113 protein-coding genes, 2 tRNA genes, 1 other RNA gene and 1 pseudogene (2 of these 117 cut by a window edge) are annotated in these 115,343 nt (G+C 38.5%); 45 read left to right on the forward strand and 72 right to left on the reverse strand.

What is annotated here, in order from left to right; genetic code table 11:
* Window positions 1–806: the final stretch of a M23 family metallopeptidase gene (locus tag V4P54_RS04495; RefSeq protein ID WP_455476839.1), read on the forward strand. Its footprint begins 1,204 nt before the window's first position; the window shows 806 of its 2,010 coding nt (coding positions 1,205–2,010); the start codon falls outside the window, past its left edge; the stop codon is at window positions 804–806.
* Between the two features lie 82 nt (window positions 807–888).
* On the opposite strand, the gene V4P54_RS04500 is transcribed toward V4P54_RS04495, so the two are convergent.
* The 3 genes from V4P54_RS04500 to V4P54_RS04510 form a co-directional block, all read right to left on the reverse strand.
* Complete coding sequence (locus tag V4P54_RS04500) at window positions 889–2,352, reverse strand: sensor histidine kinase (RefSeq protein ID WP_455476840.1); 1,464 nt, start codon at window positions 2,350–2,352, stop codon at window positions 889–891.
* Between the two features lie 193 nt (window positions 2,353–2,545).
* Window positions 2,546–3,100, reverse strand: a complete 555-nt coding sequence (locus V4P54_RS04505) for an RNA polymerase sigma factor (RefSeq protein WP_455476841.1) — start codon at window positions 3,098–3,100, stop codon at window positions 2,546–2,548.
* Entirely contained in the window at window positions 3,097–3,309 is a 213-nt protein-coding gene (locus tag V4P54_RS04510; RefSeq protein ID WP_455476842.1) for a NepR family anti-sigma factor, read from the reverse strand. The genes V4P54_RS04505 and V4P54_RS04510 overlap by 4 nt, the downstream gene beginning before the upstream one ends.
* A gap of 169 nt (window positions 3,310–3,478) precedes the next feature.
* Here V4P54_RS04510 and V4P54_RS04515 point away from each other — a divergent pair, with 169 nt between their 5' ends.
* The 4 genes from V4P54_RS04515 (at window position 3,479) to V4P54_RS04530 (ending at window position 6,475) form a co-directional block, all read left to right on the forward strand.
* Window positions 3,479–4,273: a response regulator gene (locus V4P54_RS04515; protein WP_455476843.1), complete on the forward strand. Its 795-nt coding sequence runs from the start codon at window positions 3,479–3,481 to the stop codon at window positions 4,271–4,273.
* 21 nt (window positions 4,274–4,294) lie between these two features.
* The gene (locus V4P54_RS04520; RefSeq protein WP_455476844.1) at window positions 4,295–5,311 is read left to right on the forward strand and encodes an HWE histidine kinase domain-containing protein; all 1,017 of its coding nucleotides are present in this window, start codon (window positions 4,295–4,297) and stop codon (window positions 5,309–5,311) included.
* Window positions 5,312–5,617: 306 nt separating this feature from the next.
* Window positions 5,618–5,896, forward strand: coding sequence for a hypothetical protein (locus tag V4P54_RS04525; RefSeq protein WP_455476845.1), 279 nt, complete (start codon window positions 5,618–5,620; stop codon window positions 5,894–5,896).
* 126 nt (window positions 5,897–6,022) lie between these two features.
* On the forward strand, window positions 6,023–6,475 hold the full coding sequence (locus V4P54_RS04530) for a hypothetical protein (protein WP_455476846.1): 453 nt from the start codon (window positions 6,023–6,025) through the stop codon (window positions 6,473–6,475).
* A gap of 61 nt (window positions 6,476–6,536) precedes the next feature.
* Here the strand turns inward: V4P54_RS04530 and V4P54_RS04535 are convergent, their stop codons facing one another.
* The 19 genes from V4P54_RS04535 to infA form a co-directional block, all read right to left on the reverse strand.
* A complete protein-coding gene (locus tag V4P54_RS04535; RefSeq protein ID WP_455476847.1) occupies window positions 6,537–7,271 on the reverse strand; it encodes a DUF4167 domain-containing protein in 735 nt (244 codons plus the stop codon).
* 943 nt (window positions 7,272–8,214) lie between these two features.
* A complete protein-coding gene (locus V4P54_RS04540; protein ID WP_455476848.1) occupies window positions 8,215–8,658 on the reverse strand; it encodes a hypothetical protein in 444 nt (147 codons plus the stop codon).
* A 447-nt stretch (window positions 8,659–9,105) separates the two neighbouring features.
* Entirely contained in the window at window positions 9,106–9,342 is a 237-nt protein-coding gene (locus V4P54_RS04545; RefSeq protein WP_455476849.1) for a hypothetical protein, read from the reverse strand.
* Window positions 9,339–10,004: a lysozyme gene (locus V4P54_RS04550; protein ID WP_455476850.1), complete on the reverse strand. Its 666-nt coding sequence runs from the start codon at window positions 10,002–10,004 to the stop codon at window positions 9,339–9,341. The genes V4P54_RS04545 and V4P54_RS04550 overlap by 4 nt, the downstream gene beginning before the upstream one ends.
* 96 nt (window positions 10,005–10,100) lie before the next feature.
* Window positions 10,101–10,334, reverse strand: a complete 234-nt coding sequence (locus V4P54_RS04555) for a hypothetical protein (RefSeq protein ID WP_455476851.1) — start codon at window positions 10,332–10,334, stop codon at window positions 10,101–10,103.
* 187 nt (window positions 10,335–10,521) lie between these two features.
* Complete coding sequence (locus V4P54_RS04560) at window positions 10,522–11,493, reverse strand: phage tail protein (protein WP_455476852.1); 972 nt, start codon at window positions 11,491–11,493, stop codon at window positions 10,522–10,524.
* The gene (locus V4P54_RS04565; RefSeq protein WP_455476853.1) at window positions 11,490–12,608 is read right to left on the reverse strand and encodes a tail fiber domain-containing protein; all 1,119 of its coding nucleotides are present in this window, start codon (window positions 12,606–12,608) and stop codon (window positions 11,490–11,492) included. Before V4P54_RS04565 ends, V4P54_RS04560 begins: the two co-directional genes overlap by 4 nt.
* On the reverse strand, window positions 12,605–13,063 hold the full coding sequence (locus V4P54_RS04570; RefSeq protein WP_455476854.1) for a hypothetical protein: 459 nt from the start codon (window positions 13,061–13,063) through the stop codon (window positions 12,605–12,607). The genes V4P54_RS04565 and V4P54_RS04570 overlap by 4 nt, the downstream gene beginning before the upstream one ends.
* A gap of 114 nt (window positions 13,064–13,177) precedes the next feature.
* The gene (locus tag V4P54_RS04575) at window positions 13,178–14,641 is read right to left on the reverse strand and encodes a hypothetical protein (protein ID WP_455476855.1); all 1,464 of its coding nucleotides are present in this window, start codon (window positions 14,639–14,641) and stop codon (window positions 13,178–13,180) included.
* The gene (locus V4P54_RS04580) at window positions 14,642–15,328 is read right to left on the reverse strand and encodes a hypothetical protein (protein ID WP_455476856.1); all 687 of its coding nucleotides are present in this window, start codon (window positions 15,326–15,328) and stop codon (window positions 14,642–14,644) included.
* 122 nt (window positions 15,329–15,450) lie between these two features.
* Window positions 15,451–16,572, reverse strand: coding sequence for a N4-gp56 family major capsid protein (locus tag V4P54_RS04585; RefSeq protein WP_455476857.1), 1,122 nt, complete (start codon window positions 16,570–16,572; stop codon window positions 15,451–15,453).
* Between the two features lie 241 nt (window positions 16,573–16,813).
* Window positions 16,814–17,614: a hypothetical protein gene (locus tag V4P54_RS04590; RefSeq protein WP_455476858.1), complete on the reverse strand. Its 801-nt coding sequence runs from the start codon at window positions 17,612–17,614 to the stop codon at window positions 16,814–16,816.
* A gap of 56 nt (window positions 17,615–17,670) precedes the next feature.
* Entirely contained in the window at window positions 17,671–19,509 is a 1,839-nt protein-coding gene (locus tag V4P54_RS04595) for a portal protein (RefSeq protein WP_455476859.1), read from the reverse strand.
* Window positions 19,509–20,834 carry a PBSX family phage terminase large subunit gene (locus V4P54_RS04600; RefSeq protein ID WP_455476860.1) on the reverse strand — a complete coding sequence of 442 codons (1,326 nt, stop codon included), beginning with the start codon at window positions 20,832–20,834 and terminating at the stop codon, window positions 19,509–19,511. The genes V4P54_RS04595 and V4P54_RS04600 overlap by 1 nt, the downstream gene beginning before the upstream one ends.
* 114 nt (window positions 20,835–20,948) lie before the next feature.
* A complete protein-coding gene (locus V4P54_RS04605) occupies window positions 20,949–21,266 on the reverse strand; it encodes a hypothetical protein (protein ID WP_455476861.1) in 318 nt (105 codons plus the stop codon).
* 346 nt (window positions 21,267–21,612) lie between these two features.
* Window positions 21,613–24,219 (reverse strand): ATP-dependent chaperone ClpB, encoded by a 2,607-nt coding sequence (gene clpB / locus V4P54_RS04610; protein WP_455476862.1) that lies wholly within the window; start codon window positions 24,217–24,219, stop codon window positions 21,613–21,615.
* A gap of 295 nt (window positions 24,220–24,514) precedes the next feature.
* Entirely contained in the window at window positions 24,515–24,709 is a 195-nt protein-coding gene (gene yacG / locus V4P54_RS04615; protein ID WP_455476863.1) for a DNA gyrase inhibitor YacG, read from the reverse strand.
* Window positions 24,710–24,759: 50 nt separating this feature from the next.
* A complete protein-coding gene (locus V4P54_RS04620; protein WP_455476864.1) occupies window positions 24,760–25,437 on the reverse strand; it encodes a Maf family nucleotide pyrophosphatase in 678 nt (225 codons plus the stop codon).
* Between the two features lie 235 nt (window positions 25,438–25,672).
* Window positions 25,673–25,891, reverse strand: a complete 219-nt coding sequence (gene infA, locus V4P54_RS04625) for a translation initiation factor IF-1 (RefSeq protein WP_010702900.1) — start codon at window positions 25,889–25,891, stop codon at window positions 25,673–25,675.
* 459 nt (window positions 25,892–26,350) lie between these two features.
* Between infA and purE the strand changes: the two genes are divergently transcribed.
* From purE to V4P54_RS04665, 8 genes are all read left to right on the forward strand, one after another.
* Window positions 26,351–26,848: a 5-(carboxyamino)imidazole ribonucleotide mutase gene (gene purE, locus V4P54_RS04630; RefSeq protein ID WP_455476865.1), complete on the forward strand. Its 498-nt coding sequence runs from the start codon at window positions 26,351–26,353 to the stop codon at window positions 26,846–26,848.
* 1 nt (window position 26,849) lies between these two features.
* Window positions 26,850–27,992, forward strand: coding sequence for a 5-(carboxyamino)imidazole ribonucleotide synthase (locus tag V4P54_RS04635; RefSeq protein ID WP_455476866.1), 1,143 nt, complete (start codon window positions 26,850–26,852; stop codon window positions 27,990–27,992).
* 377 nt (window positions 27,993–28,369) lie between these two features.
* Window positions 28,370–28,495, forward strand: a complete 126-nt coding sequence (gene ykgO, locus V4P54_RS04640; protein ID WP_004863016.1) for a type B 50S ribosomal protein L36 — start codon at window positions 28,370–28,372, stop codon at window positions 28,493–28,495.
* Window positions 28,496–28,552: 57 nt separating this feature from the next.
* Window positions 28,553–29,323 carry a tetratricopeptide repeat protein gene (locus tag V4P54_RS04645; protein ID WP_455476867.1) on the forward strand — a complete coding sequence of 257 codons (771 nt, stop codon included), beginning with the start codon at window positions 28,553–28,555 and terminating at the stop codon, window positions 29,321–29,323.
* Window positions 29,324–29,449: 126 nt separating this feature from the next.
* A non-coding RNA gene (ssrS, locus tag V4P54_RS04650) (6S RNA) lies at window positions 29,450–29,611 on the forward strand.
* A gap of 127 nt (window positions 29,612–29,738) precedes the next feature.
* Window positions 29,739–30,350: a 5-formyltetrahydrofolate cyclo-ligase gene (locus V4P54_RS04655; protein WP_455476868.1), complete on the forward strand. Its 612-nt coding sequence runs from the start codon at window positions 29,739–29,741 to the stop codon at window positions 30,348–30,350.
* A gap of 18 nt (window positions 30,351–30,368) precedes the next feature.
* Window positions 30,369–31,190 carry a TIGR00282 family metallophosphoesterase gene (locus V4P54_RS04660; RefSeq protein WP_455476869.1) on the forward strand — a complete coding sequence of 274 codons (822 nt, stop codon included), beginning with the start codon at window positions 30,369–30,371 and terminating at the stop codon, window positions 31,188–31,190.
* A 218-nt stretch (window positions 31,191–31,408) separates the two neighbouring features.
* Entirely contained in the window at window positions 31,409–32,017 is a 609-nt protein-coding gene (locus tag V4P54_RS04665) for a fumarylacetoacetate hydrolase family protein (protein ID WP_455476870.1), read from the forward strand.
* 92 nt (window positions 32,018–32,109) lie between these two features.
* Here the strand turns inward: V4P54_RS04665 and murA are convergent, their stop codons facing one another.
* On the reverse strand, window positions 32,110–33,405 hold the full coding sequence (gene murA, locus V4P54_RS04670; protein ID WP_455476871.1) for a UDP-N-acetylglucosamine 1-carboxyvinyltransferase: 1,296 nt from the start codon (window positions 33,403–33,405) through the stop codon (window positions 32,110–32,112).
* Between the two features lie 142 nt (window positions 33,406–33,547).
* Entirely contained in the window at window positions 33,548–33,700 is a 153-nt protein-coding gene (locus V4P54_RS04675; protein WP_455476872.1) for a hypothetical protein, read from the reverse strand.
* 161 nt (window positions 33,701–33,861) lie between these two features.
* On the opposite strand from V4P54_RS04675, the gene V4P54_RS04680 reads away from it, so the two are divergent.
* Window positions 33,862–33,936: transfer RNA gene (locus V4P54_RS04680), tRNA-Thr, on the forward strand.
* Between the two features lie 74 nt (window positions 33,937–34,010).
* Here V4P54_RS04680 and V4P54_RS04685 read toward each other — a convergent pair.
* From V4P54_RS04685 to V4P54_RS04700, 4 genes and pseudogenes are all read right to left on the reverse strand, one after another.
* Window positions 34,011–34,659 (reverse strand): annotated as a pseudogene (locus tag V4P54_RS04685) (YqaJ viral recombinase family protein).
* 243 nt (window positions 34,660–34,902) lie between these two features.
* Complete coding sequence (locus V4P54_RS04690) at window positions 34,903–35,100, reverse strand: hypothetical protein (protein WP_455476873.1); 198 nt, start codon at window positions 35,098–35,100, stop codon at window positions 34,903–34,905.
* Window positions 35,101–35,106: 6 nt separating this feature from the next.
* Window positions 35,107–35,496: a hypothetical protein gene (locus V4P54_RS04695; protein WP_455476874.1), complete on the reverse strand. Its 390-nt coding sequence runs from the start codon at window positions 35,494–35,496 to the stop codon at window positions 35,107–35,109.
* 341 nt (window positions 35,497–35,837) lie between these two features.
* Entirely contained in the window at window positions 35,838–36,149 is a 312-nt protein-coding gene (locus V4P54_RS04700; protein WP_455477690.1) for an XRE family transcriptional regulator, read from the reverse strand.
* A 452-nt stretch (window positions 36,150–36,601) separates the two neighbouring features.
* On the opposite strand from V4P54_RS04700, the gene V4P54_RS04705 reads away from it, so the two are divergent.
* The 4 genes from V4P54_RS04705 (at window position 36,602) to V4P54_RS04720 (ending at window position 41,054) form a co-directional block, all read left to right on the forward strand.
* Window positions 36,602–37,591 (forward strand): YdaU family protein, encoded by a 990-nt coding sequence (locus tag V4P54_RS04705; RefSeq protein ID WP_455476875.1) that lies wholly within the window; start codon window positions 36,602–36,604, stop codon window positions 37,589–37,591.
* The gene (locus V4P54_RS04710) at window positions 37,575–39,548 is read left to right on the forward strand and encodes a toprim domain-containing protein (protein ID WP_455476876.1); all 1,974 of its coding nucleotides are present in this window, start codon (window positions 37,575–37,577) and stop codon (window positions 39,546–39,548) included. The genes V4P54_RS04705 and V4P54_RS04710 overlap by 17 nt, the downstream gene beginning before the upstream one ends.
* Window positions 39,549–39,680: 132 nt before the next feature.
* Window positions 39,681–40,295 carry a hypothetical protein gene (locus tag V4P54_RS04715; RefSeq protein ID WP_455476877.1) on the forward strand — a complete coding sequence of 205 codons (615 nt, stop codon included), beginning with the start codon at window positions 39,681–39,683 and terminating at the stop codon, window positions 40,293–40,295.
* A gap of 528 nt (window positions 40,296–40,823) precedes the next feature.
* On the forward strand, window positions 40,824–41,054 hold the full coding sequence (locus V4P54_RS04720; RefSeq protein ID WP_455476878.1) for a hypothetical protein: 231 nt from the start codon (window positions 40,824–40,826) through the stop codon (window positions 41,052–41,054).
* A 474-nt stretch (window positions 41,055–41,528) separates the two neighbouring features.
* Here V4P54_RS04720 and V4P54_RS04725 read toward each other — a convergent pair.
* Window positions 41,529–41,613 (reverse strand) — tRNA-Leu (locus V4P54_RS04725).
* Between the two features lie 195 nt (window positions 41,614–41,808).
* Here V4P54_RS04725 and V4P54_RS04730 point away from each other — a divergent pair.
* The 5 genes from V4P54_RS04730 (at window position 41,809) to dut (ending at window position 45,762) form a co-directional block, all read left to right on the forward strand.
* The gene (locus tag V4P54_RS04730) at window positions 41,809–42,417 is read left to right on the forward strand and encodes a YqaA family protein (RefSeq protein ID WP_455476879.1); all 609 of its coding nucleotides are present in this window, start codon (window positions 41,809–41,811) and stop codon (window positions 42,415–42,417) included.
* A 12-nt stretch (window positions 42,418–42,429) separates the two neighbouring features.
* Complete coding sequence (locus tag V4P54_RS04735; RefSeq protein WP_455476880.1) at window positions 42,430–42,999, forward strand: disulfide bond formation protein B; 570 nt, start codon at window positions 42,430–42,432, stop codon at window positions 42,997–42,999.
* A 281-nt stretch (window positions 43,000–43,280) separates the two neighbouring features.
* Window positions 43,281–43,802: a type II toxin-antitoxin system PemK/MazF family toxin gene (locus tag V4P54_RS04740; RefSeq protein WP_455476881.1), complete on the forward strand. Its 522-nt coding sequence runs from the start codon at window positions 43,281–43,283 to the stop codon at window positions 43,800–43,802.
* A gap of 431 nt (window positions 43,803–44,233) precedes the next feature.
* Window positions 44,234–45,046, forward strand: coding sequence for a VIT1/CCC1 transporter family protein (locus tag V4P54_RS04745; RefSeq protein ID WP_455476882.1), 813 nt, complete (start codon window positions 44,234–44,236; stop codon window positions 45,044–45,046).
* A 155-nt stretch (window positions 45,047–45,201) separates the two neighbouring features.
* Entirely contained in the window at window positions 45,202–45,762 is a 561-nt protein-coding gene (gene dut, locus V4P54_RS04750) for a dUTP diphosphatase (protein WP_455476883.1), read from the forward strand.
* Window positions 45,763–45,852: 90 nt separating this feature from the next.
* On the opposite strand, the gene V4P54_RS04755 is transcribed toward dut, so the two are convergent.
* Both V4P54_RS04755 and V4P54_RS04760 read right to left on the reverse strand, forming a co-directional pair.
* Window positions 45,853–46,371 carry a biopolymer transporter ExbD gene (locus V4P54_RS04755; protein ID WP_455477691.1) on the reverse strand — a complete coding sequence of 173 codons (519 nt, stop codon included), beginning with the start codon at window positions 46,369–46,371 and terminating at the stop codon, window positions 45,853–45,855.
* Window positions 46,372–46,374: 3 nt separating this feature from the next.
* Window positions 46,375–47,205: a MotA/TolQ/ExbB proton channel family protein gene (locus V4P54_RS04760; RefSeq protein WP_455477692.1), complete on the reverse strand. Its 831-nt coding sequence runs from the start codon at window positions 47,203–47,205 to the stop codon at window positions 46,375–46,377.
* Window positions 47,206–47,603: 398 nt separating this feature from the next.
* On the opposite strand from V4P54_RS04760, the gene V4P54_RS04765 reads away from it, so the two are divergent.
* Both V4P54_RS04765 and V4P54_RS04770 read left to right on the forward strand, forming a co-directional pair.
* A complete protein-coding gene (locus tag V4P54_RS04765) occupies window positions 47,604–47,930 on the forward strand; it encodes a DUF883 family protein (RefSeq protein ID WP_455476884.1) in 327 nt (108 codons plus the stop codon).
* 3 nt (window positions 47,931–47,933) lie between these two features.
* The gene (locus V4P54_RS04770) at window positions 47,934–48,371 is read left to right on the forward strand and encodes a hypothetical protein (RefSeq protein WP_455476885.1); all 438 of its coding nucleotides are present in this window, start codon (window positions 47,934–47,936) and stop codon (window positions 48,369–48,371) included.
* Between the two features lie 253 nt (window positions 48,372–48,624).
* Here V4P54_RS04770 and glmM read toward each other — a convergent pair whose 3' ends face one another.
* The 7 genes from glmM to V4P54_RS04805 form a co-directional block, all read right to left on the reverse strand.
* Window positions 48,625–49,980, reverse strand: coding sequence for a phosphoglucosamine mutase (glmM, locus tag V4P54_RS04775; RefSeq protein ID WP_455476886.1), 1,356 nt, complete (start codon window positions 49,978–49,980; stop codon window positions 48,625–48,627).
* Window positions 49,981–50,274: 294 nt separating this feature from the next.
* Entirely contained in the window at window positions 50,275–52,296 is a 2,022-nt protein-coding gene (ftsH, locus tag V4P54_RS04780; protein WP_455476887.1) for an ATP-dependent zinc metalloprotease FtsH, read from the reverse strand.
* Between the two features lie 113 nt (window positions 52,297–52,409).
* Window positions 52,410–53,831: a tRNA lysidine(34) synthetase TilS gene (tilS, locus tag V4P54_RS04785; RefSeq protein WP_455476888.1), complete on the reverse strand. Its 1,422-nt coding sequence runs from the start codon at window positions 53,829–53,831 to the stop codon at window positions 52,410–52,412.
* A gap of 100 nt (window positions 53,832–53,931) precedes the next feature.
* Window positions 53,932–54,066 (reverse strand): hypothetical protein, encoded by a 135-nt coding sequence (locus tag V4P54_RS04790; protein ID WP_455476889.1) that lies wholly within the window; start codon window positions 54,064–54,066, stop codon window positions 53,932–53,934.
* A gap of 435 nt (window positions 54,067–54,501) precedes the next feature.
* Entirely contained in the window at window positions 54,502–55,020 is a 519-nt protein-coding gene (pal, locus tag V4P54_RS04795; RefSeq protein WP_455476890.1) for a peptidoglycan-associated lipoprotein Pal, read from the reverse strand.
* 97 nt (window positions 55,021–55,117) lie between these two features.
* The gene (locus tag V4P54_RS04800; protein ID WP_455476891.1) at window positions 55,118–55,261 is read right to left on the reverse strand and encodes a hypothetical protein; all 144 of its coding nucleotides are present in this window, start codon (window positions 55,259–55,261) and stop codon (window positions 55,118–55,120) included.
* Window positions 55,262–55,278: 17 nt separating this feature from the next.
* Window positions 55,279–55,968 carry a DUF1013 domain-containing protein gene (locus V4P54_RS04805; RefSeq protein WP_455476892.1) on the reverse strand — a complete coding sequence of 230 codons (690 nt, stop codon included), beginning with the start codon at window positions 55,966–55,968 and terminating at the stop codon, window positions 55,279–55,281.
* Window positions 55,969–56,335: 367 nt separating this feature from the next.
* On the opposite strand from V4P54_RS04805, the gene V4P54_RS04810 reads away from it, so the two are divergent.
* Window positions 56,336–57,082 (forward strand): YebC/PmpR family DNA-binding transcriptional regulator, encoded by a 747-nt coding sequence (locus tag V4P54_RS04810; protein WP_455476893.1) that lies wholly within the window; start codon window positions 56,336–56,338, stop codon window positions 57,080–57,082.
* A gap of 144 nt (window positions 57,083–57,226) precedes the next feature.
* Here V4P54_RS04810 and tolB read toward each other — a convergent pair whose 3' ends face one another.
* The 9 genes from tolB to V4P54_RS04855 all read right to left on the reverse strand — a co-directional run bounded on the left by tolB (window position 57,227) and on the right by V4P54_RS04855 (window position 64,364).
* Entirely contained in the window at window positions 57,227–58,549 is a 1,323-nt protein-coding gene (gene tolB / locus V4P54_RS04815) for a Tol-Pal system beta propeller repeat protein TolB (protein ID WP_455476894.1), read from the reverse strand.
* Window positions 58,550–58,592: 43 nt separating this feature from the next.
* Window positions 58,593–59,690: a cell envelope biogenesis protein TolA gene (locus tag V4P54_RS04820; protein ID WP_455476895.1), complete on the reverse strand. Its 1,098-nt coding sequence runs from the start codon at window positions 59,688–59,690 to the stop codon at window positions 58,593–58,595.
* A gap of 75 nt (window positions 59,691–59,765) precedes the next feature.
* Window positions 59,766–60,218 carry an ExbD/TolR family protein gene (locus V4P54_RS04825; protein WP_455476896.1) on the reverse strand — a complete coding sequence of 151 codons (453 nt, stop codon included), beginning with the start codon at window positions 60,216–60,218 and terminating at the stop codon, window positions 59,766–59,768.
* An 11-nt stretch (window positions 60,219–60,229) separates the two neighbouring features.
* Window positions 60,230–60,949 carry a protein TolQ gene (tolQ, locus tag V4P54_RS04830; protein ID WP_455476897.1) on the reverse strand — a complete coding sequence of 240 codons (720 nt, stop codon included), beginning with the start codon at window positions 60,947–60,949 and terminating at the stop codon, window positions 60,230–60,232.
* Between the two features lie 134 nt (window positions 60,950–61,083).
* Complete coding sequence (gene ybgC / locus V4P54_RS04835; protein ID WP_455476898.1) at window positions 61,084–61,530, reverse strand: tol-pal system-associated acyl-CoA thioesterase; 447 nt, start codon at window positions 61,528–61,530, stop codon at window positions 61,084–61,086.
* Window positions 61,523–62,614 (reverse strand): Holliday junction branch migration DNA helicase RuvB, encoded by a 1,092-nt coding sequence (gene ruvB, locus V4P54_RS04840; RefSeq protein WP_455476899.1) that lies wholly within the window; start codon window positions 62,612–62,614, stop codon window positions 61,523–61,525. Before ruvB ends, ybgC begins: the two co-directional genes overlap by 8 nt.
* A gap of 2 nt (window positions 62,615–62,616) precedes the next feature.
* Complete coding sequence (gene ruvA / locus V4P54_RS04845; protein ID WP_455476900.1) at window positions 62,617–63,243, reverse strand: Holliday junction branch migration protein RuvA; 627 nt, start codon at window positions 63,241–63,243, stop codon at window positions 62,617–62,619.
* Entirely contained in the window at window positions 63,240–63,749 is a 510-nt protein-coding gene (ruvC, locus tag V4P54_RS04850) for a crossover junction endodeoxyribonuclease RuvC (RefSeq protein ID WP_455476901.1), read from the reverse strand. The genes ruvA and ruvC overlap by 4 nt, the downstream gene beginning before the upstream one ends.
* A gap of 96 nt (window positions 63,750–63,845) precedes the next feature.
* Window positions 63,846–64,364 carry a DUF1465 family protein gene (locus V4P54_RS04855; protein ID WP_455476902.1) on the reverse strand — a complete coding sequence of 173 codons (519 nt, stop codon included), beginning with the start codon at window positions 64,362–64,364 and terminating at the stop codon, window positions 63,846–63,848.
* Window positions 64,365–64,790: 426 nt separating this feature from the next.
* Here V4P54_RS04855 and V4P54_RS04860 point away from each other — a divergent pair, with 426 nt between their 5' ends.
* From V4P54_RS04860 to V4P54_RS04875, 4 genes are all read left to right on the forward strand, one after another.
* Window positions 64,791–65,474 carry a thiamine phosphate synthase gene (locus V4P54_RS04860; RefSeq protein ID WP_455476903.1) on the forward strand — a complete coding sequence of 228 codons (684 nt, stop codon included), beginning with the start codon at window positions 64,791–64,793 and terminating at the stop codon, window positions 65,472–65,474.
* Window positions 65,471–66,514 (forward strand): tetratricopeptide repeat protein, encoded by a 1,044-nt coding sequence (locus V4P54_RS04865; RefSeq protein WP_455476904.1) that lies wholly within the window; start codon window positions 65,471–65,473, stop codon window positions 66,512–66,514. The genes V4P54_RS04860 and V4P54_RS04865 overlap by 4 nt, the downstream gene beginning before the upstream one ends.
* A gap of 269 nt (window positions 66,515–66,783) precedes the next feature.
* Window positions 66,784–67,356, forward strand: coding sequence for an elongation factor P (gene efp / locus V4P54_RS04870; RefSeq protein ID WP_455476905.1), 573 nt, complete (start codon window positions 66,784–66,786; stop codon window positions 67,354–67,356).
* A 5-nt stretch (window positions 67,357–67,361) separates the two neighbouring features.
* The gene (locus V4P54_RS04875; protein WP_455476906.1) at window positions 67,362–68,153 is read left to right on the forward strand and encodes an inositol monophosphatase family protein; all 792 of its coding nucleotides are present in this window, start codon (window positions 67,362–67,364) and stop codon (window positions 68,151–68,153) included.
* 127 nt (window positions 68,154–68,280) lie between these two features.
* Here the strand turns inward: V4P54_RS04875 and V4P54_RS04880 are convergent, their stop codons facing one another.
* Window positions 68,281–70,071, reverse strand: coding sequence for an ABC transporter transmembrane domain-containing protein (locus V4P54_RS04880; protein WP_455476907.1), 1,791 nt, complete (start codon window positions 70,069–70,071; stop codon window positions 68,281–68,283).
* A 186-nt stretch (window positions 70,072–70,257) separates the two neighbouring features.
* Here V4P54_RS04880 and rpmE point away from each other — a divergent pair, with 186 nt between their 5' ends.
* Entirely contained in the window at window positions 70,258–70,479 is a 222-nt protein-coding gene (rpmE, locus tag V4P54_RS04885) for a 50S ribosomal protein L31 (RefSeq protein WP_455476908.1), read from the forward strand.
* A 227-nt stretch (window positions 70,480–70,706) separates the two neighbouring features.
* Here the strand turns inward: rpmE and V4P54_RS04890 are convergent, their stop codons facing one another.
* The 4 genes from V4P54_RS04890 to tkt form a co-directional block, all read right to left on the reverse strand.
* Complete coding sequence (locus V4P54_RS04890; protein WP_455476909.1) at window positions 70,707–71,741, reverse strand: class I fructose-bisphosphate aldolase; 1,035 nt, start codon at window positions 71,739–71,741, stop codon at window positions 70,707–70,709.
* Window positions 71,742–71,854: 113 nt separating this feature from the next.
* The gene (locus V4P54_RS04895; RefSeq protein ID WP_455477693.1) at window positions 71,855–73,048 is read right to left on the reverse strand and encodes a phosphoglycerate kinase; all 1,194 of its coding nucleotides are present in this window, start codon (window positions 73,046–73,048) and stop codon (window positions 71,855–71,857) included.
* 155 nt (window positions 73,049–73,203) lie between these two features.
* Window positions 73,204–74,211: a type I glyceraldehyde-3-phosphate dehydrogenase gene (gap, locus tag V4P54_RS04900; RefSeq protein WP_455476910.1), complete on the reverse strand. Its 1,008-nt coding sequence runs from the start codon at window positions 74,209–74,211 to the stop codon at window positions 73,204–73,206.
* Window positions 74,208–76,214, reverse strand: a complete 2,007-nt coding sequence (gene tkt / locus V4P54_RS04905) for a transketolase (protein WP_455476911.1) — start codon at window positions 76,212–76,214, stop codon at window positions 74,208–74,210. The genes gap and tkt overlap by 4 nt, the downstream gene beginning before the upstream one ends.
* A gap of 333 nt (window positions 76,215–76,547) precedes the next feature.
* On the opposite strand from tkt, the gene V4P54_RS04910 reads away from it, so the two are divergent.
* Both V4P54_RS04910 and V4P54_RS04915 read left to right on the forward strand, forming a co-directional pair.
* A complete protein-coding gene (locus V4P54_RS04910; protein ID WP_455476912.1) occupies window positions 76,548–76,823 on the forward strand; it encodes a DUF4164 domain-containing protein in 276 nt (91 codons plus the stop codon).
* Window positions 76,824–76,835: 12 nt separating this feature from the next.
* Entirely contained in the window at window positions 76,836–77,204 is a 369-nt protein-coding gene (locus V4P54_RS04915) for a cell division protein ZapA (RefSeq protein WP_455476913.1), read from the forward strand.
* Window positions 77,205–77,257: 53 nt separating this feature from the next.
* Here the strand turns inward: V4P54_RS04915 and pyk are convergent, their stop codons facing one another.
* Both pyk and V4P54_RS04925 read right to left on the reverse strand, forming a co-directional pair.
* The gene (gene pyk / locus V4P54_RS04920; RefSeq protein WP_455476914.1) at window positions 77,258–78,694 is read right to left on the reverse strand and encodes a pyruvate kinase; all 1,437 of its coding nucleotides are present in this window, start codon (window positions 78,692–78,694) and stop codon (window positions 77,258–77,260) included.
* Window positions 78,691–79,224 carry a DUF1036 domain-containing protein gene (locus tag V4P54_RS04925; RefSeq protein WP_455476915.1) on the reverse strand — a complete coding sequence of 178 codons (534 nt, stop codon included), beginning with the start codon at window positions 79,222–79,224 and terminating at the stop codon, window positions 78,691–78,693. The genes pyk and V4P54_RS04925 overlap by 4 nt, the downstream gene beginning before the upstream one ends.
* A 224-nt stretch (window positions 79,225–79,448) precedes the next feature.
* Here V4P54_RS04925 and V4P54_RS04930 point away from each other — a divergent pair, with 224 nt between their 5' ends.
* Window positions 79,449–79,706, forward strand: a complete 258-nt coding sequence (locus tag V4P54_RS04930) for a DUF2312 domain-containing protein (RefSeq protein WP_455476916.1) — start codon at window positions 79,449–79,451, stop codon at window positions 79,704–79,706.
* A gap of 12 nt (window positions 79,707–79,718) precedes the next feature.
* Here V4P54_RS04930 and V4P54_RS04935 read toward each other — a convergent pair whose 3' ends face one another.
* The 4 genes from V4P54_RS04935 to V4P54_RS04950 form a co-directional block, all read right to left on the reverse strand.
* Window positions 79,719–81,560, reverse strand: coding sequence for an ABC-F family ATP-binding cassette domain-containing protein (locus tag V4P54_RS04935; protein WP_455476917.1), 1,842 nt, complete (start codon window positions 81,558–81,560; stop codon window positions 79,719–79,721).
* 8 nt (window positions 81,561–81,568) lie between these two features.
* The gene (locus V4P54_RS04940; RefSeq protein WP_455476918.1) at window positions 81,569–81,958 is read right to left on the reverse strand and encodes a hypothetical protein; all 390 of its coding nucleotides are present in this window, start codon (window positions 81,956–81,958) and stop codon (window positions 81,569–81,571) included.
* Window positions 81,959–82,058: 100 nt separating this feature from the next.
* Complete coding sequence (locus V4P54_RS04945) at window positions 82,059–82,694, reverse strand: thiamine diphosphokinase (RefSeq protein ID WP_455476919.1); 636 nt, start codon at window positions 82,692–82,694, stop codon at window positions 82,059–82,061.
* A 548-nt stretch (window positions 82,695–83,242) separates the two neighbouring features.
* Window positions 83,243–84,154 carry an RNA polymerase factor sigma-32 gene (locus V4P54_RS04950; protein WP_455476920.1) on the reverse strand — a complete coding sequence of 304 codons (912 nt, stop codon included), beginning with the start codon at window positions 84,152–84,154 and terminating at the stop codon, window positions 83,243–83,245.
* A 551-nt stretch (window positions 84,155–84,705) separates the two neighbouring features.
* On the opposite strand from V4P54_RS04950, the gene V4P54_RS04955 reads away from it, so the two are divergent.
* From V4P54_RS04955 to V4P54_RS04965, 3 genes are all read left to right on the forward strand, one after another.
* Window positions 84,706–86,238, forward strand: a complete 1,533-nt coding sequence (locus V4P54_RS04955) for a hypothetical protein (RefSeq protein ID WP_455476921.1) — start codon at window positions 84,706–84,708, stop codon at window positions 86,236–86,238.
* Between the two features lie 26 nt (window positions 86,239–86,264).
* The gene (fdxA, locus tag V4P54_RS04960; protein ID WP_455476922.1) at window positions 86,265–86,603 is read left to right on the forward strand and encodes a ferredoxin FdxA; all 339 of its coding nucleotides are present in this window, start codon (window positions 86,265–86,267) and stop codon (window positions 86,601–86,603) included.
* A gap of 313 nt (window positions 86,604–86,916) precedes the next feature.
* Entirely contained in the window at window positions 86,917–87,498 is a 582-nt protein-coding gene (locus V4P54_RS04965; protein ID WP_455476923.1) for a CarD family transcriptional regulator, read from the forward strand.
* A 178-nt stretch (window positions 87,499–87,676) separates the two neighbouring features.
* Here the strand turns inward: V4P54_RS04965 and rpmF are convergent, their stop codons facing one another.
* Window positions 87,677–87,856 (reverse strand): 50S ribosomal protein L32, encoded by a 180-nt coding sequence (rpmF, locus tag V4P54_RS04970; protein WP_455476924.1) that lies wholly within the window; start codon window positions 87,854–87,856, stop codon window positions 87,677–87,679.
* A 301-nt stretch (window positions 87,857–88,157) separates the two neighbouring features.
* Here rpmF and V4P54_RS04975 point away from each other — a divergent pair, with 301 nt between their 5' ends.
* On the forward strand, window positions 88,158–89,060 hold the full coding sequence (locus V4P54_RS04975; protein ID WP_455476925.1) for a polyprenyl synthetase family protein: 903 nt from the start codon (window positions 88,158–88,160) through the stop codon (window positions 89,058–89,060).
* A 92-nt stretch (window positions 89,061–89,152) separates the two neighbouring features.
* Here the strand turns inward: V4P54_RS04975 and ispG are convergent, their stop codons facing one another.
* From ispG to V4P54_RS05020, 9 genes are all read right to left on the reverse strand, one after another.
* Complete coding sequence (gene ispG / locus V4P54_RS04980; protein ID WP_455476926.1) at window positions 89,153–90,394, reverse strand: flavodoxin-dependent (E)-4-hydroxy-3-methylbut-2-enyl-diphosphate synthase; 1,242 nt, start codon at window positions 90,392–90,394, stop codon at window positions 89,153–89,155.
* A gap of 673 nt (window positions 90,395–91,067) precedes the next feature.
* Window positions 91,068–92,072: an HlyD family secretion protein gene (locus V4P54_RS04985; RefSeq protein WP_455476927.1), complete on the reverse strand. Its 1,005-nt coding sequence runs from the start codon at window positions 92,070–92,072 to the stop codon at window positions 91,068–91,070.
* Between the two features lie 5 nt (window positions 92,073–92,077).
* A complete protein-coding gene (locus tag V4P54_RS04990; RefSeq protein WP_455476928.1) occupies window positions 92,078–93,727 on the reverse strand; it encodes an MFS transporter in 1,650 nt (549 codons plus the stop codon).
* A 23-nt stretch (window positions 93,728–93,750) separates the two neighbouring features.
* Entirely contained in the window at window positions 93,751–94,167 is a 417-nt protein-coding gene (locus V4P54_RS04995) for a F0F1 ATP synthase subunit epsilon (RefSeq protein WP_455476929.1), read from the reverse strand.
* A 72-nt stretch (window positions 94,168–94,239) separates the two neighbouring features.
* Window positions 94,240–95,832: a F0F1 ATP synthase subunit beta gene (atpD, locus tag V4P54_RS05000; RefSeq protein WP_455476930.1), complete on the reverse strand. Its 1,593-nt coding sequence runs from the start codon at window positions 95,830–95,832 to the stop codon at window positions 94,240–94,242.
* A gap of 19 nt (window positions 95,833–95,851) precedes the next feature.
* A complete protein-coding gene (locus V4P54_RS05005; protein WP_455476931.1) occupies window positions 95,852–96,763 on the reverse strand; it encodes a F0F1 ATP synthase subunit gamma in 912 nt (303 codons plus the stop codon).
* Window positions 96,764–96,783: 20 nt separating this feature from the next.
* Entirely contained in the window at window positions 96,784–98,319 is a 1,536-nt protein-coding gene (gene atpA, locus V4P54_RS05010) for a F0F1 ATP synthase subunit alpha (protein WP_455476932.1), read from the reverse strand.
* Window positions 98,319–98,903: an ATP synthase F1 subunit delta gene (gene atpH, locus V4P54_RS05015; protein WP_455476933.1), complete on the reverse strand. Its 585-nt coding sequence runs from the start codon at window positions 98,901–98,903 to the stop codon at window positions 98,319–98,321. Before atpH ends, atpA begins: the two co-directional genes overlap by 1 nt.
* A 277-nt stretch (window positions 98,904–99,180) precedes the next feature.
* On the reverse strand, window positions 99,181–101,379 hold the full coding sequence (locus tag V4P54_RS05020; RefSeq protein WP_455476934.1) for a primosomal protein N': 2,199 nt from the start codon (window positions 101,377–101,379) through the stop codon (window positions 99,181–99,183).
* A 367-nt stretch (window positions 101,380–101,746) separates the two neighbouring features.
* On the opposite strand from V4P54_RS05020, the gene fsa reads away from it, so the two are divergent.
* A complete protein-coding gene (gene fsa / locus V4P54_RS05025; protein ID WP_455476935.1) occupies window positions 101,747–102,400 on the forward strand; it encodes a fructose-6-phosphate aldolase in 654 nt (217 codons plus the stop codon).
* Window positions 102,401–102,406: 6 nt separating this feature from the next.
* Here fsa and V4P54_RS05030 read toward each other — a convergent pair whose 3' ends face one another.
* Window positions 102,407–103,093, reverse strand: a complete 687-nt coding sequence (locus V4P54_RS05030) for a hypothetical protein (RefSeq protein WP_455476936.1) — start codon at window positions 103,091–103,093, stop codon at window positions 102,407–102,409.
* On the reverse strand, window positions 103,080–105,704 hold the full coding sequence (leuS, locus tag V4P54_RS05035; protein WP_455477694.1) for a leucine--tRNA ligase: 2,625 nt from the start codon (window positions 105,702–105,704) through the stop codon (window positions 103,080–103,082). Before leuS ends, V4P54_RS05030 begins: the two co-directional genes overlap by 14 nt.
* A 158-nt stretch (window positions 105,705–105,862) precedes the next feature.
* Here leuS and V4P54_RS05040 point away from each other — a divergent pair, with 158 nt between their 5' ends.
* From V4P54_RS05040 to V4P54_RS05065, 6 genes are all read left to right on the forward strand, one after another.
* The gene (locus V4P54_RS05040) at window positions 105,863–106,558 is read left to right on the forward strand and encodes a YggS family pyridoxal phosphate-dependent enzyme (protein WP_455476937.1); all 696 of its coding nucleotides are present in this window, start codon (window positions 105,863–105,865) and stop codon (window positions 106,556–106,558) included.
* A gap of 194 nt (window positions 106,559–106,752) precedes the next feature.
* Window positions 106,753–108,726 carry an acetate--CoA ligase gene (acs, locus tag V4P54_RS05045; protein WP_455476938.1) on the forward strand — a complete coding sequence of 658 codons (1,974 nt, stop codon included), beginning with the start codon at window positions 106,753–106,755 and terminating at the stop codon, window positions 108,724–108,726.
* Window positions 108,727–109,473: 747 nt separating this feature from the next.
* Window positions 109,474–110,082: a hypothetical protein gene (locus V4P54_RS05050; RefSeq protein WP_455476939.1), complete on the forward strand. Its 609-nt coding sequence runs from the start codon at window positions 109,474–109,476 to the stop codon at window positions 110,080–110,082.
* Window positions 110,083–110,651: 569 nt separating this feature from the next.
* The gene (ftsE, locus tag V4P54_RS05055; protein ID WP_455476940.1) at window positions 110,652–111,311 is read left to right on the forward strand and encodes a cell division ATP-binding protein FtsE; all 660 of its coding nucleotides are present in this window, start codon (window positions 110,652–110,654) and stop codon (window positions 111,309–111,311) included.
* Complete coding sequence (locus tag V4P54_RS05060) at window positions 111,304–112,272, forward strand: cell division protein FtsX (protein WP_455476941.1); 969 nt, start codon at window positions 111,304–111,306, stop codon at window positions 112,270–112,272. Before ftsE ends, V4P54_RS05060 begins: the two co-directional genes overlap by 8 nt.
* A 4-nt stretch (window positions 112,273–112,276) precedes the next feature.
* On the forward strand, window positions 112,277–112,951 hold the full coding sequence (locus V4P54_RS05065; protein ID WP_455476942.1) for a YdcF family protein: 675 nt from the start codon (window positions 112,277–112,279) through the stop codon (window positions 112,949–112,951).
* Between the two features lie 204 nt (window positions 112,952–113,155).
* On the opposite strand, the gene V4P54_RS05070 is transcribed toward V4P54_RS05065, so the two are convergent.
* Together V4P54_RS05070 and V4P54_RS05075 are read right to left on the reverse strand one after the other, a co-directional pair.
* Complete coding sequence (locus V4P54_RS05070; protein WP_455476943.1) at window positions 113,156–115,141, reverse strand: MacB family efflux pump subunit; 1,986 nt, start codon at window positions 115,139–115,141, stop codon at window positions 113,156–113,158.
* 3 nt (window positions 115,142–115,144) lie between these two features.
* Window positions 115,145–115,343, reverse strand: partial view of an efflux RND transporter periplasmic adaptor subunit gene (locus V4P54_RS05075; protein ID WP_455476944.1) — the end only. It continues 1,025 nt past the right edge of the window; only the last 199 of its 1,224 coding nucleotides appear in the window; its start codon lies beyond the right edge, outside the window; its stop codon occupies window positions 115,145–115,147.

Genomic DNA, 115,343 nt, shown 5'->3' on the forward strand with positions numbered 1-115,343 from the left:
CACTTTCTCAACATCTCATTCGTCTCCTTGCAACCAATATTGATATGAAAAGCAGAATAACACCATCTGATCAACTTGAAATATTTTATGCTGTCCCACAAAATAATGATACTAACAAAGGAAACAAGCAAACAAAGGAAATCAAAGAAACCGCTACAAATGCAGACCCTGAAATTCGTTATGTAAGCGCTACCTTTGGCAATGTTACTTATAAATATTACCGTTATCAATCGCAAGACGGAAACGTTGATTACTACGACTCAGAAGGAAAAAGTTCAAAACCTTTTTTACTCCGAAAACCCTCTCCAAATGCTGTTTTTGGTTCACCATTTGGATCACGCAAACACCCTATTCTAGGATATGTGCGAATGCATACGGGAGTCGACTGGATTGCACCAAAAGGATCACCAATTATTGCTGTCGGAGATGGTATTGTGAAAAAAATAGGGGTAACAGGCGGCTATGGGAATCACACAGAAATTCAACACGCCAACGGATATGTTAGTACTTATTCACACCAAAGCAGTTACGCAAAAGACCTTAAACCAGGCGTTAAAGTAAGGCAGGGACAAATTATTGGATATGTTGGATCAACAGGACTAGCAACAGGCCCCCATGTCCATTTTGAAATCATTGTCAACGGTACAAAAGTTGATCCAATGCGCATTCGCTTACCTGATAGCAAAACTCTAACCGATCAAGACCTCCAAGCTTTTCTGCGAGAAAAAAATAACATTGATTCTTTGATAGACAGTCCGATGACACCATCAGAGGATAACTTCTTAAGCAACGCACTCCTTCGATAGTATATTTTACAAAACCACGTTTTCTTAAAGAATTATAATAAAGAGCAATATCCCTCTTAACTTCAGGAAACAAAACTGCGCCTTAAGAAACAAATTGTGAATTATCAAGATCATTTGTTTTCACCCTTGGCAAAGGAATCGTAACCTTTGTTCCACCGAGTTCTGATGCTTCAAAAAGAGATTTTTCACCAAACTGCATACAAAGCTGCTCAATAATCAAACGACCAAGGCCTGTTTTTTGATCTGAATTTTGGTCACTAATGCCAATACCATCATCTTCAACGATCAGCACCATTTGATCACTTTCCTGAAAACCACAAAAAATATAAATATTTCCAGATCGCTGGTCTGGAAACGCATGTTTTAAAGAATTTGTCAGCAATTCACCAAGAATAATCCCAAGTGTTGTGGCATCTCTTGAAGATAATCTGCAATCCTTGAAAGAGGTATGAATTGTTATATTTTCGCGCAATTCAAAGGGCACTGCTAATTCAACATCACGCACAACAGAACTAAGAAACTCTGCCAATAAAGTTGTTTCCATATCATCACTCAAACGCAAACGCCGATGCGCTGTTGATATTGTTTGGATACGATCGCGTGCAGCACCAAGAACTGAACGCACTTCCTCATTTTTGCTACGACTTAACTGCAAACCAAGTAAGGAAGACACTGTCCCAAGAGAATTGCCAATACGATGGCTAGCATCCTGCAACAGCATTTCAACACGTTGGCGTTCTTTTTCTGCATGATTTCGTGCTCCTTCCAGTTCTTGTGTCCGTTCTTTTACACGTGCTTCAAGTGCAGCATTTTCACTATGCAAAAGCAACTGATACAATTTTAAAGAACGCACATCACGATGAAAACGATTAATAACAAAATAAGCAGAAATAAAAGTACTCACCACAGAAATAATCGCTGCTAATGTTAAAGCAGCACGCATAAGTGCGATACCCTCGCGTTGTCTTTTTCGTGCAATATCATCCTCATTGATAAAATTTGTCACCAATTGTGCTAAACGCGTGAATTGAATCTTCTGAAATTCAGGAATAACAGAAGATTGGTAAGATTGATTGGACAATCCATCAAGAGCAATCATATGGGCATTCATAAAAGCTTTGCGTGTTTCCACTTCCCTTTTAAACTCATCAAACCACGCATACCATTGTGGATGCGCATAAACAATCAATGCCGTGTAATCAAGAGCACCTTCAAGATTACGAACCGCATTTTCAAAACGATTTTTGTCTTCTTCTTTGTGGCTTTTAGCATAACTTCGATCAGCAACAGCCATATCAATTAGGTGAATGAGAACTAAATCAACCTGTTCGCGCAATTCTGAACTTGTATTCAATTGTGAAATTTCTCTATCAACTGCATTTGAAAGCAGCATAATAAAGGTTGATGCCAGAAGAGCCATAACAAGAGAAACAATAACAGCCGCCCAACGCCAGCGTGAAACCGTTGGATTAGAAGGAGATCTTTTAGGAAGCAAATTCGTCCTCGTTATCATATAATTTCCATCGGCGAACCTGAAAATCGTCATTTTTCAGCACAACGGAGGATCGCCTTATGAATCACAACGCAAAAAGCCTGATTGATATTTCCAAACAGGTTACCCTTATTGTCCCAAGGAGACGCGTCCAACACCCTGAATTTTCTCAAAATGCTGACTTTACTTTAATAGCTATAACGGGAATAAAAAAAACAAGGTTATTAACCATAATTATTATGCTTTTTTAGCCGCTAAATGAACACAATGTACTTCCAGCTGAGCAAGAGTCTGGGCCATAATCACATTCACCATTTACTTTAAGAAGTCCCTGTAAGCGATTCCGAGCCCTGCTGACACGGCTTTTAATTGTTCCAACAGCGCAACCACAAATAGCAGCAGCATCTTCATATGAAAAACCAGATGCACCAATGAGAATAATGGCTTCTCTTTGATCAGGAGATAATGCATTTAAGGCTTTTTTAAAATCCTGCAAATCAAGTGACCCATATTGAGCGGGGTGAACGGCCACATTTTGCGTAAATACACCATCACTATCTTGAACTTCTCGCCCCCTTTTGCGCATTTGACTGTAAAATTCATTCCGCAAAATAGTAAACAACCAAGCTTTGAGATTAGTGCCCATTTCAAAACTGCTCTGCTTAGCCCATGCTTTCACAATAGTATCTTGAACCAAATCTTCCGCTTTGTCATCCTTGCCGCTTAAAGAAACAGCAAAAGCCCGTAAAGATGGCAGGACCAAAAGTAATTCCTGTTTAAAGTTTTTTACACTTGTCGTCATAAAGGATCAAACCTTTTCACGTTATTCAACCCTAACTGCTCTACTTGATCCAACTTGTCCAAAAGCTCAATTAAATGCACAGGCAGTGCTTCTTCCTGAATTTCCAAATAAAATTGACGTAATTTTCGTGCGATTTCGCTGTTAACACCGAGAATATCGTCTCCAAATGCCGAGCGATTGGTGAGATTTTTTTCATCATGGTCGTTCATTTTTTATCCCCCTAATCCATATATCATCAGTAGCACTAACTAAGAGATTTTCTCGTTATAGTTGTAAATATAGTTCTATATAAAAAGTTCCATACAAACATAGGAACTTTCTCATCTTTCGGGGGTTTCAATGAAAAAAGTGCTTCAAAAGCCAAAGGAGGTATAAGTCATGTCATTATCAACACGCATCGCACCACATTTACCGTATCTTCGACGTTTTGCCCGCTCTGTCACAGGCAGCCAAGCGTCTGGCGACGCGTATGTTTCAGCAATGTTAGAAGCACTCATTGCTGATATTTCAATTTTTCCAAAAACATCAAGCGACCGTATTGGTACCTACTGGCTTTTCTGCTACCTTTTTGATCAAACTACGCCAAACATACCAGAACCACTGCCACAATTTGGTCTTGAACAAAAAGCAAATGCAAAATTATCCTACCTAACACCACGCACACGCCAAGCATTTCTATTAGTTGCTGTTGAAGGATTTAACGAGCAAGAAGCAAGTGAAATCATGAATCTTGATATAGAAAAATTCCGCAAACTCCTCAATCAAGCATCAATTGATATCTCTCAACAAATTACCACAAAAGTTATGATTATTGAAGACGAACCACTTATTGCTTTGGATATTGAACAAATGGTAGAAAGCCTTGGTCATCAAGTTGTAGGAATTGCACGCACTCGTGATGAAGCCATAAAAATCTACCATGAAAAAAAGCCACGACTTATTTTAGCGGATATTCAATTGGCAGATAACAGTTCTGGCATTGATGCGGTCAATGACATTTTAACAGATGACTCCATACCAATCATCTTTATTACAGCTTTTCCGGAAAGATTATTGACTGGAGAACGCCCAGAACCAACTTTTTTAGTCACCAAACCTTTTAATCCAGACATGGTAAAAGCACTTATTTCACAGGCTTTATTCTTTCAAGAAAATGCTTCAAAAGCTGCTTAATATAGGGTAACATTTTTAAAAATGATCGTTGCTCCAATTCCAAAGCCACCCATGGATAAATCCCATCTTAGTGCCTTAATGCAAGCGATCCGTGGATCTGATATTTGTATTTTATATCAAACAACAAGCTTGGTCTATTTATGGGCTGAAAATCTGCCAAAACACCTCCACAATAAATGGAGAATCGGCTGTCGTGATAGTGATTTTTTTTCTCTTGATCTTGCCGATAATATGGAAACAATCAAATTACAAGCTTTAGCTACCGGGAAAATGCAAACTATTGAAGCACGATTTGAAGATATGGCAAAACAAGCCATTTGGTATAAATTTTCCATTGATTGCCATCGCAACGATAACGGAGACATTATTGGCATTATCACCACCGGCGTTGACATTTCAGGACTACGCCGACGTGAGCAGGTGTTAAAAATACTGCTTAGAGAAGTCAGCCACCGCTCTAAAAATCTTTTAGCCATCATACAAAGTATTGCTAGCCAAACTGCCCGCTATACCGAATCTTTGCAAGTATTCTTACGCAAATTTCAAGGAAGACTTCATTCTCTCTCCCATTCTCAAGATCTCATCACCGATTCTGACTGGCGTGGAGCTCAATTTCGCGAATTAGTGCAATCACAAACTTTTGGCTATATCATGAAAGAAACAGAACGCTTTTCTGTTGAAGGAGAAGACCCCTATCTTTTTCCAAACGCAGCCTTGCATATTGGTTTAGCTTTTCATGAACTCATTATCAATTCTCTCTCCTTCGGCGCTTTATCACAAGAAAAAGGAAATGTCTGTGTACGTTGTAAAATTCACACAACAACAAACGAGAAAACACAGCTTCTCATTACTTGGAATGAAAGCTTTGAAAATGGAACTGCCTTTCTGATAGACAATGATAAAGCTTGTTTTGGCAGTGCTGTATTAGAAAAAATTGTCCCAATTTCCGTTAATGGTTCAGCATCTTTAGAGTTAACAGACAAAGGAATTTCTTACTATCTGTATGTTCCTGATACTTATTTTGACACATTTTCTTAAAAATATGATTTTGAAAATTGTAAAATAAAGTATCAAATGTACCACCATCACAATTTTGATCAAAATGGCCCTTTTCCCAACATAAAGTCATTTTTGAAACATTTTTTCCATGTAGCAGATTCACTAAGAATCTTCTTTAACGAACAACTCATCCACTGAAAATATCTTAAGTAACGACTCTACTAAAAAACCAGTATGAACAGCAAAAGGGAACAAACACCCTCCAAAATCGTTTGACCAAGAATGAAGTATAACTTTTGATAAAATGAACCCCTGATTGTCAACCATCACATCTGAAAGAATTTCATGGATCCTCTCGTCTTTGTCCTCTTATTGGTCTCATGCCCAGATAACTTTAATAGTTGTTATTCCGACAATACAATGGTTAAAACTTACCAAACACCTCAAGCATGTGAACAAGCCATGATACCATCCGCCAAAAAATTTGCTCCCTACGGGCAGCAAATTTTTGCCCAATGTACAGGTGTTCATATAAACTTACACCATCAAAAAGTTACTCTCATCTGGTCAGTAACAAATCAAGGAAATTTTCTTCTTTCAAGTAGAGATACACAGAATGAATAACGGCGAAACAAGTACTCTCACCATCTATTTTCCCTTTTTTATATATATATCATCCATAGACTTCTTGCATAAAAACAATTAAGAGCATAAACCCGTAATACTCTGAAAACTACAAAAGAGTAAAACATGCTGGAAAATGGGAAAAATCAACCTTTAGATAATCATCACGCACAACAAAACGCTTGGCCTCAAGATCATCCTTTAGACCCAACGGTAGAACGCGTAAGAAAAAAGCTCATGCGTTTAATGATTATTTCTATCTTAATAACGCTTATTCTTCTACTTGCTGTGCTAGCTGGGATTATTTACAAAATTATGGCCACTGAACCAATTCCGAAACAAGCAACAACCTCTTTTTCTTCTCAAAGCCAAAATTCAGTAATCGCACGCCACACTCTTTTCTTACCGGAAAAAACACAAATCCTCTCGCAAAGCCTCTCAGAAAATAATATTGTCTTTAAAACCTTAACGCCAAAAGGAAAAGAGAAATTCATAATTTACAATTACCATATCGGAAAGATTGTTGCGATCCTATCTGTTGAAACGAAGGAAGAAGCACCCCCTCCCTTTTCAAATTAGAAAAAATATTTTCTTTTAAAACAGCAACATTCCAACAAACGCTTCAGCATTTTTATTTCGTTTATACATTTCCCTCTGCAGGAGATGCAGTTACTCGACGCCGACGTGGCTTTCTCTGAACTCCCTCACCTAACAGAGGTAGAGTATCTGTCTTTTCCTCCGACACAGCCTCAACTAACTCATTGCTATTTTCAGAAATTTCTGCCACTGTTTGAGAAAATCCAAGAGACGGTTCCTCCTGAGGTCTCATAACACGCCGACGTGAAGGACGACGTAATTTTCTTACAACTTCAGTACTTTCTTCAGGAATGCAATTCTGCTGATCGATTTTTTCATCTGATGAATAACCAACATCTACTCCATCGCCAGAACGACCATTTCGTGCCTTTGTTTGGTGACCATTGATGTTTTTTTGCTGCCGTGTTTGTGACACAACCTTATCGCAATCAACATCATCTCTTTTTGCACCTTCAGCATTTATTTCGTCGCATTCCTGTTCACTATTTTCATCACGACGAACAGAATGAGACATTTGCCCTGCCGCTGCTAAAATAATCCGCAAATAATGCTCGGCATGTTGCAGATAATTCTCAGACATCACGCGATCACCAGCACCTTGTGCATCACGCGCAAGGCTTATGTATTTATCAGCAATTTGCTGTGCGCTTCCACGAATCTTAACATCCGGACCGTTGCTTTCATAATTTCGAGACAACGGATTTGGACCGCGACGATTATTGTTACCATTGTTGTTATTATTGCGACCGCGTACCCGTCTATTTTGTTGTGGCCTCATATTGATCCCTTTTTAGAGTGGTTTGTGTGTGTCTTCACTGAATCTTCTTTATTGCATTGTTTTTGATAATACTAATCGTGTTCAAAATACGGTTATCAAGTCATCCGCGTTTCACTCAAACAAAAAACAAAATGGCACCCACTGATACTTGATAAAAGCATATATTGTTTGAAAACCATGAGAACAGCTGGGAAAGCTTAAAGCTAAAATTCCCTATTCCTCTGTTAATAGACGAAAGCCTAGTGATGTTCACACAAAATGCCAAGTCTTTTTTTTTAAATACAACATCTTTCCCTGAAAAAATCATCATTTTGTGGGAAAAAAGCAACAAACGAAAACTTGCAAAAAACTCTAACAAGCAAATAAATGGATGAATCTTTTTATACCTGTAAAACACCGCTACCTTAAAGCAACCTTATCATGCACATCCCCCAAACAAGCATTTTTCAAAACCCTGCAAAATTGCTCAATACCCACAGATAGGTTAATATATCGCATTGTTCAAGCCCTATAACCACCAGAAGATCATTATTTTCCGCAACATAAATTGAAAAGCACTGCGCATTTTCAAATTCCACACCCTCTGTTTCATTTTCCTGTCCCTCTGCTGTTCTTTATTGATAATCCTCCATTGCTATTCTTCCCTTTATCATTCTTTCTGGTTAAAATATTTATTTAAAATATTATATGCATTTTATGTGTAACACTTCACAATACCAAAAAATTTTCTAATTAAAAAATTTAAAACTGTTATCAATACTTCTTTCTTGACAGTTTATACCTCTTCTATACTAACATAAAAACTTCATAAAATATGAAACAGAGATGCGCAACAAAAATGAATACCACCTACGAAAATATCATTTTCTTCCCATAAGATTTTTACACCCCTCCCCCAAAAGAACACTAGCCTTCTCATTTAAAACAAAATACAAGAAGAACCTTAGAAATAATTGCGTACCTTCGGTTTCTCACTCTCTTTTTCATCGATAAAACAATCCCGCAAAAGAAAATAATTTCCATCCCCTGGCCGCACCATTTTCATGCATTTTTCCTTTGTTTCATCTGAGAGATCATCCCACATTTCCCGAATAGAAAAATAAGCTTCACTTTCCAGATTCATACAGCGATAATAAACTTCTTTTTTCATGTCTGGTAAAACAGAAGCAGCAATTTCTTTACAATAAATACGCAAATCAAACGTCGGAATATCTAGAGGAATATGGCTTTGTTGTACAAATTCTTTTCTTAGAGGAAAGGAATTAAAAATTTGGCGCACTGCAAAAACATACACAAAAACACAAAAAACAATGAAAAAAACGCAAAAAAACATATAACAAAATTGTTTACGATCCAATTTTTTTATTACATCAATTACTTTTTCCATGAGTACCCCATCTACCCTGCATCAAAATACCTTCCTTGCAGCGGAAAACAATATAAGCACAACATGCATATACAAAGATACACAACCTAAAAAACAGCAATGTCATCTGATGATCCTCAAAAACGATCACAGACTCCAGAAAAACATCCTCTTTACAAAATCCATCTGTTCAACAATTTTTTTTATATTCTTTCTCTTATCGAAAATTTTAACATCCCTCTTACGATAAAGAACACTACTTGATACTCATCAACAAACAGAAACTACAAATTACGACAACAAGTGCTACATCACAACAATATCAAAAAATAGTGCACAACAATATTAAAAAAAACCAATATTCACCAGCATTTTTGCTTTTGACCAAAGAGATCTGTCGCCAAAATCCAACGTGATAATAATGGTTCATCTTTAACCAAAGAAGCTGGTTTATTAATAATTGGGGGTTTAATCCATCCCGCGCAAGACGTCGGCGCATTCATCTGACATCCCGCCAAGGGCAATGCAAATACGGAAAGGAGAAAGAGAAAAAATTTCATGATTAATCTTCTCACGATTTTGAAAAGCTGAAACAGCTTGAATTAAGGTTCTGTTGCGCTCAAAAGATCGTCCATAAAAAAAACTACCCAGCGCAGCAATAATTATCAAAGCTACGATCAAATTCCAGCGAGATAAAAAAATCATCGATGTTCTTCCTTTATACGATAAACAAACATCCAAATCCCAACTATCGTTGCCAAAACAATAACAACAGCAAAAGCCCATTGTATAGGACCATGTCCAGTCAAAATCCCTGTTAACCCAGAAAATGAACCAACGATCGGTGCCAAAATTTCTACATTTTTCCAAGAAGCACCCTCTTTAGGTGCTTCCACCGCCTGATAATTAGAAGAAACATAAGCCCCTCTAGCCCACAATCCTGCCTCAGCAGCCCGCCGATGAACAAGACCCTGTAAACGTTTTCCCCCAACTCTAGTCCACCGTTGTAATTCAGCGGGAACAGCTTCATAATTTCCTTTATTAAGCTTTTTTAAGAGCGTAGAATTGCAAAAAGCTTTTGTGCCTACATTATAACAAAAGGATACAAGTGCAGCAAACTGCTCATCGGTTAAAGACTGATAAACCATCTTTTCGACAGTTCTCTCGAATTTCATCAAATCTTTTCGTAAAAGATTTTCTGCTTGACTCTCAGTAATCTTCATTCCTTCTTGCACATGTGGCATACCCGCTTGTGTCGTATGGCCATAACCAATTGTCCACACACCGGCAACATCTTGATAAGCTTGCAAACGGAGACCTTCCCATTGTTTAATGAGCGCAATCCCCTCCCGTGAGATTTTTCGCATTTTTTTATCCCCCTGAACTATTTATGATATAAGAAGAGAAATTTAAGAATAAGAAAGAGAATAAAACAACTGTATGTTCTACCCCTCTCTCTTCACTTATTTGGATTTTATATCCTCAAAATCTTTCAGGATTGTCTCAAATTTCTGTTCTAAAGCAGTAACACACTGCACAATCTGTACAACATTGTCAGTCTGTTGTTTGGACAATTTCTTGATATCTTGCTGTACTTTGCTCAACAATGCATTTAAAGGAACATGCCCTGTTTTTCCATTAACATAAATAACTACGCGAATATGTTCAGGATCATTAATATCAGATACGGAAATCACCGCTCTCTTCCCCCCTCCCCACTCATATTATGAACTTAAATTATCTTTATTGATGAATTTGAGCACCAGAACATTAGCTTTTTTACTATCTTCCCCCCAAATATGCCAAAAATGAACACATCACTCCTCTATAACCGCATCTTCTCGCTCCTTATGAGCAATAAGAAAAAAAAATTACCAAGAAACATCATGTTTTAATCGCGTAAACAACAGCAATATTCACAGGACGTGTTTCATCACCCCCTGTTTTTGATAATAAAAGTTTATGTTTATGCTCACCTGCATGAGTTGTTAAAGTGGTATCATTTATTTTACCATATCTGTCACGATTTCCTCCTTGGGAAGTAGTTCCTTGATACACAATCATATCAACCTCATGCCAATGCTTGCCCGCGAGGTCTGTCTCTCCATTATGGGTATGTTCTTTAAAAGAATCTTCTTGTCTACTCCCAAATTTACGGTTTTTATCAATGCCTCTACCATCATCAAAACCGCGCAAAAACATCCCACGAAAATCAGGTACATTAAACGTGCTTCGTTTATCTCCTACTCCCCATTTTTCACCGATAGCAGCAAAGAGAGATGCATATTCTGTTCGTGAATATGCTTTACCATCACATAAAAGCCACCCCTCAGGAATCTTTGTCATAGCAAAAACAGAAATGATTCCAGCAGGAAGATTTTGCGAAAAAAGGAGTGTTGGATTTGTTAAATACCAACCATCTGAACCTTTTCCAGCAATACCACAATGATAAATGAGTTCATATATCCCTCCAGCTTGCAATTCCCCGCCGCTCAAAGGCTCTATACCATTTTGTGTTACCTTATAAACAAGTTTCTCTGACAAGTGATTTAACTGCGCATATGTTTTGCCAACATTTGTCTTTTGTGATTTAAAACGGACAACAATATCATTTTTATAATCCTTAAAAAGGGATTTAGTCATCAAATGAATAAATGTTTCACGTCCAGAACTGCTGATAATAAAATCATTTTCAATGGCTCCTCCACTATCAGATAAATATTCTCTAACGCGTTGCATCATCGCGCGGGCACTATCATTTACTGTGCTTGGGGGTTGCCCTTCTGCCCAATTAATGATGTCGTCAGCGCGAGCATTCTCAGATGCCACAAGCGACCAATCATAAATTGAATTCATAGAATATGTCCTTTTTTCAAAAAACGTGCAAAAAGAGAAAGAAAGAAGGAAGAAATTTTATTTCTAGATGCTCCAATTTTTTTCATTTGAAAACCAATTGTGCTATAATCAACGTGCAAGAGTTTTGTCTTTGCATTCATATATACAGCCTCAGGATTCAAACGCAGTACTTCTTGAGCAAGTACCCCGCAATAACGTTGTGGATCCCCTTTGTAATTAAAAGCATAAATTGGATAACCATTTTTCTCTCCTACAGGCACAATGTTTTCCTTTGACCTCATGTCAGAAAGCCCAAAGAGTCCTCCCAACAACCCAACCAATTGCTGCACATCACGCAACGGATCTCCAACCATAGAAGGCATTGCTGTTGTCTCAGTTGAGTTAGTACCATAGTTTCCAGCAGTTTGCTTTCCTGCCTGCAGCAACTGTGCCAATCGGTTCCACCCTCGATTATCCTGTTCGATCCACTTTTGACGCTCTACATCTAAAGCATTTTGGCGATATTCATCTTTAATAATACCACCTTTTAAAGCATTACTTTGTGCACTGCTTTGTCCTTTATAATAGCCATTTGCAGCATTAACTTTATCATACAACGAATTATCAATTATCTTGTTCGCATTTATCATGTTATTGACATCTTGATTGTATTGCCGTGCAGCAGCCTTTGTTGCCAACATGCCCAATTCATCAGCAAGAACACCAGTATGAGCACCAGACCCATAGCGACCAGCTCCAGATACAGATCGATTAACGGCATCGGAAGTCTGATTCAGTGCATTCTGTAACGCATCATTAAATTTGCTATTTCTTCCAACAAAATTTCCCTGTGCCATATCAAGCAAATTGGGAACGCTATTTGTTGGTGCATTAAGCAACTGAGCAATAATTGGATTATTATACTGATCAGCAGCTTTTTCTAAACCCATGATAGCATTTTTTGTCGTATCACTCAGATCAGCTGCACGCTCACCCTGATAAACGTTACCGCCACTCCCACTGTTATAAAGATTAAGTGCTTCAGAACTAGCTTTTTTAAAAATATCTTCAATCCACGCGGGTGGTGCATTTGTTTTGGTTGTTGTTTGAACTTGAGGTATTACTTGTCGTCTCATGAGATCAGAACCTTTCTATAATGAATAAGATTAAGTGCATACCCATAACGAGCCATCATCTTGGCCCATCCAACTCTTCCAAGTGCCAACACTTCATCGGCATTAATTGTTCTCGCCCATTCTTCAACCTTATCGATCAATTTTACCAATTGCAGTCCTCCCTCCCCAGCTAAATCTAAAACAACAACACGTTTTTTCCCCGTGTGAGTCAGTTCAATTTTTGTGATCCCACAAGCACTAAATTTGGATTTATTTTTTAAGATCAACCACAATTGTGTTTGCCCTGTAGCAATCTCTTTAGCTATTGTCGCCAAACACACATCATCTGGAAATCGCTTGGCATATTTTTTCATAGCATCATTAATATCTTTTTGATAATATTTTACTTTTTTCAATGGCCATTCATCAATAAGATGAATAGAATAAGAGTTTTGGTAGTCCCGTTTTGGTATCATAATTTTGGCTCTTTCATCCTTCTTAATCTGCCAATAATCACATAACCGACACCACACAAGTTCTTTTAAATAAAACAGCCCAATGCATCACTTCTTGATAATAATTGAGCACCCTTACCGCATCCCAGCAGGACGCAAATCAACATCAAACCCAGTAATGTGAGACCAGTTATCTTTCCTCCAAATATTTAATCTAAATCGATAAAACCGTGCTCTTACACAAAAATTAACTTGTCCAGTTTTCCAAGAAGGTCTTCTTTCCGGAAGCCAAATAACTTCCGCATCAAGGGACTGACGAGCACGTATTCCCACCGATAAAGAAAAGTTTTCACCATTAAACTTGGGCATAATCCTTTTAATACGAGTCATCATACCGTTTGTCTCTCCCATCTCTGGTGACGTCACGATGCAATTCATAGGTTCACCAGAAAATGTTCCAAGCCTTCCTGAATAATCAAAGGCACCCAAAATAGCAGATTCATTTTGCCAAACTCTACTGTCGAGAGAAAAATGCAACTTATCAAGACTCTTCGAAAATTGATCAAGACCTTCTAGGGTTGATCCCAATAAAAATACAGGCAAGATCATTTTGATATTCACAACAGCTTTAGTCCATTTTTGCAATGTCCAATCATAAATGAGAAGAACACGTTCCATTGTAAGATCATTCTCAGAGACCATCCAATAAACGCGACTATGCACAGCATCAACAGCAGCAGACAGAATGGATAATTTATTCTGGTTATCTTGTATGGCCATGGTTCGGTTAACTTTTTCGAATCCAATTGGTATAATCTGTCCTTCATTTGTTATTTGATAAAATCCACTTTCATCAGTAAAAAAAGCAAAATTTCCCCGACAAACGATAGAGCTAGAACTTTTTGCACCACACTTGTCATGTATTTTTTGGAAGCTGAAAATCATCTTAGATCCAGGAGTAAAGGATCCTGAATAAATTGCAGAACGCATAAAGATAATGGGATTTGTTGTTTCCGTTGAACCTTGTACAAATCCGCCATCTGGAAAATCCTGATAATCACAGCTTTTTTTTCCAACTGTCCAAAATTCAGCATCATTTAACCCAGACCAATGAACACGCCGTGGATGCTCTGTCAATTTCATCAAACAAACAAAATCGCCCCATATACGAACAATTCCAGCTTGTGGCGGATTTCCACCTAAATCCCTAAATCTTTCATCACGATCAATATTGATCACCTGTGGCTTATCATTCGCATTGACAGCAATGACATAATCCCCAAATAAAGCAAAAGACCAAGGAGCATCTATATTAGCAAGATATCTCCTTCCCTTTTGGCTAATATCATTCCACTTCATAGTGGTATTATTGAGAAGATAAATTTTTCGTCCTGTTCCAACAATAATAGACACACCAAATTTTGTTCTGACAGCAATCGCACCAAAAATCGGATCAGGACAAGGTCCTGTTAAGGGAACAAATCCTGGCATAGGAATATATGATCCATCGGCTGGAAAAACATTTACAAGCTCATTGGTAAAATCTGAATTACCATCAGCAACATCAGGCCTATAATCAGCAACTGGGAAGAAAGCCATTTAAAACTCCACTGAATGAATCTTTGAAAGACACTTTCGGCGCGATGTTTCTTCGCGTAATATTTTAAGTTGTTCTTGAAAATCATTGAAAGAAATAGCCGCTAATTCTGGATCTTTAAGAACATTTTTATAAAGATCGTATTTTGCACGTGCTTTAATAAGCTCAAATGCATGAATCATCCAAGGACTATCATCATTCCATACATTTCCTTCACTCAAAGAATCAGGGAAATAAAAAAGATGAACAACTTCAACATCCTTGGGTGCCGGAAAGAGCCCTATTTTATCGTCAGAATAGGTATAAAAAGTTGGAACTCCCAAACGTCTGCCAAATTCAGACATTTCAAATTGCTGTTGCAATAATCTGAGAGTTTTAAAATGGAGATGTGTTTGTATTCCATCAGGTGCTTTTAAACATAGTGAATCAATCACCACATTCTCTTCAGAAAAAACTCCCTCTTGTTCCCCATACCATATTTTTCCTCTTTGTGTTTCAAATGTCATTACTTTTTTTTCATTGAAAAAAAATGGTTCTTTACTGCATAAACGGAAAGCAACCAAAACTGAATTTTGAATTTGTCTGAAATATTCATTCGTTAAATCGTCGATTTCATCTTTTATAATATCGAAAATATGAGGAAAATTTGTGTAATCAGGAAAAATGGAATTGGTAAATGAAGCAGCCATGAGCAATCATAATCCCTTCATATATGAAACATTTTGTAGATTATCGTTTCAGCATATTTCTCCCCCCAGTAAATACTTTATCGAGAGGGAGATTTGTAATTTTTTCAATACCTTTTAGACTCTTAAGAAGAAGAGCCTCCATAAGTTGAAATAACGATTGTGCCAAAATCTTGAGTATTTTGCGTAACTTTTGATGAATTGAAGCGTGTTTTTTTCATGCCTATAATAGTTTTTGCTGCTACCCCAAATTCACGTTCATAATCGAAAAGCTCTTCGACCAATTTATAACGCGTTGCTCCCCTGTCTTTTCCAAAAGCAATAACAGCACTTTGTGCCCCAAGCAAAACAGCACGACGAACCTCAGGCAAAGAATTGTACGGTGAACTCGTTTCTACACCTTCTGTAACATGTTCAGTTTCACGTAAAATAACACCATTATACATCCCAAGAGATCCATCATAGATGGGATTTTTTATTCTGCTTCCGCTATAAATCGCCTTTGTAATATCAAGCCACTGCCCTGCATCTGTATTTGTTCGCAACTGCGTCACCTGTGTTGGATGCAAATAAAGAACATAGACATTTTCTCCCCCAACACGCACAGGCCTAATTTTAGGATTTGCAAGCTTAGCACGTTCAACAGCTTGATCAATCAGCTGCAAATTGAAGATATCTTCTCTTCTTAAATCTTCATCCTTTTTTTTCCCTTTGGAACGCAAGATACGTTTATCGGTTGGAGGAAGCGGTAGATTAAATCCATAATGAACTGGTTTAATCAGTATGTCTCGCCCTTCAAAATTAAGGGTTTTCGCAGTATACCCACAAACTTGAATGAAAAACATCATGCTTAAACGATCTGCATACCAATCAACTAAACCATTTTTTGCTTCAGTACGTAAATTATGGAGAGTACGTTGTTGATCAATGGTTCCTTCATTTTTAACACGCACAGCATGAACGAGTTCATTAATCACCACGCGATCGTTCAGAAACTGTAAAGCTTCTTCACTGCCTTCAACCATCTGTCCTTCACTGACCCCATCACCATACAACTGCACACGCAAACCAAAATTAACTGAATCACCACTTGCTTTACTTGTTTCATCTTTTAGCTGTATAATGCTGTTTGAATCGGTACCAATCAGTGGAGCAATCGGAATAGCTTTTGAAATTTCTTGATTAAGTAATTTAGACCATGTCCTCACTGCAATTTGGTCATTAAGTTTGACTTGAGTTACACTCATTTTACCCTCTTAGAATTATTGATATAAAAAACCGGCAAAGTGCCGGTTGTTTCCTCTCCCATTTCTTACTTTAAACAATGGATCTATTATTGTATTGTGTACGATACCCGTTTATAAATTTTATCTTCCCCCCATCTTTAAGAAATGCTCTTTGCCTTCATAAACCTCCTACAAACACTCTCCTGAAGAAGATCCTTCATCCCCATTCTCATCCTTTCAAGAATCTCTTCTAAATGTTCTTCTAGAGCTCCCCCCCACTCATTAAATGATTAAAAGCAGCCTTATTTTTTGGATCCGCAATCCAAGTACTAAATTCTGCCTCTGACATCTTATCGAGTAAATCCAAAGAAATAGGACTGCTAGGAGTTAAACCATTATAGGCAGCAAGTGTGCGTGCAGAACTGTGTCGTTCTTGCAAATTTTCAATGGTATCGCTTGGAACATTTGTATAGCCAATTTTTTGAGCAATATTGTAAAGGACCTCGGCAGGATTTTGATTCTTTTGCGCACACTCCTGTAATATCTGCTTCAGTTCATTTCCAATCACCGCATCAACATTTTTTTGATCTGTCATTTCAGGATAGAGTGCAGAACAGGCAGCCAATTGTCGAGCACGTACATTATAAATAAAGTCAGCAGCTTGATCAAAGTCGTCATATTTGTGCTTAACAGAAGCAACAGACTGCTGAAAAAAAGAATGTAACTGTTCTGCTTCAGAAACAGCAGTAACAGACTGCTGCTTTTCTTGCAACAATCCCTGTTTATATAATTTTTTTCCTAACCACTGCATATAACCCATAAAATCTTTTTCCAGATCTGGCGGCGCACCAATTGCTTCCATCTCTTGGTCATTTTTTTGCTGTATCGCACCCTGATTTACAAGCTGTTGAAGAGATGCCTCTCCACTCTCTTTCAAACTGGTTGCAAAAGTTTTTACTTGTTCTTCTCCTCCAATTTCATAATCTTCTCCATGCTGAACTTCGGGAAGTGAATCCTGTTTCAATTGATTTTGTTCCACCAGCGTTAAGTGTTCTTGATCCATTTCATTAGCCTTTTCAGATAAAGATGATAAGATACGTTATTCCTAAATAAATCTGCTTATTTTTGAGAATTGACGGTTTGCAAAATAGACTGCACCACGCGCTCTATATTGCCGAGACTACCAATTTCACCAACGTCACCATGCCGTGATGAAACGAATTGATCCTCTTGAGAAAGGCTCTGCTTTTGTGCTCTCATAGCAATTTTATGAATAAGCGATGCTGGCAAAGGCGAATAGCGCAAAAGGTCAAGCATCATATCCATAGTTGCAAAATCCTTCATCAAAGGAAACAACTGCATAATAACAGAAAAGGTTCGTTCTTTTTCGTTAAGACTTGTGGGAGCATCATCAACCACAATATCATATTCCAAACTAGTAATCATTTCCCGTGTAAGTGGAACATATTGCGCATTTTCATCACCAGCAATACGCACCAACCTTCCATCGGAGAGATAATTTTGAACAAGATAAAGAATAATCTTTCCCTGTCGTTGCCGATATCGACGTAACCCATCAAAAAAAGAAGCCAATAGATTAAGTGATGATTGGCGGCGCTGTTCTTCGAGAATCCCAGGTTGATTAATTGCCCGCGTTCCAATAAATTCAGGAGATAACCCTGTCACCTGTGTAATGGCTCCCTTCGCTTCATTAAAAAGTTGAAAAAAACCATGAGGGAATTGTGCAACAGGTTTTGGCTGAACTCTTCCGCCAGAAACTGCCCCACTTTTAAGCCAAGTAATGCTATCGGCTCTAGCCCAACTTTCTATCGCTTGACGATCATCATCAAAAGCATCACGCTCGGCCATAATCCCGCCTTTTGATTGGCTGTTCAGCAAATGCATAACCTGACTAAAATATTTGTTAGACCACCGTTGCGGATCTTTTGTTGGCTTCACAATACCATAAAATTGTCGACTTAATTTATCAAAATAACCAGTGATACACTCCCACCCAAACTGATTAGGCGGAACCAAAGGCCTATCAGGTACTTCGAGCAATTTTTTTCCTAAAAAAGCACGCTTGACAATTTTTTTAGTCAATTTTGTTGCTTGAACACAGGAAAAATCTTTTTTCACACTCTGAAAATCTTTTTCAGAATAATCGATAAATTTTCCAGTATGCGGATCAAGAACTTTATAAACAACTTCGCGTTCAAACCACCTGCATTCAACCAAAGTAACCATTTTTTGGCTCTGAAAATCGCTATAATCACCATCTTCTTGACAGTAACTTTTCGCATCACAACTGCTGGCAAATGTAGGATGCTGAATCCAATCTGCGTGCAGATCACTCCAATGGGCATTAGGAAACATTTCTTGAGCGATGTGCAAAGGCTTTTCATCAATATACCACAAACGTTGCGCATCAATAAGATTTGGCTTTACCGCACTTGCATCCCAAACCATTTTCATCGGATCTAACCGTGAAATAACTGGTTTTCCTTGCGGATTTTCTTCATAATCTAGGCGCGTATCTGTCCAACCCATACCGCAAATAATTGCATCTTGAAAAGCATCAGAATCCTCATATTCCCCGTCAGCTTCATCGCGAAACCACTCGGCAGCTCCAGTAAGAATTTCATTAGCAAAAGCTGCTCCTTCTTGTCGTGGAATAAATTGTACTTTTCGTTTATTGTTACGCTCTGCACCAACCACCGCATGTACCAAAGGAGCAATACGATTAAAAGTCATGACCGGTCTGTTTTGCTCTCGCAATACAGCAATATCTTGGTCATTCCATTGTCGTCCACTATAAAAATCATAATCTTCTTGAGCATTTTTTCGCCATTGCTCAACATGAGCAATATCGTCATAATACCAATCAACGAGTTTCTTAAAGAGAGCTTGATGTTCAAGCATTTCGATAGAATCAAAAGAAGTTGTAGAAATATGCATTAAAAAGCCATCCATGAAGTTTGCCGATGACGGGAAGAATTATAAAAATTTCTTTGTGATTTGATGTTTGGCTGTTCATAGACGACACACATAAGTCCAAAACTATCAGCACCATGGCTTGCCCAATCATGTTCAGCGCCCAATCCAATATTGCGCTGTTCATCTCGTTTTTCATGATACCACGCAAGCGCTCTTCGTCCAGCTTCTGTAGTTTCACGATTGAACCATATGGCAGGAAATAATCGCCTTACAGCTTCGACACGCATTTTGACAGCTCCAACCCCTTGGTTAGGAATAACTTTTGTTTGAAATCCAGCCTGTTGAAGAGCACTTTCAAAACTCACATTATAAACGCGATCCTTCGTTGCGCCATCATGAGGTAAAACCATAAGCGCCTTATCGTATCCTCTTCTAAGCACCCACCCAATATGCTCAGAGAGAGGTTGCCCCTGCGCTTCATAATAGTCAAGAACACGAATTTCACGTCCAATAAATTGGGCAACCCACAAAGCAGTCGCATCAGCCTTTGCTCCTGTTCCTCCAATATCCCAAAAGATTCTGATCTGCATTAGCGGATCCCGTGGAACAGTCGTAATGCGTCCTTCCTGCTGAGCTTCAAGAAGTGCCCTTTGATAATAAGAACCTTGTACAGATTGGAGATATTCTCCCTCCCAAATATGGTTATACTGTTCAGGTCTTTGTTCCAAATCAGCCTTCCGATCACGATTAAGCTTTTCTGGAAATAGAGGATTGTCGTACCAATTAATTTTAACTGCCTTAATATTAGGGCTGTTCACATTTCGAAACCGTTTCTCTACGGGTGCATTTTCACGAAGAGGGTTCCATGTCACCCATAATTCAGAATTCCAATCTTTTCCTTCTTCTCGAAGTGTTGGAATCAAAACTTGCCAAGCAGTTTCGGTAACAGGTTCTGCCTCATCAACCCAACAGAGAAGAACCCGTCCCATTGATTTAATACTTGCAATATTTCGATCAAGACCAATAAAAATATAAACGATCCGTCCATCTTTTGACTTGATATATTTATCACCAATTTCGTAGTACTCTTGTAAGAAAGTATGAGCTTCAATAGCCCGTTTAATTTCCTCCAATGAGCTTTCATTGAGTGAGTTTTGAAATTGCCTTGCACATAAGATAATACCCCGTTCTCCTGCCTTTCCATGCCGATATCCAACAACAGCCGACATCAAAGCAAAGGAACGTGTTTTTCCAGATCCACGTCCTCCCCAAGCAGCGCGCACATCAGCTTTTCCAGAAAAAATTGGTATCAGTTTTGGAATAAGAGCGACTTGCTCAGTTATCATTGTAAAATCTCATAATTGAGAAATAAAATTCTATCCTGTTCTTCATAAAATGAACTAATATATTAAAGCCGCATTCTCCAAACCAAGCAACAACCTTTAAACACTAATAACCTCTTAAGCATCGCGTTCTTCAGACATTGTGTCCTTTGAAATCACTGGTACAATCTCAACACGTGAAACTGCCTTCTCACATCCTCCCTTTTCTCCAGTCGCTTGTAAAGATAAAGCCTTTGCTAAAAGGGAAAAGAACGGCACAGGGTTATTAAGTGCATGATATTCCAGATAAGATACCAACCCATCTTTACCATAATGATCCCCTGCTTTCTCAGCAGCTACAAGAAGAGCTTCGTTAAATTGTTTTGTTGCTTTGTTTAACATACTTCTTGAACGCCCTCTGCAACGCAAAGGGACACAGCGCTCACCTGTCATCATCATATTCCTTCAAAATAAATAAAATTCTACAGAATACAAACCAGCCAAGATCCCTATACTTTATGTAGCAGAGCAATTCATTCATCATCAGGAAAACACTTCTCACCAACCACGAGCAAGAATTTAAGAGAACAAAAAAACTGTGAAATACAGAACAAAAAGATTCCAAAATCCCCAATCTAAAAGCGTTGAAGACACCGAAACCAACTAATCCAGATAAACTAAAACAACCAGATACACTTAAGCTGGTAAACCTAAAACATCCCCCCAATAAGAGATACAATTCTGATTATGATGTTATTATAGCTGTTCAGATTAACCTTGTCAATTTTTTTCTCATTTTACTTCATTTTGTAACGGTACTCATTGCTTCTTTTGAAGCAGGTACAAAAGCCAATCGATCGCCTTCTTTTTCAACTGTCACCGTTGTTTCATCATGAATTTTTCCAAACAAAATACTTTCCGCAAGAGGGTCTTGAATTTCTTTTTGGATAATACGTTTCAAAGGCCGCGCTCCATAAAGGGGATCATACCCTTTATGCGCAAGAAACTGTCGTACTTCTGGTCTCATTTGCAAAATTATTTTGCGCTCATTAAGCAAATTTTGCAATTGTTTGATCTGAATATCGACGATTTTTTCCATGTCATGGCGCTGTAATCTTTGAAAAAGAATAATCTCATCAATACGATTAAGAAATTCAGGACGGAAAGCTGCCTTCACCACATTCATGACATCTTTTTTTGCCTGATCTGTTGTCTGCCCTTCTGGCAAAGCAGTTAAAAATTCAGCACCAAGATTCGATGTCATGATGAGCAAAGTATTGCGAAAATCGACGGTCCGTCCTTGCCCATCCGTCAATCTTCCCTCATCCAACACTTGCAACAAGAGATTAAAAATATCTGGATGTGCTTTTTCAATTTCATCAAATAAGACAACCTGATATGGTCTTCTGCGCACGGCCTCAGTCAGCACTCCCCCTTCCTCATATCCAACATACCCAGGAGGCGCTCCAATCAATCGTGCACCCGCGTGTTTTTCCATATATTCAGACATATCAATCCGCAACATTGCATTTGGATCTTGGAAAAGAAAAGCAGCAAGCGCTTTAGTCAATTCAGTTTTTCCAACACCTGTAGGACCTAAAAACATAAAAGAACCAATAGGGCGATTAGGATCCTGCAAACCAGCACGCGCACGACGCACAGCACGAGCAACAGCTTGCACAGCTTCGCCCTGTCCAACGACACGAGCACTAATTTCGTCTTCCATCCGCAACAATGCTTCTCTCTCTGCTTCAAGCATGCGATCAACAGGAACCCCCGTCCACCGTGAAACAATCCGTGCAACATGTTCAGCAGTCACAATTTCTTCAACCAAATTGTTTTGCTGATCATCATCTTCAGCAATAACCAATTGTTTTTCGAGTTCAGGAATAACACTATAAGCCAATTCACCAGCTTTTTGGAATTGTCCACCTCTCTGCGCAATAGCTAGAGCATTTCTCGCTTCTTCAAGTTGTCTTTTTAAATCAGCAGCATGCCCTAATTTTTGTTTTTCTGCCTGCCAAGCACTTGTCATCTCAGCTGACTGTTGTTCTAAAGTTTCCAGTTCGGCCTGCACAGTTTTCAAACGCTCTTTTCCAGTTGGATCAGTTTCTGTTTTCAAAGCTTCGCGTTCAATCTTTAACTGTAAAATTCGCCGATCGATAGCATCCAACTCTTCTGGCTTTGAATCAACCTGCATCCGCAATCTTGCAGCCGCTTCATCTATAAGGTCAATAGCTTTATCAGGTAAAAAACGATCGGTAATATAACGATTAGATAAACGTGCCGCCGCAATCAAAGCACTATCTGCAAGACGCACTTTATGATGCTGCTCATATTTCTCTTTAATTCCACGTAAAATAGAGATCGTATCTTCCAGTGTTGGCTCAGATACAAAAACAGGTTGAAAGCGACGTGCTAAAGCGGCATCTTTTTCAACATATTTGCGATATTCATCAAGGGTTGTAGCCCCAACACAATGAAGCTCTCCACGTGCAAGAGCTGGTTTTAACAAATTGGAAGCATCCATAGGACCGTCAGACTTCCCAGCTCCAACGAGATTGTGTAATTCATCTATGAAGAGAATAATTTGACCATTTTCAGCCTGCACCTCTGCCAATACAGCTTTTAGACGTTCTTCAAATTCACCTCGATATTTTGCACCAGCAATAAGCGCCCCCATATCCAATGCATGAAGTTGTTTATCACGTAAAGTTTCAGGAACATCTCCATTCACAATGCGCAGTGCCAAACCCTCAATGATTGCCGTTTTTCCCACACCAGGTTCACCAATCAGAACAGGATTATTTTTGGTACGCCGTGAAAGCACCTGAATAGTTCGACGAATTTCTTCTTCCCGTCCAATAACAGGATCAAGTTTCCCTTCACGGGCATCCTGAGTAAGGTCACGCGCATATTTTTTCAACGCTTCATATTGACTTTCGGCATGTGGACTTGTTGCTATTTTTCCTTTACGCAGAGCATCAATAGCTTGATTAAGAGCTTGTTGGGTTACACCTGCTTTTTTTAAAATTTCTGATGTTTTCGCAGTCTTTTCCATAGCAAGAGCTTGCAACCCACGCTCCACAGTTACAAACTGATCACCAGCTTTGTGCGCAAGTTCCTCTGCCATAGCAAAAACTTTAGCCAATGGCTGCGACAGATAAAGCTGTCCATTTCCACCCTGCACTTTTGGAAAAGCATCCAGTGCTTCTTTCAATTCTTTTTGAATAAGGGACAAATCGCCCCCAATTTTTTGTATCAAGGATACCGTCAAACCCTGAGAATCATCTAATAACACTTTAAGAAAATGTTCAGGCATAAATTGCTGATGATCGGAAGAGAGAGCATTATTCTGAGCTGTCTGCAAAAAACCTTGAAGCCGTTCGCTGTATTTCTCTAGGTTCATTTTCTTCCTTTCATAACCATTACCGCATTTACCATCCGAGGATACCTCGTAAAGATTGACCAAGCTATACAAAACGCTATAAAAAACACAGCGCAAAAATAACCGTAGTACTAGAGTGAATATGGGTTTTTACAAGGATGAGTACAAGAGGAAAACACCATAAGAGAGAAAAATAAAAATAGGTAAAAACCACTAATACCCTTCCTACCAAGTAAGCACAAATTTCCCTGTTCAACTATACCCAAAGCGTTCTATACAAATTTAAAAATTCTGATCACAATACTTAAATGCTTATTTACTCTTCTTCATCAGTTTCTGCAGCAGGAGACGGCAAAATATAAGCACCAGAAAGCCATCGATTCAAATCAACCGCTCGACATCGTGCAGAACAGAAAGGATAGGTATCTTGTTGTGACATTAAGCCACAAATTGGACAAGGGTGTGAAGGACGAAATGCCTTTGTGAAAGTTTTCGGCTTAAGCTGTTCCATTGGCCTAACCTATAAATGAATTTTATTCATATGTTTAAATTTTAAAGCAATTATTCAGCCCAATTAGAAAAAACAGGATAATCATAAGAAATTAAAAGATCCATCGTCTCAGCCAATGATAACCCAACAACATTAGAATAAGATCCAGAAATATCGACAACAAAAGCACCAGCTTTTCCTTGAATAGCGTATCCACCAGCTTTTCCTTGCCATTCTCCAGAATCAAGATAAGCTTTTATCATGGAAGAAGTCAGCCGTTTAAAACGAACACGACTTTCAACCGATTTTACAGTTATTTTTCCACATTCACTCAACATACAAATTGCACCATAAACTTTATGAGCACGTCCCGAAAGAAAGCGCAAACACTCACAAGCCTCGTCTTCTCCCTCTGGCTTAGGGAGAATAACCCGCCCGACAGACACAACGGTATCCGCGGCTAAAATGACATTTTTTTTTACCGACAAATTGTCTTCAGAACAATTCTGACTAAACAACCGCAAAGTTTCCCGTGCTTTCAATGCCTTTTCCTTTGCCAACCGCTTTGCAAGATTTGCAGGATGCTCTTTTAATTTTGGTGTTTCATCGATATTTGTTGCACAAACATGGCAAGGATCAACACCAATTTGCGCCAAAAGTGCCAAACGGCGTGGTGAAGCAGAAGCAAGCACCAACTGAATTTCCTCTAACTGATTTTTTCCCAAGAAGGTTTTCCTTATGATTCCCATTACCGACCCCCTCAAACGCTTCTGGGCAACTGCGAACCATCACCACATACGTCTCTACAAGACTCATCTCGCAAGCGTTTTGTACATTAGACAAATTGTTCTAAGCTCTTCTCGCCCTTTTAATTCTATTTCTCTTTCCAACTTTACAAATGCTTTATTGCCATTTATTTTTTTAGGAAAATCCAGAGGCATTTTTGCAAAATATATGGTTTTCACAAGAAAAAACCACTGTAACTCACTTATAGCGATACGTAATACGCCCTTTTGTCAAATCGTAAGGTGTCATTTCAACCATAATTTTATCGCCTGCCAATACACGAATACGATTTTTACGCATTCTCCCGGCTGTATGAGCGATAATCTCATGATCATTTTCTAACTTTACTCGAAACATTGCATTAGGGAGGAGTTCTGTTACAACACCAGAAAACTCCAAAACTTCTTCTTTGGACATAAATAATGGCTTCCTTTATTTAATTTGTGCTTCAAATAACCAAAACGCACTCATTTTGCGCTTTAAACTATTGTTGGGGGGGGTAATACTCTATTTTCTTTGTTTTGTGAATAAAAATTCGACGAAAAATCAATAAAGAGAGCTTTTTCACGCATCCCCTAACGCTCTCAAAAACTTAAAATCTTAAAGTCCAAAAACGTTAAATAGAAAAAAATCTTTTGTACCTTACAGGTATAGGAACATTTTACTAAAGTATTATAGTGTATATTACTATAATAGTCTTATTTTTTCATTAAAATGAAGACATTTTTTGACATAATTTTTTAAAGCAATCACTCTTATGTTAAAGGTGAACAGAAAAAACTGTTATTCTGTATCAATTAGTTTTGCAAAAAGAAGATAAGACTTTTAAAAAATACCAAATAAAGAATCGCCTTGAACACCTGAAAAGGATATAAAATGACCAAAAAATCATGTGATGTAGCGATTTTAATGGGCAGTGAATCTGATTGGCAAACAATGCGCCATAGTGTGGATGTTTTGACATGCCTTGATATTTCTCATACGGTGCATATTATCTCAGCACACAGAACTCCCGATCGACTTTACCAATTCGCAAAAGAAGCAAAATCTGCGGGTTTTAAGATATTAATTGCAGGTGCTGGAGGTGCGGCACATCTTCCAGGCATGTTGGCATCCCTCACACCACTTCCCGTTTTTGGAGTTCCCATGCACTCCCAATCTTTATCTGGCACAGATTCATTATTTTCAATCGTGCAAATGCCAGCTGGAATACCAGTTGGTACATTAGCGATTGGCAAAGCAGGTGCTATTAATGCAGCACTGTTGTCTGCAGCAGTTATGGCAATTTACGATGATGCCCTAGCTAAGCGTTTACAAAACTGGCGTAGACAACAAACTGCCAACGTTGCGCAAACTCCTACAACTGAGATCTAAGATGACACAATCTTTCACTCCTTCTAGCATATCCAGCACATCGTCTTTATCAACCGCGCTCCCTCCAAGAAGTACAATCGGGTTAATAGGTGGAGGACAATTGGCACGTATGTTGGCAATAGCAGCTGCCGAACTTGGATTTCGCACTATCGTTTTTTGCCCTGAGGAGGACTGCTCCGCAGCACAAACAGCAAGTAACCATATTATTGCTTCCTATGATGATTATTCGGCATTAGACCACTTTATATCTCTCTGTGATATTATAACCTATGAATTTGAAAATCTGTCTCTTCAAACGGTTCAGTATATAGAAAATACTAAATGTGTTTATCCCTCTTCTAAATCTCTAGAAATAGCTCAAGACCGGCTTTTTGAAAAGAAGTTTCTAAATGCGCAAGGTATACAAACAGCATCGTGGCATGCTGTTAAGGATCGTCTTTCTCTTACTTCAGGACTTGAAGCATTAGGAGGAAGAGGGCTTTTGAAAACACGACGTTTTGGCTATGATGGAAAAAATCAGATAATGCTGAATCATCCAAATGAGCAAACCATTGATGCAGCTTTAACAACTTTTCAAGGACAACCTTCAATTTTGGAAGAAATAGTTCCATTTTTATTAGAGATTTCTATTCTATCCGCGCGCACTCCTCGAGGAGAGTACATTTTTTATGATTGTCCAGAAAATAAGCACAAAAACGGCATTCTTTACAAAACCCTTGTGCCCTCTCGCGTTCCACCTTCCGTCCAAAAAACTGCGCAAGAAATAAGTATAACCATTATGGAAGCCTTGAATTATGTTGGTGTTCTTTGCATTGAATTTTTTGTATTGACGGACGGTACCCTTTTAGTCAACGAATTAGCACCTCGCGTACATAATTCTGGCCATTGGACGCAAAAAGCGTGTGTCACATCACAATTTGAACAGCACATCCGTGCAATTAGCGGATTTCCTTTGGGAAGTACATACCGCCATAGCAATTGCGAAATGACTAATCTTCTTGGAAACAATCTCAATGACTTCAAATATTTCCTAACACAGGAGCGTACATCAGTACATTTATATGGAAAAAACTCTATTCAGCCAACCCGCAAAATGGGCCATGCCATTCAATTAACAGAACCAACAACAAAATCTATTTCATAAAAAATAACCTGAAAATACAAACTCACTTCTTCCAAAGCCTTGCTCTGCACGCAAATATAAAACCCCTCTCATTATTAGCCTATTTCTTCAATCTGATAGAGAATTTGCAAAAGATAATAGCTTGACAAGAAAAGAGATTTTTGTTAGGAGTTTCCAGGTTTCTTGCGACTTTCACTTAGTTTATTACATTGATGAGTGTACGTTTTTAGAGGGTGTGTTCTATTTTGTGTATATGCAATAAATGAAGTGTAGCGTGGTATCATGGAACAAGTATAATGTTACATAGTTTAGGTTGCAGTGTTATTTGCATGTAATATCTAAGTTGTGTTGTTTTGAACAACGGTAGTGATTCGCATAAATATGATACGGTGAGCATAATGAAAATTAAAAATTCTCTTAAAGCATTAAAAGAACGTCACCGTAATAACCGCTTGGTTCGTCGTAAGGGTCGCGTTTATATCTTAAACAAAACTAACCCACGTTTTAGAGCACGTCAGGGTTGATATTTTTGCCTGCTATCTGTGGGTACTAAGCCTTTTATATTTTGAGGTCTTTGCTCTATGAAGCTTTTTACTTTTTTAAAAGCTTTGCGGTTTCAGGAATTTTTTGTTCTTTTAAAAAGTTCTTTCGTTGCTTTTGTTTGTAGCTTTTTTTTCCTTTCTTCTGGATACGGTCAAGGTTCTTTTTTGTTGCCTTCTGAGAATTCCTCCCCACAATCTCTTTTGCCCCTAGATGACCTTATTCCTAATCCTCCTTCAGAATCTTCCATCCCTGATTTGACTGCAACAATTTTTGAAGAATCTGATACAGCACACGCGGTTTACAAAAACCAGACAACTAGGCAACAAAAAGAAACAGAAATTACTCATCTACTCAAAAAGTTAAAGTTCTGCGCTAATGCCAATGAAGCAAAAATTATCAGTCAACAACTCCAACATTTGTGGGCACAATCTGGTAGTGCAACCATTGACCTTTTAATGTCATGGGCTGAAAATGCAATAAACTCTGATAATTATGGCCTTGCCCTTGATTATATTGATAATGTCTTAGCATTATCTTCCACTTATGCAGAAGCTTGGGTTAGGCGCGCCTGGATTCATATTCAACTGAGCGACTTCAAGCTTGCCATGTTCGACCTCAATCATGCCCTAAAACTTGAACCACGCAATTATATAGCATTTTTTGAGCTTGGAATTACCATGGAAGCAACAGAACGCCCACATCTTGCTATAAAAGCTTATGAAATGGCTCTCCATTATTACCCACAATTCCATAAAATCCAAAAGCGCATAGGTATTCTTTTAGAGAAAGAATCACAGCGAACCCTTTAAACACAAAGAACTTCACTAAAAACACAGTGTCTGACCCCTACCTAGCAACATAAAAATACAAATAGATTGTGATCGAATTCATTTTATGTCTAGATGAAAATCTCGAACTACTCTATAGTCAGAAATGGTGTTCTGCGCTTTTTGACAGGAAATAATATATACCTGAAACCTTATTGATCCCCTCGGGAACTGTCCCTGAAAAGGCTCGTGGGCTTTTTCACATGGTGCCCACCTATTTAAGTAGGTTCTACAGGGTAAACCTTTTCCATCGACTGCTGTGGATCACCATTTTTGTGCAAATAAAAATAAGTGTCATCTTTTTCAAAAAAGTGATTTGTAAGGATTTTTGGTAATATTTTTTACTTATAAAAGATTAACAGCAGCATGCTGCAATTTATGAAATGATTAGTAAATAATGGCACAACACACCCAGCATCCGCAATCTACTTCTTCAATCCGATTGCATTTACGTCAGCTTGGTTTGTCACAGCGCAATGCCCTTTCAATAAAAGAACGTGAAGTTTTTTCAAAACGTGCCTGCTCTCACTTGATTAATTACCTTGAACAAAAAGGAGAAGATTTTTCGCGCATAATTTTAGGGGGTTATTGGCCAATAAAATCGGAAATAGATCCTAGACCTCTCTTTGAAATAATAACACTACATGGCGGCAAATTAGCATTGCCAGCAGTGCTTGATTCAACCACAATGGTTTTTCGTTCCTATTCTCAAAACGCTACGCTACACCCCATGCGCTTTGGCACATTAGGACCTGCAAAAGAAAATTCTGTTGTTGTACCAAATATCATAATTGTGCCACTTTCAGCGTTTGACAGCCGTTGTCACCGCCTTGGTTATGGCAGAGGATATTATGATCGTGCAGTTGCAACTTTTAAAAAACAAGAATATCAAATTAACTTGTTCGGTTTAGGTTTTTCATGTCAAGAAGTCGCGTGCATTCCCCATAATGAGCATGATCTAGTTGTGCAAAAAATCTTTACAGAAAAAGGTTTTTTAGAATTTTTTTAAAGCGAGCTTAAAATCTTTATGCGTTTTTTATTTTTAGGTGATATTGTTGGAGAAACAGGCTGTACAGCTGTATTTGAACAGCTCCCACAGCTCATTAAAAAATGGCAACTTGATTTTGTAGTCGCTAATGGTGAAAATGCCTCTAATGGCTTCGGCATAACAGAAGCAACGTATCAAGATCTTTTAACCACAGGGGTTGATGTTATAACGACAGGCAACCATGCTTTTGGATGCAAAGAGACCCTACAATACGCCCGTGAAAGTGATCGTTTTTTACGTCCCGCTAATTTTGCTATAAGCACACCAGGAAAAGGCTCAAACATTTTTACAGCAAAAAATGGAGCACGTGTTCTTGTTGCAAATATTTTAGGAGCTGTTTTTATGCCGTGCGAAACAAAAGATCCGTTTGAAGCTGCCGAAAAAATTTTATTATCCTGCTCTTTAACTGAGCAAGTAGACGCAATTATTTTTGATTTTCACGCAGAAACAACGAGTGAAAAACAGTGTTTGGGTCATTTTCTTGATGGCCGTGTAAGTGTTATTGTGGGCACACACACCCACACGCCCACAGCCGACGCACGAATTTTAGAAGGTGGCAGTGCTTATCTATCAGATGCAGGCATGTGTGGTGATTACAATTCATCAATTGGAATGGATAAAGAAGAACCTTTACATCGCTTTCTTTATAAAACAAAACAGGATCGTTACAGACCCGCCAGTGGTCCTGCAACACTTTGTGGTTTGGCAGTTGAAATTTCCGATCGTACGGGCTTAGCGGAACAAATTTCAGCAGTTCGTATTGGACCTCATTTAAAACCTGAAAGTCCAGATTTTTGGTAGCCTTTTAAAAGCTATTTCCCCCTTACCTTACCTATGTTTGTGCCCATAACATAAAACTCTTTCTGTCCAAACCATTAATAATGGCAAATATGAAAACTTGCAAATACTCTTAATTTTTTTGATGTATAAAAAAGAAAGAATGTAAAGTATTAAGTATATTTTTAAAATAACTTTGTATTAAATCAAATAAAAAAAGATAAAACACTTGGTGATCTCCTATGATTAACAATATTTACTGCGTTGGACTCAATTATGTCGAACATATTTACGAATTAGGCAATGTTATTGAAGATGAACCTGTTATATTTAGTAAACCAAATAGTTCACTAATTTTAGGAGATAAAATTTATCTTCCGGATTTTTCCAAAGAAGTCCATTTTGAAACAGAAATTGTACTCAGAATCTCAAAAGATACTTTTATGGTTAACGAAATGAAAGCTGAAGAATGCTATGATGCGATAGCAATAGGTCTTGATCTAACAGCTAGAGATTTGCAAACAAAATTGAAAGAAAAAAAGCTTCCTTGGCTTTTATCTAAAGGATTTAAAGGAGCTGCATACATCTCTTACTTCATAAATAAGGAAGAAATAAGCAACCCAATAACCTTTGAAATGAAGCTAAACAATGAAACTCGGCAATTTGGAAATACTGGAAATATGATATTTAGCTTTGAGAAAATAATATCATTCTTAAGTAGCTACATTCAATTAAAGGAGGGAGATATAATATATACAGGGACTCCACATGGAGTAGGAAAACTTTCTAAGTCTGACAAAATAGAATTATATGTAGAAAATAGATTAATTTCAAAAATAAAAGTAGAATAAAACATTTAATACTATGCCCAAATAGAAATATTATATGTTTTCTTTTGTGGAACTACTTTGCTCTAATCATTTTAAACTATTTATTTAATTTTTTAAATGGCCACCCGTTTAATAATCGCCCCGCACTGAGCCAATTTTTCTTCCAATCGTTCAAAACCGCGATCAAGGTGGTATACACGGCTAACGGTGGTTGTTCCCTTCGCAACCAACGCAGCAATAACAAGAGAGACAGAAGCTCGCAAATCTGTTGCCATCACTTGTGCTCCTTGCAAATATTCAGTTCCATAAACGGTTGCTGTCTGACCTTTAAGCTTTATATTAGCTCCCAAACGTGTGAGTTCCTGAACATGCATGAAACGATTTTCAAAAATCGTTTCAGTAATGTGCGCAGTACCTTGAGCGCGTGTCATCAAAGCCATAAATTGAGCTTGAAGATCTGTTGGGAAAGCGGGATACGGACCTGTTTTGATATCAACAGACATTATTTTTGTTTTTCGTTGGTTTCTTTTAACATGAATTCCTTCAGGTTTTATTGTGATATCAAGCCCTGTTTTTTTCAAAATCTCCAGTACCTTAGTCAAATGATTATGATTTGCATTTTTGAGCAAAACATCTCCTCCGGTCATAGCTACAGCCATAGCATAAGTTCCAGCTTCAATTCGATCAGCAATGACACGTATTCTTGCACCATTGAGTTTTTTAACTCCCTCAATGACGAGTGTTGAAGTTTCTGCACCGGTTATTTTTGCACCCATCGCGTTAAGAGCTTGAATAAGATTTGTCACTTCAGGTTCACAGGCAGCGTTCTCAAGCACAGTTTTTCCATCTGCAACTGCAGCTGCCATAAGCATAACGTGAGTTCCTCCAACAGTCACTTTAGGGAAGCGATAATTTGCCCCTTTTAATCTCTTTGGAGCTTTAGCATGAACATAACCATTTTCAATTTTTATCCGTGCCCCTAAAGTTTTGAGTCCTTCAAGGATAAAATCGACGGGTCTTGTTCCAATAGTGCATCCTCCAGGCAAAGAAACATATGCTTCTGCACATCGTGCAAGAAGTGGTCCAATAACCCAAAAACTTGCACGCATTTTTTTCACGAGCTCGTACGATGCATGTGTTGTAGCTATTTTTTGTGCTGTAAAATGAATTGTTCTTGAACTCATGTCATCGTCATGCACTCTTTGCCCTTCAACAGCGTATCCAACCCCATGATTATTAAGAATACGGATTAACAATTCAACATCAACAAGATGAGGTACATTTTCTAGAGTGACAGTATCCTCTGTAAGCAAAGAAGCAATCATAAGAGGTAAAGCAGCATTTTTCGCTCCTGAAATAGGAATACTCCCTTTGAGACTCTTCCCGCCAATAATTTGAATTGAATCCATAATGATTTCACTCTTTCCCTTCGAGTACCCCCTTCAAAGAATCTGACTCCTTGAAAAATCATTCTTTGCCGTGGCTTTATAACGAATCATTGAGAAGTTTTGTTGCAAAGATGCCGCAAAAAAAACAAAATTAGAAGCCTTTTTATTGCTCCTTTTGTGCTCTTTTCCGACTTTGTTCTTTTCGACGTTTTAGATTTTCGCGCAACTGCTTAGCAAGCCTCTCTTGGCGCTGTTTTTCTTTTTCATTTTGATGATTATTTTTTTCTTCTTTTTGGTTTTGATGCATTGATGTCATTGCGCAACCTTCTACCCAGTATTGAGCTTTTTTAACAGCTCATTTCTGTTATGCAAAGAAAACATCTCATGGCACAAGAAGGGTTTTCTTGCAAGCACAGAGAATGCTCTCTTGCCTATTTTCTTACAATATGGCAAAAGGCCAGCGCGGAAAATAAAAATGCTGCGGTAGCTCAGTGGCAGAGCACTCCCTTGGTAAGGGAGAGGTCGAGAGTTCAATCCTCTCTCGCAGCACCAGTACTTATGGCTCATCATTTACACCTTCTTATGCACATGCAAAACTGCGTTGTCCCCATTTTATCATCCTTTTCTCACGTCTCATCAACTCTGGTCTTGCTTTGTCTTATTTTCTCCCCAAGCTCTGTATTGGCACGCCTAATTTGATAAACCATCCTCTCCAAAGCCTCACTAAAACAGCTAATTTTACTTTTAAGCATACGAATTATAAGCTTCATCACGATAAGCACGCTTAATCAAAGGCGGAATATCTGGCCAGTAAAGCATCAAATCTACCCGCTCGCGTTGAGCAATCCATAATCCTCCCTGACATTGAGCCTTATGCTCATCAGGAAAACCTTTTTGACAAAAATGAGGAATCAAGATTTCGGGGTTTTTTGTTTTGATTTTCAACAAAAGCATCAGGAAAAAATCCCTTCAGACGATCATCGGCTAAAACAAGCCCAACACTCTCGAGTTCTGCATGAGTAAGCGTACTATAAAGCCGACGCACATACAGTTCAAACTTTATCCCACGTCGCATAGAAAGTGTTGTCCCTTCCTCCACTGTTTTTCAGTAATTCTTTCTCAGGCGAGCTTCATCATAACAGAATGATATTTTTTGGTTTATTTCCCCCGCTTTTTGCATGCAACCACCATTTCAAATAAAGAAGCAGTAATCAAACCATTGCGCGCTTTATGCCATTCACGAGTTCCCTGAACACAATCAACTATGATCGGCATCGTATTTCATGTCTCCCCCCCCCGTACTTAAACTATTTTTTTTTCGAAACACACCTCTGATTTTAAAAACCACCCCTCAAGGCCACTGAGATCTCCCCTATTTTATATTAGATATTATAAAGCATACTGGAAAAGATTCTGAATTTGATGTCTTAAATTCCTCAACAAGCAAAGCATCTCGACACTCTGTATAGCTCAATTCCATGTTTTAGCTAAAAAGACCACTATCTAAAGATACTCACCTCAATCATGCTGCTGAACAACAAAAAAATCGTTTCTGAAGCATTCCTTAGCCAACCTTTGCACAACACACTCAGCAGCCTTTTGTGATATGAAGAGGATTGCGTTGCGTTTTTGTGGCTCAAGTACAATCGTATCTTCACTATTTCCTGCATAATAAAGTGGAATTCCCTGATAAATAGTTTTGAGATAGCTCGGCATAACTTATTACCACCAATAACCTGTTAATACATCACATGGACGCAAACGATGCTGCCTTTCATACGATCCATAGAGATTATCTTCATAATCTTGAACAACCTTTGCGTCTAAGAAAGCATGATAAGCATCACTATTCAGAATGAAGGGCTGTATTTGAATATCTTGTTCATCAATTTCATTATTTGTAATATATGCATCAGCGATCTGCTCACTCACATCGTCAGCATGAAGAGTTATCAGATCAAGGCGTAAAATTTTCTGAACAGAATCATGCTCATAAATAAAATCGAGAGCATCTTCAACTTGATCAATAGGGCCCTTGTAAGCACCACCAGTATCATCATCACAAAGAATGATGATCATTTCGTCCTCTGTAATAAATGAAATATTTTTCATAACTCTCCCCTCCCCTTAAATAACTTATAAAGCGTATTTGGACAGTTGATAAAGGGTAGCTTTATCTTGACATAACCGAATATAGCGTTAGTCTTATATCCTCTATGGAAGAGATGTCAATTATTATTATCCCAAATAAAGGATATATTTTGGCCTTTACGGCATTGACACAACATACGTGAATAAAATCTTCGACTTTTTGTTCACTTATTGTTCTCGTGTTGTTCTCTATTTGTTCTTACTCAACACGACCATAAATAACGGGAGGGCTAAAATGAGTGATTTAGAACTAATACAACAGTGGTGCACCCTTGATCAAAAAACACAAAAAGAAATTATCCTTATGCTTCGCCAGTTGGTCTCCGCAAGAGAGTTAAGATTGCCTGCCTCTCTTCAGGAGAAAGCTTCGAAATAAGGTCAAGAAATTCCCGATCCTCAAAACTGGCACAATCCCCGTAAAGGATATAATTCACACTGATATTAATTTCATGACAAATGCGAGCAAGCGACTCAATGGTCGGTTCTTTTCCTTCAGAAAGAATAGAATGAAGGTAGCCTGCTCCCTTTCCCGCAGCAAGAGAAATTGACCGTTTTGACCGACCGCTGTTTTCTAATGCTGCACTCAATCTTTGACGCCAACCATCGATATTCATAGTACCACCATATAGTGCATCTTCAAAAAAAGACACGTCCTTTTGCAAAACAGACTTGCATTATCCTTTAAAGAGGATAAAATTAAGAAATAAATTTATTTTTGGGGGGAATAAAAAATCATTTTCAAATCACGAAAACAATTTATCACCCCAAAGGATACGAAAAGGCACATCGTAAAATCATGCCTTTAGAATACTGTAATTATGCATCCTTTGCCATTTATGCAATCTCAAATATAGAGCCTTATGAACACATAAACATACATGCCACATATCAGACCACATAAACGAAACAACAAAGCGCTGTCATCCAACAAAACAAACTGCAATAAAACAAAAATACTTTTAATAAAACCAACAGTTCTATCCAAGTTTTAAGAATGCATAAGCACACCATCTCAAGTTCTATTGCGAATTAAAATATGTAAAAAAAGAAGAAAGCCGATTGAAGCATGAAACACACCAATCAACAAAAAATTCCTTATTATGAATCATCAACACTTCCTTATGTTTGTTGGTATCAAGATGACTTTCTAGGGGGAGTCCGTGGAATGCGCGCACACGAAATCGGAATTTACACAATTCTGCTCAACGAAATGTATGCACGCGGGCGTCCTTTAGGATTATCCGTAGAACGTTTAGCGCGTATTTGTGGTTGTGACAAGCGAACTTTTACAAATGTTTTAGAAATGCTTTTGCGAGAAGGAAAAATTTTAAAATTATCGGATGGTCTATGGAATAAACGCTGTGAAAATGTGTTCCAAGAACGTGCAAAATTGCTCGAACAAAAATCATTTGCAGGTCGTTCTTCAGCAGAAAAACGTAAAAAAATCAACGCAGAAATTCAACAGAAGCTTAACGAAAATACAAAAGATGGTGTACATAATTTAGAATCTCAGAAGAGAGAAGAAAAGGAAACACCTAACGGTGTTTCAGAAAAGGTACTATTTTCCTCTTCAATAATCAAGGAAGAAAGGAAACAAGAATCCCTTTTCGCCGCTATAACTGATCCTGAACAAAACGTAACAACTCTCCTTCCTCCCCCCACCACAGACACCGTCTCCACTCACAACCTCACAGAAACCAATCTTAGCAAAAAATCAAAAAGCCGAACATCAATACCAAAAGGCACACGCCTTCCAACAGACTGGACAGCAGACATCCAAGCGGCAATTTCAGAAGGTTTAAGCGAAGAAAAAGCCCGCTGGCAAGAAAAGAAGTTTCGAGATTATTGGCATGCAAAAAGCGGCAAAGAAGCACTCAAAACAGATTGGCAAGCAACATGGCGCAACTGGTTTCGCCGTGAAATTGAACGAATAAAAGAAAATCAAGAAAGACTTGCTGCTTTCTCCTCCCGCTCTGCATCATACGGCAACAACGATGATGCTCTTTACAAAAACCTTATTAACTACCGCACAAATGAACATGAGCACAATTTTTGAAATTAAACAAAAACTTTCATCTCGCGCAGGATCAGTTGCAGAAATGCTTCTCCCACAAGGTCAAAAATGCGGAAATAATTGGATTATAGGCAACATCAGAGGCGAAACTGGTCAAAGTTTATCAGTGTGTTTAAGCGGCAATAAAGCGGGTCTTTGGTATGATTTTGCAGAAGGCCATGGTGGCGACCTTCTAGATCTTTGGTGCGCAGTAAAAGGAATCAGCCTCTTAAAAGCATTGGAAGAAGCTCGATCTTACCTTAATCTGACTCGTCCTAAACCCTTTATGACACCCAATCGTTCCTATCGGCGCCCAAAAATTCCTGCAGGAACCACATCGCAAAATTTTGTCAAAAATTACCTTCACAAAGAGCGCCGTATCCCTCTTGATATTTTGAAACGTTACCGCATAAAAGAAGATGGTGAAAAGATTATTTTTCCATTTTATAAGCCCGACGGCACACTTGCTTTGGTAAAAGAACGGCTAGCACAAGCAGGTGCAAAAGCGAAACCCACAGCATCACAATGTGAACCTATTTTATTTGGCTGGCAAGCTTTTATCATTGAGGAACACCCCGATACCACAATGGAGTTCCCTTATACCCAATTGGAGAAAACTTTCCCCTCAGCAAAGTCTCAAAATATCTCAAGAAAGCAATCAAGCATTTCAGCATCACAACAAAATACTCGCACAAATCTGCCAATTGTCTCCAAAAATCGTACCATTGTCATCACTGAAGGAGAAATTGATGCACTTTCATTGGCCGCCTACGGATATCCTACTGTTTCAGTCCCATTCGGTGGAGGCACCGGAGGAAAACAAAATTGGATTGAAAATGAATTTGATCATTTAGAACCTTTTGAAACCATTTTTTTAGCAACAGATATGGATAAAGCAGGAGAAGAAGCTGCCCATGAAATTGCCAGTCGTCTTGGTCGCCACCGCTGTTACCGTGTAGAGCTACCACATAAAGACGCGAATGACTGTCTAACTGCAAATGTTAATTCTGCTACCATAGCAGCAGCTTTTTCATCAGCAAAAAGTTTTGCACCAACTGGTCTACGACGTGCTTCAGAATATAAAGATCAAATCATAAAGCTATTTTGGCCAACACCTGAACAACATCTTGGCTACACGGTTCCATATCCTAAACTAAATGGAAAACTTTATTTTCGCCCAGCAGAATTAACACTCTGGAGCGGAGCAAGCGGTGCGGGAAAAAGCCAACTATTATCAGACTGCATCCCGCATTGGATTGCACAAAAAAGCCGCCTCTGTTTAGCTTCACTGGAAATGAAAGGAGAACAGTCGCTCCGCCGTTTAACAAAACAAACGGGAGGCTTGGAACAACCAACACAAGATATGATTGAACGAATCCTGCATTTTTTAGACGAAGGGCTGATTATTTATGAACATGTCGGTAAATCAAACATAGAAACATTACTTGATGTATTCGACTATTGCCGTGCACGCTATGGCTGCGATCAATTTATTATTGACAGTTTAATGCGACTAGGCATCGCTTCAGACGATTACGCAGGACAAGAACAAGTTATTTATAAAATGGTTGACTGGGCAATTTTAAATGCCGTACACATTCATCTTGTTGCTCACGCACGCAAAAGTAGCTTAGATAAGGATATCCCTGGAACAGAAGACATTAAGGGTGCTTCAGAAATTGGAGCCAATGCATTCAACATTATCACTATTTGGCGTAACCGATCTTTAGAAGATAAAATTTGTGCAGCATTAAGAGCAGAAGAAAAAGCTGATTTAACCAAACGTCCGGGCGTAATTATAAATATCGCTAAACAGCGTTCAGGCGATTTTGAAGGGAAAATTGGCCTTTGGTTTGACCCTCAAACCTATCGTTATCGTTGTTCCTCTACCCATCCCATATATCCGCGACGTTATGTTGAACGCACAAACAAAAATCCCCACACAACCGTTCACTCATAACAACTCGAGCAATGGAGTAAAAATTTCCCTTTAAGAATAAATATCAGCAGCAATTTTACGAATTAGATAAAGGATAACCAAACAGCCTCCTTCCTCATTATCAAACAACAATTTTAAAGGAAACAATAGAATATGAGCCATAAAGAAAAGATAGAAAATAAAAATGAACAAGTCAGAAAAACCTCAGCTCTTCACCTTTCCAATCACAACAAAGAAGAACAGCACATTGGCCACCTAAAAACGCAAGAAATATCTATTGAGACGAGCAATCCTTATTTTCAACCATCTCACCGCGAAAGCTCTAACAATCCGCGCACAATAACCGCAATTGCCGATGCACATAGCTCTCCTATAGCTCTTTTATATGCAAAAGGACATATCAACAAAGCACAATATAAAGCAGCTGAACGTTTTTACATTTACTGGCGTCAAAGCCAAGCAGACCTTTGCATGAGCCCTGATTACACACATCAAAAAGTTGATTTCCATCAAGCTTATGCACATCCTATTGAACGCCAAATAGAAGCATCCAACCATTTACAAATAATAAAAACTCTTCTTGGTGTTCTTGGATATTCTCTCGTTGAACAAGTTGTTGGCTACAGTCAAACAATCAAAGCACTAAACCCATCAAAACGCAAACAAAACTCCCTTGCAGATCATTTACGAGATTGTCTAGACCTATTAGCATCCCATTGGGGCTACGCAAACTATAAATCCCCTCGGAATTTTCCCTATTTGAAATAGAAGATCTTTTCATTCCAAACTCCTCCATCTCTGCCAATAAAGCAACAATCGATACTCCCAAAAGCCTCACCAGCACAAAAAACAGGCATTACCTAGAAAGAATCAGCCTCACGGCTGTAAACAAGCCCTTCATGTCAACAAAATTGATAACATCATAATAGTAATAAAAAAGCATAATTTTTCTACTAAAAGAATTTTAGTAATGTTCGTAAAGTATTAAACATTTAATCTTTAAAGTATTTTAATTATACTTCATATAATAACAAAACCAATAAAAATTTCGCAAACACCTATTTTCATTATCAATTTTTTGCGCAACGGTGCCAATTTGAAACAGCTCCATACAGCTCTGTGTGGTGCAAATTTGAAACAGTTTTATAAAAAATGATATTTTATAAAAATAAAGATAGCTTTTATTACTTTTATTACATTGCATTTTTACTATGAGTTATTTAGAATGGTCTGCATATAATCCATTATGGATATTTAGTATTAGTAATTATGAGTAATAAAAATTAAGAGTAAATTATGAGTACCAAATTCTTTTTTATATCAAGTGCAATTACAAGCGGTTTAGCTTTTGCACTTCAATCGCCTGATCGTATAGTTAGCCAACACCCGATGCCTTTCGTCGCACCTTTCACCATACCAGAAACGGGTCTGCAGATCATTGAACAAACAAATGACACTTTAGATACATTAAACGGCTTAAAGCCCAATGGTAATAATGAAATACGATATAACAAAATAGAAGAATAATCTCGAATAAGGCAAAATACACTACACGCCATAGCTAAATTTCACTCTTCCTTATAAATTTTGCTTACCGACGTTCTCCTAAACTCACAAACGAACACCGGACATATGTACTGTAGCGTGTGACGAAGCCAAACTCTGAAAAGATACCTCTAATCAAGGTCTTTGTCTTGCTTAGCACTTCCTTTTATTGAAGACAGTTCTTCCTACCCTGCTGCTTGTCTTTTTCATCGTCACACCCTTTGCCTATATTTAAGAATACATTTTCTAAAAAGCTCTAAATACAACAAATTTTTGAGCTGATTTTTTCTGCTCTTCAATTCTGTTTATTTTCTTCCATTTCTCTCGTATCGAACGCCCCTCATTTTATCTAAAATATTTAAAATATTCTTAACATATCTAAGAAATTTTTTATTTTATGTTGCAATCTATTTTAAAAAAACTGCCAATTTATCGATGACATTTCATCACTATGAGTGGTGCGGGTGGTCGGACTCGAACCGACACTCCTCTCGGAACCAGATTTTGAGTCTGGCGCGTCTACCAGTTCCACCACACCCGCACATGATCATAAAACAGGGCTATTTTTTACTTTATCAGTAACCACTGTCCATTACCCCTTTGCAACTATATGAAGAAGTATAGATTCGTCAACACAAGACTTCTTTTTTTCAAAAAATTCATATCATTCTTCCTTACTTAAACTATTGAGTATAATTTATTAAAATTTTTACCTGTTAAAATTATAGAAGTTTTTATGATATTAAAGACATTTAAACGTTGGACAATTTCTCTAGCAAACAAACGTACAGCACCACATTGGCTTGGGTTTATTGCTTTTGTTGAAAGCTCTGTTTTTCCAATCCCAGCAGATGTTTTGTACATCCCAATGACGCTCGTCCATCCCTCCAAAGCCTATCGTTATGCTTTTATCGCCACTATATGTTCTATTTTTGGAGGAATTTTTGGTTGGTTTTTGGGACATTTTTCCTACAGTAATATAGCCGAACCAATTCTAAAATTTTATGGACAAGTTGAAAATTTTCAAGCACTGAAAAATGATGCAACACTGAAATTTTTGATTATTTTACTAATTACTTCAGGTTTTTTTCATCTTCCACCCATAAAGATTACTACAATTTTAGCAGGTGTAATGGGTGTACATCTCGGACTTTTTGTTATAGTCTGTGTTTTCGCACGGGGGGCTCGTTTTTATCTTCTCGCATGGCTTATTCAACATTTTGGCCACCAAACGATAAACTTCCTCTCCCGTCATTTTAAATGGGTCGCCCTAATTAGCTGCATGACTCTTATGTTGATCTACGGAGCTTTTTTGTTTTTTTTACATAAAAACCCTCTATCTTAAGGAGTATGTTTCATGCCCAACACTGTCTCTTCTAAACATATTTTTAACAAGCACCTATATCTGGGAATAAGCAAGAAAGAACAAAGTATATGGGCTTTTTTCCTAGCTTTTTGCTTATTTACCACTGTAAGTCTGACACTCGGATTTGAACATATTGGAGGATACCTTCCTTGTGATTTATGCCTTATCGAGCGTTATCCTTATTATAGCGCTATACCATTCTTGCTTTTAGCAGGATTCGTGTCATTATTTTGCCAAACGCCTTCTTTTGTGCGGTTTTTGTTTTTATGCGTATTAATCTTAATGACAATAAGCTTTATCTTAGCAATATACCATACAGGAATTGAATACGGCTTCTGGCCAGGACCTTCTAGTTGTAGCTCAAACACAGCAAAATTTACCACAAATGCCACTCAGCTTCTCGATCAATTGAATGATATTATACCTCCTTCTTGTTCTGAAGCACAGGGACGATTTCTCTCTCTTTCATTTGCCGGCTGGAATGTCGTTGCCAGCACATTTTACATGCTTGCTAGCCTCTATATTACTTCAAAAGGAATCTTCTCAAACTGCAAAAAGTAATATCAACATAAATATGCAGCAGTACGCCAATATTTTCCTAACCCCATTTCTTCCATACCCTAGTAACACAGTAGCGTTTTGTTGTGTTTTCTCTACCTGTCCTTTTTTCACACTAAAATTATTGGCACCTTTCACAAAAATTGTCACCATGCACAAAAAAGAAAAACATATAATGTTTTGTTATTACTCCCTCTATACTTATTTTAAATATTTTGATAGGTACTAAAAACATTAATTTGTATGAGCAAGTGAGGGGCTAATAAACACAATTGGTGGTGTGCATGCCCAAAGATGAAAACTTAACATCTTCTTTATCATTACAGTCGACTACTTTCCTAGATATAGAGCAGCTTGAAGAACCTCATGAAGAAATGGAACACGATTACGATGCATGGCGAGAACATGCAAAAGAAGCAAGTCTAAATGCTCCTTATACAAAACCGCCTCGCATAAAACCCAGAATCCAGTCAGCACCACGCATTAGACAAGTTTTTTGGTGTGATTTTCCCCATGATGCAATACTGCCCGAATTTTGGAAAAAGCGGCCTGTTTTGATTCTCTCCAAAAATGCGAAACGGTATGGAAACGTTACAGTTTTACCTTTTACCACAAAATCACAACCCAATAATCCTGCCGCCTACTCACTACAATCTCCCATAGAAAATAGAAAAGCATGGATCATATGCGACTATGTCACAACAATCTCCGTAAGTCGTTTAAGTTGTTCACACACTGTTCCAAGAGTACCACAAGAAGATTTTGATAAAATCGTAGCACTAATGCTCAAATATTTACCCCGTTAACATGGTTAGTAAGTTACATTAACAAACTAACTTGACATTTTTAAAAAATAACCTTATATATGAGTCATCTACGGCATCGTAAGTGGTGGCCGCTTCCCCGCAAGGGGAGATAGGAACGAAGGAGTAGGAAACTGCTCCTTTCGTCTTTCTAGGGATCTTAAAAGAATCTGTATCATACATCTTTGTTATTTTTACTTTCCTCTCAGAGAAAAATTATTCAGGATAATTTTTATTACTCTGCCAAAATGTACATTTCTGGATTAATCCATAAAATCTTTGTATTCCCTTAACTTTTTTACCAATAATTTTTTATTTTTCCTTTTCTTTTTAACAGGGAACCCTATTTATTTAGCGACGTTTTTTAATTTTAGATTGACTTTCATTTTTTCTCTCCTATATTTTAGAATAATTCTAAAGAATTAGGAAAATAGATGTTAAAATACCTTTTTTCATTTATAAAGCGCAAATCTCTATCCTTTCGTTCCATACAAAGAACGATAGATCGTGCTCTTAAATCAAAAGAACAACATGCAGCTCTCTATTTAGGATACGCAAAAGTTTTAGAACTCTATTCTCCTAGACAAGCAGCAATTTTTACGGCAATGGGTCTTCAAGAACTCAAGAATTATAAACAACTTCTTTGTCTTTCCTGCAACAATCGTGCAAAAACTATGGATCCGCTTTGCGGCCAAGCCTCCTTTGGAAAAAGCAACAAGATGCTGCACGCAAATTCTCATACAATAAAAAGAAATCAAACCTCAAAAAAGCTATCAAAGACAAAAAGACAAACTCTTCTAACATGGATTCAACCTGGTCTCGCTGGGTTAATGGATGGTTCCGTCTCCACCCTTGCGCCAATTTTTGCAGCAGCTTTCGCAACAGGTGATACACACCAAACCTTTTTGATAGGACTCTCTGCTTCAATCGGAGCAGGACTTTCAATGGGCTTTACAGAAGCAGCCCATGATGACGGAAAACTATCAGGTCGTGGCTCTCCACTTAAAAGGGGTATAGCCAGCGGTGTTATGACAACGATTGGAGGGCTTGGTCACGCGCTTCCCTATTTAATAAACTCTTTTTATGTCGCAACAGTTATTGCATTTATCATTGTTTTCTTCGAACTATTGGCAATAGTCTGGATCCAAAATAGGTTTATGTCAACACCCTTTTGGCGAGCATCTTTACAAGTCATTATTGGCGGTGCCTTAGTTTTTGCAACAGGAATTTTTATCGGCAATATATAGCATATGAAGAAGAACGTAATACGAAACGGGCATGTATCGGCTAAACATTCTCCTTTATTCGTAATCCCTTTCTGACTTGTTTTACAAAAAAACTTCTGTTAGGGTGATATTCATTAAATAGCATTCCTTTTTTATGTTTTGAAAATCTCTTAATCATGTCTCATGCTCAAGCACACACACATTTGTCCAACCAAAAAAATCTCTCTTCACCCCGTACTGCTTCTCATTCATCACAGAGGGTGACTTTACCTATACAGCGCCTTAAACATGGACAAGGCTTAGAATTGCCCCAATACGCGACTGTTGGTTCTGCTGGTCTTGATTTACGAGCAGCACTTGCTGAAGGAGAAACAGTCACTCTCGCTCCTAGGCAACGTGCTCTTATTCCGACAGGTCTAATTCTTCACCTTCTACCTGGTTACGAAGCCCAAATACGTCCACGCTCTGGCTTAGCTTTGCAAAACGGCATTACATGCCTAAACACTCCTGGAACAATTGATAGCGATTACCGTGGTGAAGTCAAAGTTCTCCTTATCAATTTAGGGCAAGAAGATTTTTCCATTCAGCGTGGAATGCGCATTGCACAAATGGTAATCGCACCAGTTATTCAAGTAAATATCTGCACAATTGAGTCAGATCAAGAAGACTATAGCTCAACACCAAATGAAGGAAATGTTCGTGGCGCAGGTGGCTTTGGTTCAACAGGACAAGATTGAAAAAGTTTTCAGATTTTGGTAAAGAGATCGTTCGCTGTTTTTTCTGTACGCACACAAAGGCCCTGCTATACAAACTTGTATATAGGCGGCCTACTGCCCTGCCACGTTATCATCCGTCACAACACCTGCATCGTTTACTGTGCTTGCAGTCTCATCGCGCACCAAACCTTCTTCTTCAGAAATACCTGAAGATTTTTGCAATCCTACAAGACCAACTTTGGTATATCCGGCAACTCGCATCTTATTGAGCAAATCAACAACAGCACCATAATCGACTTCTCTATCAGCTTTTATCAAAATTTTTGCATTTAAATTGCGATTCGTTTCCTTAAACAGGGACTCAACAAATCCTGATTCACCAACAAGCTTATCACCAATATAAAGAGAATGATCTTTTTGTAAAACCACATAAAAAGGCTCATCAGGCTGAGCAACGGAAAGAGTCTGACTCATAGAAGGCAATTGAACGGGAATAACAGATGTTGCCAGAGGCGCAGCTACCATGAAAACAATAAGCAACACCAAAACAACATCAATAAACGGCGTTACGTTTATCTCATTATGTAACCCATCCTCTGTATCCCACTCATTACTAAAACCCGTTTTCATCATCTATAACTTCTGTCTATATTTATCGAGCTCACGACTTAACAGCCTTTCAACAGCAGCAACAATATCACCTAAATCGTTACGATAACCACTAAGGGCACGCATAAGACTATTATACATAATAACAGCAGGAATAGCCACAAAAAGCCCAATAGCCGTAGCAAGCAAAGCTTCTGCAATTCCAGGGGCTACTACATCAAGTCGCGTTGTCTGAGATTCAGCAATTCCAATGAAAGCATTCATAATCCCCCAAACAGTTGCAAAAAGACCCACAAAGGGAGCAATAGCACCGATAGTTGCCAGAACAGCACTCCCACGTGCAACGCGTCGCATAGCAGATAATAAACAGCGCGACAAAAGCGAATGCACCCTCTCCTTCACACCTTCGTTAATATCACGAGCAATCTTCCCATATCGAGCAATCTCCTCATAAGGAATGGTATCTTCACTGAAAGCAATCTGTTCGGATTTTTTTTCACAAGAACCTTCTGTCCCAATAAAATTAGCATGTTGAATAGAAAGATAAACTTCTTTCAGTGTTTCCCTTAAAAAGATAACCCCAACCCCTTTACTATCTTTCAAGCTAGCAGCCAAACGTGTAAGGGTTTGGGCATTAAGAGCCAACCTAAGCTCATGACGCACCCTTCGTTTCGCCAAAGTGATTTCAATTATCTTGGCAAAAGCAATCGTCCACGATACGACAGAAGCCAATAATAAAGAAATAATAACACCCTTTACAACCCAATCAGCTGTCATAAACATAGAGAAGGGAGAAAGATCATGCCCAGAAAACGCCGAAGACACGTTGTCTAAAGGTACTGTCTCAGTTTCCATTTTCATCTCACGCCATTTTTATTTTATATTTTCGATTGTACAGTTGCGGCGCTAAACGCATAGAATCACTCCTCCACAACATTGTTCCCCATAATACCACTCTGTGACAAATTTAAGGAATAAAACTAGATAAACAAAGTATAGTTTTATTCAAAAGATTGTCCCATTCAAGACATTTCTAAAATTTTTTCCTCTATACAATATAATTGATAAGAATATTTATTACACAAGAAAGATTGATTTCACTGAAATGTTTTTACCAAAAAACATTTCAAAATTAGATAAAAAATGGAACTAAGAAACTTATTTTACGTTATCCAAAAAATAAAAAATTTTACTCCACTGAAAATAATAAAAATAAACACATAATAATCAGTAAAAAGAGGGAAATACTAATCATGGCAAATAATAAAACATCAGAAAACAATAAAAAATCAGTAGAAAAAGATCTACAAGCACAATTTGAAAAACTACGTAGTGACATTTCAAATGCAACCTCAAAATTAACTAATCTTGGTGCAAACAAATTACATCAAACAAAACATAAAACAGAAAAACTATATAATTCAGCAAAAGAAAACAGCGAAGAGATCATATCCCAAGCAAAAGATAAAATAAGCAATTTTGAAGAAGCACTAAGTCGATGCGTTTGCAAAAACCCTAATAAAAGTGTCCTTGTTGCAGCAGGAATTGGCTTTATTCTTGCCCAATTATTCCGTCGTTAATCAATGCATACGTTGCTCACTCCTTTTTTAAACTATCTTGTCGGTGAAGGATTCAAAAGCACCGTTAAGCAAGCGTATCTTCAAGCAATTTTTTTTGGAATTATTGGAGTTTCATTGTTTATATCCTTGCTATTCTTATGCATCATCGGTTTCATTATGTTATGTTCGGTTATGAAACCTCTCGCAGCAGCAAGTATAATGTTTTTCATTTGGCTTTTTATTGTAGGATTAAGCATTTTAGCTAGCAAAGTTCTCAAAATTTCTCGACGCTCCTATCAACAAAGGAAATTGGAAGAACAGCATCATAAATTAGTGACAGATGCAACACTCTCAGGAATATTCACGTTAGGCAAACATCTTCCTTTTACTAAATTTGGCGTTGCAATTCTTGGACTTACGACCTACCTATTATGGAAGAAAGATAAAAAAGGTCACTCCTAAACAGGACACATTTTATCCTCAGAAAGTGCTTTCTCAATATAGCAAGAAGAAAGCACTTTTTAGAATCATCAATCTTCCAACTAAACGCCTATAGATCTGTCATCATCTACATATCAATAACCATTATTTTATGTGTAAAATTACCCATACAGGATAAGAATAATGGTCAAAAGTATCTTTTTCCCCAAATTCCAAATTCGTAGAACAATTTCCCAATGGTGAAAATAATCACTGTTCTCAAATTAAAATTATCTTATCTCAAATAAGCGTCATGATGCATAATGACATCGGCCACATCTGTCACAACAGCATCAAGAAGATCTTGATCGTCACCTTCCGCCATGATGCGAATCAACGGTTCAGTTCCCGATGCACGAACTACCAACCGTGCTTCCTTTCCCAACCGCTTTGCTGCTCGATCAACTGCCGTTTTGACTGTGCTCTCTTCTAATACATTTTTGTTTTTAATCGTCACATTTTTTAAGATTTGTGGTACAGGTTCAAACCGCTTACACAAATTGCTCATAGAAGTTTGGTTTTCTTGCATACAAGCTAAAATCTGCAAAGCAGCCACTAATCCATCTCCTGTCGTTCCAAAATCACCAAGAACAATATGTCCACATACTTCACCCCCAACGTTATATCCCTTCTGACGCATTTCCTCAACGACACACCGATCTCCAACATTTGTCCGAACAAACTCCAACCCTTTACCAAGCAAAAAACGCTCAAGACCAAGATTTGACATAACAGTTGCAACAACACCATTTCTCTGTAACCGTCCTGTTTTATGCCAATGCTCAGCAATGACAGCAATTAACTGATCTCCATCAATTGTTTGCGCCTTCTCATCAACGATTAAAACACGATCTCCGTCTCCATCAAGAGCAATTCCAACATCTGCTCGCACTTCATGAACTTTCTGTTTTAAAGAAGTCAGATCCGTTGACCCACATTTTTTATTGATATTGATTCCATTAGGCGTATCATTAATAGCAAAAACTTCTGCTCCTAGTTCCCACAGAGCACGTGGTGCAGCTTTATATGCTGCACCATTGGCACAATCCACCACAATCCGCAAAGAATCTAAACGAACATCCCGTGGCAAAGTTCGTTTAGCATATTCGATGTAACGATAAATATCTCCTTCCACTCGCTTTGCATAACCAATTTCAGCACCACTAGCTAAGGATTTTGAAAGATCTGTATCGATCAGATGCTCAATTTTTGCTTCTACATCATCTGATAGCTTAAAACCATCAGGGCCAAAAAGTTTAATACCATTATCGTAAAAAACGTTATGAGAAGCAGAAATCATCACCCCAATATCAGCGCGTAACGAGCGACAAAGCATAGCAACGGCTGGTGTTGGTACTGGCCCCAACAGCAAAACCTCCATCCCAGCAGCAGTGAATCCCGAAACTAGAGCATTTTCCAACATATAACCAGATAAACGAGTATCTTTACCAATTACAACCCGACGTGACTGACTTTGCGGTCGAAACAAAGCTCCCACAGCCATACCCACTTTCATGGCAAAATCTGGTGTCATAGGAAAAACATTGGCTTTACCCCGAATTCCATCTGTACCAAAATATTTTTGCACCATCCCTATTTCCCTTTGCACGAACTCTTTCTTTCACAGGGCTAACCAAAGAATACAACCTCACGGTTCTTTCCCACGTAACTCAGCAGCTGCTTTTATATATTTTCAAAACATTCCCCTCGTACACATTTTCTAATGTCACTTCAAAGGCGCAAGATGACTTGCGCCTTTCTTAAAAAATTTTTCTCAAAATCTTTCAAAAAACACCATCCGCCAAGAATTACCTCAAACGCCCATTTCCCTTTCTACCCAGCAGCCTCTAACTTTTTTAACCATCTATGCTGCTTTGAGAAAAACTCACGATTTCGAAGATTTTTTCTGCGCCCCACGCTTTTTTTCAACCCCACCAGACTTCACTTCTTTAGATTCAGTATCATAGGAGCCAACATCTTCAGAATCGGCTGTCTCTTTTTTAACTTTTTGCTCTACTTTGCTTACCGCCATCTTATTGACTTTAGTCTTAGGCACAGATGAAGTCCGTGGAGAAGAACTTTCACTAACCTGTGTTCGTGAAGGTGGCTTTCCTGCAACGACTTCATTGATTTCAGCTCCAGTTAAAGTCTCATATTCCAACAAACCTTGAGCAAGAGCAAACCACTCTTTCTTTTTCGCTTTCAGAATTTTTGTAGCACTCGTATAAGCATCATCAATAAGCTTACGTACTTCAGCATCAATCATGCGTGCCGTTTCTTCAGAAACATTTTGCGTTCGTGCAACAGAATGCCCTAAAAAGACTTCATCCTGATTATCACCATAAGCAACATTTCCAAGAAGATCAGAAAATCCCCACCGCGTAATCATCGCCCGTGCCAATTTTGTAGCTTGTTCGATATCGGATGAAGCACCAGACGTGATATTCTCTTTCCCGAACTTCAGCTCTTCAGCTACTCTTCCCCCCATCATAATAGCCAAACGAGAAATCATCCACCGATAACTCATGGAGTAACGATCCCCCTCAGGTAATTGCATAACCATTCCTAAAGCTCTTCCCCTTGGCACAATTGTTGCTTTATGAACAGGATCAGCAACAGGCACATTAAGAGCCACAATAGCATGCCCAGCCTCATGATAGGCTGTTAGTTCTTTTTCTTCTTGTGTCATAGCAGTTGAACGACGCTCTGCACCCATCATAACCTTATCTTTTGCATCTTCAAATTCTTGCATAGTCACAACTCTCTTATTGCGACTAGCTGCCATGAGCGCAGCTTCATTGACTAAATTCATCAAATCAGCACCAGAAAATCCTGGAGTTCCCCTTGCCAAAATTTTTAAATCAACATTCGGTGCCAAAGGAACATTACGCACGTGAACTTTCAAAATCTGTTCGCGCCCAGAAATATCAGGATTTGGCACAACGACCTGCCGATCAAAACGCCCAGGTCTCAGCAAAGCAGGATCAAGAACATCAGGACGATTCGTTGCAGCAATCAGAATTATACTTTCATTTGGTTCAAATCCATCCATTTCAACAAGCAACTGGTTTAAGGTCTGTTCACGTTCATCATTTCCTCCACCCAGTCCTGCCCCACGATGACGCCCAACCGCATCAATCTCATCAATAAAAATAATACAAGGTGCATTTTTTTTAGCCTGTTCGAACATATCGCGCACACGACTTGCACCAACACCAACAAACATCTCAACAAAATCTGACCCAGAAATTGTAAAGAATGGTACATTTGCCTCCCCAGCAACAGAACGTGCAAGCAAGGTCTTACCGGTTCCAGGAGGGCCAACGAGCAAAACACCCCGTGGAATACGTCCACCTAAGCGCTGAAATTTTTGTGGTTCACGCAAAAATTCGACAATTTCCTGTAAATCTTGCTTCGCTTCTTCAACACCAGCAACATCCTGAAAAGTGACACGCCCTTGAGCCTCGTTTAGTAATTTTGCTTTTGATTTCCCAAACCCCATAGCACCGCGCGATCCACTCTGCATTTGTCGCATAAAAAAAATCCACGCCCCAACAATAATCACAACAGGAAGCAATGAAAATAAAAGGTTTAAAAAAATACCGTTTCCAGAACTTTCAGGAACAGCCTTCACATTAACATTTTTACTTTCCAATTTTTGTATTAAGATTGGATCGCGTGGTGCATAAGTTGAAATAACTCTATTATCAACAGTATACCCCGTTAATTTTTGCCCCTGAATGGTCACAGATTTAAGCTCACCATTCTCGTTTTTTTTCAAAAATTCAGAATAGGAGAGCTCTCCACCTCCAGAACGCTGATTTTCTCCATTAAAGAAAGAAAACGACACAATCAAAACTAAAGCAATAGCTCCCCAAATGAGGAGAGAGCGGTAATTGGAATTCATATTAGACCCATTCAATCAAATACATTCTTCAAAGAGTTTTCTTTAACATATAACCTTGTCTGCCCCTTGCCAAGGCATGATGAGGTGTTTACCATCTTTTAGGGCAATTTTCTCTATCTTTTCACTTCAGTGTTAAAAAAAGGTTCAATAACATTAATAAAAACCGCATCTTCACATGATAAAAGCCAATCGAAAGGAGCCATAATCCGCTTTATGAAGATATTTTGCTGAAACATATCTTGACAAGAAAATTCTGGAATATTTGTTCCTTTATCACTCGAAACCATCGGCAACGACCGTAAAGAAGGAAAATGCGGACGTTCAAGAGAAAAAATGCCGTTCTTTAACAAAAACTTCAAATATCCCAAATCAGCTGCACCAACCTTAATCATATCAACCCCATAATTGGTGATCTGATAGCGTCCATCCCATAAACTAGTCTTTCCTGCATCGATAACCAATTCTTGAATATTCCGAGATTCACGCCAAACAGCAATCCTATTTTGGTTATATTCAATAACTGACCCAGCCAGAGTAAAACATTGCTTTTGGGCAGAATTCAGACATAATTTCTGACCAATAGTCATCAATTTTTTATTGGGAAGCAAATAAGAACTCCCTCCCATCAAAACAGCAAAAAGACCAATAACAAAGAGGAAATCTGGATGTTTATGTAGAGATTGTACAGGATTTTCGATAAAACAACATCCATACTCAACCCTAATATCCAGCTCTAAGATCAAATTTGCAATATTCTTTGCCTGTTCACGCCGTTTAAGAGCAGCTTTATCAACCTTCCCTGCAATTTCAGTAAACTTTTTCTGAGGAAGAGATTTGCGCACCCGCACACGTTCAAAATTTGAATCCTCATTTGTTGGATCATCTATCCATGTTTTCCCTTGTAAAATCAAATAAGAACGCAATGTTTCACGCCTCACCGAAAGCAATGGACGGATCAAGCGCACTGTTCGACGCAGCAACGCTTCACGTGGAATGCAAGATAAACCTCGCTGATATACCAACCCACAGCTTTTCTCTTCCATATCTGCTGAACAACCCACTGCATCAAAATGACCATAATGAATTCCTTGCGGCAAAACGCTCATGCTTCTTTGAACACGTTGACAACGCATCTGGTAAGTTTCAACCTGATCGTTAAGCGTATGACCTGTCATAATAAGAGTCGCACCATGTTTTTGCGCTTCTTTAAATAAGAGATTATACCGTGCAATACGCGCTTTTTCAGCAATTTGCGTCTTTGGCTTTTCTCCTTCCCATCGCACAATAACATGTTTAATCTTATGAGAGCGGCAAATTTTTGCAACATTTTCCGCTTCACAAGCCGATTCCTTGCGCAATTGGTGATCAACAGTAACGACAATAATCTCCGGAGGAATAGAAAGCGTTGTTAAATAATCTCTAACCAAAAACAACAAAGCCAGTGAATCCCCTCCACCAGATACCGCAAGAATCAGCTTCTTACACTGAACAAAATCTGATATCTTAAAGATATTTGCTGCTAATCTAACGAGCACCGCAAACGACTCCGCTCCTTTCCAATACATCTATGAAAAGCACATTCCAGCATTTTATAATGTTTAGTATTCTAGCAAAAAGCATACAAGCTTCTTTATTTTAACCAACAGCGGACATGCTTATTGCTAATTTCAGCAAAATCTTAACCACTTCACGATAATGAACAGAAAGAATAAAATCACAACCTTTTTTATAAAGCGCTTCGGGAAAGACATTGAAAGTTATTACTTTCACACAGTTTACTAAAAATGTTTTTTTGATGCATTTTATCCAAATAATCACCAACTTTTTCTGAAAAATCGAGAACTTCTTTTAAGTTGGTTTCACACTTGTAATTCCAGATAATAAAGATGTTGTATTGAGCATTTTCGTGAAGTATTTTGATGTTTATTCTTATTATTTAGAATAATTTCTCTAAATATTCTATATCAAAGAAATAATTTCTACACTTTGCGTATATTATAAATCTTCATTCTAAAATATCAATTTATCGTGAGCAGAAATAATTTCCGCTTTTTTTAGAGAAGATTCATAACAATTACTAAAAATATTTAGCTATATACTCAAAATAAACAAGACAATTTTCTACCTTTTTCGTTCACACGCACACATACATCTCCTAAACAAATACTAAATGATCTGTCTGATCAGACAGACCATTATTGATTTTTAACGATCACTCATACCATTAATCGTCGTAACAGCACGCCGATTCTTATTCCAACAGGAGATATCATCACACACAACTACTGGTCGTTCTTTTCCATAAGAAATCGTTTGTATACGTTGTGCAGAAACACCTAGAGAAATTAAATAGTCACGTACAGCCACAGCACGACGCTGTCCAAGTGCCAAATTATATTCACGCGTGCCACGTTCATCAGCATGACCTTCAATTGTAATGAAATAGAAAGGATAGCGAAGCAACCATTCAGCTTGGCGAATCAAAACGTGCTCAGCATCAGAACTAATCGAAGAAGAATTGAATTCGAAGAAAACACGATCCCCAACATTAACAATAAAATCCTTCCTCACATCCGATGGAAACTGATTAAAATTAGCACCATTGAAATAAGGACTACCAACACCGTTTCCAATGCCATGTTTTTTAAAACAACCGACAAGAGATAGCGAGAAAAAAAGAATCACTGCTAATGGATGAAGGATAATGTTTTTGATAGAGCTCATAGACTAATTCTCCTTGTTGGTAAGCTCAAATAAGCATCAAAGTTAAAAGAAAGCATTGTTATAAACTGCTTAAGAATAATGATTATTTTTGCTGATTTTATTGTTCACTTTTTATTGTCCACCACTTTATTATTTGATGCAAACTTTCCCAATCCATAGCTCTTTTTCTTTCACACACACGCGGCGACAAAACCACATAGCGCCCAGTCTCTATATCGGGTTTATTCCTGTAATGCCCCATCTGTATATCACTCTATTTTATGTATCATCCTGACTTTTCTTTTTAAGAGCATTCAGCTTTGCAAAAACTTTATCAGCATCAAAATTCTTGTCGTGTCTTTGTTCATCCATATCTTCATCAAAAACAGCATTTTCTGTAATGGATGCAGGAAGTAAAGATCTATCCCCCTCAGGAGCAACAGGACGATTTTTTGCAGCACGCTGAAGCTCCAAAGATAAATCAACTTGCAAACATAAACCAAGACCTACAGGATCCAAAGGAACTAAGTTAGCACTATTCCAATGTGTTCTATTCCGAATTTGTTCAATGGTTGCTTTTGTTGTCCCAATCAGCCTTGCAATCTGAGCATCTTTTAATTCAGGATGATTAATTACCAGCCACAATATACCATTTGGGCGATCCTGACGCCGAGAAAGAGGAATATAGCGAGCACCTTTTCGCTTTTTCTCGGGAACATGAACCCTTGACTCAGAAATTCTTAACCGCGCAGTTTTATCGGCTTCTGCACGCGCAATTTCACTACGCGTCAACTGCCCAGAGCTAATCGGATCTAAACCTTTAATACCATGAGCAGCATCCCCATCAGCAATAGCTTTTACTTCCAACACATGCAATTTACAAAATTCTGCAATCTGATCGAAAGAAAGTGCTGTATTATCAACCAACCAAACAGCTGTAGCTTTGGGCATCAAAAGTTGCGTTGCCATATCTATAACATCCTCTTATTTGCCTCTCCTAAGGCAGGTTATTGCTCAATCTGGAGCTGTGAAGTATTTTCCTTTTTCATGCAAGACCACGTTAACCCGCTTCAGCAAAGCGAGACATAGAATAAACAATTCTTGTCATGAAATCTATTTTACTATAGCGCGATTTTCAACAGACGACAAGCTATCTATCTAACTATGATCTTCGAGAGAAGATCTTTACCTTTAAGATGATTTTTTTTATAAGGAATTCATTCAATCTATTCACTCTATGCTGCAAAGCATTCGCTGGTGCATTTATTCCATTAGGATGGATATCTAATCACCTAAATTTGGGGAAAAGCCATAAACTGAAAGGGAAGCTGAAACCATGGCAGGACATTCACAATTTAAGAATATTATGCACCGTAAAGGACGCCAAGATGCTGCGCGCTCAAAAATATTTTCCAAGCTTGCACGTGAAATTACTGTTGCAGCTAAACAAGGCGCTCCTGATCCAGCCATGAATCCACGTCTAAGACTCGCTGTGCAAAATGCCAAAGCACAATCGATGCCAAAGGACAATATTGAACGAGCAATTAAGAAAGCTTCAGGTAATGATGCAGAACATTATGATGAAGTGCGTTATGAAGGATATGGTCCAGGAGGCGTAGCAGTTATTGTTGAGGCTTTAACTGATAACCGCAACCGAACTGCCTCAAATGTGCGTGCCGCTTTTACTAAATCTGGTGGTACTCTAAGCGAGACGGGAGCTGTGAGCTTTATGTTTAATAGAATCGGCGAAATAGTCTATAAACCTGAAGCTGGCACAACCGATAATATCATGGAAGCAGCGATTGAAGCTGGTGCAGAAGATGTGCAATCAGAAGAAACTGGTCATCACATAACCTGTGCATTTGAGGATATTGGAGAAGTTTCTAAAGTACTTGAAGCAAAGCTTGGAGAAGCAGAATCAATTAAAACTATTTGGAAAGCAACAACTTTAACACGAGTAGATGAAGAAAAAGCTTTATCTATTTTACGATTGATCACAACATTAGAAGATGACGATGATGTGCAAAATGTTTATGCTAATTTTGATATCAGTGATGAAATTTTAGCAAAATTGCCTATGTAGTTTTCTTATATGATCTTTGCCTATATATCAATTGGCTATTTATGCGAGCTAACTCTGTATGAATAAATCAACAACGCAAACAGACTGCATAAACACCAATCTCACCTCTTGTATTCCATTCATTTTACCAAGTCATTATTTTTGTTAATGAGTATTGAGTAGTGGTGACCATGCTGGGTCGGAAGCGTCATTAGGCGTTGGCAATTGGCGTTCATTGCGTCCAGTAATATCAATCGTGTAAATTTTAGGGCCCGTACCTGGATTTTTGCGAAAAAACATCAACACACGACCATTTGGAGCCCAAGTTGGTCCTTCATTGTGAAACCCCGTAGTTAAAATCCGTTCCCCTTGTCCATCAGGATGCATAACACCAATGGAAAATTGTCCTTCAGTTTGCCTTGTAAAAGCGATGTAATCACCACGGGGAGACCAAATAGGTGTAGAATAACTCCCCTCATTTGAAGAAATACGCTGAAGATTGCTACCATCCACATTCATCGTATAAATTTGCGGCTTTCCAGTACGATCTGATGAAAAAACAATCTTCGTCCCATCTGGAGAATAAGAAGCCGATGTATCAATTGCTAAAGTTGCTGTTATCCGCGTCATTTTGCGGGTACGCAAATCCATAGTGTAAAGATTTGCACTACCATTATTTTGCAATAAACTCATAATCACCTTTTGACCATCTGGAGAAAACCGTGGAGAAATTGTCATATTATTGAAGGTTCCGACTAACTCCCTCTGTCCCATTTCGATTTGTTGAAGATAAACATTGGGTGTTTTATTATGCTCATAAGCCATGTAAGTGATTTCTTGTCTCTTAGGTGAAAAACGCGGTGTTAACACCAACTCACTCCCATCAGACATATAAATCAAGTTTGCTCCGTCTTGATCCATAATCGCCAAACGTTTAACACGAGCATTTTGAGGACCTGTTTCATCTATAAAAACAATTCGCGTATCAAAATAACCACTTTCCCCTGTCATTTTACTATAGATCTCATCCGAAATCATATGTGCAACACGTCTCCAACGTTCTGTCTCTGTATAAAAACGTCGTCCTTTAATCTGGCGATGTCCTAAAACATCCCATAACCGAAAATCTACCCTTAATCTTCCATCATTTTCTCTTATAACTTGCCCCGTAACCAAACCCTGAACATTCATTTTTTTCCAATTAGAAAAATTTGGTTGACTGTTTGGATCGATAATCTGATCAAAAAAAGATCCCTTATCAAGCGGCAAGAAAAGCCCTGACCTCTCAAGATCTGCAGTAACAACAGCAGCTATCTTCAATCCTATTGAATCATTAGAAATAAAATCCGTTATTGCAATTGGAATAGGATTAAAATCAGCACTAGAAATAGTTCCTTTTAGCTGGGCATGCGCCAACGAAAAACCCATAATCCAAAAGCCTATAATCATTATAAACCAAGGGAAAAGTGTGTACCTTACCACCGCCATACTGGAATATATCCTTTCACTAGAATAGAAACGTATCTGCATTTCATTGTACTACCTCTTGAAGGGGATCAACATTAAAATCAAAACCTTGTCCCCACAAATTATACTGGTCACGAGGAAGATCTGCATAAGGTTGACATGAGAAAACAGCAGCATACACTTGCCTTTCCATGATGACTTGCTGGCTCTCTTCACCACCTAGTGGTTCAACAACTGGATCCCCCATAACCATACCCTCATGGTCTAAGTAAAACCGTAAACGCATAATTGGACGATTTTTTAAATCACCACCAAGAGCAACAAGCTTCAGTTTTTTTTGAATACACCCACCAGCTATACTAACCAAAGTCTGTGCCATTTTTGTAGTATCATCAGATTTTTTTCGTTCTCCCAAAGCTTCTTGTTTGCTAGAATGTTTTGCTCCACCTCCTTGAGTACGAATGCGATTGAGCAATTTTTTTTCTTCCATTGCCAAAATCTGTTCAATTGTTTGCTCTTTTTTCTTTTTCACAACCTGCACATTTGGGAAAACATATTGCCGTGTTGTTTTTGGCTTAAACTGTGGAGGAAGAACTTTTTCTGGCAATGCAATTTTTGCTGCTTGTTTGCGTACAGGAATTTTCTCTGCAAGTTCTTCTTGTACAGTTGCAGTCAGTTCTTGTGGCAATGTTACTTCTTCATTTTTCGACTCTTTTTCGAACACTTCTAACCCAACTTGCTGGACAATTTTCTGCGGATCTTCTAGAAAATCCCCTACCTTTGTTTCTGATGATTCTTGTGTTTTCATCAATGGCAAAGATACCTCTGGTGCAGCATCAACATACCGTTGTTTTTCCTTAGGAATAAATGGTAATGGACTATCAAGCTGTTCATCTCCAACATGAAGTGCCTCTTCCTTTTTTTGTGGTTTTGTTGTTGGTTTAACAGAAGAAACCTCATGCACAGGCGCATTCAATACTCCTTTGGAAAAGGATAGTTCTTTACCAAAAGATGCAAGAGTAACTGTAACAGCTTCCGTTTTCTGCTGCGGTAAATGAACAACAGAAGTAAAATGAAAAACTCCCAAACTAAGTAAAGCCACATGCGCGACAAGGGAAAAAGCCAAGCCTCGTTTCATATCATGATAAGAGCCTTTGTTCATATCCATCTCTACATGTTTTATTTTAAATTATCATACGCTGTTTTTATGTCCAATATACAACAATTAACTATAATATCATTGTTCTAAACTAGCCAAAGCAACTTGTGAAAAACCTGCTTTTTGAATATTAGCCAACAATTGTAATACCCGTTGATATTCAATAGTCTTAGCAACACGAACAAAAATACGTCGATCCTTTTGTACAGGATCAGACAACAACTTTGCTTTAAGCTGCTCAATGAGAATTTCTGACGTATCGTAATAGTCTTGATTGATAGCAAAACGCCCTTGCTCATCAAGAGAAACTGTAAGAGGAGAACTATCCATTTGCACTGGCTCAGCTTGACTACGAGGCAAATCAAGAGGAACACCATTAACTAAAAGTGGGGCAGAAACCATAAAAATAATCAATAAAACCAATATTACATCCACGAAAGGAGTTACATTGATCTCGCTCATAAGTTTACCTTGTAAACGATACCGCCTACGTGTATTTTTTTGAAACGAAGAAGAAACAGAAACATCCATAAAGACTCTCCTTACAATGATGGAGATGAATGAGACATCAGAGTCTCATCAATACGTCGCGATACAATCGTCGAAAACTCATCTGCAAAATTTTCTATTTGTATGATTATCTTAGCACTTTCATTGACCAACTTATTATAGGCAACAACAGCTGGAATCGCTGCAAACAAACCAATAGCGGTCGCCAAAAGCGCCTCTGCAATCCCCGGAGCAACAACTGACAACGAGGTATTTTGCGACACTGAAATAGAAAGAAACGACCCCATAATGCCAACGACTGTTCCAAAAAGACCAACAAATGGTCCTGCTGATCCCAATGTAGCCAAAAAATTTAATTTTGATTCTATTTTTGCACTTTCACGCCCTAAAGTAAGATTCATAGCCTTATCAATACGACTCTGCAAACTCATCGATGTATGAGTCCCTTTTGCGAGTGACTTTTTCCATTCCGACATTGCAGCCATAAAAACGGCCGATATACTGGTAATATGCTGATTTTTACATGCTGTATAAAGCTCTTCCAAAGATTTCCCAGACCAAAATACACGTTCAAACTGTCTTATTTCACGCCGTATTCTCCGATATGTCAATATCTTATCAAAAATAATCGTCCAACTCCAAACGGAAGCCATTAATAACCCAATCATAACAACTTTAACAACCCAACCAGCTTGCATAAACAAGCTTAACACCCCAATCATCTCTGGATTCGTTAATTCTACGTGTGACATAATTTTCTTCCCTATCAATGAAAACCCACATCTGAATTTTAATAAAGTAGATTATTTTACAGTTTATAAATTTATAAAAATAAATTTTAATCCTACCTATAAAATAACAGTCCAATACAACTTTTGAAATAGATTTAATATTCAAGAAAAACAGTAGAAAACAATCCCTTAGGTAAACGGCGTGGTTTCCCCTCTTGATTAACAAGAGCAATTTCAACTTTCGCTTCTACAAGCATTGTATCATCACGCAAAATACACTGATCCATAAAAAAACGCGCTCCTTGAACACAATTTATCCGTGTCTTAACTGTTAAAAGATTATCAATTTGTGCTGATCGAGAAAAACTAATCTCCATATGACGCACAACAAAAAACATTTTCTCACTTTGAACACCTGACGCAAATGCACTGTTATCAAATCCTGTATTTCTCAAAAATTCCGAACGCCCTCGTTCAAAAAACTCCAGATAGCGTGCATGATAAACAACCCCAGAAAAATCTGTATCAGCGACATAAACCCGTACTTGAATATCATGAAAAACATTTGCGTTATTATTCTCTAAGGAGGATATTTCAACCATCAACTTCATCCCATAAATTATCGGGTGGTATATTATCTTGCGTATCAGAGAGTTGAACGCTCTTTTGTGTTGAAATCGTGGAAGCAGGAGAACTCATCCCCAGATGAGACCAAGCTTTTTCTGTCAGAATACGCCCACGAAAAGTACGCTGAATAAAACCTTGTTGTAGAAGATAAGGTTCAATAATATCTTCAATAGCATCACGCGGTTCTGATAAAGCAGAAGCAATCGTTTCAATACCTACGGGACCACCCAAAAATGTTTCTGCAATGAGAAGCAAATAACGACGATCAAGTACATCAAGCCCAATTTTGTCAACTTCAAGACGAGAAAGCGCTTCATCTGCAACTTTGCAATCAATTTTTTTCGCACATTTGACCAATGCAAAATCACAAACTCGACGCAAAAGACGCCCTGCAATTCGTGGAGTGCCACGGGCACGCCGTGCAATTTCATGAGCCCCATCATCACTAATCTGTACTGAAAAAAGGTGCGCATTACGCTGCACAATATATTTCAGTTCTTCTATAGTATAAAAATTTAACCGAATTGGAATACCAAAACGATCTCGCAATGGTGTCGTCAAAAGCCCTAAACGCGTCGTTGCAGCAACCAAAGTGAACTTAGCCAAATCAATTTTAACAGAACGTGCCGCAGGCCCCTCACCAATAATCAAATCAAGCTGATAATCTTCCATAGCAGGATAAAGAATTTCCTCAATTGCCGGATTCAAACGATGAATTTCATCAATAAAAAGAACATCACGTTCTTCTAGATTAGTTAAAAGAGCCGCCAAATCGCCTGCCTTAGCAATAACTGGCCCTGAGGTAGAACGAAAATTAACTCCCAATTCTTTAGCCATAATCTGAGAAAGCGTTGTTTTCCCTAAGCCAGGCGGCCCCACAAATAAAACATGATCGAGCGCTTCTTGACGAACTTTTGCAGCTTCAATAAATATTTTTAAATTTTCGCGTACTGCTTCTTGACCAATAAAGTCATCAAGAACCTGTGGCCTTAAAGAGCGATCCGGATCATTAGGAAGAGAACCCGAACTAAGCAAACGTTGATCTTCATCTTTATGCATTTTTACCTTGTACTAAGTGGAATAGAAAGAAGTTTAAGGCTATGACGAATAAGGAGTTCTGTAGAAACAGATTTCCCTTCAAGAGCATTCATTGCAGAATACACAGCACTTGCAGCCTGCTCACGTTCAAAACCAAGTTTAACCAAAGCTGAAAGCGCATCATTTGTAGGTTGCTGAGCAAAATCCATACGAGGAGCAGAAGCTAAGTGAAATGAGCCACTATTCAACGGCAATGCTTTGCTTTTAAGTTCACTAACAATCCTTGCACTCACTTTTTTACCAACTCCAGGAGCCCCACTAATCACTGTAGTATTATCCGATGCTATCGCTTGTGATAATTCATCAGGCGATAAAGTTCCTAAAATTGCTAGAGCAACCTTCGCCCCAACACCAGGAACATTTTGTAAAAGACAAAACCACTCTTGTTCAGCTTTTTCAACAAAACCAAAAAGGCGAATAGCATCTTCACGAACATGCATTTCAGTAAACAAACTCAAATTCTCACCAAGAGCTGGTAAAGAAGAGTGAAGCCGTTTTGATACAAATACAATATAACCCACACCTTGAACATCAAGAATTATATGATCATCAAAAATATGTTCAAGAACACCTTTCAATTTACCGATCATGCCATGATCCTTGAATAACGAGAAATGCCGGTACGGTGGCTACTGTGACAAATAGCAAGAGCAAGCGCATCAGCCGCATCACTACTGTCAAACTCAGCCTGTGGAAGTAAAACTTTCACCATCATGTGAATTTGCTCCTTATCTCCATGACCGACACCAATAACTGACTTTTTAACTTTATTTGGAGCATATTCAAAAACCGGAAGATTTGCTTGTGCTGGAACAAGGAGTGCAATAGCTCGTGCTTGACCAAGTTTTAAGGTCGCCATAGCATCTTTATTAACAAACACATGCTCTACAGCAGCCTCATGAGGCATAAATTTATGCAAAACACCTGAAAGTCCATTATAAATTTGACATAAACGAAAAGAAAGATCACGCTGCGCATCAGAAGAAAGGGTACCCGAAGCAACAAATTGAAGACGATTACCAGAGATATCAACAACCCCCCATCCTGTCCGCCGCAATCCAGGATCAATGCCTATAATACGAATCGTCTCTGCCATGAAAATGAGCTTATGCTATTTTCCCCAATTTGAACAGATACCACTAAAAAATAGAACACATGAAAGGTAATAAAAAAGAAAGAAAATTTGAATTTCTTAAGAATGCTGAAAAGCGGTTTTAAGTAGTTCGATTTGCTTGTTCACTGCATTATCGGCTTCTAAGAAATGAGAAGAAATATGTTCTCTACTATAATTCATATACTGCGTCCGTTTTTCTAAACGAAGTGAACGAGCAACAAAATTGCGAAAATCCTCTGGCAAATCTTGCCAATACCTGCTTTCTAATTTCAGTGTTGGCGTATTAAGAGATACCTTTGCAATCTCTTTTTGTATTTGTTCAGGAGACATTTCCCCTTCACGATCTGCACGAAGAAGGAGAAGTTGAGAAGCAATTTGCATCAACCTTGTGCTTAAATACATTGCTTCTTTTGCATAAACAGCGGCAACCTCTTCAGAAAGATTGCGCACAGCTACCTTTCCTTCCATACTAACATAAGCTGCTGTCTCTTCAATCAGAGCCATAGTCTCTTCATATAAACGGTTAAAAGAATTCTCAAAAGCATCATGCTCCGCCATAATAATAGGCTCATCATGCGAATGTTTACGAACGCTCATCTTTTACACTCCAATACCAGCATAAAATTATGACACTTAACGATTAGAGAATTAAAAAGTTTCTTTCTTTTCTGCGTAGAATGCCTCTTCTGCGAAATTGAGTACCTCTTTTAAAACACTCACGCAATATACTTCTCAAACTAAGGTTAACACGTTATAGAACAATATGATTGGTTTCTTTTATAATTATTAAATAACCATAAATTGTATTTAATACCACTTATGGTCAATATGCTATAAAAAAATAATCCCACTATAATGTAATAAAAAATGCTGGCCTTCCTATCTTAATCACAAATTTCCAATACCATCCACCTCAAATCTCTCTATTGAAAATAGCTGGAGAGAATGTTGCTTTGAAACATGAGACCACTTATACTAACGAAGCGAAAAAGGATCAGATACGGTAAAAACTAAGGATTTTGCATGACAAAACAAAAGAATAACCGAACTGAACCTTGTCCTTTTCCCCAATTAGTTTTAACGTTAGATGTTAGACGATCTCTGAATCCTGCATTTTTGCATCAAATTATGCAAACAGAGTCTTTTGCATGTGTAATCCTCTATGACTCTCAAAGTATTCAACAAGATGAAACCTTTTTACAAAAACAAGCACACATCTACGCTAAAGATATTCAAGATCATGGTGCTGCCCTTCTTATCGCTGAAGATAGTCGAATTGTTGGGCGAGTAAAGGCCGATGGTCTACATCTAGAAAACCATTCTGATGCCCTTGAAAACATTGAAAATCAAAAAAAAGGACAACAAATAATAGGTATTGGAAATCTACGCGACCGTCATTCCGCCATGATTGCCGCAGAAATTGGCGTTGATTACCTGCTTTTCGGAAAATTAGGTGCTGACAAAAAACCACGTGCTCACCCTCGCAATATTCAGTTGGCACAATGGTGGGCAGAAATTATGGAGGTTCCAATAATTGTTCAGACAGGAAGCGATTTTACAACATTTGATGAAGCTTTACAAACTTCTAGTGAATTTATTGCTGTTGAAGAAATGATTTTTTCTCATGACAATCCTGTAATGATACTCAACATGATAAAAGAAAAATGCAAAAACTCTCCCCTATTGATAGAGAAAAGATATCCATGATAAAGAAAGAGTTTATGCTATTCATTTTGGCTATAATGTGGGCTTCAACTATCACCGTCCATTCTGCTGAAAACACCAAAAAAACTCAGAATTTTAAACACAATTTTAACACTATTCAAGAATCTTCAAATCCTGAAAAAACCTTCCGTCCCTTAAAAGCTGGACAATACGATCAAGCCTATGACTATTATGTTCAGGGCTACTACTTAAAAGCCTTTCGCGAAGCCCTCAGACGTGCTGAACAAAATGACCCAATTGCACAAACCTTAGTCGCTAAAATATATTTAGAAGGATATGCTGTTTCCATGGATAGAGCACGCGCTGCTTTGTGGTTTGGACGTGCAGCAAAACAAGGCGAACCACAAGCACAATTGTACTACGGTCTTATGCTGTTTGATGGTCAGTTTATCACGCAAAACCAAAAACTCAGCGAACAATTCATTTGGAAAGCAGTAAAAGCTGGTGTAAAAGAAGCATATTTTCATTATGGGAAATTGCTTCTTTACAAAGCTGCACATGAAAAACAAGCTCTTGCAGGTGTCTCGTTACAAAGCAACGAAGATGAAACAAAAGAAAAAGCCTTAAAATGGTTCTTAAAAGGTGCAGCCCTCGGTGATCCTGAAGCCGCTTTTGCTGCTGCTAACATACTTTCTTCGGGAACTCTAAACCGACCAAGGGATGATCGCAATGCGCGCAAATTAATAGAAGTCGCAGCTAAAAATAAGCATTCTATGGCTCAAATTCTTTTAGCACAGTGGTTGATACAAGGCCGCGGAGGAAAACAAGATTTTCAACATGCTTTCCGTTTACTTCATACCAACGCTATAAACATGATCCCGCTCGCACAAGTGAACCTGGCAAGACTGTATCGGGATGGAATAGGAACACAGGGCAATATTATTATGGCTGCTGCATGGTATATAGTCGCAAAACAAGCAAAAACACAAGCTCCTGATCTTGAAATAATGCTCCAAGGTATGGATAATACACAGATGGAAGACGCACGCAAAGAAGCGGTAAAGCTGCTTCCAATTTTTTAACTTATATTCAATAGAATATCTTTTAATTTACACAAACAAAAATTTTAATTTACGTATAATAGGAATCACATTCTTTTCTTCAAACACACAAATTCCCACAAAAAAATTTTAGCAAATCTTTTAAAAGCTTGCTTCTGAGATATTTTTGTGTTCTTGCAAAAAGCTGAAAAGCGAGGATACATAGGAGCTTTTTCCCCTGCAAGAATGACGCGGAGTTTCACCAAAAACAATAAAGGCCTTTTTTACGAAAATAGAATTGGATATAAAATATGAAAATTAATGGCAATGAAATTCGACCAGGAAACGTAATCGAGCACCAAGGGGGATTATGGGTAGCTGTTAAATGTAATGCCGTAAAACCAGGAAAAGGTGGAGCCTTTAACCAAGTTGAAATGAAAAATGTGATTGACGGTACAAAACTCAATGAACGATTTCGCGCAGCAGAAACCGTTGAGAGAGTGCGCCTCGAGCAAAAAGATTTTACTTTCCTTTATCAACAAGGAGATTCTTTGGTTTTTATGGATTCACAATCTTACGAACAGCTTGAATTACAAAAAGATTTTGTTGGAGAGCGCGCTGCTTTTTTACAAGATGGGATGATTGTCACCGTCGAACTTTACCAAGAAAAACCTATTGGCATATCATTGCCTGATCAGGTAACAGTAACAATTGCTGAAGCTGATCCAGCACTCAAGGGGCAGACAGTTACCGCCTCTTATAAACCTGCAATTCTTGAAAACGGCATTCGTATTCTCGTACCACCTTTTATTAACGCAGGAGAACGAATTGTCGTTGACACAAACGAGCTGGTTTACCTGCGTCGCGCAAATGATAAGGGATAAAACAAATGGCTCACTCCGCAATCATGAATGTCATGGTACAAGCTGCAATGAAAGCTGGACGTTCTTTGGTGCGTGATTATGGTGAAATACAAAATTTGCAAGTTTCTTTGAAAGGACCTGCAGATTACGTGAGTCAAGCAGACCATAAAGCGGAAAAAATCATTTTCAATGAATTAAGCAGAGCACGACCAAAATTTGGTTTTCTTATGGAAGAATCCGAAGAAATTATCGGAGAAGATTCTCAGCATCGTTTCATTGTAGATCCTTTAGATGGAACAACAAATTTTTTACATGGTATTCCTTTTTTTGCTGTTTCCATAGCTTTAGAAAGTCAAGGACAAATTGTTGCAGGTGTAATCTATAATCCTGCAAACAATGAGCTATTTACTGCCGAACGTGGTAACGGTGCTTTCTGTAATGATAGGCGCTGCCGCGTTTCTGCACGACGAAAACTAGAAGATTGTGTAATTGCAACAGGAATGCCTCATTTAGGACGTCCCAATCATGGTGCATATCTTATAGAATTGCATAATGTTATGACTGAAGTTTCCGGTATACGTCGCTTCGGAGCTGCGGCTCTCGACCTTGCCTATGTTGCCGCAGGAAGAGTAGATGGATTTTGGGAAGATAACCTTCAAATTTGGGATATGGCCGCTGGAATACTAATGATTCGTGAAGCTGGTGGTTTTGTCACTGATAAAGAAGGAGGTAATGCTATATTTTGCAAAAAAAATATCGTTGCTGGTAACGAACTTATCCGCATCAAATTAGAAAGAGCCATCAAAAAAAGCATCTAAGTCACAGAAAAAATATCCACAAAAAAGCGACATTTCAGATGCTATATTTTTCTCTTATCTCCAAACTATTATTATTTCTTTGGAAATAAAAATAAACAGATTACAATGTGCGCCTTATGATGATGATCTATTCAGATAAGAATTGCAATTTGGCCAGACGCGCATAAGCTCCATCTTGAGCAACAAGCTCTGTATGTGTCCCAGATTCAATAATCATACCTTTATCCATAACAAGAATACGATCCGCTTTTGAAATCGTTGCCAAACGATGCGCAATTACCAACGTTGTTCGATTTTTCATCAACCCTTCTAAAGCTTCTTGTACCAGCTTTTCACTACTTGCATCCAAAGCTGATGTTGCTTCATCAAGTAACAACAAAGGAGCATTTCTTAAAACTGCTCGCGCAATACCGATGCGTTGTTTTTGTCCGCCAGAAAGCAACATCCCACGTTCCCCAACCTCGGTGTCAAATCCCATTGGTAAAGATTCAATGAATTCAAATGCATTAGCTGTTTTAGCTGCAGCGATAATTTGCTCTTCATTGATATTTTCAGCACCAAAAATAATATTATCACGCAATGTCCCATCAAAAATTGCAGCATCTTGTGAAACATACGAAATTGAGCTTCGTAAGTCATGAAGAGAAAGAAGATCAATTTCATTTCCGTCAAACCGGATTTTACCACCTGTTGGATCATAAAAACGAAGAATCAAGGAAAAAATAGTGCTTTTTCCTGAACCAGAAGCTCCAACAAAAGCAACAGTTTCTCCCGCTTTGATAGAAAAAGAAAGAGAATGCAAAATTTTCTCTTGTGATCTTGCAGGATAACTAAAATCGACCCGATCAAAAATGAGGGATCCTTGAACCGGTCGTGCTAAAGGTAAAGGAAATTTTGGATTAATAATGGTAGGCTGTTCTTGTAACAGTTCGGCAAGCCGTTCAGCAGCACCTGCAGCCTGCACCAATTCTGCACCCACCTCTGATAATTGTGCAAAAGTTGATGCTCCAAAAACTGCGTAGAGAACAAATTGCCCCAATGCTCCACCAGACATAGCACCACTTAAAACATCATGAGATCCAATCCACAAAACAGCAACAACACTGCTAAAAACCAAAAAAATTGCGAAACCCGTGAAAAAAGAACGAAAAATTACAGACGATCTAGCTGTTTGAAAAACGCGCTCTATTAACTCTGAAAAACGTGCAGAAATATGTTTTTCAGCGGTAAAGGCTTGAACCGTGCGAATAGCATTGATCTGTTCAGTTGCCAAAGTGTTAGCTTCTGCTAAACGATCTTGTGCAGCACGCGTACGAGCACGAACCTTCCGTCCAAAAACAACCAATGGAATGGCAACAAAAGGGATAGCAAGCAAAACAAGCAAAGATAATTTAGCATTCGTAATCACCATCATAATAATCGCGCCAACCACCACAATAAGGTGACGCAAAGCAATAGAGATTGTCGAACCAATGGCCAATTTTATTTGAGTTGTATCTGTTAGCAAACGCGAAACAATCTCACCAGAATGAGAACGATCAAAAAAAGCAGGGGAAAGTTGCGTAATCTTCGAAAAAATATCACGCCTTAAATCAGCAACAATCCGTTCACCCAAAGTAATAACACAGTAATAACGGCAAGCTGAAGCAAGCGCAAGAAATAATGCCAACACAAATAAAACACCAAAGTAGAAGTTTATGTTGTCACGACTCGAAACAGAAAACACATGATCGAGCATTTGGCGAATAGCAATGGGTAAAGCCAACATAACAAGGCCAGCAACCAATAAAGCAAGAAAAGCAAAGACTATAAGCCAACGACAACGACCAATATAAGGAGCAAAATTTGCAAACGAAGATAACGAAAGCCTTGTTTTAGAAGACTTTGCAGATTTTACTGAATGACTAAATAGCTTCATAGGGTTCTGCCTACTTTAATATTGTTTATAATTCTCAATACAATGATATATCTTGAGCACTTGTTTTTTGATACGCACTCAGCTATAGGAACTATGCTTTGATCAATTTATCAAAAAGGCAAAGAAAGCGCACCTAAAAAATAGAGCTAATGCCATTTCGTTGTGTGAAAGTAGAAGGTTTACAACATGAAAGAGAATATTCATCCAAACTATCACAAAATTACTGTTGTTATGACCGATGGTACCAAATACACGACTCGCTCTACTTGGGGAAAAGAAGGTGATGTACTGAATTTAGATATTGATCCCAAAACACACCCAGCATGGATTGGAGGGTCTCAGACATTAGTAGACCGTGGCGGACGTGTTTCTAAGTTCAAAAATCGTTTTGGCAATCTCGGCATCTAAAGTTTTATTACCAGTTGTGAATTGTAAAAATACTGCAGAAGAAGCGAATAGTTGCTGAGAACAATCGGTCCTTTTTGAGTGTTTTAATTAGCAGCATTAATTGCAATGAAATCAGAGATACGTTAAAAATTGCTAAGAAAAGAAGTTTTGTCCTCAAAATTTTACCACAGTAAAAACGTCAAAAGCTAAACAGACTTATTTTGTTCTCACTAGGATTGTGTCATCTTTTATACGAAAGATTTTTCCTGTTCTTTTGTCCATTGACCTAAAGAAGCAAGATGATTCATCCGTGCACGATGGCAAAACGCTTTTTGTGCAATAGAAATGTTTTCGTGTTTCCCTCCCCACGCCTTCAACGCAGCTGCTTGCAATGCCCTTCCATAAGAAAAAGTCAATTTCCAAGGCAATATTTCCCCCAGCGCATTCATAGCTGACAAATGGGCAGTTGCTTCTTCATCAGATTGTCCACCAGAGAGAAAAGCAATTCCGGGAACAGCAGCAGGAACAATCCGTTTAAGAACAAGAACTGTCTTCTCAGCTACTTCCTCAACACAAGCAACACGAGCACCTTTCCCATCAATCACCATATTTGGCTTTAAAATCATGCCCTCGAAAAGAACCCGTGCTTCAAATAATTTTTTAAATACAGTGCTTAAAACAGCTTGTGTAACCTCAAAACAACGCTCAATAGAATGCTGGCACGATTGCCCATCCATCAGCACTTCTGGCTCAACAATTGGTACAATCCCTGCTTCTTGACACAAAGCAGCATAACGCGCCAAAGCTTGCGCATTTTGGCTTATTGCCCCTTTTGTTGGTAAATCGTGTGCATCAATCGTAATCACTGAACGCCATTTGGCAAATCGTGCTCCTAAAGCATAATATTTTTTTAAACGTTCACGGAGACCATCTAACCCTTCTGTAATCATTTCATGAGGAAAATATGCCAGTGCTTTAGCACCAGTATCAACCTTAATACCAGGCAAAGCACCAGAATCACGAATGATATCCGTCAACATTCTTCCAGTTGATGCCTTTTGATGAAGAGTCTCATCAAATAAAATAACACCGGAGATAGCGCTTTCCATAGCTTTTTTTGCCGTAAATAACATTTCACGATAAGCACGGCGACTATCTTCATTAGATTCAATACCTATAGCTTCAAAACGCTTTCCGATTGTAGCTGTACTTTCATCCGCGGCCAAAATACCTTTACCAGTACTAACTAAAGCAAGTGCAATATCTTCAAGCCGTTCATTCATAAAAAAATTCCTCTTATCTATCTTAATTATTATCTATCCTAATTTTTAAAACAAACTGTATACAACCACACCCGTACAATCATATGACAAAGATACTTCTTTTAACTTGCTCTTTAAACCTGCCTGAGAGCAAAGATACCTGAAAGAACTTTACCCTCCATCCATTCTAAAAAAGCTCCTCCTGCAGTTGAAAGATAAGTAAAATCACCTGCAACACCAGCATGATTGAGTGCGGAAACCGTATCTCCTCCCCCAGCAATTGAAATCAACCGTCTTTTTCTGCTACGCTCCGCTACATGGCGTGCAACCGCAATTGTTCCCTGATCAAAGGGCGGCATCTCAAAAACACCGAAGGGACCATTCCACACAAGAGTAGCAGCTTCATCAATCACTGCATTAACATGAGAAACAGAGCGCACACCAATATCTAAAATTATTCCATCTTCAGGAATATCTCCAACATCATAGAGACGATGCGGCGCATCTTTTTCAAAACGAAATCCAACCATCACATCCACAGGTAACAAAAGTGTACACTGACATTCTTTTGCTTTTTCAATGATTTTCTTAACCGTTTCTATCAATTTATGTTCACATAAAGACTTTCCAACACGAATACCTTGAGCAGCCAAAAAACTATTTGCCATACCACCACCAATTACTAAATAATCGACCTTTTCAACCAAATTATTGAGTACAAAAAGCTTGCTCGAAACCTTTGCACCTCCAACAATAGCAACCAATGGATGTATTGGATTTTCAAGACCTTTTTCCAATGCCTGTAGCTCACACTGCAAAGAACGTCCTGCATAGGAAGGCAACAAATGTGTTATTCCTTCTATAGAAGCATGCGTACGATGCGCAACAGAAAAAGCATCATTCACATAAAGATCTCCATTTTGTGCTAAAGCTTCAGCAAAAGAGCGATCATTCTTTTCTTCACCCGAATGAAAACGAAGATTTTCTAGTACCAAGATAGAACCATTTTGTAATATTTTAATGGCTCTTTTCGCTGATTCTCCAATACAATCTTGTGAAAAATAAATCGGCTGATCCATTATTTTTGCCAGTGTTTCAATGACAGGTTGCAAAGAAAATTCTGGTTTAACCTGTCCTTTAGGACGACCAAAATGAGAAAGAAGAATAAGTTTAGCACCACGTCTCCTAAGCTCAATAAGCGTATCTTTATGCCGTTTGAGACGCGTCTCATCACATACTTTTCCCTGCAATATAGGAACATTAAAATCCACCCGAACAAGAACACGTTTTCCAAAAACATCAACGTCATCAAGTGTACGAAAACCCATCATTGCTTTCTCTCAACTTTTTGTTGTCTTAAAACAAATGCACTAGCCTGATTTTTTCTTTACAAAAATAAAGCAATACGCTTTTTACAAAAATAAATAGAACCACTAACTGATTATTTTTATACACTTTTGTAAAAAACCTGCATACACTCTCTCTACATTGTCTTAGCAAAAGCCACAGCGGTATCAGCCATACGGTTTGAAAAACCCCACTCATTATCGTACCAAACCAAAACACGACAAAGTTTACCATCAATCACCTTCGTTTGATCATTATGAAAAATTGCAGAATGTGGATCATGATTAAAATCACAACTCACGAGTTTTTCCTCTGTATAACCCAAAATGCCTCTAAGATTCCCTCTAGCTGCTGTACAAATGGCCGTATTAATTTCCTTGATCGTTGTGGAACGCTTGGCTATAAATGTTAAATCAACAACAGAAACATTAGGAGTTGGAACACGAATCGATACACCATCAAGCACTCCCTTTAACTCTGGCAAAACCAATCCCACAGCCTTTGCCGCTCCTGTTGATGTAGGAATCATAGAAAGAGCAGCAGCCCGAGCACGATAAAGGTCACGATGCGTTGTGTCTAAAACAGGTTGATCACCCGTATAAGAATGAATCGTTGTCATAAAGCCTTTTTCAATTCCAATTGCATTGTTCAGCACTTGTGCAACAGGAGCCAAGCAATTTGTTGTGCAGGAAGCATTTGAAACAACCCTATGTTCTCTACTCAAAAACTGATGATTAACTCCGTAAACAACCGTGAGATCTGCACCTTCAGAAGGTGCAGAAACAAGAACCCGCTTTGCGCCTGCATCGAGATGAATACTTGCTTTATCACGCGCAGTAAAAACACCCGTACATTCCAAAACAATATCGATATCCAAAGCTTTCCAAGGCAATTGTAATGGATCACGATTTGCAACCATCTTTATCAAACCAAAACCGACATCAATTGCATCCCCAACAATCTTAACAGGATAAGGAAAGCGCCCGTGAACTGAATCATAGCGTAGTAAATGAGCATTCGCCTCCACAGATCCTACACCATTAACTGCTACAACCTCGATATCCTGCCGACCACTTTCCACAATTGCACGCAAAATACTACGCCCAATACGGCCAAACCCATTAATTGCAATGCGAACCGTCATTTCACAGTTTCCTCATTAATCTTTTTAAGCTTTTCTTCAACAATAGTGACAACATTCTCGCAAGTAATACCAAAATGTGCATAAAGAGCATCAAGCGTCCCACTTGCTCCAAATCCATTCATACCAATAAACACACCATCGCTACCAATAAAACGATCCCACCCTTGCCGAACAGCAGCTTCGATCGCAATCTTAATCGGTGCATTTCCAATTAAAGCATGCTGATATGAGAGAGATTGTTGAGCAAATAATTCAAAACAAGGTACAGAAACCACACGTGTTGGAATATTGTTTGCTTCCAAAACAGCATGCGACTTCACTGCAATTTGCAACTCCGAACCAGAAGCAAAGATAGTCACCTTAGCATCATCACTTGCCGTTAATAATTCATAAGCACCAAGCAAACATAAATTTTCTTCATCATAATCTTTACGCAAGAGCGGCAAATTTTGCCGGCTCAAAGCCAAAGTAGATGGTGTATTACGCGCCTTTAAAGCCAATTGCCAACACTCCACTGTCTCTACAGCATCAGCAGGTCGAAAAACAAGATGATTGGGAAGTGCGCGCAATGCAGCCAAATGCTCCACTGGCTGATGAGTAGGACCATCCTCTCCAAGACCTATTGAATCATGAGTCATAACGTAAATGACCCGCAAACCCATGAGAGAAGACAAACGCATTGCAGGGCGCATATAGTCAGAAAAACATAAAAATGTCCCCCCATAAGGAATAAAACCTCCATGAAGAGCAAGACCGTTCATCACCGCCGCCATCGCATGTTCGCGAATTCCATAATGTAAATAGCGACCTGAAAAATCATCAGCAGAAACAGCAGTCATCTGACTACTTTTAGTATTATTAGACTCTGTTAAATCGGCAGAACCACCAAAAGTTTCTACAACAATCTCATTGATCACCTCGAGAGCCATCTCTGAAGCTTTACGCGTAGCAACAAGAGGACAGTCTTTAACCAATTTCTGTTTATAAGCATCAATAGCACCATCTATTCTTCCTACAAGATCGCCCCGCATCAATCTCTCAAACTGCATACGCTCTGATATAGGCAAACTTGCAAATTTCTCTTCCCATTTTTGACGTTTTCTAGCCGCATTTAAACCTGCTACACGCCAATCATCAAGAATATCAGATGGAACAACGAAAGGCTCCGCAGTCCACCCTAACGCAACACGCGTCAAAGAAGTTTCCTGTACACCCAAAGACGCTCCATGGGCTTTATTCGTCCCTGCTTTATTTGGAGACCCAAATCCAATTGTCGTTTTACATGCGATCAAAGTTGGTTTATCGGAAATTTGCGCAGCTTCAATAGCACGCGCAATTGCTGCTTGATTATGCCCATCAACCTTGAGAGTATCCCAACCAGATGCCCTAAAACGAGCCATCTGGTCTGTGCTATCCACAAGGGAAATATTTCCATCAATTGAAATATCGTTATCGTCCCATAAGACAATCAGTTTGTTTAATTTTAAATGGCCAGCAAGCGAAATCGCCTCTTGCGAAATACCTTCCATAAGGCACCCATCACCAACCAGCACATAAGTGTAATGATCAACCAAATCACCAAAACGTGCATTGAGCAAACGCTCGCCAAGAGCCATTCCAACAGCATTAGCAAGCCCCTGTCCAAGTGGACCTGTAGTCGTTTCAATTCCTGCAACATGCCCATACTCTGGATGTCCAGCAACCTTAGACCCAATTTGACGAAAATTCTTGAGATCCTCAATGGAAATATCTTCATAACCAGAAAGATATAACAGGGCATAAAGCAACATCGATCCATGCCCAGCAGATAGAATAAAACGATCACGGTTAGGCCAATGAGGATTTTTAGGATCATGAGCAAGAAATTTCGTATAAAGAACGGTTGCAATATCGGCTGCCCCCATTGGTAACCCAGGGTGACCAGAATTTGCTTTTTCAATCGCATCAATAGCAAGAAAACGAATGGCATTAGCCATCTGAGTTTGTTGTTCGGTATTTGTCATGAATGATAGACCATTTTTTAAGCTTATGTCCTGAACAGTTCCTCAAGTTTTTCTACATTTATGAAAAAATTTCATCTAACCATCAGTACATACCTTTTATAATCTTTTAAATGCATATCCCCTACCCAATCTTTTCATACAATATCGTTTACGCTCATCATTTATGCGAACAGTTTCAAAAAATCCAGCTTTTAATTAATATGTATCCCCTGCTTTGCTTGCGAAAATATCTTACATACTTAAAAATAACATGAATGCAAGAAAAGAGAAAAAATGATTCGCCTTTACATAAAAGATTGGTAAAGGATAAAATGAGTGAAGGATATAACCACCATGACCCAAGAAATTATGGTTCCACCACACACTTTGGAACAACTAGAAAAAGCACTTAGAACCTTGGAAATCGCTATTGTGAACCACAATGCTGTTGTTGATAAAAACAACGAATGGGAAGAAGAAATTCAACGAATGAATACCGATCGAAGCCGCCTTGCTCAAGCACTTGATAAATCTGAAGCGCATGTTGAACGGTTAGAAGTAGCAAATAAAGAAGTTTCCAAACGGTTAGTCAAAGCAATGGAAACAATTCGTGTCGTAATTGATAGATAAAGGCTTGAACTCATGGAAACTGTTTCCGTCACAATCGATGGTAAAATTTATCGTATAGCTTGCGATGAAGGACAAGAGGACCATCTTATTGAACTCGCAGCTCAATTAAATCAATACATTACGCATCTAAGGAAAAATTTCGGTGAAATTGGCGACAACCGCTTATCCATCATGGCTGGCATCATGATTATCGATGAAATGGAAGAAATAAAACGAGAAAACAAAAGATTGCAGGAAGACTATGATGTTCTTTTGAGACAACATAATGAAAGAAATCGAACTATGAGCAAAATTATGCGAGATACAACAGAGAGAATCGAAAATCTTACTAACCAATTGCTTAAAAATGACGCCGATCTTCAGGAAAGGAAAAATTTATAAATGAGACACATTTCCAAAACAACCGCCAGTTAATAATTCTTTTTATTTCACCACTAAATTCCTCTTGTTCCATCCTGAGAAACAGAGGCAATACGTAGTAAATTTGTCGTCCCAGGTGTTCCAAGTGGAACTCCAGCCGTAACAATAAATCGATCCCCCCCACGACAAAATCCTTCTTGAAAAGCGATTGCAGCAGCACGATCAACCATATCTTCCAAATTTTGTGCATCTTCCGTCACTACACAATGAAGCCCCCAAATTAAAGCCAATCTCCGTGCTGTTTCAACGATCGGAGATAAGGCAATAATCGGCCCGTTTGGACGCTCACGAGATGCACGCACACCTGTTTTACCAGAAGTGGTATAAGCAATAATGGCTGCCAAGTGCAATGTTTCAGTAATTTGGCGCGCCGCAAGAGAAATCGCATCTGTTCCCGTTGTTTCAGGCACAGGATGATGAGCTCCAATCATCGCAGCATAAGTAGGTTCTTTTTCAATCTGCTGAGCAATCCGATCCATCATAAGTACTGCTTCTTCAGGATAAAGACCAGAAGCCGATTCAGCAGATAACATCACCGCATCAACACCAGCATAAACCGCCGTTGCTACATCAGAAACTTCTGCACGTGTCGGAATAGCTGCTGCAACCATTGACTCAAGCATTTGCGTAGCAACTACAATAGGCTTTCCTGCTAAACGACATGCTTTTATCAGCTCCATCTGAACAGCAGGAATTTTTTCCAACGGAATTTCTACACCAAGATCTCCCCGTGCAATCATAATCCCATCTGAAACATCAATAATCTCTTCTATATGTTCCAATGCTTGAAATTTTTCTATCTTAGCCATCAAAGCAACTTTATTTTTCGTAAATTGACGTACCTCCATAATATCTTCCGGACGCTGAACAAAAGAAAGTGCAACCCAATCAACAGACTGTTCCAAAATGACCTGAAGATCAGCTTTATCCTTTGATGTCATAGAACTAAAAGGCAAAACTGTATCAGGAAAGCTTACCCCCTTACGATCAGAAATATGAGTTCCAGCAATGACACGACATTGAATAGAATAACCATTACATACCTCAGCCTTCAGTTCCAATTTTCCATCATTAATGAACAAACGGTCACCTGATTTTACAGATGCTAAAACTTCCCTATGAGGAAAAAAAACGCGCTGTGCATCACCAAGTACATCATCACTATCTAAGGTAAATTTTTGCCCAATAACAAGATTCTCTTGCCCCTTAACAAAACTGCCAATCCGCAATTTTGGTCCTTGAAGATCCACTAAAATACCGATTGGCCTGCGAACAACTTTCTCAACTTTCCGTATTTTCTTCACCAAATCAACCATAGTTTTGCGATCAGTGTGACTCATATTCAAACGAAAAACATCTGCTCCAGCACCAAAAAGCTTTTCAATCATCGAAACAGAAAAAGAAGAAGGGCCAAGAGTAACAATAATTTTAACTTTACGCGCACGCTTCATTGTGAAGAAACTCCTGAAAGAGTAGGAGAATGTAAAACTGAATCTCCAAATGAAGGAACATCTGTCAACTGAATCATCCAACTTGTTTGATTACCTGTATCAATTTCTTTAAATCCAGCCTTTTGAAACCCTCTAGCAAAACAATCATGAACCCCTTTAATGGTAAACTGGCTATCCTGCACACACATAGTAACAGAACCAGGCCAACCACCCTTTTTCTGTGCACCTTCAGCATAAAAATAATAAAAACGTGAAGAAAGGGGACCTTCAATCAAAGTTTTACACTCTGTAATTGGAATCACCCACCACCCTTCACTTACCCAACCTGAAAGTGTGCGGTAACCAAGAGCGACACCAACGGGCTGTTGAGTTGTATTACAAATTCGCAAATCAGCTTTTGCAAAATTAACAAGTGAGAATACAAAAGGAATACTAAAGAAAAAAATTATAAATAATCTTCGAAATATACAACACCATTTTTTGGCAACCACAAAATCACCCCTATTATGTAACTCCTTAAGATAAAACATACGTCCCTTTTTTCAAAATTTTTAGTATTTTTCATACATATCCTTATTCTTTTCTTCTTCTTAGCGACATTTTGTCAATGTACATTCCTTAAATTTTACAAAATATTTAAGATCAATCTGTAAACACAGCATACAACTTGATTGACTATCTGTTTTTCAAGATCCCCAACATAAATTTATTATTAAAAAGTAGCTTTAAAACATACAAGCCGGAGAAAAATACGATGAACACAGCAATTGATCAAACACAATCCATATCCGTGAACCAATTGCGTTCTTTTATCGAACGGATTGAACGATTAGAAGAAGAAAAAAAAACCATCTCAGATGATATTAAAGAAGTTTATGCAGAGCTTAAAGGATCTGGATTTGACAGTAAAGCTGTACGAAGCATTGTACGATTGCGCAAAAAAGAAGACCATAAGAGAATGGAAGAAGAAGCAGTTATCCAACTTTATAAAAATGCACTCGGTATGGACTAATAAAGTACCGAATCAACACGAATACGTTTGCTTTTCTATTTCTTCTCGTAGAAGCTCAAGCTCCAACCATTCTTCTTCTTTTTGTGCACAAGAACTTTTCTTTTCTTCCAGCACTGTTGATAAACGCTCAAAACGATTTTTATCGCAACAATACAGTGCTGGGTCAGAAAGATCATGTTCGATTTGTTTAATTTCATTCTGCAAAACAGCAATTTGTTCAGGCAATTTTTCTAGCGCATAAACCTGTTTGTAAGACAATTTGCGCAACATTATTTTTTCCCGTGATAAAGCTCTCTTAGTTTGCTCCCGCGAACATGTTCTTGCTGTCTCTTTTCCCTGAGAAAGTTCTTTCCTCTGTACCAATGAAGCCTTTCCACCTTGTGCTATCATATCGCTATAACCACCAGCATACAAAATCCAATGGCCGTCACCTTGAGGCGCTAATATATGGGTCACTGTCCGATCTAAGAAATCCCTATCATGACTAATCAACAATACTGTCCCAGCAAAATCAGCAACAAATTCCTGCAATAAATCCAATGTATCTATATCTAAATCATTAGTTGGCTCATCTAAAATTAAAAAATTTGCCGGCCGTGAAAGAAGCCGTGCAAGCATCAAACGAGCTCTTTCCCCGCCTGATAATTCTTTTATGGGTGTACGCACTTGTTCAGGTAAAAATAAAAAATCCTTCATATAAGAAACAACATGTCGCTCTTGCCCATTAATTAGAAGACTATCACCCCCACCACCAGTTAAATACTGTGCCACAGTTTCTTCCTCATTCAAGGTACGCTGTTGATCAAGAAATGCAAAAGATAAATTATACCCATGCTTCACCGTACCACCATCGACCGATTCTTTCCCAATCAGAACAGAAAGCAATGTTGTTTTTCCGATACCATTAGAGCCAACAAGACCAATCCTATCACCACGCTTAATACGCAAAGATAGATCTTTTACAATAATGCGATCACCATAAGATTTTAAAATCTTTTCAGCTTCAAGCACCAATTGACCAGAATCATGACTTTTATGAGCTACCAAAAGTGCACTTCCAGATGGCTCTTTATAACTTTTACGAAGTTGTCGTAATTCTTTTAATTCACCCAAACGCCGCACATTACGCTTACGTCGTGCTGTTACTCCGTAACGCAGCCATTGTTCTTCACGCACAATCTGCCGATTCAATTTGTGCTGTTCTCGAATTTCTTCTTCAAGCACCTTATCACGCCAACTCTCAAATTCAGAGAAACGCTTTTCCAACCTTTTAGCTATCCCCCGATCAAGCCACACTGTCGAACGAGAAACATTTTCTAAAAAGCGCCGATCATGCGAAATAACAACGATCGCAGAACGTAAAGAAGATAAGATCTTCTCAAGCCATTCAATAGTCGGTAAATCAAGATGGTTTGTTGGTTCATCCAGTAGAAGAATATCTGGTTTTGCAGCAATTGCTTGTAATAACAAAACACGCCGCCTTTCACCACCAGAAAGTGTTTCTAATTTCTCATCTCCTGAAAACCCAAGATTTGCAAAAAGTGTATTGATCCATTCCACATCTGGAACACTATCCAACCCAGATTCTACAAAAGTACGAATATCTTCAAACCCTGAACAATCAGGACTTTGCGATACATAACGTATCGTTACCCCAGGATGACGAAAAATCTCTCCCTCATACGGTTCTATCATCCCAGCTGCAACTTTTAACAGCGTCGATTTTCCACATCCATTACGCCCTACCAAAGCAATACGAGCTCCCTGCTCCACCGATAAACAAACTTGGTTGAGCAAAGGAGTTATTCCAAAAGTTAAAAAAATACGATCAAGTCGTAGTAGTGGTCCTGCCATTAACGAGACTATTTAACACAAGGTGCTTGGTATAATGCACCCTTTACATCACGGTAAGTACATAGCTGTGGCACTGTGGTTTTTTGAGGACAAGGCCCTTGATAAATCTTGCCAGAACGACTACGATACGTGCATAATGGTTGCTGAACAACAATTTTCTGTTGTCTTTGCTGTCTTTTCTGGTTTGCAGCTATACCTGTTACTGTACCTGCAACAGCACCAACTGCAGCACCAGCGAGTGCTCCTTCAGGAGAAGAAGTAATTGCTGATCCAGCTAAAGCACCTAGCGCAGCTCCCCCAGCGCCAAAACCTGCAACCCTCTGTTCACTAATACTACATGCTACTGAACTGACACCAACGGCGGAGACAACTGCTACTCTTAAAACTGATTTTAACATACATAAAACCTTTCCTTAAAAGATCAAAAATAAGGGTATATTATTTATGTCATCCCTTATTATTAAGCCCCCTGCTTTATTAAGATACACCAGAAGAACTTTATAAAATAGGCATAGACGCCAATAATATCGCTTTTCCAAAACATAAATAACAAGAAAAAGTTCCACAAATACGGTTAGAAAGTGTCAAGGAAGATCCAAAAGGCACGTTTTTGTTTAAAATTGGCCATTGTACACCTGATAAAGTCAACCCCTGCAAATCAGAAAAACCAATAATACTAAAAAGGCAACCATCTGGTAAATCGCATGAAAAAGGCTTTGGCAAAACAGGCCATCCTTCTTCATTACCGCTTGTTAACAACACTGAAATACCTTTTTCTTCTATCATGAGTGCTTGAGTCATATGAGAGAGGCTATGGTCACTCCTTTCTCCTCCAAAAGCGCCACATAAAATGAGCTTCTTGGCACCGTATTGTAAAGCTTTTTCGCACGCCAACGCACTATCAGTCATATCTTTATCAGGGGGAAAAACTTCACGAGGAATACCACTGTATTTACGCATTAAATTCTGATCAGATGAATCAAAATCTCCTAACCACAACTCTGGCACCACATTCAGCGCTTCAGCATGACGTATCCCACCATCAGCAGCAATGACTCGGCTCTTGTAAATTTGGCTGCGTAAACGATCGGTAATACGAACATCCCCATTTAACAATATTGTAAATATTGTCATGACATATCATGCCTCTCGTCACATTCTCTTTTACAGCACCTTTTTTCAAAAACCGCTCCTTTTTTGCACCAAATCCTGCCAAGCCTCCTTAATGAATTTGATGCTTCTCCTTTAGCTTATCACACAAAGATTTCCCGAAGCAGCATACTTTTTTCCTAAAACCCTCTTGGGAAAATCAAAAGTACCTTAAAGAATCAAATATGACACTTATGCCACATTTCAGTGCATCACAATACCCACCATTTTACAAAATATACATCAACCCACAATCACTGCCATTTTACTGTCACTATTTTTTCACCGAAAAATCATTTTCACTTAATTAATGGACATTTCAAGTAAGCTCTTAATCAGTCTTGCGTAACATAAATGCAACGGATAATAAAAGCCGTATAGCTTCATCTCAGAGTTTAAAATGCTCTATTGATAAACAATCTCTGCCACACCTATGCAGCCTTAATTCATCACCGTTAATAAAGGCATTCAATAAACATTTTAGCCCTTATTTGCAGCGACTCACATCTAAAATAATTAAAGACACAAAGCAGTTATACATCATAAGCATCTGCTGAATTGGCCGTTAGCAAAGCAGAACGCAGCTTTTGCAAAGCTCGTGCTTCAATTTGCCGTACCCTCTCCTTTGATATCCCTAATTTTTCGCCTAAAACTTCTAAAGTAGCACCCTCTTCATTTAGCCGACGAAATCGAATAATTTCAAGTTCCCGCTCATTAAGAATTTGCAATGCTTCATAGAGCCATTGTGTCCTTCTTTGGCCATCAATCACTTGCTCAATTAAGGCATCAGGAAGAGGATTATCATCAACGAGAGCATCCATTTTAGCAATAGAGTTTTCACTACTTTCAGAAACAGAAACACTCAGTGAATTATCAGACCCAGAAAAACGAAAATCCATCGTTTCAACATCATGCACTGAAACACCGAGTTTTTCAGCAATTGTTCGAAAAATATCTTGTTTTGTCAAAGCACTATCATCTTGTACTAATTTTGCGCGCAAACGCCGAAGATTAAAGAAAAGCGCCTTTTGTGAAGAACTTGTTCCACCTCGAACAATTGACCAATTGCGTAAAATATAATCTTGAATAGATGCACGGATCCACCATGTTGCATAAGTAGAAAAACGCACTTCCCTATCAGGTTCAAAACGCGCAGCAGCCTCCAGTAGTCCAACATAGCCTTCTTGAACAAGATCGCCCAATGGCATTTTAAAACGTTTAAAACGATTGGCAATCGCAATTACCAAACGCATATGAGCTGCTGCAATTTGATGCATAGCATCATCATCACGTTTGTCTTTCCAGCGTAAAGCTAAATCATGCTCTTTTTGTCGCTCAAGATAAGGCGCTTGCATAGCAGAACGCATCATGTTGCGCCCCAGACTTTTGTCCGCATCGCCATAATTTTTACTGCTTTTGTAAACAGCACTTGAAAGATTACCCATAATAACCCCTTGCGATTAAAGTTTTCAAAGCCGATTTGGCACTCACGCCCATTCTTACAAAAGAACGCAAAAGTTGTCTGTCTTCGTAGATACTACTTTAACGTGTATTTTTATAATCGCAATTGTTTTTTTATTTTAATCGCAAAACTTCTTATTCTGAGACACAGATTTACTGATAAAACAACGACATAGAGCGCCACAGATTTTTTAAAATACGCTGAGTTGCTTTCTCATAAAATTTTCGTGATACGCTTTTCCTTGTATCGTCATGATGCGAGCAGAAAAAAAACAAAACCGCCAACAAAACAGTATTTATTTTGTTGAACCAGCAGATTATTTAATTTTTTAATGAATAATTTTATGCTTTCAGCTTTTTCACATAGCTAAGAAGCGCTATATATACGTGCAGAAATAAAATACACCAAAACAAAAAAGAAGTACCAAAAAACGAATAAGAATGATTGAAGTGAGCACTGTAAACGTGCTAAAGGAGCCGCACAATTATGGCATTATTAGGAATAGCCTTTAAATGGCGCTGAGAAAGAAAACGCATGGATAACAAGATTGTTCAACAGAATGATGTTTTTATTGAAAAGTACGGGAGTGGAAGGTTTGAGGGCTTTCGTTTTTACATAAATCAGAACAGCGTTTGTCAGGCAACCGATACACAAAACTTAGCGGATAATGAAAATCTAATCCTTGCTTTTACCAAACGTGCAGCGCGTTTTTGTGCTTCTGCCAATGGGGATTTTACTCTTGATTCTGACGGAATGGTTCGCTGGATTGGCCAACCAGTTGGACAACTAGTTGCAACTGAAGAATTTTTAAACCCTAAACTCATTCTTTTAGCAGATACAGAATTAACGGGAGAAGCCCGCGATAATGTCATAAAACGATTAGAACGTTTTGTCACTTTTCATTTTGAAACAGTTTTAAAACCTCTATTCGACTTGCGCAATGCAGATTCCTTAACAGATTTAACTCGAAACCTTGCTTTGCAACTTGTTAAGCATTTAGGAATTTTACCCCGCAGAGAAATCGCAGAAACGGTAAAAAATCTTGATCAAGAATCGCGAGCAGTACTGCGGCAGTTAGGTGTCCGTTTTGGTGCTTTCCACATCTATGTGGCAGCGATGCTTAAACCGGCTCAAGTACAAGCAATTACGCTACTGTGGAATCTTCAAAATAAAGGGAAAGACCAAACTGGTTTAAACGAGATTTTCACTGCTTTATCTGCTGGAAGGACCTCCTTAGTTGTAGATCCTACTTACAATCGTCAATTTTACCAGATAGCTGGTTATCGAATTTTAGGTCAACGTGCTGTGCGAATTGATATTTTAGAACGTCTCGCTAACCTAATCCGCTCTGCACTTAATTGGAAACAAGGAACAGAGCCAAAGCCTGATGGAGCCTACGATGGTAAAAGCTTTTTTGCCACAACAACGATGATGTCTATCCTCGGAGCTAATGGGACTGATATGGAAGAAATTCTTAAAGGACTTGGCTATAAATCGCATCCCTGTAGTAGTGCTGATCTTGAACAAACATTTCTTCAAAATAAAACTTCAACCCCCGCATGCACAACGAAACAAAGCACTCCTGAGGCAGAATGCGTTGGTGATCAATGGAAAATAAAAAGTGAATTTAAAACCGCAGAAGAAAAGAAAGAAAATTTGTCTGAGTGTGTAAAAAAACAATATCTTCCTAACGATCATCTACCAGAAGCTGAACCTGTTGGCGATTTTGCTAAACAAAAACGCATCGCAACAGAAGATAAAGTTATTTTGCTGTGGCGTTACAATTACCACACGCATAAAAAACGTGATAAATTTGGACAAAATCGTCAAAACAAACACAGAGGAGCCTTTAAGAGTAGGGATAGTGAAAATACTTCTCACAAAACATTATCATATTCAAAAAACTTTGATAAATCCGCTTCCCTTCACAGCAAAAGCCAGAAAAGTAAAGCATCTCAAATAACAAAACGTTCTAATTCTGATTCACCTTTTGCAAAATTAGCTGTGCTACGCGATCAACTTATAAATAACAAAGAAACCCATATATTTCCGTTTAAAAGTCATTAACCTAAAAGTGAAAATAGAGTTTTATCTTGGCTTACGTAGTAACCGACAATTGTATTCACTGCAAATACACTGATTGCGTTGAGGTCTGCCCTGTTGATTGTTTTTATGAAGGTGAAAACATGCTCGTCATTCATCCAGACGAGTGTATAGATTGCGGTGTTTGTGAGCCAGAATGTCCTGCGGAAGCTATCAAACCTGATACAGAACCAGGGCTAGAAAAATGGCTAGAGCTTAATCTACATTATGCGACAAAATGGCCTAATTTAACTACTCAAAAAAGTCCTCTTCCTCAAGCAAAAGAAATGGATGGTGTTCCAAATAAATTAGAAAAGTATTTTTCGGAAAATCCAGGAAGCGGCGAATAATAACTACACGATACACACTATCCTTTTTGCAAAAATTAAAATCGTTCCATGTAAACATAAAAAATTCAAAGCGAAATGATTGATTCTTTTGGTCTTTGATGTTAGTGTTATTCCGATATAAATATCTTTCTAAGTATTTTTTTCTTTTCTTCTTTGTTGTTGGACAAAGTGTTTTTTATTGAATTTAAAAGTACTTAACTTTTATGCTCACGAGATTAGTATAATATACTTAGTCAAAGAACACTAGGCGTTTAGGCTTTATCCTGCTTTCTGGCATATTTGCTTGTTAGCTATAAAGGGAGTAAAATAGAATATGGCACCCCAATACAGCACCTCTTCTAATGCTAAGGGGTTCTCGACTTTTGAATATATCGTATATCCCACCCATGGAGTTGGGCAAATTATAGCGATTGAAGATCAAGAAGTCGCAGGACATAAATTAAAACTTTTTGTTATTCACTTTGCTAAAGATAAGATGGACGTAAAAGTACCAATTGCAAAAGCCATTTCTATTGGAATGCGCAAATTATCTGCAGTTGACTCTGTTGAGCGTGCACTCAAAATATTGCAAGGAAAAGCGCGAATTAAGCGAACCATGTGGTCACGTCGCGCTCAAGAATATGATACTAAAATCAATTCAGGAGATCTTATTTGCATTGCTGAAGTGGTACGCGATCTTTTTCGTTCAAACCTGCAACCTGAACAATCTTATTCTGAACGCCAACTCTATATTGCTGCACTTGACAGGATGGCGCGTGAAATTGCCGTTATAAATAGTCTTTCTGAAACAGAGGCCATCAATCTTATAGAAATGCACCTTTCTAATAGACCAAAACGTGGGTTCAAAACTGAAGTAAATGAAGCAGATGTTAGCGGCACAGTTTGTGCTGCATAGCAGGCAATTCTGTATTATTAGATACAGAATGAACAATAAAACGAAACTGGTTGTTCATGCCAGTTTCATTTTTTTTGTTATCCATTATATATAGAAGAAAAGTCTATCACCAAATTAAATGCCAACCTACACGGTGTTAGAGAATACCTAACACCAAAGCAGTGCCAAAAAAAAGAAGTCAATCCTTGGCAGGCAAAACCGAACGTCCACGATACATACCAGTTTTTAAATCAATATGATGAGGACGACGCAATTCTCCAGAATTTTTATCCTCAACATAAGTCGACGCCTTAAGGGCATCAGCCGAACGGCGCATACCCCGTCTTGATGGAGAAGTTTTTCGTTTAGGTACAGCCATAAAAAGACACTCCAAATCTACAAAAAAAACAAGCAGTGTTGGAATAACACAGCCCTTACGAACAACATAAAAAATTCTATTTGCTTATACACCGATTAAAGCTTTTTTACTAGACCTTCATTAATTTTTTATCTGACTTCTAAATACTGCCTTCTATAATGTGTATAAGCACTCAAATAAAGCTGTTTTTTAATAAACAGAGGTTACAGCTTGTGCAAACTAGATTAAAAAAGAGAAGAAAATGATATCCTCCAGCCTATAATTCTGGAGTCCTATTTTATAAAAAATAAAGGAAGCAAGAATGCATGAATTTGAAGCCCTTCTTGCAGAACACAGCAAAACTATTGAAAGACGACTTTGTACACTTTTAGATTATAAAGTCCAAAATGGTGAAATTTCTCGCCCTGAAATTTTAGTTAAAGCTATGCGTTATGGTACGCTGAATGGAGGAAAACGTTTACGTCCTTTCCTTGTCACCCAGAGTGCTGCACTTTTTGACATTTCTGCTGAACAAGTTCTTGATATTGGAAGTGCATTAGAATGTGTCCACTGTTATTCACTCATTCATGATGATCTACCATCTATGGATAATGACATTCTACGACGTGGAAAACCAACCGTTCATAAAGCATTTAACGAAGCTACAGCAATTCTAACAGGTGACGCACTTTTAACCTTTGCATTTGAAATTATTGCACATAAAGCCCATACGCTCTCTTTCGAAACAAGAATAAGATTGATCACGACTCTTGCACAATCAGCAGGTTTTGGCGGCATGGTAGGTGGACAAATACTAGATCTTGAAGCTGAAAAAAAATCGCAAGATAGCAATAACATAACCATTATACAAAACATGAAAACAGCATCTCTTATAAGATTTGCTTGTCAAGCAGGAGCAATCGTCGGCAACGCACCTGAAACTCTTATTCAAAGACTCGCGGATTTCGGAACGTCCATCGGTCTCGCTTTTCAATTAACAGATGACCTGCTTGACGTAACAACAAGTATTGAAATTCTAGGAAAAACTCCCGGTAAAGATGAAAAAGCAAACAAAGCCACTTTTGTTCGTCTTTATGGTATTCAAAAAACGCAACAAAAACGAGACGAACTCCTCTCTAAAGCAGAAGAGCTGCTGCGTCCCTTTGGCGCTAAAGCAGAAAAACTCCAACAAATAGCTCATTTTATAGCAACACGTAAAAACTAATAATCTATCTTCTATCCAAATATCAAACTATAGACATCAAAACACGAGAAGTAAAAAACTTTTTCTCTATTTCAAACAAGCCAAATTATTCTCTAGCTTTGTCCAAAACGCGTATGAATATAATCACCGAGCATTGCTTCAAATTCCTCAGCAATGTGATTTCCCCGCAAAACCTTCACCTTTTTACCTTCAATAAAAACAGGCGCTGCTGGATTTTCACCCATTCCAGGCAAAGAAATCCCAATGTCAGCGTGTTTTGACTCCCCAGGTCCATTGACAATACACCCCATTACTGCAACCTTCAATCCTTCAACACCAGGATATTTTTCGCGCCATACAGGCATATTTTTACATAAATTTGCTTCAATTTTTTGTGCCAATTGCTGAAAAACCGTTGAAGTTGTACGACCACATCCAGGACAAGCAGTAACAACGGGTAAAAATTGCCGAAATCCCATAACTTGTAAAAGCTCTTGACTTACCCTTACTTCCCGCGTCCGATCCCCACCGGGTTCAGGAGTTAATGAAACGCGGATCGTGTCCCCAATCCCTTGTTGCAACAAAATTCCCAAAGCAACAGAAGATGCAACGATACCCTTTGTTCCCATACCTGCTTCAGTCAATCCCAAATGAAGTGCATAATCACAGCGTTCTGCTAGGATGCTATAGACAGAAACAAGATCTTGTACATCACTCACTTTAGCAGAAAGAATAATTTTATCGCGTCCCAGCCCAATATCTTCAGCTAAAAGAGCAGAATGAATTGCAGACTGGACAACAGCCTCCCACATTACTTCAGCAACAGGTAGGGGATCTTTTCTCTCAGCATTTTCATCCATAAGTCGTGTTAACAACACATTATCAAGTGATCCCCAATTGACACCAATTCGAATAGGCTTACAATATCGACAAGCAATCTCAATAATTTCTGCAAACTGACGATCCTTTTTTGCACCGAAACCAACGTTTCCAGGGTTGATCCGATATTTTGCAAGCGCCTCAGCACAAGCAGGATGTTCTGATAAAAGTTTGTGACCAATATAATGAAAATCGCCTACTAATGGTACAAAAATACCCAACTGTTCTAATCGCTGCCGTATTTTAGGAACAGCGGCAGCTGATTCATCACGATCAACAGTTATCCGCACCAGCTGCGAACCTGCTCTCCAAAGAGCTTCAATTTGTGCGACTGTTGCTTCAACATCAGCAGTATCAGTATTGGTCATTGACTGGACAACTATCGGACTATGACCACCAACTACGACATCACCAACCATCACAGCAACAGATCGACGACGCTCAAAAGGCTTAGACAAATAATATGCTGTATTCATCAAATCCTCAAATCCAAAAAATCCGTGCTATCGCTCATCACAACAGCAACACCTACGAATACAATTCGAAAAAATGAATTAAAAAAACGACCTTACCGAACAAAAACCTGACTTTCGCCCCTAGTCAACATGCAGCGCAATTAGTGAAATTTCTAAATTCTCAAGCTGCCATGCCAAACGTCCAAAATACAATTTCTATTGCTGTAAGATGACATAATTTGCTATTATATTACAAAATATGTCCATTTTCAGTATATTCTCACGATACTAAAATTTAAAATATATTGCGAAATAAAAATGAGTCCAGTATTATAAACCATTCAGGTTCGAATATGATAATAAAATTTTGATAACACTTCTGAAAAATTGAATACACAGAAAAAGTAACTTCACCCCCAATAACCACATTAGCCATAGCAATAGTTTTGGCTACCTCTCTTAGATTAAAAGAGCAAAACCCTTCTCAGCAATAAAGCCCTTTAATATCCATCCAAAAATAGGAATTTCTCTATACATCTGGGCAGACGTTGCAAACACTATCACTTGTACAAATCAAAAATAAAAATAATAACTTATAATCTTCATAAGAATAAACCAAACAAAATCTTCTAGGGTAAATGCCCACTTACTGAAAGAAAAAGGTATAAAAATCAGACTTAAAAGACCCATAAACTCAACCTCCAGAAGTGTTTTGCGAAGTATCCACATATGTAACTACAGACATACCAGGAATCAACTTTTCAATACCCTCTTGCCCAGGATCTATAGCAATACGAACTGAAATACGTTGCGCAATTTTTATAAAATTACCAATTGCTGTATCCGTTTTTAATAATGAAAACTCTGAACCTGTAGCAGGTGCAAAACGAACAACGCACCCTGTTAATTTCTGATTATTCAATGCATCAACAGAAAAGATCACAGGTTGTCCAACACGCATTTGAGAAAGTTGCGTTTCTTTATAATTAGCAATAATCCAAATATCATCAGAAATGACAGACACTAACTGTGTACCAGGTAAAACATACTGCCCTACCCGTGCACCAACTAACCCGACATACCCCGTTCTAGGAGATAAAATTTTAGTATGATTTAAATTTAGCTTAGCTAATTCAACGCCAACTTTTGCTCCAGCAACCTCCGACTGCAAGCTTTGCTTTTCAAGATCCAATTGTTTTCGCAATTGACGTTTTGTTTCCAGTGTTTCTAATAATTGCGAAAGGGAACGAGAAACTGAACTTGAAATCTCGCCAAAACTTGATTTCTTATTTCCAGAAGGGGCGCTAGAGAATGTTTGAGACCGTGCTAACTCAGCCTCTGCAATATTAATTTCCCCCTGCAAAAGCTGAATCTGCAACAAAATACTTGCGAGTTTTGCATTTTTTGAATCAAGCACGGCCTGTGCTTGAGCAAGTTGCTGCCGAAAAAGAGAATCATCAAGCTCAAACAAAAGCATCCCCTGTTCAACTTTTTGATAATCTTGAACATAGATTCGTGCAACAACACCAGGAATCTGCGGACTTACAAGAGTAACATTCCCCTTAATAGAAGCGTTATCCGTTACTTGAATTGTACTTACAAAAGGAGGAAGATTCCAAGCCCATAAAATGAGCAAGACACCTGCAACACCCGATAGAAATGCAATAATCGTCGCCCTCGACCGCAATGCCGTTATCATATCTCTCACTCCTCTTTAGTAACATTGCTTTGCTGTTTAAACGCGATCAAAGAGCGTGATCTTAAAAAGACTTTTACAAGAAAAATAACAAATACAACCGTTGCAATATAAAAATAAAGACGAAAAACATCATTATAAGCAAAAATATTTGCTGTTAACTTAAGTTTCTCAACAAACGCAGAAATGTCTTGTCTATCTTCGAATGCATGAGGAATGGAAACACCATAAAGAGGCGACAATAAGGTACTCATCTCACTTGAAACAAGTGGATCCGTAGCAACAATACTCTGAGTTAAGCGTTCAAAATGCTTATGTGCGAAAAAAAACTGTAAACTTCCAAAAAAGGCCGAACTCATCAATCCACCTGTCACTTGTGTCAACAAAAGAATGGCAATAAAACTTAAAACATAACTAGGCCCTCGCCTGCTTGCTATAACAAATCCCTTAAAAAGAGCGGGAGGTAAAAAGAGTGCGTAACCAAATCCTATTAATCCCTGACTTAGCATCATATCCTCTGGACGAGTCAAATGACCTATGTAACTATCTAAATAAGATCCGAGCGCCAAACAGCTCAAAGACAAAAGATAAAAATAATCTTCACGACCAGCTTGCAAAAAAAAGACACAAACCGCTCCCCCCAAAATAATCCCAAGCGTCACAGCGAAATACATAGGCATCATTTCTCGATTGAATAAGCCAAAAAGATTAAAAAAACCCGACGCCAAAGTAGATTGTTCCAGTAAAAGAACTCGAAATACTAATAAAATGAGAACGGATTGTACCATTTCTCTACTAAAAAGCCAACGTAAATCAATTAATGGTTTTTCTCTATTAAGCTCAACAATGGTTGCAGTAACCAAAAATACAATGACAAGCGCAAGCCCCCAACCAATCCACGGCGCTTCAAACCACCAATATAATTTACCAATAGAAATTATTACTGCATTCAGTCCAAGACCAAATGCAATCAAACCATAGCTTATCCAATCTAATGTTTTAATATCTTTATTACGTGGAACAGGAGTCAGTGGAAGAAAAAAGATACATCCTAAACTGATAAGAACCAACCCCATCTCCATCGCTGAAAGACTAGAAAATCCACCACTCTCTAGCAAATCAGGCGAAATTAAATGAGATAAGGGAACCGCTAAAGTTGCATTCATATAATTTAGGCTGAGACCAATAGTAAATTTCTTCTCTGGCGCAAAAGCTTCCATCATATAAAGAAGCGCTAAAGAAGCCAGCGGCGCTGCAGCAATACCAGCAAAAAAACGAATGATCAACGCAGAATTTAAATCTGTAACAAATAGCTGAAAAATACAAACCAAAACAAACCCAAGAATTGACAATTCCGCAAAAGCACGCAATCCAAATTGGTAGCGGATCTTGATCAACATGATTGCAACACTCACATTTGGTGCCATATAGGCAGCAACTAACCACATAGTTTCAGTTGTAGTTGCATGAAAATCACCAGTCAGCTGAATAATATTTGATTGAACAACCGTAGCTCCTAAGCCATAAGCCCACTGCAGAATAAAAGAGGCAAAAATGTAAAAAAAACATCTTGGCAGAGAACCTGCAAAAATAGCGCCTGAATGAGGGGGGAAACCAATCTCCTCAGCAGACATAATCGCGCTTTTTTTGTCGCTCATGTCTCTTTTTCCTGCATAATCCGTTATGCCTCCGGTAATACATCACCAAGAATTGTTAGTTGACGAAAAAATTCTTCTACTTTATGGCCTTTTCCGTCGCTTAATTCTCCTTCTAATGTCGCTCGAATCTGCAAAATATTCTGCTCCAATGCATCAAAAGAAAGATGCTCAATAGCAACAACTTTCTCTACCAAAAGAGAACATCCCGAAGAAGTAATATCCGCAACACCTCCAAAAACAGCAAACAACCTCTCACCCGAAGAAGATAAAACACGAACACTGCCTAATTCAATACTTGCCAGTAAAGGCGCATGATGAGCCATCACTGTTAAAACACCAGAAGCTGAAGGAAGGACAACAGACATCACCTGGTCTGAAAAAACAAGCTTTTCAGGAGACACAAGCTCAAACAAAAAATGTCCTACCTTACTGTTTTCCAAAGTAACCTCCACAAAACCTAATACAGAAATCTCTTTCTATCTTCGCGACGAACACTCATCATAGACTATCTTTTACGAAGAGGCCTCCGCAGCGAGGCGTCTTCCTTTTTCAACAGCTTCATCGATAGAACCAACCATATAAAAAGCTGCTTCTGGCAAACCGTCATAATCACCAGCACAAAGACCTTTAAATCCTTTAATTGTATCCTCTAAAGGTACAAGTTTTCCAGGAGAACCAGTAAAAGCTTCAGCAACGTGGAAAGGCTGCGAAAGGAAACGTTCAATCTTACGCGCACGCCCAACTAGCAACTTATCATCTTCGGAAAGCTCATCCATTCCAAGAATAGCAATAATATCCTGTAATGAGCGATACCGTTGTAAAATAGTTTGAACTTGACAAGCAACTGTATAATGCTCTTCACCTACAATCAACGGATCTAACATGCGAGAAAAAGAATCAAGAGGATCAACCGCTGGATAAATACCTTTTTCAGCAATAGAACGTGAAAGAACTGTCGTTGCATCCAAATGTGCAAAAGATGTCGCAGGAGCCGGATCAGTTAAATCATCTGCTGGAACATAAATTGCCTGAACAGAAGTAATAGACCCTACTTTAGTACTGGTAATACGTTCTTGCAAAGCACCCATATCCGTCGCCAAGGTTGGCTGATAACCAACAGCAGAAGGAATACGCCCTAAAAGAGCCGAAACCTCGGCTCCTGCTTGCGTAAAACGGAAAATATTATCCACAAAGAAAAGAACATCCTGCCCCTCATCACGGAAACTCTCTGCAATAGTCAACCCTGAAAGAGCAACACGGGCACGTGCTCCTGGCGGCTCATTCATTTGCCCATAAACAAGCGCACACTTCGACCCTTCCGTTGAACCATTATTATCCTTTGGATTGACATTCACACGGCTTTCAATCATTTCATAGTAAAGATCATTACCCTCACGCGTTCTCTCTCCCACACCAGCAAATACTGAATATCCACCATGAGCCTTTGCAATATTGTTTATGAGCTCCATAATTAAAACGGTTTTACCAACACCAGCACCCCCGAACAAACCAACCTTACCACCTTTAGAGTAAGGTGCTAACAAATCTACAACTTTAATTCCAGTAACAAGAATTTCTGTAGCCGTCGATTGCTCAACATATGGAGGAGCATCCTGATGAATCGAACGCATCTTGGTCGTAGCAATCGGCCCAACATTATCAACCGGCTCTCCAATAACATTCATAATACGGCCAAGCGTTGCTTCCCCAACAGGCACACTAATCTGTGTTCCCGTATCAAAAACCTTCTGACCACGCACAAGACCATCTGTTGTATCCATAGCAATGGTACGTACTGTATTTTCACCTAAATGTTGAGCAACCTCTAAAACCAACCGATTGCCTAAATTTTCTGTTTCCAACGCATTAAGAATGTTAGGCAACGCATCTTCAAACTGCACATCAACAACAGCACCAATAACCTGCTTGATTTCTCCAACAGAACCTTTTGTATATATTTCTTTAGAATAAGTCCGCAATGAATTTAAAGAAGCCCTTACACCAACTCGAGACTTTGAGGTATCTTTTTTCACACTCGAACGAGCAGTTACTTTTTTTTCTTCAACCTTTGATGTGCCTCTACTTGCCGCCACTGCTTTTACCATCAATTCTTACCTCTTCAATTTAAAGCGCTTCAGCGCCTGCAATAATTTCGATCAATTCCGTAGTGATCTGCGCCTGACGCTGCCGATTGTAAGTAACTGTCAATTTATTAATCATCTCACCTGCATTTCGCGACGCACTATCCATAGCCCCCATCTTCGCACCCATTTCACCAGCAACATTCTCAAGCAAAGCCCGAAATATTTGTACCGAAATATTACGTGGCACAAGCTCATCTAAAAGAGAAACTGCATCAGTTTCATAATCATAAGCTGTCGAATGCAAAATTCTATTTTTATCTGTTTTTTCAGAAATGTTACCTCTTTTAATAACAGCCTCTGAATAAACAGTTGGGATGAGGCCAAAAATTGTCGGACGCTGATTAATTACCGAAATAAACTCAGAATAAAATAGCGTACACACATCAAATGCTCTTTCATTGAACAAATCAATAATACGCTGGCCAATCATCGCTGCCTCTGAAAAACCAATACGCTTTACAGAACGCAAATCAATATGGTCAATCATCAAGGATTTGTAATCACGCATTAAAATATCTGCCCCCTTTTTGCCAACAGTTAAAATTTTAACTATCTTACCAGCAGAAAGAAGTACTTCTATTTGCTTACGAGCACGACGCGCAATTTGCACATTAAATGCACCACATAATCCACGCTCAGCTGTACAAACAACCAAAAGGTGCACATCATCACGACCAGTGCCACGCATCAAGGGAGGAGCATCAACCTCATCAACATCAGCAGCAACATTAGCCAAAATAGAAGCCATCCGTTGTGCATAAGGACGTGCAAACTCAGCGGCCTCTTGTGCACGATACAACCTTGCCGCAGCAACCATTTGCATGGCCTTTGTAATCTTTTGTGTTGCCTTAACTGAGGCAATTCGGTCCCTAAGATCTTTCAGCGATGCCATACGAACATTCCACTAATTCATCATCCAAAATTTCTCGAATAAGTATCAAGAACTGCAACCAATTTGCCCTTAATATCATCCGTTATCTGCTTTTGGCTAGCGATTGCATCCAAAAGATCTTGATAGTCACTACGCAAAAGCGTCAAAAGACCTCGCTCGAAACGACTAACATCAGAAATAGTCAAGGAATCAAGATAACCATTCACACCAGCAAAGATAACAATAACCTGCTCCTCTACTTTAAGTGGAGAAAATTGTGGCTGTTTTAAAAGCTCTGTTAAGCGTGCACCACGATTTAGAAGGCGCTGAGTTGAAGCATCCAAATCTGAACCAAATTGCGCAAAAGCTGCCATTTCTCTATATTGAGCTAATTCACCTTTTATAGAACCAGCAACTTGCTTCATTGCCTTAATTTGCGCAGCTGAACCAACACGAGACACAGAAAGACCAACATTCACAGCAGGACGAATCCCTTGATAAAACAAATTTGTTTCTAAAAAAATCTGCCCATCTGTAATAGAAATCACATTCGTTGGAATATAAGCAGAAACATCATTTGCTTGGGTTTCAATAACCGGTAAAGCAGTTAAAGATCCAGAACCATTCTCAGCATTTAATTTTGCAGCTCTCTCCAAAAGACGTGAATGCAAATAAAAAACATCTCCAGGATAAGCTTCACGACCAGGTGGACGACGAAGCAGAAGAGACATTTGACGATAAGCAACTGCTTGTTTTGAAAGATCATCATAACCAATCAAAGCATGCTGACCATTATCTCGAAAATACTCCCCCATTGCACAACCAGCAAGAGGCGCAATAAACTGCAATGGAGCAGGATCAGAAGCCGTAGCCGCTACAATAATCGAATAATCAAGAGCTCCACGCTCTTCAAGAACTTTCACAAATTGTGCAACTGTTGAACGCTTTTGGCCAACAGCAACATAAATACAATATACCTTATCTTGGTCTTTCCCAGCACCTTTTTCATGAAAGGACTTCTGATTTAAGAATGTATCGAGTAAAATTGCCGTTTTACCTGTTTGGCGATCACCAATCACCAATTCGCGCTGTCCACGCCCAATGGGAATGAGAGCATCAATCGCTTTTAATCCCGTCGACATCGGCTCATGAACCGATTGACGTGGAATAATTCCAGGAGCTTTCACATCAACCAGACGACGCTCTGTTGCTTTAATGGGCCCTTTGCCATCTATAGGATTTCCAAGTGCATCAACAACACGACCAAGCAAAGACGGCCCCACGGGAACATCAACGATAGTGCCTAACCGTTTAACACAATCACCTTCACGAATATCGCGATCTGATCCAAAAATCACCACACCGACATTATCAACTTCCAAATTAAGTGCCATCCCACGCACACCATTTGAAAAGGAGACCATTTCACCCGCTTGTACATTATCCAAACCATAAACGCGGGCAATACCATCACCCACGGATAAAACCCAACCAATCTCTGAAACTTCAGCCTTTTGGTCAAAGTTTCTGATTTGTTCTTTTAAAATTTTTGAAATTTCAGATGGTCTAATATCCATCAGCTGACCTCTTTTTTCAATGCAAGCTTAAGCGAAGATAATTTCGCCACAAGGGACGCATCAATCTGCGATGATCCTAAGCGAATGATTAACCCACCAAGGATTGTCGGATCAACAGAGATGCGCAAAAAAACTTTTCCCCCAACAACACTCTCTAAAGTTGTACGCAACTTTTTCTCTTGAAAAGAATTCAACGGACGTGCAGAAACAATCTGTGCTGAAGTTTCTCCTCGAAATAAAGCAACACAACGTCGAAAAGCATGTAAAATATCAGATATAGCGTAAAGCCGGCGATTTAATGCAACAACACATAAAAAATTACAAACAATCCGACCTGCACTTTCATCAGCAAAACCGATTCTTTCGCAAACAGAACAAATCGCTTTGATCTGTTCTTTTACGGAAAAAAACGAGCTTTTTGCAAAGTACTTCAAATCTTCATTTTTATCCAAAATAAGTAGAAAGGATGCCACTGCTTCTTCAACATCTTCAATGGATCCAACTTCTTGAACGAGATCAAAAAGTGCCTGCGCATAGCGTTGTTCTGCTAACGGCAGCGGCGTAAGAGAAAATGAACCCGACACGAAATACGGCCTTTTTTCCTGAACGACTCTCTGACAATCATCAAACGAAATGGGTCAGATATCCCAAATCTTAAGAATCTTCTAATTAAAACGAAAAACGAAAAACTTTCCAGTTCCTAGCATAGACACTATCGACTCGCAACACCACAAATCAATGCTTTTTAAAAAAATTAATAAAATTCTTAAACCGCCTCTGAAAATGATTTAAAAAACACTCTTCACATCAAAAGAAAGAAACTTTCTTAAACGGATACCCCTATGTTATTCTACTGTGTTCTCAAAAAAAACTTTGCGGATCAATATCAATTTGAACACGAACAGAACTCGGTATCTTAGGAGCATTTGCAAGCATCGTATGAATAAACCTTTGCATGTGAAAAGAACGCTGTCCCTGTAGCAAAAGCCGAAAACGATAACGTCTACGCACAAGAGCCAGCTGTGCCTCTGCTGGCCCCATGAGCGAAACATTCTTTTCTTGTGGTGCCGCTTGACGTAACACCCGTGCATAATGTTCTGCAGCTTGGCGCTTCTCCGAAGACACAATCAAAGCAGCAAGCCGACCATAAGGCGGAAGATAATGATGCCGACGTGAGGCAATCTCATATTTATAAAAGTCCTCACGTTTTCGCGAAAGCAAAGCTTGTATAACAGGGTGATCAGGCTGATAAGTTTGCAATAATCCTAAACTTTTTAACCCCGTACGTCCTGCCCTCCCCGTAACCTGAGATAAAAGCTGGAAAGTACGTTCAGCAGCACGTAAATCGCCATTAGAAAGGCCAAGATCTGCATCAATTACCCCAACTAAAGATAATTTAGGAAAATGATATCCCTTAGCGACTAATTGTGTCCCAATGATAATATCAACATCCCCATTAGCAACCGCTTCCAATTCACGTCGTAACTGGCCAATACCGCCTTTTAAATCAGCTGATAAAATCAATAATCGAACATGTGGGAAAAGCCTCCGTGTCTCTTCAGCGATTCTCTCTACACCAGGACCGCAAGCTACAAGATGATCTAAAGTCCCACATTCAGAACACGCCTCTGGAAGTGGTTGATGATACCCGCAATGATGACATTTCAGCTGACCTTGTAAGCGATGTTCAACCAGCCAGCTTGAACAATCTGCACAATGAAAACGATATCCACAAACTCGACACAAAGTTAAAGGTGCATAGCCACGCCGGTTGAGAAAAAGGAGTGCTTGCTCTCCCTTCTCAACAGTTTGTATCAAAGCACGTTCAAGAGTGGAAGAGATAAAACACTCTCTTTTTACATTCTTTTGACGCATATCAATCACCTGCAAATGAGGCAGAGCTACCTCATTAAAACGCGATGGCAAATTAACCTGCTGATAACGCCCCCACAAAACATTAGCCTGGCTTTCAATCGATGGTGTAGCAGAAGACAGAATAACAGGAAAATTCTCATAAGATCCACGCGCAACCGCCATATCACGTGCGTGATAAAAAATGCGCTCTTCCTGTTTATAAGCACCGTCATGCTCTTCATCAACAACAATTAACCCAAGATCTTGAAAAGGTAAAAAAAGCGCCGAACGTGCACCAGCAACAACCCGTACCCGCCCTTCCACAACTTGCCGCCACACGCGTTCCCGACGACGTGGTGCCAAATCTGAATGCCACTCGGCCGCTGATGCTCCAAAGCGTGCATAAAAACGATCTAAAAATTGCTGCGTTAAAGCAATTTCCGGCAATAAAATCAAAACTTGCTTATTCTTCCTTAGCGCCTGAGCAACTGCTTCAAAATAAACTTCCGTCTTTCCTGATCCAGTAACACCATCAAGTAAAAAAACTTGAAACTGCGAAGATACAACACCCTTCCGCAACACTGCAGCAGCTAAACTCTGTGCGCCTTCCAGTACAGGAGAACAAAAATCAGGGTCAGGCATTGCCACGAGAGTAGGCACAGGCAAAATAGCATCTTCAAAAACACCAAGTGATTTTAACCCATCAACAACAGAAACAGAAGTTCCAGCTGCATGAGCAAGACCAGAACGCGTCCAAACCATTCCATCACACGCTAACGCCAAAACTTTTGCTCTCGCCGGCGTTAAACGCTCCACATCTCCACCACAATACCTCAGCCCAAGAACTTGCTCTTCTGATTCTAAAGCGGATGGAACACATAAAACTAATCGTGCAACAAGACCAAAAGGAGCCATAGTATACTGACTAACAAAATATAAAAATCTAATCATTTCAGTTTTTAACGGTGGACAATCAAAAACATGAAGAATAAAACGTAGTTTCTCCTGTGATACAGGTGCAACCTTTCGCCCAATAAGCTCTACCTGTTCTCCAATATCTACTACAAAACCACAAACTTCCCTCCCCATTACTGGAACACGAACAAAAGAACCAACCTCTACCTTCATTGAGGAAGGAACTTTGTAACTATAAGTATGGGCAACAGGAAGAGACACTAAAACTGAAACAATCTTTTCCTCTGTCACAGATTTTATCCCTTACACCAATGTTTTGTCTGAATCCCACAATATTGCACTTGCACAATTATTTTGTCATACTCTCAAATGTGAGAGAATCCTTTTTGAGCAATCTAACACTTTAACCCTACTGATAACATCTCACCAATAATAACCATTCCAATTCATCTATGATACCAACACCATAAATAAACGTTTTTACATTTTTTCCTTTCTACTAATACTCAAATCTTTGCTTTTTCCAACAGAGATCTTAACTTACCATGTAAATGCCAACTTTTCCGTTTGCTTGTTCAGCAGCAAATAATACACAATAAAAACAGGACGAGATGCCAGAGTGCAAATCTTAAATAACTAAAAAACAAGGAGATTTTAAATGAAGTTTTTTGTAGACAGCGCTCATATTGAAGAAATCAAAGAATTACAAAGCCTAGGCTTAGTTGATGGCGTCACCACAAATCCCTCACTAATCCTAAAATCAGAACGCAATATTCTTGAGGTTATAAAAGAAATTTGTTTTCTTGTAGAAGGGCCTGTCTCCGCTGAAGTTACAGCAACAAAATTTGAAACAATCATGAAAGAATCGGAAATTTTAGCTAAAATTGCCGATAATATTTGCATCAAACTCCCTCTAACATTTGATGGGCTCAAAGCGTGCAGAGAACTCACTACACAAGGATTGAAAACAAATTTGACCCTATGTTTTTCTGCTAACCAAGCCCTATTAGCTGCAAAAGCAGGAGCAACATTTATCTCCCCTTTCGTTGGCAGAATTGATGATTGCGGAGTGAACGGCAACGAACTACTTCACGAAATTCGTACTATTTATGACCAATATCACTTCACAACGAAAATTTTGGCTGCTTCTATCCGTAGTGTCAACCACGTTAAGGAAGCAGCACTAAATGGCGCAGATGTTGCAACTATTCCACCAAAAATATTAAAAGATCTAGTCAAACATCCCCTAACTGATCAAGGATTGCAGATATTCTCAACTGATTGGGCAAAAACCGGTCAAAGTATCATATAAAGCCACCTAAAACGCTTTAAGATCTAATGCTTTAAGATCTATGGAAAGCAACAGAAATATCTTTTCTGCTAATTCTTCAGCTACGCGCCTTTCTGCATTTCTTTCAGCTTCTTCTCCTGCATATAATTGATAAGGCTGATTGAAAGATGCACGAACAGATCCTTTACCCTGCACAATAAGACCACTTTTATTTTTAACAGCATGACCACTTTTTATATCTCTTAAAATATAAGAACCCACACCCAACACTGATCCAAAAGTCCCCAAACTTTTCGGTGTTTTAGAGAAAAAATTCCCAGGATTCTTTGACCATTCTTCAAACTCCTTTAATCCAGATGGATGATTAAAATACTGATCAAATGGCTGTCCAAATGTCTGTGTGATTGCCGATGTCTGCAAAGACAACTTGTAAATAGGAGCTGAAGGCTTTCCCCCACGCCCATACATAAGGAACAATAGCCGATTGCGCACTGTTTGACCAAAACGATCCGAAGGTTCTTCAACAAAAATTTTAGAAAATTTTTTGACAATATCTGAAGGTTCTCCTGATAAGTGCCCCTCTTCACGAAAATCTGAATCCGTCTGTATAGATAATCCTTGCGTCTGGTGATAAAGAGGCTCAACGGTACAACCATAAAGAGGCATGAAAAAAAAGGAAAAAATGGAAAAAACAAATCCCCTAAATAACGACATTAACAATCCTTTGTGAAACGATAATCATTTTTCTGACAGACCTTCCTGCCAACTGTGCTTTTACAAAATCGAGATTCAAAACTGCCTTTTCAATATCCTTCTCATCAGCCGTTGTGGAAACAGTTACACTACCACGCTTTTTTCCATTAATTTGCACTGGCAAAGTTATACACTCTTCAACAATTAACGCAAGATCATAAACAGGCCAAATAGCCTCAGACATCAATGTTTTTCCTCCAAAAGCAACATTACATTCTTCAGCTAAATGGGGCATCATTGGAGCAATCATCGCAAAAAAGAAGTCCATAGCCTGACGCAAAGCAGATCTCATTTCATCGTCAGCACTTTCTACCTTATTTAATATTGGTGCCATCATATTCAAGAATTCATAAAGTCGTGCAATTGCCCGATTAAACGCAAATTTTTCTAAATCATCTTCTACATCACAAAGCGTGCGGTGCGCCACTTTTGATAGTTCTAAAGCCGTGCCCTGACGTCCAGCACACGGAACAACTTTTTTCAAAACTGAAGCACTTAAAGCAACACAACGCCAAACGCGCTGTACAAAGCGATGCGCTCCTTCAACACCAGATTCTGTCCAAATAACCTCACGTTCAGGAGGAGAATCTGATAATATGAACCAACGCACAGTATCTGCCCCATAAGATGCAATAATATCGTTAGGATCAACAACATTCTTTTTTGATTTTGACATTTTTTCAATTGGACCAATTGCCACTTCACTTTGATCAGTCAATTTGTAAGCCCAACGTTTTCCATTTTTTTCAACAATTGAAATGTCTGATGGAGAAACCCACCCTTTATGATCTCTATAAGTTTCATGCACCACCATACCTTGAGTAAAAAGCCCTTTAAAAGGCTCATCAACAACCACATGGCCGATCATCTTCATAGCACGCATAAAAAAACGCGCATAAAGAAGATGCAAAATTGCATGTTCAATTCCACCAATATATTGCTGAACAGGCAACCATTCAGACACAGCATGCTTATCTACCGGCTCCTGTGCAAAAGGTGCAGCAAAGCGTGCATAATACCAAGAAGAATCAACGAATGTATCCATGGTATCGGTTTCACGTTTAGCTGCCTGACCACAAGAAGGACAAGTAACCATTTGCCATTTTTCATTGCGTGAGAGAGGATTTCCTGGCTGATCAAAATTCACATCATCCGGCAATACAACAGGCAAATCAGCACGCGGAACGGGAACAACACCACAAACAGAACAATGAATCATAGGAATCGGACATCCCCAATAACGTTGGCGCGAAATACCCCAATCACGTAATCGAAATTGCATTGTTCTTTGCCCCTGAGGCTTACCATTCAATAATTGTCTTTCAAGTCGTTGAGCTGCAACTTCAAAAGCTTCTTGCGACGTCAAGCCATCTAAAAAATCCGAATTAATCATTATCCCATCACCAGCGTAAGCTGTTCCAGAAATTATAAAATCGCTAGCATTGGTTTCTTTTGGTAAAATAACTGGCCGCACAGGAAGATTATATTTGTGGGCAAAATCTAAATCCCTCTGATCATGAGCGGGACATCCAAAAATGGCTCCCGTACCATAATCCATGAGCACAAAATTCGCAACGTAAATGGGAATATGAATTGTCGAATCAAAGGGATGAACCGCCATAAATGATAGACGAAATCCTTGTTTTTCAACTGTTTCAAAAGATGCAGTCGTAGTACAACCAACCCGACAACTATTAATAAACGCAGCAAGAACCTGATCTTTTTGTGCCAAAGTTTGCGCAATTGGATGATCCACAGAAAGTGCTAAAAAAGAAGCTCCAAAGAGAGTATCAGGACGAGTCGAATAACAAACAACCTCATCGGATATGTCACAAAAATCACCAGTAACATTGCTTTTATTCAAAGCCCAACGAATAAAAAGACCTTGTGACTTTCCAATCCAGTTTTTTTGCATAACACGGACTTTTTTCGGCCATTCATCAAGCTTTTCAAGCCCCGCCAATAAATCTTCACTAAAATCACTAATTTTAAAAAACCATTGGGTCAGTTCGCGCTGCTCCACCAATGCGCCAGAACGCCACCCACGACCATCAATAACTTGCTCATTTGCCAAAACGGTATGGTCTACAGGATCCCAATTCACCTTGGCCACTTTACGTGTAACCAATCCATTCTGATACAGATCAAGAAACAACTTCTGTTGAGAATGATAATAATCCACATCACAAGTAGCAAATTCACGCGACCAGTCCAATGAAAACCCTAATTGTTTCAATTGCTCGCGCATTACTGCAATATTTTGATAGGTCCAATTTTTGGGATGCACTTTATTTTGCATAGCAGCATTTTCAGCAGGCATACCGAAAGCATCCCATCCCATAGGATGAAGAACATTAAACCCCTTTGCACGTTTATAGCGCGCAACAACATCCCCTATAGCATAATTACGCACATGCCCCATATGAATGCGCCCAGAAGGATAAGGAAACATTTCTAAAACATAATACTTCTCACGCTGATCCTCTTGCACAGTTTGAAAAACTTTCTTTTCATCCCAAATCGCTTGCCATTTTTGTTCTTGGACGCGCGGATTGTAGCGTTCGATTGTCATATCCACTATACTCTTTTATAAAATTGAACCAAAATTGCTTAATGCTTAACCATGGATTAACTCCATCGTCAATATTTTCAGTAAAGTTATATTAAGTACCTTACGGAACCCTTATAACAAAGAGCTAATCTCCTAAACAAAACAGAAAGTTCAAAAATATGAGAACACTCCACACAACATCCAACGTCTCTTCAATTGAAGCATGGAAAACTCTTCGAAAAGACATTGCTGACACATGCAAAAACCTGCACCGTTCTTCAGAAGAAATTCAGCTAATTGCTGTTTCAAAAAATGTCTCTACCGACAGAATTATTCCTCTCTTACAAGCAGGTCAGTCTCTTTTCGCAGAAAATCGCGTACAAGAAGCCGCTCAAAAATGGCCCCCCTTACGCAAACAATTTAATCCTATTGAGCTTCATCTGATCGGTCCTTTACAATCCAATAAAACCGCAGAAGCTGTTAAAATTTTTGACGTCATTCAAACTGTTGATCGCGAAAAAATAGCGAAAAACCTAGCTGAAGAAATGCAAAAACAAAAAAAACACCTCACCTGCTATGTTCAAGTAAATATTGGCTTAGAACCCCAAAAAAGCGGCGTTGTACCGCAAGAAGTAACATCTTTTGTAACCCAATGTAAAAATCACTATGGACTCGATATTATTGGCCTTATGGCAATCCCACCAATTCAAGAAAACCCTGGCCCTTACTTTGCACTTCTAGCAAAACTCGCAAAAAAAGCCAATCTTTCAAAACTTTCTATGGGTATGTCCGGCGATTTTAAAATTGCTCTTCAATTTGGTGCTAACGTTGTTCGCATTGGCTCAAATTTATTCAGAAAACAAAACTCAGTTTGACCTAAATTTCTACCAACAGAACTATATTTAATCACTCAAAATAGCTCAAAAATACCCAAAACATCAATTATATGAGATTATAAATTAGCTGTACAAATCTTTTCAATTTAGTCTAATCTAACCAGCTAGGGGTTTTTCCAAAATGCAAAAACACCGTAGTCGATTTTTCCAAACAGTAAATTGGAGAGGGAATTATGTCTGAAAAAATCTATCCGGTACCAAATCATATCAAAAAAAATGCTTTCGTTGACAAAGATACCTACGAACAATGGTACCAAGAAAGCATCAATGATCCAGAAACTTTTTGGACTAAACATGGGCAACGCATTGAATGGTTTAAATCTTATACAAAAGCAAAAAATGCTTCATTTCACGGCAATATATCAATTCAATGGTACGAAGATGGAATAACAAATGTCGCCCACAACTGCATTGATCGCCATTTAAAAAATCACGGAAATAAAATTGCACTAATTTGGGAAGGAAACAATCCCTATCACGATAAAAAAATAACTTATAATGAGCTTTACGAACACGTCTGTCGTTTTGCAAACATCTTAAAAAATCATGGTGTCAAAAAAGGCGACAGAGTTACTATTTACCTACCAATGATCCCAGAAGCAGCCTATGCGATGCTTGCCTGCACCCGTATTGGCGCTATTCATTCTGTTATTTTTGCTGGCTTTTCTGCAGAAGCGATAGCAGGACGTATCATTGATTGTAAATCAACCTTCATTATCACCGCTGATCAAGGCGTACGTGGAGAAAAATTGGTTCAGTTAAAAGAAAATATTGATCAGGCCATTGATATCGCAGCACGACATCATGTACATGTAAACAAAGTTATGGTAATCCAGCGCACCAATGGAAAAATTAACTGGGTTAAGGGACGTGATTTTTGGTATCATAAAGAGCTGTCTTATACCAAAGCACACTGCCCACCGGAAAAGATAAATGCTGAAGATCCACTATTTATCCTTTATACCTCAGGTTCAACAGGAAAACCAAAAGGTGTTGTGCATACAACAGCTGGCTATCTTGTTTACGTATCAATGACACATCAATATGTTTTTGATTATCATCCTAATGAGATCTACTGGTGCACTGCTGATATTGGTTGGATAACTGGCCATTCTTATCTGATTTATGGCCCTCTATGCAACGGTGCCACAACTTTAATGTTTGAGGGAATCCCAACTTTTCCTGATAAGAGTAGATTTTGGGAAATCGTTGACAAGCATCAAGTCAATATTCTCTATACCGCACCCACAGCGATCCGGACTTTAATGGGTGCAGGGGATTCTTTTGTAAAACATTCTAAAAGAACCTCTTTACGTCTCTTAGGCACCGTAGGAGAACCCATTAATCCAGAAGCGTGGGAATGGTTTTATCATACGGTAGGAGATAGTCGCTGTCCCATTCTCGATACGTGGTGGCAAACAGAAACAGGCGGACATATGATTACTCCCTTACCTGGTGCAACAAAATTAAAAGCAGGATCGGCAACGTATCCCTTCTTCGGCATTCAACCTCAAATCGTTAATGCCCAAGGAGATGTTCTGAACGGAGAAGCAGAAGGTAATCTATGCATCATAGATTCGTGGCCTGGTCAAATGCGCACCCTATACAATAATCATGAGCACTTTATCCAGACATATTTTTCTACCTATAAAGGGAAATATTTTACAGGTGACGGCTGTAGACGCGATAGCGATGGCTATTATTGGATTACAGGACGAATTGATGACATTATCAATGTCTCCGGACACAGATTTGGGACTGCTGAAATTGAATCGGCACTCGTTTCACACCCTGCTGTCTCAGAAGCTGCCGTTGTAGGATATCCACATTCCATAAAGGGACAAGGGATCTACTGTTTTATAACCTTAATGGAAGGAACAATACAAACTGAAAAGTTGTCCACAGACATAATTCAGCATGTCAAAAAAGAAATAGGATCCATTGCTATATTGGATAAAGTGCAGTTCGTCTCTCAGCTTCCCAAAACACGATCCGGAAAAATTATGAGACGCATTCTGCGCAAGATCGCTGAAGATGATTTTGATAATCTGGGAGATATTTCAACCCTTGCAGAACCACAAGTTATCAAAGATCTTATTGCCAATCGCCAGAACAAAAAAACACAACCGAACCAAAAATATAAATGACGATGCCAACAAAAAAGCTAAAACCATCCTAAAATACTTAATAAAACCATTGTTTTTTAAGTATTTTTCCATAAAGCTTTTACATCGCTTTTATATTTATATTGCCTTTCTATATGTCAACTATTAACTTTTCAACCGATATTACAAGAACTTTACATGAATTACGCGACTATCATATAATCTGGTATCATTAATCTATTTTAAACCATATTTATCAACTGGTATTGAGCCGTATTGGCAGCAATTTCTTTTTGCTTCTCAGTAGCCATTCATAATTAATCAAAGCAGTTTAATATTACTTATCATTAACCTTTCCGTTAACAATCGTATAGCTTTCGTATCTCTATGAATCTCTTCTTAAAACAAACTGTACTATAGATAACCTCTGCTAACATTAGCACAGATTACAATGTATATTTATTAAATTTCATTCACAGCGCAATTCAACTCGAAGATCCGAACTAATAAATTATCCTTTAAGTTGAAAACATAGCTTCTTCCAAGAACGAATTCTTCGTCATATCTCACAGTTTGCTTTCTATGTTGTGCTGATATACAAACACTCTTTATAATAATCTATTTTTCAATTAGGTAGTTAATTTTGATTAAGTGCAATTAATAATGAAATAAAAGTTGATAATTTTTTAGAAAAAAACAGAAATAAACTTGTTATATTTTTTCGCTTTTATTTCAGAATACTTAACTACACTTAAGCAAAACTGCCTAAAAACTCCAACGGTCGATTAAATGAACAACATTGATTTGCGAAAGCCAGAATACTCCCCCCTTGAAAATCCTTTTCTCAATAAATCTAAAATATGTATTCACAATCATACCAAAACTGTAACAATATATGTTGGGAAGCAAAAATTGATAGATCCTAAGACCAGTAAAATCATTACTGTGCCTATGATTCATATAACAGAAGAAATAGATGAAGATCAATTTACACAAGTATTCGCGAATCATATTCGAGAAATTTTCAATCTATCACGAACAGGATACCGCATTTTTACAGAAGTTTTAAAAACATACCGATCCGCTTTGTTAACAGACAATCATACTGACAGCATAACCTTGGCTTGGCTGAATGATGGTTTAAATGGCATGAAACTCGACATGACCGATAGAACGTTTCACAATGGTCTAAAAGAACTTATAATCAAAGACTTCTTAAAACCAAAATTACGGAATCAGTATTGGATCAATCCTGCTATATTCACATTTTTCAAAGATAATCGCTCTGCAGCATTCGTGCAAAAATATCAAATACAAACACCTTCTACTCAGTCAAATTTTTTAGACAATGACCATCAAAATAATTTTGACAATTTTTCAGAAAAACCCCCAAAATAGTTATATTTAAAAATCTCTAACTGATAAATTTGCACTTATAGAAATAGAATATGTAAGAAAGGGGCCTTTGCTTCTTTCTTTTTTAAACATGATTAATAAAAATTTTACTACAACTTGAAAAAAACAGAGCGGGATATTTTTGAAACCACCTCTCCTCTATCTTATCCAGATACATTGTCCTTAAAATTCTACTAATGCAACAAAACAAAAGTCTCAGATCTGCCAAAAGTACAATCATTTAAGCCTTTTATTCAACAATAACCACCAGCCACAATACTGAAATTAAAGGAAAGATTCTTATTTAAACACATTTTTTATCCGTAAAAATATTTTACAGGTAATGGTTGTAAACACAATAACAATGGCTATTATTGAATTATAATATGAATTGATGATATTATTAGTATCTCTAAGAACATACAATATTGCTAAGTACAAATAAGAATATGGTCTAATCATCCTGATTAAGTGTAAGCGTAAACGGTATCATAAAGAAATGAAAGCAAAAAACACTACTCAACATAGAAGCAAAAATGGTAACTAAATAAAAATAGAAATGGTAACCAAAAGTGATTCATTTTGAAAATGTTGGTCTCCGTTATGGAATGGGTCCTGAAGTTTTACGTGATATCAGCTTTCACATTCCTTCTGGGTCATTCCAATTTTTAACTGGCGCCTCTGGAGCAGGTAAAACGTCATTGATGCGCCTTATGTTTTTAGCACTCACACCAACCCGTGGTCATATTGATTTATTTGGAACTGATACGGCACTACTAAAGCGACAAGAACTTCCTGCATTGCGACAACGAATTGGAATCGTCTTTCAAGATTTTCGCTTACTTGATCATATGACAACTTATGAAAATGTTTCTTTACCTTTGCGTATTAAAGGACAAGAAGAATCAACTTATCGCAGTGAAGTAGAAGATCTTTTACGTTGGGTAGGACTGGGTAACCATATCCATGTTTTGCCACCAGTTCTTTCTGGTGGTGAAAAACAAAGGGTCGCGATTGCTCGAGCACTTATTGATCAACCTGAAATCCTTCTGGCTGATGAACCAACAGGAAATGTTGACCCACCCCTAGCAAAACGCCTGTTACGTTTGTTTATAGAATTAAACCGTTTTGGAACAGCTGTCGTCATTGCTACCCATGATGTTGCACTTATGGAACAAGTAGCAGCACGGCGTATGATTCTCCACAACGGACGGATGACAATTCATGAATAAATCTTTCCAAATTTTTGCAAAAGATATCGTTACAAATTATAAAAAAACAACAACTGCGATTATCCCCAGTGACAGCATTTCTAGACAAGCATTAATTACAGCAATTTTTATTATGACATTTTTATCAAGTTTAACACTCATCGGTGTTGATTTGGTACAACGTGCTGCTAATAATTGGGGTAATCAAATTAGCCATGAAGCAACAATCCAAATACGTCCTATTGAAAATATCGATACCGAAAAAGCCCTAAACGATGCAGTTAAGTTGGTTAAGACATTTCGTGGTATACAAAACGCAAAAATTGTTGACAAAAAAGACACTGAAAAATTACTTGAACCATGGCTTGGAACAGGTTTAGATCTAAACGAATTACCAATTCCTAGGCTTATAATCGTAACACTAAAAGAGGGAGAAAAAATAAACTTTCGTGCAATCGATAACGCAATAAAAACCCAAATTCCTGGAGGACGATTTGATGATCATCGCGTTTGGGTAAATCGTTTTTCAACGATGGCACGAACAACTGTTTTTATTGGAGCAGCAATTTTAGCACTAGTTTTGAGCTCGCTTACACTCACAATTATCTTTGCCACACGCAACGCACTAGCAGAAAATGCTCATATCATTAATGTATTATATTTCCTTGGTACAGAAATTCTTTTCATTGCCCGACAATTTGATTTGCATTTTTTAAAAACTGCACTACGCGGTGCATTATATGGCAGTGCAGCAAGTGCATTTCTTTTCTGGGCTTTTTCCTTTTGGATAAATTATAACCTCACTAAAACCGAAATCAGCCAAGTGACATCTTTGTTTGGACATTTTTCTGTAAGTCTTATTCCCTATGGCAAAATCATTGTCCTAATTCTGTTTGTTATTTTCCTAACCATTCTTACAAACCGCATTACTATTTTGATACAATTGAAAAAAATTGATCAATCCGAAAACGGTTTTTTTTAGTATCATGACTAAAAACTCATCTAATCTCAAATTATTGACCAGTAACCGACAAGAACATTCCCACCAAAAGCATAGCACATACAATATGTTGCATCCCCAATTCTTGTTCCACTATTTCTCCCCAACGACACTATTTCTTTTTATTACATTCCTCTTTTTTTGCACTGGTTTCATTGTTTTTTCTGAAAAAATAGAACAACTTAAAATACCAGATTCTTTACCAAAAGCAGATGCAATAATCGTTCTCACAGGAGGAGAAAACAGAATAGAAACGGGACTAAATCTTTTGCAGCAGAAGCTTGGTTCACGCCTTTTAATTAGCGGAGTAAATACGGTAACAACTCTTGATAGGCTAATCCACACTACACATATTAATCCGCAGCTTTTCTCTTGTTGCGTTGATATTGGACACCAAGCAACAAATACAAAAGAAAATGCAAAAGAAAGTTCTTTTTGGATTAAAAAACACCACTACCAAACACTTTATATTGTTACTCATGATTACCACATGTGGCGTTCTCTACGTGAACTAAAACATTTAATGCCCAACGTAAATTTTATTGCCTATCCTGTAAAAAAAAGTGAGAATGAAAGTACAATACAGCAAATCAATAGGGTACGCATTATTGCGTTTGAATACATCAAAACCATCGGAGCGCACATAAGAACTGCATTCTGATCATTGTGCATCAATTTTTGTAAATTTTATGGTCATAATCTCTTAATAAACTAACCACACCCAGATATTATTCCCAGTCATAAACTACTGCAGAAGCTATCCAACAACAAAAACTGTGTTCTCTCAATCAGTATCTTTTTTACCAACATCTTATTTACCACTTATATTGCACAGTAACTATTACTATCTTGCTGTCAATTATGCTCAATCACGTGAAAGAGCAACAACAGGATCAAGCCGCGAAGCTTGCCGAGCTGGTGAAAAACCAAAACACACTCCAATTATAGTCGAAAAGATAAGGGACACAATGACAGAATCAACCGTATAGATAAGACGAATAGGTGCTTTAAAAAGTGCAAACAAACCACCAACAGAAAATCCAAATAAGATTCCAAGCCCTCCACCAATAACACAAACTAAAATCGCTTCAATTAAAAATTGTTGTAAAATATCGCTCTGCCGTGCACCAACAGCCATACGCACACCAATTTCATTAATTCGCTCAGAAACAGTAACCAGCATAATATTCATTACACCAATACCTCCAACGATTAATGAAATAGCCGCAATCGAAGAAACCAGAAGCGTTAAAATGTGTGTACTTTCCATGATACGGTTACGGAATAATTCTGAATTTCTAGTGAAAAAATCTTTCTCACCGTGCCGCATAATTAAAAAACGCTGTATCATAGCTTCAGCTAAATGAGAATCGAAGTTATCAGCAATCCTAACAGTAATTGCACGAACCTGTGTTGTCCCAAGAAAACGCGTTTGCAACGTTGTATAGGGCAAATAAACTTGCAATGATGTATTTGAAACATCTCCATTCTGCTGCGAAGCAACAACACCAATAATACGTGCCGGAACTTTACCGACATGAACCACTTTGCCAATGGGACTCTCATGGCTATTAGGAAAAAGAACAGAAAGTGCTTCTTCTTCAACTACCAAATCGACAGATCGATCGCGAACACTTTTTCGAGTAAACACCCCCCCTTGAACTAAATTGAGCCCCTGTGTCTGGAAAAATTCTTCTCCTACCCCAGATATTACAGCGTTAGCTTCAACAGCACCAAAACGCACTGTCGAGCTCACCGAAATTTGAGGTGTTACACCAGAAACATAAGGCAATTTAGAAAGAGCTTCTGCATCATCTTCAACTAAACTGGTTATCTTCTCTGCTTGCGCATCAGAAAAACTTTTCCCAGGGAAAATTGTCAATGTATTAGAACCTAAACTCTTAAAATTCTCTAGAATCTTTTCTCGCGTGCCATTGCCCAAAGCCACCATTGCAATAATTGCACCAATACCAATAATAACCCCAAGCATAGTTAAAAAAGTTCGCATCCGATGCGCATTCATTGCTAATAAAGCCATGATAAACGCTTCACGAAAACGATCCATAAAAGAAAAAAAAGAACCAACAATTTTCTTCTCTTCTAGATTCTGTTTTTTGTGAAAAGACTGACTGATATCTTTTTCTTTTGCAATCTCTGATACACTATCAGAAATAATTTCTCCATCACTAATCTTGATAATACGATCAGCTCTCTCAGCAACTTTCATATCGTGAGTTACAATAACAATTGTTCGCCCTTCCCGATGCAATTCGTCTAAAATACATAATACTTCTTGTCCACTCTCTTGATCTAACGCGCCTGTTGGTTCATCAGCAAGGATAACCTCAGCATTATTCATTAAGGCACGAGCAATAGATACACGCTGTTGCTGACCACCCGAAAGCTGATTTGGACGATAATTTATTCGATCACCAATACCTAGACGCTCTAAAAGGCCCCTTGCACGTTTTCTTCTTGTTACAGCTGAATACCCTGCATAAACAGCTGGAATTTCAACATTCCCAAGAGCTGTCAACTCACTCAATAAATGATACCGCTGAAAAACAAATCCAAAATGATTGCGCCGCAAAGCGGACAATTCATCGCTAGAAAGAGTAGCCGTTTCTTTACCTGAAATCCAATAGCGGCCAGAATCTGGCCGATCTAAACATCCTAAAATATTCATCAACGTGGATTTTCCAGAGCCAGAAGTCCCCACAATTGCCACCATTTCGCCCCGTTTAATAGTGAGATTGATGTTTTTCAGAACAGTAAGAAATGTTTCTCCTGTACGAAATTTTCGCACAATATTTTCCAAAACAAGGACAGCATCCGCTTGCTCCGTTTTCATGACTTAAATCTCATCTTCATTATGCTTACGAGAAAAATTTGGCATCACCCCATCATATGAACCAGTAATAACCACATCACCCTCATCAAGTCCTGAAATAATCTCTGCTACCACTTTATTATTAATCCCAACTGTTACTTCTTTTTCAACTACTTTTCCTCCCTTTAAAAGAGAAACCTGCACTTTTTGCTTTTTTGTCTCA

The sequence above is a fragment of the Bartonella sp. B41 genome, assembly GCF_053795765.1.

What these genes read in the sequence shown, in the direction of transcription:
- V4P54_RS04700 (WP_455477690.1), bottom strand. Translation starts at nt 36,149, where the DNA reads ATGAATATCGATGGTTGGCGTCAAAGATTGAGTGCAGCATTAGAAAAC.
- V4P54_RS05040 (WP_455476937.1), top strand. Translation starts at nt 105,863, where the DNA reads ATGAGAACACTCCACACAACATCCAACGTCTCTTCAATTGAAGCATGG.
- V4P54_RS04535 (WP_455476847.1), bottom strand. Translation starts at nt 7,271, where the DNA reads ATGAGGCCACAACAAAATAGACGGGTACGCGGTCGCAATAATAACAAC.
- V4P54_RS04875 (WP_455476906.1), top strand. Translation starts at nt 67,362, where the DNA reads ATGGCTCACTCCGCAATCATGAATGTCATGGTACAAGCTGCAATGAAA.
- atpD (WP_455476930.1), bottom strand. Translation starts at nt 95,832, where the DNA reads ATGGTAAAAGCAGTGGCGGCAAGTAGAGGCACATCAAAGGTTGAAGAA.
- V4P54_RS04745 (WP_455476882.1), top strand. Translation starts at nt 44,234, where the DNA reads ATGTTAAAATACCTTTTTTCATTTATAAAGCGCAAATCTCTATCCTTT.
- V4P54_RS04805 (WP_455476892.1), bottom strand. Translation starts at nt 55,968, where the DNA reads ATGGCAACGCAACTTTTGATGCCCAAAGCTACAGCTGTTTGGTTGGTT.
- V4P54_RS04915 (WP_455476913.1), top strand. Translation starts at nt 76,836, where the DNA reads ATGGAAACTGTTTCCGTCACAATCGATGGTAAAATTTATCGTATAGCT.
- ykgO (WP_004863016.1), top strand. Translation starts at nt 28,370, where the DNA reads ATGAAAATTAAAAATTCTCTTAAAGCATTAAAAGAACGTCACCGTAAT.
- V4P54_RS04620 (WP_455476864.1), bottom strand. Translation starts at nt 25,437, where the DNA reads ATGGGAATCATAAGGAAAACCTTCTTGGGAAAAAATCAGTTAGAGGAA.
- V4P54_RS04560 (WP_455476852.1), bottom strand. Translation starts at nt 11,493, where the DNA reads ATGAATTCAATTTATGATTGGTCGCTTGTGGCATCTGAGAATGCTCGC.
- V4P54_RS04735 (WP_455476880.1), top strand. Translation starts at nt 42,430, where the DNA reads ATGCCCAACACTGTCTCTTCTAAACATATTTTTAACAAGCACCTATAT.
- V4P54_RS04545 (WP_455476849.1), bottom strand. Translation starts at nt 9,342, where the DNA reads ATGATTTTTTTATCTCGCTGGAATTTGATCGTAGCTTTGATAATTATT.
- ftsH (WP_455476887.1), bottom strand. Translation starts at nt 52,296, where the DNA reads ATGAATTCCAATTACCGCTCTCTCCTCATTTGGGGAGCTATTGCTTTA.
- V4P54_RS05050 (WP_455476939.1), top strand. Translation starts at nt 109,474, where the DNA reads ATGAACAACATTGATTTGCGAAAGCCAGAATACTCCCCCCTTGAAAAT.
- pal (WP_455476890.1), bottom strand. Translation starts at nt 55,020, where the DNA reads ATGAGCTCTATCAAAAACATTATCCTTCATCCATTAGCAGTGATTCTT.
- V4P54_RS04940 (WP_455476918.1), bottom strand. Translation starts at nt 81,958, where the DNA reads ATGTTAAAATCAGTTTTAAGAGTAGCAGTTGTCTCCGCCGTTGGTGTC.
- ruvA (WP_455476900.1), bottom strand. Translation starts at nt 63,243, where the DNA reads ATGATCGGTAAATTGAAAGGTGTTCTTGAACATATTTTTGATGATCAT.
- V4P54_RS04930 (WP_455476916.1), top strand. Translation starts at nt 79,449, where the DNA reads ATGAACACAGCAATTGATCAAACACAATCCATATCCGTGAACCAATTG.
- efp (WP_455476905.1), top strand. Translation starts at nt 66,784, where the DNA reads ATGAAAATTAATGGCAATGAAATTCGACCAGGAAACGTAATCGAGCAC.
- V4P54_RS04935 (WP_455476917.1), bottom strand. Translation starts at nt 81,560, where the DNA reads ATGGCAGGACCACTACTACGACTTGATCGTATTTTTTTAACTTTTGGA.
- V4P54_RS04550 (WP_455476850.1), bottom strand. Translation starts at nt 10,004, where the DNA reads ATGCGAAAAATCTCACGGGAGGGGATTGCGCTCATTAAACAATGGGAA.
- gap (WP_455476910.1), bottom strand. Translation starts at nt 74,211, where the DNA reads ATGACGGTTCGCATTGCAATTAATGGGTTTGGCCGTATTGGGCGTAGT.
- dut (WP_455476883.1), top strand. Translation starts at nt 45,202, where the DNA reads ATGTCTCATGCTCAAGCACACACACATTTGTCCAACCAAAAAAATCTC.
- V4P54_RS05070 (WP_455476943.1), bottom strand. Translation starts at nt 115,141, where the DNA reads ATGAAAACGGAGCAAGCGGATGCTGTCCTTGTTTTGGAAAATATTGTG.
- V4P54_RS04540 (WP_455476848.1), bottom strand. Translation starts at nt 8,658, where the DNA reads ATGGAAAAAGTAATTGATGTAATAAAAAAATTGGATCGTAAACAATTT.
- atpA (WP_455476932.1), bottom strand. Translation starts at nt 98,319, where the DNA reads ATGGATATTAGACCATCTGAAATTTCAAAAATTTTAAAAGAACAAATC.
- ruvB (WP_455476899.1), bottom strand. Translation starts at nt 62,614, where the DNA reads ATGCATAAAGATGAAGATCAACGTTTGCTTAGTTCGGGTTCTCTTCCT.
- V4P54_RS04825 (WP_455476896.1), bottom strand. Translation starts at nt 60,218, where the DNA reads ATGGATGTTTCTGTTTCTTCTTCGTTTCAAAAAAATACACGTAGGCGG.
- V4P54_RS04925 (WP_455476915.1), bottom strand. Translation starts at nt 79,224, where the DNA reads ATGTTTTATCTTAAGGAGTTACATAATAGGGGTGATTTTGTGGTTGCC.
- V4P54_RS04665 (WP_455476870.1), top strand. Translation starts at nt 31,409, where the DNA reads ATGATTAACAATATTTACTGCGTTGGACTCAATTATGTCGAACATATT.
- V4P54_RS04985 (WP_455476927.1), bottom strand. Translation starts at nt 92,072, where the DNA reads ATGATAACGGCATTGCGGTCGAGGGCGACGATTATTGCATTTCTATCG.
- V4P54_RS04660 (WP_455476869.1), top strand. Translation starts at nt 30,369, where the DNA reads ATGCGTTTTTTATTTTTAGGTGATATTGTTGGAGAAACAGGCTGTACA.
- V4P54_RS04525 (WP_455476845.1), top strand. Translation starts at nt 5,618, where the DNA reads ATGGATCCTCTCGTCTTTGTCCTCTTATTGGTCTCATGCCCAGATAAC.
- V4P54_RS04530 (WP_455476846.1), top strand. Translation starts at nt 6,023, where the DNA reads ATGCTGGAAAATGGGAAAAATCAACCTTTAGATAATCATCACGCACAA.
- infA (WP_010702900.1), bottom strand. Translation starts at nt 25,891, where the DNA reads ATGTCCAAAGAAGAAGTTTTGGAGTTTTCTGGTGTTGTAACAGAACTC.
- ybgC (WP_455476898.1), bottom strand. Translation starts at nt 61,530, where the DNA reads ATGGTTGAAATATCCTCCTTAGAGAATAATAACGCAAATGTTTTTCAT.
- clpB (WP_455476862.1), bottom strand. Translation starts at nt 24,219, where the DNA reads ATGAACCTAGAGAAATACAGCGAACGGCTTCAAGGTTTTTTGCAGACA.
- V4P54_RS04575 (WP_455476855.1), bottom strand. Translation starts at nt 14,641, where the DNA reads ATGGCTTTCTTCCCAGTTGCTGATTATAGGCCTGATGTTGCTGATGGT.
- V4P54_RS04500 (WP_455476840.1), bottom strand. Translation starts at nt 2,352, where the DNA reads ATGACGATTTTCAGGTTCGCCGATGGAAATTATATGATAACGAGGACG.
- V4P54_RS04765 (WP_455476884.1), top strand. Translation starts at nt 47,604, where the DNA reads ATGGCAAATAATAAAACATCAGAAAACAATAAAAAATCAGTAGAAAAA.
- murA (WP_455476871.1), bottom strand. Translation starts at nt 33,405, where the DNA reads ATGGATTCAATTCAAATTATTGGCGGGAAGAGTCTCAAAGGGAGTATT.
- V4P54_RS04955 (WP_455476921.1), top strand. Translation starts at nt 84,706, where the DNA reads ATGGATAACAAGATTGTTCAACAGAATGATGTTTTTATTGAAAAGTAC.
- V4P54_RS04730 (WP_455476879.1), top strand. Translation starts at nt 41,809, where the DNA reads ATGATATTAAAGACATTTAAACGTTGGACAATTTCTCTAGCAAACAAA.
- V4P54_RS04635 (WP_455476866.1), top strand. Translation starts at nt 26,850, where the DNA reads ATGACACAATCTTTCACTCCTTCTAGCATATCCAGCACATCGTCTTTA.
- V4P54_RS04595 (WP_455476859.1), bottom strand. Translation starts at nt 19,509, where the DNA reads ATGCATATTTCTACAACTTCTTTTGATTCTATCGAAATGCTTGAACAT.
- V4P54_RS04770 (WP_455476885.1), top strand. Translation starts at nt 47,934, where the DNA reads ATGCATACGTTGCTCACTCCTTTTTTAAACTATCTTGTCGGTGAAGGA.
- V4P54_RS04720 (WP_455476878.1), top strand. Translation starts at nt 40,824, where the DNA reads ATGAGTACCAAATTCTTTTTTATATCAAGTGCAATTACAAGCGGTTTA.
- V4P54_RS04565 (WP_455476853.1), bottom strand. Translation starts at nt 12,608, where the DNA reads ATGAGACGACAAGTAATACCTCAAGTTCAAACAACAACCAAAACAAAT.
- V4P54_RS04605 (WP_455476861.1), bottom strand. Translation starts at nt 21,266, where the DNA reads ATGATGACAGGTGAGCGCTGTGTCCCTTTGCGTTGCAGAGGGCGTTCA.
- V4P54_RS04520 (WP_455476844.1), top strand. Translation starts at nt 4,295, where the DNA reads ATGATCGTTGCTCCAATTCCAAAGCCACCCATGGATAAATCCCATCTT.
- V4P54_RS04860 (WP_455476903.1), top strand. Translation starts at nt 64,791, where the DNA reads ATGACAAAACAAAAGAATAACCGAACTGAACCTTGTCCTTTTCCCCAA.
- V4P54_RS04950 (WP_455476920.1), bottom strand. Translation starts at nt 84,154, where the DNA reads ATGGGTAATCTTTCAAGTGCTGTTTACAAAAGCAGTAAAAATTATGGC.
- V4P54_RS04865 (WP_455476904.1), top strand. Translation starts at nt 65,471, where the DNA reads ATGATAAAGAAAGAGTTTATGCTATTCATTTTGGCTATAATGTGGGCT.
- V4P54_RS04880 (WP_455476907.1), bottom strand. Translation starts at nt 70,071, where the DNA reads ATGAAGCTATTTAGTCATTCAGTAAAATCTGCAAAGTCTTCTAAAACA.
- yacG (WP_455476863.1), bottom strand. Translation starts at nt 24,709, where the DNA reads ATGGAACAGCTTAAGCCGAAAACTTTCACAAAGGCATTTCGTCCTTCA.
- V4P54_RS04945 (WP_455476919.1), bottom strand. Translation starts at nt 82,694, where the DNA reads ATGACAATATTTACAATATTGTTAAATGGGGATGTTCGTATTACCGAT.
- fsa (WP_455476935.1), top strand. Translation starts at nt 101,747, where the DNA reads ATGAAGTTTTTTGTAGACAGCGCTCATATTGAAGAAATCAAAGAATTA.
- V4P54_RS04755 (WP_455477691.1), bottom strand. Translation starts at nt 46,371, where the DNA reads ATGAAAACGGGTTTTAGTAATGAGTGGGATACAGAGGATGGGTTACAT.
- V4P54_RS04910 (WP_455476912.1), top strand. Translation starts at nt 76,548, where the DNA reads ATGACCCAAGAAATTATGGTTCCACCACACACTTTGGAACAACTAGAA.
- V4P54_RS04705 (WP_455476875.1), top strand. Translation starts at nt 36,602, where the DNA reads ATGAAACACACCAATCAACAAAAAATTCCTTATTATGAATCATCAACA.
- V4P54_RS04855 (WP_455476902.1), bottom strand. Translation starts at nt 64,364, where the DNA reads ATGAGCGTTCGTAAACATTCGCATGATGAGCCTATTATTATGGCGGAG.
- V4P54_RS04505 (WP_455476841.1), bottom strand. Translation starts at nt 3,100, where the DNA reads ATGACGACAAGTGTAAAAAACTTTAAACAGGAATTACTTTTGGTCCTG.
- V4P54_RS04645 (WP_455476867.1), top strand. Translation starts at nt 28,553, where the DNA reads ATGAAGCTTTTTACTTTTTTAAAAGCTTTGCGGTTTCAGGAATTTTTT.
- V4P54_RS04590 (WP_455476858.1), bottom strand. Translation starts at nt 17,614, where the DNA reads ATGGATCAAGAACACTTAACGCTGGTGGAACAAAATCAATTGAAACAG.
- V4P54_RS04890 (WP_455476909.1), bottom strand. Translation starts at nt 71,741, where the DNA reads ATGAATGAACGGCTTGAAGATATTGCACTTGCTTTAGTTAGTACTGGT.
- purE (WP_455476865.1), top strand. Translation starts at nt 26,351, where the DNA reads ATGACCAAAAAATCATGTGATGTAGCGATTTTAATGGGCAGTGAATCT.
- V4P54_RS04585 (WP_455476857.1), bottom strand. Translation starts at nt 16,572, where the DNA reads ATGAGTGTAACTCAAGTCAAACTTAATGACCAAATTGCAGTGAGGACA.
- V4P54_RS05060 (WP_455476941.1), top strand. Translation starts at nt 111,304, where the DNA reads ATGAATAAATCTTTCCAAATTTTTGCAAAAGATATCGTTACAAATTAT.
- tolQ (WP_455476897.1), bottom strand. Translation starts at nt 60,949, where the DNA reads ATGTCACACGTAGAATTAACGAATCCAGAGATGATTGGGGTGTTAAGC.
- V4P54_RS04990 (WP_455476928.1), bottom strand. Translation starts at nt 93,727, where the DNA reads ATGAGCGACAAAAAAAGCGCGATTATGTCTGCTGAGGAGATTGGTTTC.
- V4P54_RS04580 (WP_455476856.1), bottom strand. Translation starts at nt 15,328, where the DNA reads ATGGCTGCTTCATTTACCAATTCCATTTTTCCTGATTACACAAATTTT.
- V4P54_RS05065 (WP_455476942.1), top strand. Translation starts at nt 112,277, where the DNA reads ATGACTAAAAACTCATCTAATCTCAAATTATTGACCAGTAACCGACAA.
- ruvC (WP_455476901.1), bottom strand. Translation starts at nt 63,749, where the DNA reads ATGGCAGAGACGATTCGTATTATAGGCATTGATCCTGGATTGCGGCGG.
- V4P54_RS04600 (WP_455476860.1), bottom strand. Translation starts at nt 20,834, where the DNA reads ATGATAACTGAGCAAGTCGCTCTTATTCCAAAACTGATACCAATTTTT.
- tkt (WP_455476911.1), bottom strand. Translation starts at nt 76,214, where the DNA reads ATGACAAATACCGAACAACAAACTCAGATGGCTAATGCCATTCGTTTT.
- tolB (WP_455476894.1), bottom strand. Translation starts at nt 58,549, where the DNA reads ATGGCGGTGGTAAGGTACACACTTTTCCCTTGGTTTATAATGATTATA.
- V4P54_RS04810 (WP_455476893.1), top strand. Translation starts at nt 56,336, where the DNA reads ATGGCAGGACATTCACAATTTAAGAATATTATGCACCGTAAAGGACGC.
- V4P54_RS04820 (WP_455476895.1), bottom strand. Translation starts at nt 59,690, where the DNA reads ATGAACAAAGGCTCTTATCATGATATGAAACGAGGCTTGGCTTTTTCC.
- leuS (WP_455477694.1), bottom strand. Translation starts at nt 105,704, where the DNA reads ATGACAATCGAACGCTACAATCCGCGCGTCCAAGAACAAAAATGGCAA.
- V4P54_RS04895 (WP_455477693.1), bottom strand. Translation starts at nt 73,048, where the DNA reads ATGGGTTTTCGTACACTTGATGACGTTGATGTTTTTGGAAAACGTGTT.
- V4P54_RS05005 (WP_455476931.1), bottom strand. Translation starts at nt 96,763, where the DNA reads ATGGCATCGCTGAAAGATCTTAGGGACCGAATTGCCTCAGTTAAGGCA.
- V4P54_RS04740 (WP_455476881.1), top strand. Translation starts at nt 43,281, where the DNA reads ATGCCCAAAGATGAAAACTTAACATCTTCTTTATCATTACAGTCGACT.
- ispG (WP_455476926.1), bottom strand. Translation starts at nt 90,394, where the DNA reads ATGAATACAGCATATTATTTGTCTAAGCCTTTTGAGCGTCGTCGATCT.
- V4P54_RS04715 (WP_455476877.1), top strand. Translation starts at nt 39,681, where the DNA reads ATGAGCCATAAAGAAAAGATAGAAAATAAAAATGAACAAGTCAGAAAA.
- acs (WP_455476938.1), top strand. Translation starts at nt 106,753, where the DNA reads ATGTCTGAAAAAATCTATCCGGTACCAAATCATATCAAAAAAAATGCT.
- V4P54_RS04570 (WP_455476854.1), bottom strand. Translation starts at nt 13,063, where the DNA reads ATGATACCAAAACGGGACTACCAAAACTCTTATTCTATTCATCTTATT.
- V4P54_RS04975 (WP_455476925.1), top strand. Translation starts at nt 88,158, where the DNA reads ATGCATGAATTTGAAGCCCTTCTTGCAGAACACAGCAAAACTATTGAA.
- V4P54_RS04760 (WP_455477692.1), bottom strand. Translation starts at nt 47,205, where the DNA reads ATGGAAACTGAGACAGTACCTTTAGACAACGTGTCTTCGGCGTTTTCT.
- V4P54_RS04965 (WP_455476923.1), top strand. Translation starts at nt 86,917, where the DNA reads ATGGCACCCCAATACAGCACCTCTTCTAATGCTAAGGGGTTCTCGACT.
- V4P54_RS04675 (WP_455476872.1), bottom strand. Translation starts at nt 33,700, where the DNA reads ATGACATCAATGCATCAAAACCAAAAAGAAGAAAAAAATAATCATCAA.
- V4P54_RS04800 (WP_455476891.1), bottom strand. Translation starts at nt 55,261, where the DNA reads ATGGGGCATTACAGGAATAAACCCGATATAGAGACTGGGCGCTATGTG.
- V4P54_RS04510 (WP_455476842.1), bottom strand. Translation starts at nt 3,309, where the DNA reads ATGAACGACCATGATGAAAAAAATCTCACCAATCGCTCGGCATTTGGA.
- rpmE (WP_455476908.1), top strand. Translation starts at nt 70,258, where the DNA reads ATGAAAGAGAATATTCATCCAAACTATCACAAAATTACTGTTGTTATG.
- pyk (WP_455476914.1), bottom strand. Translation starts at nt 78,694, where the DNA reads ATGAAGCGTGCGCGTAAAGTTAAAATTATTGTTACTCTTGGCCCTTCT.
- glmM (WP_455476886.1), bottom strand. Translation starts at nt 49,980, where the DNA reads ATGGTGCAAAAATATTTTGGTACAGATGGAATTCGGGGTAAAGCCAAT.
- rpmF (WP_455476924.1), bottom strand. Translation starts at nt 87,856, where the DNA reads ATGGCTGTACCTAAACGAAAAACTTCTCCATCAAGACGGGGTATGCGC.
- V4P54_RS05030 (WP_455476936.1), bottom strand. Translation starts at nt 103,093, where the DNA reads ATGTCGTTATTTAGGGGATTTGTTTTTTCCATTTTTTCCTTTTTTTTC.
- V4P54_RS04690 (WP_455476873.1), bottom strand. Translation starts at nt 35,100, where the DNA reads ATGCCGAGCTATCTCAAAACTATTTATCAGGGAATTCCACTTTATTAT.
- V4P54_RS04710 (WP_455476876.1), top strand. Translation starts at nt 37,575, where the DNA reads ATGAGCACAATTTTTGAAATTAAACAAAAACTTTCATCTCGCGCAGGA.
- V4P54_RS04515 (WP_455476843.1), top strand. Translation starts at nt 3,479, where the DNA reads ATGTCATTATCAACACGCATCGCACCACATTTACCGTATCTTCGACGT.
- V4P54_RS04695 (WP_455476874.1), bottom strand. Translation starts at nt 35,496, where the DNA reads ATGAAAAATATTTCATTTATTACAGAGGACGAAATGATCATCATTCTT.
- V4P54_RS04655 (WP_455476868.1), top strand. Translation starts at nt 29,739, where the DNA reads ATGGCACAACACACCCAGCATCCGCAATCTACTTCTTCAATCCGATTG.